At 61.6% G+C, this 115343-nt stretch carries 101 protein-coding genes and 11 pseudogenes (1 of these 112 running past the window's edge); 46 read left to right on the top strand and 66 right to left on the bottom strand.

All coding sequences use genetic code 11. The features are described from left to right. From QFZ91_RS29020 to QFZ91_RS28975, 10 genes are all read right to left on the bottom strand, one after another. Positions 1-134, bottom strand: the 5' end (the start) of a protein-coding gene (locus QFZ91_RS29020) for an NAD(P)H-dependent flavin oxidoreductase (protein WP_429569245.1). 853 nt of this gene lie to the left of the window's left edge; 134 of the gene's 987 nt are visible here — the first part of the coding sequence; its start codon is at positions 132-134; its stop codon lies off the left edge, out of view. Further along, positions 131-1342 carry a CaiB/BaiF CoA transferase family protein gene (locus QFZ91_RS29015; protein ID WP_429569244.1) on the bottom strand — a complete coding sequence of 404 codons (1212 nt, stop codon included), beginning with the start codon at positions 1340-1342 and terminating at the stop codon, positions 131-133. Before QFZ91_RS29015 ends, QFZ91_RS29020 begins: the two co-directional genes overlap by 4 nt. A gap of 34 nt (positions 1343-1376) precedes the next feature. After that, entirely contained in the window at positions 1377-2189 is an 813-nt protein-coding gene (locus QFZ91_RS29010) for an oxepin-CoA hydrolase, alternative type (RefSeq protein WP_429569243.1), read from the bottom strand. 4 nt (positions 2190-2193) lie between these two features. After that, on the bottom strand, positions 2194-3324 hold the full coding sequence (locus QFZ91_RS29005; RefSeq protein WP_429569242.1) for an acyl-CoA dehydrogenase family protein: 1131 nt from the start codon (positions 3322-3324) through the stop codon (positions 2194-2196). Positions 3325-3335: 11 nt separating this feature from the next. Beyond that, positions 3336-4541, bottom strand: coding sequence for an acyl-CoA dehydrogenase family protein (locus QFZ91_RS29000; RefSeq protein WP_429569241.1), 1206 nt, complete (start codon positions 4539-4541; stop codon positions 3336-3338). A 13-nt stretch (positions 4542-4554) separates the two neighbouring features. Further along, positions 4555-5736: an acetyl-CoA C-acyltransferase gene (locus QFZ91_RS28995; RefSeq protein WP_429569240.1), complete on the bottom strand. Its 1182-nt coding sequence runs from the start codon at positions 5734-5736 to the stop codon at positions 4555-4557. Between the two features lie 45 nt (positions 5737-5781). After that, complete coding sequence (locus QFZ91_RS28990) at positions 5782-7899, bottom strand: 3-hydroxyacyl-CoA dehydrogenase NAD-binding domain-containing protein (protein WP_429569239.1); 2118 nt, start codon at positions 7897-7899, stop codon at positions 5782-5784. 114 nt (positions 7900-8013) lie between these two features. Then, a complete protein-coding gene (locus QFZ91_RS28985) occupies positions 8014-8925 on the bottom strand; it encodes a LysR family transcriptional regulator (RefSeq protein ID WP_429569238.1) in 912 nt (303 codons plus the stop codon). A 68-nt stretch (positions 8926-8993) separates the two neighbouring features. Continuing rightward, complete coding sequence (locus QFZ91_RS28980; protein ID WP_429569237.1) at positions 8994-9542, bottom strand: LysR substrate-binding domain-containing protein; 549 nt, start codon at positions 9540-9542, stop codon at positions 8994-8996. Next, complete coding sequence (locus tag QFZ91_RS28975) at positions 9539-10165, bottom strand: DJ-1/PfpI family protein (RefSeq protein WP_429569236.1); 627 nt, start codon at positions 10163-10165, stop codon at positions 9539-9541. Before QFZ91_RS28975 ends, QFZ91_RS28980 begins: the two co-directional genes overlap by 4 nt. 82 nt (positions 10166-10247) lie before the next feature. On the opposite strand from QFZ91_RS28975, the gene QFZ91_RS28970 reads away from it, so the two are divergent. Further along, complete coding sequence (locus QFZ91_RS28970) at positions 10248-11579, top strand: PLP-dependent aminotransferase family protein (RefSeq protein ID WP_429569235.1); 1332 nt, start codon at positions 10248-10250, stop codon at positions 11577-11579. Between the two features lie 26 nt (positions 11580-11605). On the opposite strand, the gene QFZ91_RS28965 is transcribed toward QFZ91_RS28970, so the two are convergent. Continuing rightward, a complete protein-coding gene (locus QFZ91_RS28965; protein ID WP_176385507.1) occupies positions 11606-12553 on the bottom strand; it encodes a GlxA family transcriptional regulator in 948 nt (315 codons plus the stop codon). A gap of 208 nt (positions 12554-12761) precedes the next feature. Here QFZ91_RS28965 and QFZ91_RS28960 point away from each other — a divergent pair, with 208 nt between their 5' ends. From QFZ91_RS28960 to QFZ91_RS28925, 8 genes are all read left to right on the top strand, one after another. Further along, a complete protein-coding gene (locus QFZ91_RS28960; RefSeq protein WP_176385509.1) occupies positions 12762-14045 on the top strand; it encodes an epoxide hydrolase family protein in 1284 nt (427 codons plus the stop codon). Between the two features lie 40 nt (positions 14046-14085). Beyond that, the gene (locus tag QFZ91_RS28955) at positions 14086-15129 is read left to right on the top strand and encodes an alpha/beta fold hydrolase (protein ID WP_429569234.1); all 1044 of its coding nucleotides are present in this window, start codon (positions 14086-14088) and stop codon (positions 15127-15129) included. Positions 15130-15369: 240 nt separating this feature from the next. Next, positions 15370-15822, top strand: coding sequence for a MaoC family dehydratase (locus QFZ91_RS28950; RefSeq protein WP_176123973.1), 453 nt, complete (start codon positions 15370-15372; stop codon positions 15820-15822). 35 nt (positions 15823-15857) lie between these two features. Continuing rightward, positions 15858-16568 (top strand): flavin reductase family protein, encoded by a 711-nt coding sequence (locus tag QFZ91_RS28945; RefSeq protein ID WP_176385513.1) that lies wholly within the window; start codon positions 15858-15860, stop codon positions 16566-16568. A gap of 33 nt (positions 16569-16601) precedes the next feature. Next, positions 16602-17783: an alpha/beta fold hydrolase gene (locus QFZ91_RS28940; protein WP_429569233.1), complete on the top strand. Its 1182-nt coding sequence runs from the start codon at positions 16602-16604 to the stop codon at positions 17781-17783. 34 nt (positions 17784-17817) lie between these two features. Next, on the top strand, positions 17818-18711 hold the full coding sequence (locus tag QFZ91_RS28935; protein WP_429569232.1) for an alpha/beta hydrolase: 894 nt from the start codon (positions 17818-17820) through the stop codon (positions 18709-18711). A gap of 29 nt (positions 18712-18740) precedes the next feature. Next, positions 18741-19529, top strand: coding sequence for an enoyl-CoA hydratase/isomerase family protein (locus tag QFZ91_RS28930; RefSeq protein ID WP_429569231.1), 789 nt, complete (start codon positions 18741-18743; stop codon positions 19527-19529). 60 nt (positions 19530-19589) lie between these two features. Further along, positions 19590-20501: a LysR family transcriptional regulator gene (locus QFZ91_RS28925; protein ID WP_429569230.1), complete on the top strand. Its 912-nt coding sequence runs from the start codon at positions 19590-19592 to the stop codon at positions 20499-20501. Between the two features lie 412 nt (positions 20502-20913). On the opposite strand, the gene QFZ91_RS28920 is transcribed toward QFZ91_RS28925, so the two are convergent. The 4 genes from QFZ91_RS28920 to QFZ91_RS28905 form a co-directional block, all read right to left on the bottom strand. Then, the gene (locus tag QFZ91_RS28920; RefSeq protein WP_429569229.1) at positions 20914-21888 is read right to left on the bottom strand and encodes an alpha/beta fold hydrolase; all 975 of its coding nucleotides are present in this window, start codon (positions 21886-21888) and stop codon (positions 20914-20916) included. Between the two features lie 115 nt (positions 21889-22003). Next, positions 22004-22342 (bottom strand): muconolactone Delta-isomerase family protein, encoded by a 339-nt coding sequence (locus tag QFZ91_RS28915; protein ID WP_429569228.1) that lies wholly within the window; start codon positions 22340-22342, stop codon positions 22004-22006. Between the two features lie 156 nt (positions 22343-22498). After that, positions 22499-22975 (bottom strand): hypothetical protein, encoded by a 477-nt coding sequence (locus tag QFZ91_RS28910; protein WP_429565897.1) that lies wholly within the window; start codon positions 22973-22975, stop codon positions 22499-22501. A gap of 13 nt (positions 22976-22988) precedes the next feature. Then, the gene (locus QFZ91_RS28905; protein WP_429569227.1) at positions 22989-23525 is read right to left on the bottom strand and encodes a Tautomerase enzyme; all 537 of its coding nucleotides are present in this window, start codon (positions 23523-23525) and stop codon (positions 22989-22991) included. Positions 23526-23631: 106 nt separating this feature from the next. Here QFZ91_RS28905 and QFZ91_RS28900 point away from each other — a divergent pair, with 106 nt between their 5' ends. Then, positions 23632-24666: a GlxA family transcriptional regulator gene (locus QFZ91_RS28900; protein ID WP_429569226.1), complete on the top strand. Its 1035-nt coding sequence runs from the start codon at positions 23632-23634 to the stop codon at positions 24664-24666. A 272-nt stretch (positions 24667-24938) separates the two neighbouring features. Then, a complete protein-coding gene (locus QFZ91_RS28895) occupies positions 24939-26291 on the top strand; it encodes an alpha/beta fold hydrolase (RefSeq protein ID WP_429569225.1) in 1353 nt (450 codons plus the stop codon). 350 nt (positions 26292-26641) lie between these two features. On the opposite strand, the gene QFZ91_RS28890 is transcribed toward QFZ91_RS28895, so the two are convergent. Continuing rightward, entirely contained in the window at positions 26642-27115 is a 474-nt protein-coding gene (locus QFZ91_RS28890) for a DUF6130 family protein (protein ID WP_429569224.1), read from the bottom strand. Positions 27116-27811: 696 nt separating this feature from the next. On the opposite strand from QFZ91_RS28890, the gene QFZ91_RS28885 reads away from it, so the two are divergent. Both QFZ91_RS28885 and QFZ91_RS28880 read left to right on the top strand, forming a co-directional pair. Further along, positions 27812-28948, top strand: a complete 1137-nt coding sequence (locus tag QFZ91_RS28885) for a diguanylate cyclase domain-containing protein (protein ID WP_429569223.1) — start codon at positions 27812-27814, stop codon at positions 28946-28948. Positions 28949-29046: 98 nt separating this feature from the next. After that, on the top strand, positions 29047-29436 hold the full coding sequence (locus tag QFZ91_RS28880; RefSeq protein WP_429569222.1) for a hypothetical protein: 390 nt from the start codon (positions 29047-29049) through the stop codon (positions 29434-29436). A 195-nt stretch (positions 29437-29631) separates the two neighbouring features. On the opposite strand, the gene phaP is transcribed toward QFZ91_RS28880, so the two are convergent. Beyond that, positions 29632-30144: a TIGR01841 family phasin gene (gene phaP / locus QFZ91_RS28875; RefSeq protein WP_429569221.1), complete on the bottom strand. Its 513-nt coding sequence runs from the start codon at positions 30142-30144 to the stop codon at positions 29632-29634. Positions 30145-30509: 365 nt separating this feature from the next. On the opposite strand from phaP, the gene QFZ91_RS28870 reads away from it, so the two are divergent. Next, positions 30510-31892 carry a hypothetical protein gene (locus tag QFZ91_RS28870; protein WP_429569220.1) on the top strand — a complete coding sequence of 461 codons (1383 nt, stop codon included), beginning with the start codon at positions 30510-30512 and terminating at the stop codon, positions 31890-31892. A 156-nt stretch (positions 31893-32048) separates the two neighbouring features. On the opposite strand, the pseudogene QFZ91_RS28865 reads toward QFZ91_RS28870, so the two are convergent. After that, positions 32049-32444 (bottom strand): annotated as a pseudogene (locus QFZ91_RS28865) (sigma-70 family RNA polymerase sigma factor); the annotation flags it as partial. A gap of 6 nt (positions 32445-32450) precedes the next feature. Between QFZ91_RS28865 and QFZ91_RS28860 the strand changes: the two are divergent. Beyond that, a pseudogene (locus QFZ91_RS28860) lies at positions 32451-32585 on the top strand (helix-turn-helix domain-containing protein); the annotation flags it as partial. 92 nt (positions 32586-32677) lie between these two features. Here QFZ91_RS28860 and QFZ91_RS28855 read toward each other — a convergent pair. Further along, the gene (locus tag QFZ91_RS28855; protein ID WP_429569219.1) at positions 32678-33001 is read right to left on the bottom strand and encodes a hypothetical protein; all 324 of its coding nucleotides are present in this window, start codon (positions 32999-33001) and stop codon (positions 32678-32680) included. A gap of 168 nt (positions 33002-33169) precedes the next feature. Between QFZ91_RS28855 and QFZ91_RS28850 the strand changes: the two genes are divergently transcribed. Continuing rightward, complete coding sequence (locus tag QFZ91_RS28850; RefSeq protein ID WP_041735964.1) at positions 33170-34039, top strand: sigma-70 family RNA polymerase sigma factor; 870 nt, start codon at positions 33170-33172, stop codon at positions 34037-34039. 147 nt (positions 34040-34186) lie between these two features. Here QFZ91_RS28850 and QFZ91_RS28845 read toward each other — a convergent pair whose 3' ends face one another. The 3 genes from QFZ91_RS28845 to QFZ91_RS28835 form a co-directional block, all read right to left on the bottom strand. Next, the gene (locus tag QFZ91_RS28845) at positions 34187-34714 is read right to left on the bottom strand and encodes an NAD-dependent epimerase/dehydratase family protein (RefSeq protein WP_429569218.1); all 528 of its coding nucleotides are present in this window, start codon (positions 34712-34714) and stop codon (positions 34187-34189) included. Positions 34715-35161: 447 nt separating this feature from the next. Continuing rightward, complete coding sequence (locus QFZ91_RS28840; RefSeq protein ID WP_176123685.1) at positions 35162-35386, bottom strand: hypothetical protein; 225 nt, start codon at positions 35384-35386, stop codon at positions 35162-35164. 271 nt (positions 35387-35657) lie between these two features. Beyond that, positions 35658-35861 (bottom strand): cold-shock protein, encoded by a 204-nt coding sequence (locus QFZ91_RS28835; RefSeq protein ID WP_176379549.1) that lies wholly within the window; start codon positions 35859-35861, stop codon positions 35658-35660. 454 nt (positions 35862-36315) lie between these two features. Between QFZ91_RS28835 and QFZ91_RS28830 the strand changes: the two genes are divergently transcribed. The 3 genes from QFZ91_RS28830 to QFZ91_RS28820 all read left to right on the top strand — a co-directional run bounded on the left by QFZ91_RS28830 (position 36316) and on the right by QFZ91_RS28820 (position 38803). Further along, complete coding sequence (locus tag QFZ91_RS28830) at positions 36316-37020, top strand: hypothetical protein (RefSeq protein WP_429570895.1); 705 nt, start codon at positions 36316-36318, stop codon at positions 37018-37020. 229 nt (positions 37021-37249) lie between these two features. Beyond that, positions 37250-37666, top strand: a complete 417-nt coding sequence (locus QFZ91_RS28825; protein ID WP_176106400.1) for a CopG family transcriptional regulator — start codon at positions 37250-37252, stop codon at positions 37664-37666. A gap of 33 nt (positions 37667-37699) precedes the next feature. Next, positions 37700-38803, top strand: a complete 1104-nt coding sequence (locus QFZ91_RS28820) for an extracellular catalytic domain type 1 short-chain-length polyhydroxyalkanoate depolymerase (protein ID WP_429569217.1) — start codon at positions 37700-37702, stop codon at positions 38801-38803. A 504-nt stretch (positions 38804-39307) separates the two neighbouring features. On the opposite strand, the gene QFZ91_RS28815 is transcribed toward QFZ91_RS28820, so the two are convergent. Next, the gene (locus QFZ91_RS28815; RefSeq protein WP_176379545.1) at positions 39308-40327 is read right to left on the bottom strand and encodes a zinc-dependent alcohol dehydrogenase family protein; all 1020 of its coding nucleotides are present in this window, start codon (positions 40325-40327) and stop codon (positions 39308-39310) included. A gap of 123 nt (positions 40328-40450) precedes the next feature. Here QFZ91_RS28815 and QFZ91_RS28810 point away from each other — a divergent pair, with 123 nt between their 5' ends. From QFZ91_RS28810 to QFZ91_RS28785, 6 genes and pseudogenes are all read left to right on the top strand, one after another. Further along, complete coding sequence (locus QFZ91_RS28810) at positions 40451-41359, top strand: LysR substrate-binding domain-containing protein (RefSeq protein ID WP_018437278.1); 909 nt, start codon at positions 40451-40453, stop codon at positions 41357-41359. 162 nt (positions 41360-41521) lie between these two features. Further along, a pseudogene (locus tag QFZ91_RS28805) lies at positions 41522-41725 on the top strand (DUF932 domain-containing protein); the annotation flags it as partial. A 121-nt stretch (positions 41726-41846) separates the two neighbouring features. Continuing rightward, positions 41847-42011: pseudogene (locus tag QFZ91_RS28800) on the top strand (hypothetical protein); the annotation flags it as partial. Between the two features lie 55 nt (positions 42012-42066). Beyond that, a pseudogene (locus tag QFZ91_RS28795) lies at positions 42067-42303 on the top strand (GMC family oxidoreductase); the annotation flags it as partial. 177 nt (positions 42304-42480) lie between these two features. Beyond that, positions 42481-42825: pseudogene (locus QFZ91_RS28790) on the top strand (fatty acid desaturase); the annotation flags it as partial. Positions 42826-42856: 31 nt separating this feature from the next. Next, complete coding sequence (locus QFZ91_RS28785) at positions 42857-43072, top strand: Arm DNA-binding domain-containing protein (protein WP_429569216.1); 216 nt, start codon at positions 42857-42859, stop codon at positions 43070-43072. An 87-nt stretch (positions 43073-43159) separates the two neighbouring features. Here the strand turns inward: QFZ91_RS28785 and QFZ91_RS28780 are convergent, their stop codons facing one another. Together QFZ91_RS28780 and QFZ91_RS28775 are read right to left on the bottom strand one after the other, a co-directional pair. Next, complete coding sequence (locus QFZ91_RS28780; RefSeq protein ID WP_429569215.1) at positions 43160-43972, bottom strand: IclR family transcriptional regulator; 813 nt, start codon at positions 43970-43972, stop codon at positions 43160-43162. Between the two features lie 167 nt (positions 43973-44139). Next, positions 44140-44706, bottom strand: coding sequence for a VOC family protein (locus QFZ91_RS28775; RefSeq protein ID WP_176365876.1), 567 nt, complete (start codon positions 44704-44706; stop codon positions 44140-44142). Positions 44707-44852: 146 nt separating this feature from the next. Here QFZ91_RS28775 and QFZ91_RS28770 point away from each other — a divergent pair, with 146 nt between their 5' ends. The 3 genes from QFZ91_RS28770 (at position 44853) to QFZ91_RS28760 (ending at position 48756) form a co-directional block, all read left to right on the top strand. Continuing rightward, entirely contained in the window at positions 44853-45704 is an 852-nt protein-coding gene (locus QFZ91_RS28770) for a fumarylacetoacetate hydrolase family protein (RefSeq protein WP_429569214.1), read from the top strand. Positions 45705-45761: 57 nt separating this feature from the next. After that, positions 45762-47285: a bifunctional 3-(3-hydroxy-phenyl)propionate/3-hydroxycinnamic acid hydroxylase gene (locus tag QFZ91_RS28765; protein WP_429569213.1), complete on the top strand. Its 1524-nt coding sequence runs from the start codon at positions 45762-45764 to the stop codon at positions 47283-47285. A gap of 91 nt (positions 47286-47376) precedes the next feature. Then, complete coding sequence (locus QFZ91_RS28760) at positions 47377-48756, top strand: MFS transporter (RefSeq protein ID WP_429569212.1); 1380 nt, start codon at positions 47377-47379, stop codon at positions 48754-48756. Between the two features lie 135 nt (positions 48757-48891). Here QFZ91_RS28760 and adhP read toward each other — a convergent pair whose 3' ends face one another. The 9 genes from adhP to QFZ91_RS28715 all read right to left on the bottom strand — a co-directional run bounded on the left by adhP (position 48892) and on the right by QFZ91_RS28715 (position 60155). Next, on the bottom strand, positions 48892-49917 hold the full coding sequence (gene adhP / locus QFZ91_RS28755; protein ID WP_429569211.1) for an alcohol dehydrogenase AdhP: 1026 nt from the start codon (positions 49915-49917) through the stop codon (positions 48892-48894). Positions 49918-50019: 102 nt separating this feature from the next. Further along, the gene (locus tag QFZ91_RS28750) at positions 50020-50694 is read right to left on the bottom strand and encodes a TetR/AcrR family transcriptional regulator (protein WP_429569210.1); all 675 of its coding nucleotides are present in this window, start codon (positions 50692-50694) and stop codon (positions 50020-50022) included. 22 nt (positions 50695-50716) lie between these two features. Further along, positions 50717-51580 (bottom strand): 4Fe-4S dicluster domain-containing protein, encoded by an 864-nt coding sequence (locus QFZ91_RS28745; RefSeq protein ID WP_429569209.1) that lies wholly within the window; start codon positions 51578-51580, stop codon positions 50717-50719. Positions 51581-51591: 11 nt separating this feature from the next. Further along, a complete protein-coding gene (locus QFZ91_RS28740) occupies positions 51592-54570 on the bottom strand; it encodes a molybdopterin-dependent oxidoreductase (protein ID WP_429569208.1) in 2979 nt (992 codons plus the stop codon). 225 nt (positions 54571-54795) lie between these two features. Further along, entirely contained in the window at positions 54796-55533 is a 738-nt protein-coding gene (locus QFZ91_RS28735) for an OmpW/AlkL family protein (RefSeq protein WP_429570894.1), read from the bottom strand. A gap of 288 nt (positions 55534-55821) precedes the next feature. Beyond that, entirely contained in the window at positions 55822-56061 is a 240-nt protein-coding gene (locus QFZ91_RS28730) for a hypothetical protein (protein WP_176379466.1), read from the bottom strand. A gap of 55 nt (positions 56062-56116) precedes the next feature. Further along, positions 56117-58096: an acyl-CoA synthetase gene (locus tag QFZ91_RS28725; RefSeq protein ID WP_429569207.1), complete on the bottom strand. Its 1980-nt coding sequence runs from the start codon at positions 58094-58096 to the stop codon at positions 56117-56119. Next, positions 58093-59049 (bottom strand): fumarylacetoacetate hydrolase family protein, encoded by a 957-nt coding sequence (locus tag QFZ91_RS28720; protein ID WP_429569206.1) that lies wholly within the window; start codon positions 59047-59049, stop codon positions 58093-58095. Before QFZ91_RS28720 ends, QFZ91_RS28725 begins: the two co-directional genes overlap by 4 nt. Positions 59050-59084: 35 nt before the next feature. Then, positions 59085-60155 carry a VOC family protein gene (locus QFZ91_RS28715; RefSeq protein ID WP_429569205.1) on the bottom strand — a complete coding sequence of 357 codons (1071 nt, stop codon included), beginning with the start codon at positions 60153-60155 and terminating at the stop codon, positions 59085-59087. Between the two features lie 262 nt (positions 60156-60417). Between QFZ91_RS28715 and QFZ91_RS28710 the strand changes: the two are divergent. Continuing rightward, positions 60418-61172: pseudogene (locus QFZ91_RS28710) on the top strand (TetR/AcrR family transcriptional regulator). 376 nt (positions 61173-61548) lie between these two features. On the opposite strand, the gene QFZ91_RS28705 reads toward QFZ91_RS28710, so the two are convergent. Genes QFZ91_RS28705 through QFZ91_RS28695 form a run of 3 tightly spaced genes read right to left on the bottom strand, consistent with a single transcriptional unit; the run spans position 61549 to position 64445 of the window. Further along, positions 61549-61884, bottom strand: a complete 336-nt coding sequence (locus QFZ91_RS28705) for an NIPSNAP family protein (RefSeq protein ID WP_176379462.1) — start codon at positions 61882-61884, stop codon at positions 61549-61551. Further along, a complete protein-coding gene (locus tag QFZ91_RS28700) occupies positions 61878-63587 on the bottom strand; it encodes an FAD-dependent oxidoreductase (RefSeq protein ID WP_429569204.1) in 1710 nt (569 codons plus the stop codon). The genes QFZ91_RS28705 and QFZ91_RS28700 overlap by 7 nt, the downstream gene beginning before the upstream one ends. A gap of 24 nt (positions 63588-63611) precedes the next feature. After that, positions 63612-64445: an SDR family NAD(P)-dependent oxidoreductase gene (locus QFZ91_RS28695; RefSeq protein ID WP_429569203.1), complete on the bottom strand. Its 834-nt coding sequence runs from the start codon at positions 64443-64445 to the stop codon at positions 63612-63614. Positions 64446-64556: 111 nt separating this feature from the next. Between QFZ91_RS28695 and QFZ91_RS28690 the strand changes: the two genes are divergently transcribed. Continuing rightward, positions 64557-65462, top strand: coding sequence for a helix-turn-helix domain-containing protein (locus QFZ91_RS28690; protein ID WP_429569202.1), 906 nt, complete (start codon positions 64557-64559; stop codon positions 65460-65462). Here QFZ91_RS28690 and benC read toward each other — a convergent pair. Both benC and QFZ91_RS28680 read right to left on the bottom strand, forming a co-directional pair. Further along, entirely contained in the window at positions 65459-68032 is a 2574-nt protein-coding gene (gene benC / locus QFZ91_RS28685) for a benzoate 1,2-dioxygenase electron transfer component BenC (protein WP_429569201.1), read from the bottom strand. The two genes, QFZ91_RS28690 and benC, sit on opposite strands and share 4 nt — an antisense overlap. Positions 68033-68225: 193 nt before the next feature. Continuing rightward, positions 68226-68711 carry an SgcJ/EcaC family oxidoreductase gene (locus tag QFZ91_RS28680; protein ID WP_429569200.1) on the bottom strand — a complete coding sequence of 162 codons (486 nt, stop codon included), beginning with the start codon at positions 68709-68711 and terminating at the stop codon, positions 68226-68228. Between the two features lie 203 nt (positions 68712-68914). Between QFZ91_RS28680 and QFZ91_RS28675 the strand changes: the two genes are divergently transcribed. After that, positions 68915-69853 (top strand): cation diffusion facilitator family transporter, encoded by a 939-nt coding sequence (locus QFZ91_RS28675; protein WP_429569199.1) that lies wholly within the window; start codon positions 68915-68917, stop codon positions 69851-69853. Between the two features lie 130 nt (positions 69854-69983). Beyond that, entirely contained in the window at positions 69984-70295 is a 312-nt protein-coding gene (locus QFZ91_RS28670; RefSeq protein ID WP_176379456.1) for a hypothetical protein, read from the top strand. 45 nt (positions 70296-70340) lie between these two features. On the opposite strand, the gene QFZ91_RS28665 is transcribed toward QFZ91_RS28670, so the two are convergent. The 3 genes and pseudogenes from QFZ91_RS28665 to narZ all read right to left on the bottom strand — a co-directional run. Next, a complete protein-coding gene (locus tag QFZ91_RS28665) occupies positions 70341-71012 on the bottom strand; it encodes a SagB/ThcOx family dehydrogenase (RefSeq protein ID WP_368595929.1) in 672 nt (223 codons plus the stop codon). 86 nt (positions 71013-71098) lie between these two features. After that, positions 71099-71263: pseudogene (locus QFZ91_RS28660) on the bottom strand (MFS transporter); the annotation flags it as partial. Further along, positions 71262-71696 (bottom strand): annotated as a pseudogene (narZ, locus tag QFZ91_RS28655) (nitrate reductase subunit alpha); the annotation flags it as partial. The pseudogenes QFZ91_RS28660 and narZ, both read right to left, overlap by 2 nt. A 161-nt stretch (positions 71697-71857) precedes the next feature. Here narZ and QFZ91_RS28650 point away from each other — a divergent pair. From QFZ91_RS28650 to QFZ91_RS28630, 5 genes are all read left to right on the top strand, one after another. Further along, positions 71858-72691: a class II glutamine amidotransferase gene (locus tag QFZ91_RS28650; RefSeq protein WP_176120320.1), complete on the top strand. Its 834-nt coding sequence runs from the start codon at positions 71858-71860 to the stop codon at positions 72689-72691. A 96-nt stretch (positions 72692-72787) separates the two neighbouring features. Beyond that, positions 72788-73399, top strand: a complete 612-nt coding sequence (locus QFZ91_RS28645) for a response regulator receiver protein (RefSeq protein ID WP_429569198.1) — start codon at positions 72788-72790, stop codon at positions 73397-73399. A gap of 168 nt (positions 73400-73567) precedes the next feature. Beyond that, positions 73568-74860 carry an NRAMP family divalent metal transporter gene (locus QFZ91_RS28640; RefSeq protein ID WP_429569197.1) on the top strand — a complete coding sequence of 431 codons (1293 nt, stop codon included), beginning with the start codon at positions 73568-73570 and terminating at the stop codon, positions 74858-74860. A 214-nt stretch (positions 74861-75074) separates the two neighbouring features. Next, positions 75075-76436, top strand: a complete 1362-nt coding sequence (locus tag QFZ91_RS28635; protein ID WP_429569196.1) for a metallophosphoesterase family protein — start codon at positions 75075-75077, stop codon at positions 76434-76436. Between the two features lie 220 nt (positions 76437-76656). Further along, positions 76657-78984 (top strand): EAL domain-containing protein, encoded by a 2328-nt coding sequence (locus QFZ91_RS28630; RefSeq protein WP_429569195.1) that lies wholly within the window; start codon positions 76657-76659, stop codon positions 78982-78984. Here the strand turns inward: QFZ91_RS28630 and QFZ91_RS28625 are convergent. The 10 genes from QFZ91_RS28625 to QFZ91_RS28580 all read right to left on the bottom strand — a co-directional run bounded on the left by QFZ91_RS28625 (position 78965) and on the right by QFZ91_RS28580 (position 86770). Then, the gene (locus tag QFZ91_RS28625) at positions 78965-79876 is read right to left on the bottom strand and encodes a LysR family transcriptional regulator (protein WP_429569194.1); all 912 of its coding nucleotides are present in this window, start codon (positions 79874-79876) and stop codon (positions 78965-78967) included. The two genes, QFZ91_RS28630 and QFZ91_RS28625, sit on opposite strands and share 20 nt — an antisense overlap. A gap of 96 nt (positions 79877-79972) precedes the next feature. Continuing rightward, complete coding sequence (gene aroE / locus QFZ91_RS28620; RefSeq protein ID WP_429569193.1) at positions 79973-80806, bottom strand: shikimate dehydrogenase; 834 nt, start codon at positions 80804-80806, stop codon at positions 79973-79975. After that, positions 80806-82026, bottom strand: a complete 1221-nt coding sequence (locus QFZ91_RS28615; protein ID WP_429569192.1) for a CaiB/BaiF CoA transferase family protein — start codon at positions 82024-82026, stop codon at positions 80806-80808. Before QFZ91_RS28615 ends, aroE begins: the two co-directional genes overlap by 1 nt. Next, complete coding sequence (locus QFZ91_RS28610; RefSeq protein WP_429569191.1) at positions 82026-82487, bottom strand: MaoC family dehydratase; 462 nt, start codon at positions 82485-82487, stop codon at positions 82026-82028. The genes QFZ91_RS28615 and QFZ91_RS28610 overlap by 1 nt, the downstream gene beginning before the upstream one ends. A gap of 3 nt (positions 82488-82490) precedes the next feature. Continuing rightward, on the bottom strand, positions 82491-82883 hold the full coding sequence (locus QFZ91_RS28605; protein ID WP_176365901.1) for a VOC family protein: 393 nt from the start codon (positions 82881-82883) through the stop codon (positions 82491-82493). Next, positions 82880-83830, bottom strand: coding sequence for a ketopantoate reductase family protein (locus tag QFZ91_RS28600; RefSeq protein WP_429569190.1), 951 nt, complete (start codon positions 83828-83830; stop codon positions 82880-82882). Before QFZ91_RS28600 ends, QFZ91_RS28605 begins: the two co-directional genes overlap by 4 nt. A 136-nt stretch (positions 83831-83966) precedes the next feature. After that, on the bottom strand, positions 83967-84287 hold the full coding sequence (locus QFZ91_RS28595) for a DUF4148 domain-containing protein (protein ID WP_176379446.1): 321 nt from the start codon (positions 84285-84287) through the stop codon (positions 83967-83969). Between the two features lie 131 nt (positions 84288-84418). After that, the gene (locus QFZ91_RS28590) at positions 84419-85174 is read right to left on the bottom strand and encodes a hypothetical protein (RefSeq protein ID WP_429569189.1); all 756 of its coding nucleotides are present in this window, start codon (positions 85172-85174) and stop codon (positions 84419-84421) included. Between the two features lie 190 nt (positions 85175-85364). After that, entirely contained in the window at positions 85365-86144 is a 780-nt protein-coding gene (locus QFZ91_RS28585; protein WP_429569188.1) for an SDR family NAD(P)-dependent oxidoreductase, read from the bottom strand. 272 nt (positions 86145-86416) lie between these two features. Further along, complete coding sequence (locus QFZ91_RS28580) at positions 86417-86770, bottom strand: hypothetical protein (RefSeq protein ID WP_429570973.1); 354 nt, start codon at positions 86768-86770, stop codon at positions 86417-86419. Positions 86771-86790: 20 nt separating this feature from the next. On the opposite strand from QFZ91_RS28580, the pseudogene QFZ91_RS28575 reads away from it, so the two are divergent. The 3 genes and pseudogenes from QFZ91_RS28575 to QFZ91_RS28565 form a co-directional block, all read left to right on the top strand. Then, positions 86791-86889 (top strand): annotated as a pseudogene (locus QFZ91_RS28575) (hypothetical protein); the annotation flags it as partial. Continuing rightward, a complete protein-coding gene (locus QFZ91_RS28570) occupies positions 86890-87027 on the top strand; it encodes a hypothetical protein (RefSeq protein ID WP_429570972.1) in 138 nt (45 codons plus the stop codon). It begins immediately after the preceding pseudogene. A gap of 86 nt (positions 87028-87113) precedes the next feature. After that, positions 87114-87707, top strand: a complete 594-nt coding sequence (locus QFZ91_RS28565; protein WP_429569187.1) for a ParB-like protein — start codon at positions 87114-87116, stop codon at positions 87705-87707. Positions 87708-87720: 13 nt separating this feature from the next. On the opposite strand, the gene tssJ is transcribed toward QFZ91_RS28565, so the two are convergent. The 13 genes from tssJ to tssB form a co-directional block, all read right to left on the bottom strand. After that, a complete protein-coding gene (gene tssJ, locus QFZ91_RS28560) occupies positions 87721-88242 on the bottom strand; it encodes a type VI secretion system lipoprotein TssJ (protein WP_429569186.1) in 522 nt (173 codons plus the stop codon). A gap of 26 nt (positions 88243-88268) precedes the next feature. Beyond that, a complete protein-coding gene (gene tssG, locus QFZ91_RS28555; protein ID WP_429569185.1) occupies positions 88269-89402 on the bottom strand; it encodes a type VI secretion system baseplate subunit TssG in 1134 nt (377 codons plus the stop codon). Next, positions 89399-91213 carry a type VI secretion system baseplate subunit TssF gene (gene tssF, locus QFZ91_RS28550; protein WP_429569184.1) on the bottom strand — a complete coding sequence of 605 codons (1815 nt, stop codon included), beginning with the start codon at positions 91211-91213 and terminating at the stop codon, positions 89399-89401. The genes tssG and tssF overlap by 4 nt, the downstream gene beginning before the upstream one ends. 14 nt (positions 91214-91227) lie before the next feature. Further along, entirely contained in the window at positions 91228-92814 is a 1587-nt protein-coding gene (gene tssA, locus QFZ91_RS28545) for a type VI secretion system protein TssA (RefSeq protein ID WP_429569183.1), read from the bottom strand. Next, on the bottom strand, positions 92815-96375 hold the full coding sequence (locus QFZ91_RS28540) for an ImcF-related family protein (protein ID WP_429569182.1): 3561 nt from the start codon (positions 96373-96375) through the stop codon (positions 92815-92817). It lies immediately after the preceding gene. Next, positions 96372-97610 carry a hypothetical protein gene (locus QFZ91_RS28535; protein ID WP_429569181.1) on the bottom strand — a complete coding sequence of 413 codons (1239 nt, stop codon included), beginning with the start codon at positions 97608-97610 and terminating at the stop codon, positions 96372-96374. Before QFZ91_RS28535 ends, QFZ91_RS28540 begins: the two co-directional genes overlap by 4 nt. Before the next feature lie 10 nt (positions 97611-97620). Next, positions 97621-97869 carry a PAAR domain-containing protein gene (locus QFZ91_RS28530; protein WP_429569180.1) on the bottom strand — a complete coding sequence of 83 codons (249 nt, stop codon included), beginning with the start codon at positions 97867-97869 and terminating at the stop codon, positions 97621-97623. A 48-nt stretch (positions 97870-97917) separates the two neighbouring features. Next, entirely contained in the window at positions 97918-98367 is a 450-nt protein-coding gene (locus QFZ91_RS28525; RefSeq protein WP_429569179.1) for a hypothetical protein, read from the bottom strand. 39 nt (positions 98368-98406) lie between these two features. Further along, the gene (locus QFZ91_RS28520; RefSeq protein ID WP_429569178.1) at positions 98407-100095 is read right to left on the bottom strand and encodes a TIGR02594 family protein; all 1689 of its coding nucleotides are present in this window, start codon (positions 100093-100095) and stop codon (positions 98407-98409) included. A gap of 14 nt (positions 100096-100109) precedes the next feature. Next, the gene (locus QFZ91_RS28515) at positions 100110-101234 is read right to left on the bottom strand and encodes a hypothetical protein (RefSeq protein WP_429569177.1); all 1125 of its coding nucleotides are present in this window, start codon (positions 101232-101234) and stop codon (positions 100110-100112) included. A gap of 32 nt (positions 101235-101266) precedes the next feature. Beyond that, positions 101267-103927, bottom strand: coding sequence for a type VI secretion system Vgr family protein (locus QFZ91_RS28510; RefSeq protein WP_429569176.1), 2661 nt, complete (start codon positions 103925-103927; stop codon positions 101267-101269). A gap of 102 nt (positions 103928-104029) precedes the next feature. After that, on the bottom strand, positions 104030-105586 hold the full coding sequence (gene tssC, locus QFZ91_RS28505; RefSeq protein WP_429569175.1) for a type VI secretion system contractile sheath large subunit: 1557 nt from the start codon (positions 105584-105586) through the stop codon (positions 104030-104032). Positions 105587-105659: 73 nt separating this feature from the next. Further along, positions 105660-106172, bottom strand: coding sequence for a type VI secretion system contractile sheath small subunit (gene tssB / locus QFZ91_RS28500; RefSeq protein WP_429569174.1), 513 nt, complete (start codon positions 106170-106172; stop codon positions 105660-105662). Between the two features lie 499 nt (positions 106173-106671). Between tssB and tssK the strand changes: the two genes are divergently transcribed. From tssK to tssE, 6 genes and pseudogenes are all read left to right on the top strand, one after another. Next, positions 106672-108021 (top strand): type VI secretion system baseplate subunit TssK, encoded by a 1350-nt coding sequence (tssK, locus tag QFZ91_RS28495; protein WP_429570893.1) that lies wholly within the window; start codon positions 106672-106674, stop codon positions 108019-108021. Further along, positions 108021-108750 (top strand): annotated as a pseudogene (locus tag QFZ91_RS28490) (DotU family type IV/VI secretion system protein). Before tssK ends, QFZ91_RS28490 begins: the two are co-directional and overlap by 1 nt. Then, the gene (locus QFZ91_RS28485; RefSeq protein WP_429569173.1) at positions 108747-110501 is read left to right on the top strand and encodes an OmpA family protein; all 1755 of its coding nucleotides are present in this window, start codon (positions 108747-108749) and stop codon (positions 110499-110501) included. The pseudogene QFZ91_RS28490 and the gene QFZ91_RS28485 overlap by 4 nt, the downstream one beginning before the upstream one ends. Before the next feature lie 102 nt (positions 110502-110603). Then, a complete protein-coding gene (locus QFZ91_RS28480; protein WP_429569172.1) occupies positions 110604-111089 on the top strand; it encodes an Hcp family type VI secretion system effector in 486 nt (161 codons plus the stop codon). A 125-nt stretch (positions 111090-111214) separates the two neighbouring features. Continuing rightward, complete coding sequence (gene tssH / locus QFZ91_RS28475) at positions 111215-113926, top strand: type VI secretion system ATPase TssH (protein ID WP_429569171.1); 2712 nt, start codon at positions 111215-111217, stop codon at positions 113924-113926. 14 nt (positions 113927-113940) lie between these two features. Continuing rightward, positions 113941-114366 (top strand): type VI secretion system baseplate subunit TssE, encoded by a 426-nt coding sequence (gene tssE / locus QFZ91_RS28470; protein ID WP_429569170.1) that lies wholly within the window; start codon positions 113941-113943, stop codon positions 114364-114366. A gap of 349 nt (positions 114367-114715) precedes the next feature. Here the strand turns inward: tssE and QFZ91_RS28465 are convergent, their stop codons facing one another. Further along, the gene (locus QFZ91_RS28465) at positions 114716-115012 is read right to left on the bottom strand and encodes a hypothetical protein (RefSeq protein WP_429569169.1); all 297 of its coding nucleotides are present in this window, start codon (positions 115010-115012) and stop codon (positions 114716-114718) included. Between the last annotated feature and the right edge of the window lie 331 nt (positions 115013-115343).

The following is a 115343-nucleotide window of genomic DNA, read 5'->3' as shown; positions in this document are numbered from 1 at the left end:
AAGCCGATGATGCCGGCACGCGCTGCGGCGGCGACAAAGTCCGCGTCCGCGAGCCACATCAGGCCACCGGCGACGATCGGCAAGCGTGTGCCGAACAGTTCGGTGACGGCGTTGGAAAAAGCGGGCTGACTCATGAGGTGACCTCCTCGGCTTTCAGTTGCGAGATCTGCCCGGCGGACAAACCGAGCAGCGATTGCAAAACGTCGTGCGTAGCCTCGCCGAGTTGCGGCGGCCCGTGTCGCACGGGCAGCCGCGCACCGTCGAAGCGATAAGGCGGCGCGAGCACATGCGTGCTGCCGGCCTCGGGATGCGGGCACGCCGTCACGAGCCCCGCGTCCGCCGCGCGTTTCGACGTGAGCGCTTCGTGAAGGCCGAGCACCTCGCCGCACGGAATGCCCGCTCCCGCGAGACGCTCGATCAGCACCTCGCGCCTGTGCACGCCGATGGCGCGCGTGAGTTCGGGCACCAGCGTCTCGCGATTCACCGCGCGCATGATGTTCGTGCGATAGCGCTCGTCATCGATCAGATCGGGACGTCCGATCACTTCGTGACAGAAACGCTCGTACTGCCGGTTGTTGCCGACCGCGATGACGAGCGGACCGTCGGCGGCATCGAACACGCCATACGGCACGATCGACGGATGCGCGTTGCCGTAGCGCGGCGGATCGTCCTTGAGCATCAGCGAATCCAGGCCGCAGTACGACGTGATCGTCAGACCGCAATCGAACAGCGCCATCTCGATGTGGCGTCCGTTTCCGGTCCGCTGGCGCTCGAAGAGCGCGGCGAGCACCGCCTGCGCCGAGTACATGCCGGTGAACAGATCGACGGCGGCGACGCCGAACTTCAGCGGCGGCTGATCGGCATTGCCGTTCATCGCCATCAGGCCCGCCTCGCCCTGCACCACGATGTCGTATCCGGGGCGCGCCGCCTCGGGGCCCTGGCGGTCATAGCCGGAGATCGAGCAATAGATGAGATCGTCGCGGCCTTCCGCGAGCTGCGCGTAGCCCAGACCGAGCTTCTCCGCGCCGCCGTACTTGAAGTTCTGGATCACGACGTCGCATTGCTGCGCGAGCTCGCGTGCGATGCGCTGCCCTTCGGCGCTTTGCAGATCGAGACACACAGAGCGCTTGTTGCGGTTGACGCTGTTGAAATAGGTCGTCTCGGTCGTGCCGACGCGCATGCCCCAGTCGCGCGTGTCGTCGCCTCGCAATGGATGCTCGACCTTGATGACTTCGGCGCCGAGATCGCCGAGCACCATCGCGCACCACGGCCCCGCGAGCACGCGGGACAAATCGAGAACTCGGACGCCGGCGAGCGGCAGTGATGAAATCTGGTTTGGCATGGAATATCCGCTATGAAGAGTGATGTCTTTGCGTCTATTTCGACTGCACGGCCGTACCGAGACGCAACCCGACATAGTCCGCGGGACGCTTGCCGAAGAACGCCGCGATGCCTTCGGCGGATTCATCGTCACCGAGCGATTCGGTCATGTATTGCGCTTCGAGATCGAGTTGTGCGTCGAGCGTGTTCTCACCTGCGCGACGGCACAGGCTCTTGATTCGCGCGCTCGCCCGTTCGGGACCGGCCGCGAGCGTCTGCGCGAGAGCGATCGCCTCCGCGAGCGCGCCCTGCTTTTCGGTAAGCCGATTCGTGACCCCGAGCGCATGCATGCGTTCGCCGCTGACGGGCTTTCCGGTCAGGCACACTTCCGTCAATAGCTGACGCGACACGCAGCCGGACAGAAACGCGGTCGCTCCCGCATCGGGCGAAAGGCCCACTTTCACGTACGCCACCGAGAACGACGCATCGCGTGCGGCGACCAGCAGGTCGCACGCGAGCGCGATCGACAGGCCCGCGCCCGCCGCCGCGCCCTCCACCGCCGCGATCACCGGCTTGCTGCAATCGCGGATCGCGCGAATCATGTGGTGCAGCACTTCGATGCCCGCGCGCCTGTCGGACGGCGTCATCGCACGACGTTGCGCAAGCCGGTTCAGATCGCCGCCTGCGCAGAAGGCGCTACCGACGCCGGTCAGCACGATCGCGCCGATATCGGCGTCACGCTGCGCCTGTTCGAGCGCCACCGGCAGCCCCTCGTACATTTCCGTCGTCAGCGCATTACGCGCGGCCGGGTTGTTCAGCGACAGCACCAGCACCGCGCCTTCGCGACGCGAAAGAATCGATTCGTTCATGAAGTCAGCTCCTGTTCAAGGCGATATAGCGTTCGAGATGGTGATCTTCGTCACCGAACTGATGGTCGATCATCACGAGACGCTTGGCGTAGTGCGCGAGCGGCAATTCCCATGTCATGCCGATCCCGCCATGCATCTGGATGCACTCTTCGGCCACGCGTGCGCCGATGCGCCCGATCGTGTGTTTCGCTGCCGACAGTGCGCGCTCGCGCTCGAGACGTTGCGTGCCGAACGCGGCGGCCGCGTTGATGACCGCCGAGCGCGCCTGCTCGATTTCCAGCAGCATGTCGGCCATGCGATGCTGCAGCGCCTGAAAGCTGCCAATCGCAACGCCGAACTGCTTGCGCGTGCGCAAATATTCGAGCGTGTGCTCCTTCGCGACATCCATCGCGCCGAGCGCTTCCGCGCACAACGCGAGTACCCCCGCGCCGATGGCGCGTTCGAGCGTCGCGAAGCCCGCGTCGGGTTCGCCGAGCAACGCGTGATCTGAAATGCAGACTTCGTTCAGGCGCAGTTCAGCGGCGCGTCCGCCGTCGATCTTCGGATAGCCGCGTAGCTCGACGCCCGCCGTGTCACGCTCGATAAGGAAAAGCGAAATGCCGGCTTCGGCGTCGGGCGCGCCGCCCGTGCGCGCCGAGACGAGGAAGTAGTCGGCGTGCTCGCCCTGCTGCACGACTGCCTTCGCACCGGTCAGCACCCAGCCGTTCGAGCTGCGCACGGCGCGCGTCGTCACATTCGCCAACTCGTAATGGGATGCCGGTTCGTCATGCGCGAGCGCCGCAACTGCACTTCCTTCGACCAGGCTCGCGACCAGCGCCTTCTGCGCACTCTTGCCGGCTTGCATAAGCGCATGTCCGACCACGAGCGCCCCGAGAAAAGGTTCGACGACGAGACCGCGCCCAAGGCTTTCGAACACGACGGCGATATCGAAGCCTTCGCCGCCGAAACCTCCATCGGCTTCGTTGAATAGCGCGCCGACGATGCCTAGTTCGGCGAAGCGTTGCCACATTTCGAGGCTGAAACCGGTGTCGCTGCGCGCGAGCGTGTCGCGCGTCGGGAAGCCGTACCGTTCGGCGACGAAGCGGTTTAGCGTATCCGCCAGCATGCGGCGGTCTTCGGTGTGCTGGAAATTCATCGCTTCTCGCCTCACAGTCCGAGGATCATCTTCGAGATGATGTTCTTCTGGATTTCATTGGAGCCGCCGAAGATCGACAGCTTGCGGTTGTTGAAGTACTGCGTCGCGGCGCTCGCGGCTTCTTCCGGGCCGACGTGCGATTCGCCGTAGCCGTCGACGAGCGCATCGATGAACGGCTGCGCGTACGGGCCCACCGCGCGGCGCATCAGCGAGGAAATCTCCTGCCGGATCTCGGTGCCGCGAATCTTCAGCATCGAGCTTTCCGCGCCCGGCACGCCGCCGCCCGCGACCGCGGCGATCACGCGCAGATTGGTCGTCTTCATGTTGTCCAGATCGATCTCGACACGCGCGATGCGCGCAGCGAACAGCGGATCGTCAGCGAGCGGGCGGCCGTTTTTCGTGAGCTTCGCCGCGACGTGGCGCAGGCGCGCTAGCGCTGCCATCGAAAATCCCAGCCCCGCGATGTTGGTGCGCTCGTAGGTCAGCAGATACTTCGCGTAGGTCCAGCCCTTGTTTTCCTCACCGACGAGATTGGCGACCGGCACACGTACGTCGGTGAAGAACACTTCGTTGATTTCATGCTCGCCGTCGAGCGTGATGATCGGCCGCACTTCGACGCCCGGGGCGTTCATATCGACGAGCAGAAAGCTGATGCCTTCCTGCTTGCGCACGTCGGTGGCGGTGCGCACGAGGCAGAAGATCATGTTCGCGTGCTGCCCGAGCGAGGTCCATGTCTTCTGGCCATTGACGATGTAATGCGCGCCCTCAGCATCGAAGCCTCGCACGGCCGTCGTCTTCACCGAGGCGAGATCGGAACCCGAGCCCGGCTCGGAATAACCCTGGCACCACCAGTCGGAGCCATCGAGAATGCGCGGCAGCCAGTAGCGCTTCTGCGCCTCGCTGCCGTATTTGATCAGCACCGGCCCGAGCATGTTCACGCCGAACGGCACGATGCGCGGCGCACCGGCGAGCGCGCATTCGTTTTCGAAGATGAACTTCTGCGCGGTGTTCCAGCCTGGGCCGCCGTATTCCTTCGGCCAATGATTCGCCAGCCAGCCCTGAGCGTTCAGGATCGCGTGCCATTCAGCCATGTCGCGGCGCGTGAGGCGCAGCCCGTTGCGAACCTTGGTGGACAGCCGCGCGGGCAGCTTCTCGTCGAGAAAGCGCACGACGCTCGCGCGAAACGCCTCTTCTTCGGGTGTGAAATTCAGATCCATGACTGCGCTACTCTCAATAGATTTCGAAGAGCCCGGCGGCGCCCATGCCCCCGGCCATGCACATCGTGACGACGGCGTACTTCACGCCGCGCCGCCGTCCCTCGATGAGGACGTGCCCGACGAGACGCGAGCCCGTCATCCCGAACGGATGGCCGATCGATATCGCGCCGCCGTTCACGTTCAGACGTTCAGAGGGGATCTCGAGCCGCTTCTGGCAGTACACCGCCTGCGACGCGAATGCTTCGTTCAGCTCCCACAGGCCGATGTCGTCGACCGTGAGGCCATGACGCGCGAGCAGCTTCGGCACCGCGAGAACCGGCCCGATACCCATTTCATCCGGCTCGCAGCCCGCGAGCGCAAGACCGCGAAACGCACCGAGCGGTGCCAGGTTCGCGCGCTCGGCAGCCTTCGCTTCCATCAGCACGCAGGCGGACGCGCCATCGGCGTTCTGCGATGCGTTGCCCGCCGTGATGAACTGGTCCGGACCCTTGACGGGCGCGAGCTTCGCGAGCGCTTCGTAGGTCGTGCCGGGGCGATTGCAGTTGTCGGCGGACACCGTCACTTCACGGTAGCTGACGGCGCGCGTTTCCTTGTCGGTGACGGACATCGTCGTCGTGACGGCAATGATTTCGTCGGCATAGCGGCCGGCCTGTTGCGCTTCCGCTGTGCGACGCTGGCTTTCGACCGAGAACTGGTCCTGCGCGTCGCGGCTGATGCCGTAGCGCCGCGCGACGATGTCGGCGGTATCGATCATCGCCATGTAGAGCGACGGCTTGTGCTCGACGATCCACGGATCGAGCCCGCTCACGCCGTCTTCACGCGTCTGGATGTGGGAAATGCTTTCGACGCCGCCGGCAATCATCGCGGGCGCGCCATCGACGACGATGCGCCCCGCCGCCATCGCGATCGCCTGCAGGCCGGACGCGCAGAAGCGGTTGACGGTCGTGCCTGCGATCGACAGCGGCAAGCCGGCGCGAATCACGCACTGGCGCGCCACGTTGCGGCCGGTCGTGCCTTCGGGGTAACCGCAGCCGAGAATCGCGTCTTCGATGATCTCCGGATCGACGCCCGAGCGGTCGACCGCGGCGCGCACCGCGAACGACGCGAGCGTCGGACCGGGGGTGACGTTGAATTCGCCGCGATGTGCCTTGGTGAGCGGCGTGCGAGCAGTGGAAACGATCACAGCTTCGCGCATGGTCTACCTCCTGTCTGTCGGGTTCAAGCTTGGTTCAAGCGTGGTTCAAGCGGATTGATTGAGGCTCGCGAGCGTCGCGCCGCGTTCGACCAGCTCGACGATGAGCGGCGACGGCCGCCAGAAGACCGGATCTTCTTTCGCGAACTCGCGGATATCGGCAAGCACATTGGACAGGCCGACGCTATCGGCATATTTCATCGGCCCGCCGCGATGACGCGGAAAGCCGTAGCCGTGAAGAAACGTGACGTCCACGTCGAGCGGCCGCAACGCGATGCCTTCATGCACGACGTTCGCGCCTTCGTTGATCATCGCCGCCATGTAGCGACGCATGATCTCGTCATCGGTGAAGGTGCGCGGCGTGATGTTGGCGCGCTCGCGTTCGGCGTCGATGATCGCTTCGACGTCGGGATCGGGTTGGCCGGTGCGCGCGCCATCGGCATACAGGTAATAGCCGCGGCCGGCTTTCTGCCCGAACCAGCCGCGCTCGCAGATGCGGTCGGCGATCTGCACGTAGCGCAGCTTCGGATCGCGCGTGGCGGCGCGGCGCTTGCGCGTGGCCCAGCCGATGTCGCCTCCCGCGAGATCCGACACCTGGAACGGTCCCATCGGAAAACCGAATTCGCGCACCGCGCGGTCGATCTGATACGGCGACGCGCCGTCTTCCATCATGTGGTCCGCGGCCGCGCGATAGATCGCCAGCACGCGATTGCCGATGAAGCCATCGCATACGCCTGCGCGCACCGGCACCTTGCGCAGCCTCTTCGCGAGTTCGAACGCCGTGGCGACCACATCGGCGCTGACCTGCGCGGGCACCACGACTTCCAGCAACTTCATCAGGTTCGCCGGAGAGAAGAAGTGAAGGCCGATCACATCGGCGGGGCGCGAGATGCCCGCGGCGATCGCGTCGATGTCGAGATACGACGTGTTGGTCGCGAGCACGGCGCCCGGCTTGCATACGCGATCGAGTTCGGAGAACACGGCCTCTTTCACGGCCATGTCTTCGAAGACCGCTTCGATGACGAGATCGACGGCGCCCAGGGCATCGTAGGAAGTGCTGCCATCGAAGCGCGCGAGAAGCGCCGCTTTGGCTTGAGGTGTCATGCGGCCTTTCGCGATCAGCGCTTTGTACACCTTCTCGACGTTCGCGCGGCCATATGCCAGCGATGCATCGTCACGTTCGATCATCGTCACGGACAGTCCCGCATCGAGCAGCGACACCGCGATGCCCGCGCCCATCGTGCCGCCGCCGATCACGCCGACGCTCGAGATCGCGCGCGGCTTCGCCTTGCGCGTTTCCGGCGCCTTCTGTGCCGCGCGCTCGACGAAGAACGCATGGACGAGGCCCGCGCGCTGCGGACTGTCGAGGCATTGCAGAAACAGTTGACGTTCGTGGCGCAGGCCATCGTCGAAGGACATTTCGAGCGCGGCTTGCACTGCATCGACGATCTTCAGTGGGGAGAAAAGTTGCCGCGACCGCTGCGACACTTCAACGCGTGCGGCTTCGATCGCCGCGCGGCTCGCCGCACGATCCGCGAGTCCTCGTGCATCGCAGGTGCGACGTACCGGGGCACGTGCCGTCAGCAATGAACCAGCATACGCGAGACCTTCGGCCAACACGTCGCCGCTTGCGCCGATACGATCGATCAGACCAAGCGCGTGCGCTTCATTCGCGCCGACGTGACGGCCGCTCAACATCAATTCGAGTGCGGCCCTGGCGCCGAGCAGACGCGGCATGCGTTGCGTGCCTCCCGCGCCCGGCAACAGGCCTAGCGTTACTTCAGGCAAGCCGAGCTTCGCGTCGGACAAGGCGATCCGATAATGCGCCGCCAGCGCGACTTCCAGTCCGCCGCCGAGCGCCGCACCGTGAATCGCGGCAACGACGAGCTTCGCGCTGGCTTCGATCCGGTTGCACACTTCCGGGAGCGACGGCGGCACGGGCGGATTGCCGAACTCGCGAATATCCGCGCCGCCGATGAAGTTGCGGCCGGCGCCGATCAACAGAATGGCTTTGACATCGGGATTGTATTGCGCGGCTTCGATGGCGGTGCTCAGTTCGGACCGCACATTCGCGCCGAGAGCGTTGACCGGCGGATTGTCGACGCTGACGACGAGAATGCCGTCGCGCAGTTCATGCCTTACGGCAGCCGTAGAAGCTTCTGGCATCGCCCTTGTCTCCATGTCATGGGTGTAGGGCGATTGTGGAAGGCAGCTACCGCATTGACAATCCAACTGGCAATTGACGAACTGTTAACTGAAACTTGACGCAGCGCGCCCGCTTCAATCCCAGGCTTTCGCGAGCGCCACGACTTCAGCGCGCAGATAGTCGATCAGCGCCTGTGTTGCCGCCGACGGATAGCGATTGGGCAGCGTCACGATATAGAGCGTGTTTTGCGGCCCCGCGACGCGGTATTGCGGCAGGATGCGCAGGAGGCCGCTGCTCGCGGGCGCGAACTCGATGTACGCCGGCAGCAGCCCGACACCAAGGCCTTGCGCCACCGCTTCGGTGAGAAACGGATAGTCCGATGATTGCAGCGCGGGCTGGATCGTGATGTCGTGCCAATCGGCTTCGTTCTGCCGGTGCGTAAGCGTCATCGTCACGCGCCGGTCCGGATGCGGCGACGCGACGAACGTCTGCCGTTGAAGATCAGCGGGAGATTCGATCGGACCATGCGCCTGCACATACTCCGCCGAAGCGTACAGATGCCAGTCGATCGGGCAGATATTGCGCGCCACGCAATCGAGCGGTGGCGTGCGCGTGATTCTCAACGCGACATCGACTTCGGCGGCAATCAGGTCTTCGACACGATTGTTGAACGTGACATCGAGTTTGATGCTCTCGTGCGCGCGCGCAAACTCCAGCAGCTTCGAGCCGATGAACATACGGCCAAAGCCCGTCGGCACGCTGATGCGCACGCGGCCGCTCAAGGTTTGACCGAGGCTGTCGATCGACGCGCGCGCCGCATGCAGGTCTTCCAGCATGCGCTTGCCGCTGTCGTACAGCATGTGCCCGGCTTGCGTGAGCTCGAAGCTGCGCGTCGAGCGGCGCAGCAATTGCGCGCCCGTCTCGCGTTCCAGCAGCTTGAGCCGCTGGCTGATGTTCGCGCGCGTCATGCCGAGCTTGCGCGCGGCGCCGCTCAAACTGCGAGATTCGACGATCTCGACGAACAGGCCGATGAGGTTCAGGTCCATGGTGCGTGAGCCCGTGGGTTGTGTTTTGATGCGGGAATCGATTCATCATGCAACGCGGCGCCTGTGCGCTAGCGATCGGTCAACTGGGCGACTAGCGCCCTGGTGGCCGCCGTCAATGTTTCGCCGCGCTTGGTGCCGACACAGATCTGCCGATCGGCCCAGGGCTCGTCGAGCGGCACCGTGGCCACTTTATCGAAATCCTCCCTGGACAACATGCTTTCCGGCTGAATGGTCACGCCGAGTTCCGCCTTGATCAGGGCACGCGCGGCTTCCATCGTGTTGACACAATATTTCATGCGCAACTCGCCGCCGAGCGCCGTCGCCGCACTTCGCAACTGTTTCATCATCGACGTGGCTGGCGATATGCCGACCAGGTCTTCATCGAGCAGATCGCGCGTCGTCACGCTCGCTCTCTCGCCAAGCGGGTGTCCGCGCGGCACGACGGCAACCAGACGGTCGCTTCGATACGCGAGGATGTCGAGCTTCGCGCTGTCGACATCGTCGGTGGCATAGAAAACCGCCAGGTCGGCGTTGCCGGATACGACGGCATTCACCACGTTGACGTTTGCATCCTCGTGAAACTCGATGTCGACGAGCGTTGGGGTCGCGAATCTCACGCTTGGCGCTGCCGGTCAGCGGCATCGGACAGAAAAGGCGCGATGTTCGTCATCGCGCGCTCGACGTAGACCTCCTTCTCACCCACGGGCGCCACATAGTGAATCGCATTGCGAGCAGCCTCGACGCTCACGAGGCGCGCGATCACCCATGCCGCGAGATATTGCGACGACAGGCATCCTCCCGCGGTGGCGACGTTCCGGTTCGCCACGAACGGACGATCGAGCACCGCGACACCGGCCTCCTCGACCCGCGGTTTCGTGGTCGAGTCCGTGCATGCCGGAACGCCGTCGAGCAGCCCGAGCTTCGCGAGTATCAGCGTGCCAGAGCATTGCGCGCCCAACAGTTGGCGTCCCGGGTCCAACTCGAGCCGTGACATCAGCGCCGCATCCGCCACCACGTCGCGCGTTCGGACGCCGCTGCCCACCAGCACCGCCTGTGCGTCTTTGGCCTCTTCCAGCGACGCCTGCGCCTGAAGAACGACACCGTTCATCGATCGCACATGCGATGTGGGGCTCGCTATCGAGACACGCCAGCCGGGCGCTTTGACCCGGTTCAGAATATTCAGCGCAATCAGCGAGTCGAGTTCGTTGAAGCCGTCGAAGGTCAGGATGGCGATATGCATGGCTTGCTCGCTGAGTAGGGGTGTACTTCCATCGTAGGACCGGATATCAATACAATCAAATTATTGTCATGGATACATTGCCATGCCCGAGCTGCGCTACAAACATCTCGTCGATCGTTTCGCGGCCGATATCCGCGCGGGCCGTTTGCCGCCCGGAACGCGACTGCCGACGCACCGCGAACTCGCTGCGCGCGAAGCCCTCGCGCTGGTGACGGCCACGCGCGTCTACGCCGAGCTTCAGTCGATGGGCCTCGTGAGCGGCGAAACGCGGCGCGGTACGTTCGTGAAAGAGCCACTGCCGCGTGGCGAAGGTATCGACTTGCACGCGTGGGACGCCGACACGGTCGATCTGAGCTTCAACTACCCGTCGAGTGCCGATCAGGTAGCTTCGTTCAGGGCGGCGCTGCGCGAGCTTGCGGGCGCCGGCAATCTGGCGGCGCTGCTGCGCTACCAGCCCCACGGCGGCCGCGAGCACGAACGCGCGAGCGTCGCGCGTCATCTGGCCAAGGCGGGCCTGAGCGCGACGCCCGATACCATCCTGCTCGTGAGTGGTGCGCAGCACGGACTGTCGACGACCGCGTTGGCGTTGCTCGAACCCGGCGACGTGGTGGCCGTGGACGCGCTGACCTACCCGGGATTCAAGCTTGCCGCCGAGATCAACCGGCTGGAGCTCGTCGCGATCCCGGCCGCGGGAAACGGTCCGGACCTCGATGCCTTGGCGGCACTTTGCAAGAGGCGGCGGGTACGGGCCGTCTACACGATGCCGACGCTGCACAACCCGCTCGGCTGGGTGATGAGCGCGACGCGCCGTCGTGAACTGGTCGCAATTGCGCGGCGGCATGGACTGCTGGTCATCGAGGATGCCGCGTACGCATTCCTCGTAGAAAACGCGCCACCGCCGCTGGCATCGCTCGCGCCGGAGTTGACCGTCTACGTCTCCAGCCTTTCCAAGAGCGTCGCGACCGGGCTTCGCGTCGGCTTCATGCATGCGCCGGCAAGCTCGATTCCGAAGCTCGAACGAACCATCCGGGCAACCACGTGGAACACGCCGGCGACCCTGACCGCCATCGCATGCGGCTGGATCGAAGACGGCACGGTCGACATGCTCGCGGCCGACAAACGCCGCGACGCCGCGATGCGCCAGGCGATCGCGGCGCGTTTGCTAGCCGGGGTGAAACGGATCGGCCATCCGGTGTCGTACTTTCTGTGGCTTCCGCTTGCTCAGGAAGTGCGCGCGGACGCAATCGCGATGGCTTTGAGGCGCGAGAAGATTGCCGTTTCGACAGCGCACCCGTTCGCCGCGTCGGCGCATGTGCCGCACGCGATCCGGCTCGCGCTCGGCTCGGTCGGCCTAACGACACTCGAGCAATCGCTGCGGACGGTGGCGCGCGTCATTGCCGACCAGACCTACTGATCGTAGACGGTGCGACGCTGTGCGCCTCACCCTAGCGCGGCCGAGCGCGCGTTGCGACGTATCGCCTGTGGCGGTTGGCCGAACGCCCGAGTGAACGCATCGCGCATGCGGCGCGGGTCGGCGAATCCCGTCTGTTGCGCGATCTGTTCGACCGTATGGCGGCTTCGTTCCAGCATGAGGCGCGCCGCTTCGAGACGCAGTCTCTCCACGGCCTTGGCGGGCGATTGCCCCGTCTCCGCCCGGAACGCGCGGCTGAACTGACGCGGGCTGAGACGCGCCACTTCAGCCAGTTGCTCCACCAGCAGCGGTTGCGCGAGATTCTTCCGCGCGTAGGTCAGCGCGGACTGAATGCGGTCGGACTTCGCATCAAGCTCCAGCAACGCTGAATGCTGGGACTGACCACCGGCGCGCCGATGAGAGACGACGAGCGTTTGCGCGACCGATCTCGCAACGTCCACGCCCAGGTCGGCCTCAACTAACGCCAGCCCGAGATCGATCCCCGCTGTCATGCCCGCCGACGTCCAGACCGAACCGTCGACCGCGAAAATCCGGTCTTCCTCCACGCGAATGCGCGGAAAACGCGTGCGCAGCGCGGACGCATAGACCCAGTGCGTGGTGGCGCGCTTGCCGTCGAGCAGACCCGCTTCCGCCAGCACGAAGGCACCCGTGCAAATCGCGGCGACCCGCCGGGCCGTCAGCGCGCTGTGGCGCGCATAGGCGAGCAGCCCCGGGGACGGCCGCGCCGCGCCGGGATCGCCGCCCGTGAACAGGACCGTGTCGAACGCTCGCTCTCCGAAGGGTTCGGTCATCACCGTGGGGCCACCGATCGGTCTGACTGGCTCGCCACGTTCCGACAGCGTGACGATTTCGTAGAACGATTCACCGAATTTCTGATTGGCAAACGAAAACACCGGCTGCGCGGCGAGCGACATGGCGTGAAACCCATCGAACACAACGAACGCGACTGACGGCACGGCGGTTCCTTCGAATGGTGTCCTGAAACCGTAGTTTCTACGTCCTTTGCGATATCGGCGGCCGCTCATATAAATGCGCTATGGATGCACGGATTTGATTGAACGCAAATAAGCGGTACTCAACGATCCTTTCGCACCAGCGGTCGACCGACTCTTTCAGTTCCCATTCTAGTCACCGTTTCCCTATCGCAGGTCAGGAGAACTCCTCATGAAAGGCCTCAAATCCGTACTTGTCACCGCGCTGATCGCGGTCCCCGCCATCGCCAATACGCCGGCTACCGCGCTTGCGGCCGAGACGCCCGCGACGTCGACTGCGTCGGCGGACGACACGGCCATCCGCCCGTTCACCGCGCACTTTTCCGACGCGCAACTAGCCGACCTGAAGAAACGCATCGCGCAGACACGCTGGCCGCAACCGGAGACGGTGACGGACCGGTCGCAGGGCGCGCAGCTCGCGAAGCTGCAGGCGCTCGTGCAGTATTGGGGCACCGATTACGACTGGCGCAACGCCGAAGCGAAGCTGAACGCGCTGCCGCAGTACGTCACGACGATCGATGGCGTCGATATTCACTTCATCTGGGTGCGCTCGAAAAATCCCGGTGCGTTACCGCTGATCATGACGCATGGCTGGCCCGGCTCCGTGTTCGAGGAGCTGAAGGTGATCGGACCGTTGACTGACCCGGTAGCGTACGGAGGACGTGCGGAAGATTCGTTCGATCTGGTTCTGCCATCGATGCCCGGATACGGATTTTCGGGTAAGCCGTCGACGGCGGACTGGACGCCAGATCACATCGCGCGAGCATGGGAAGAACTGATGCGGCGCCTCGGCTATCAGCACTACGTCGCACAGGGCGGCGACTGGGGCTCGGTGATCGCCGACAAGATGGCCGCGCAACAGCCGCCGGGCCTGCTCGGCATTCACGTCAACATGCCGGCGACCGTGCCGCCCGGGATCGCAAAGCGGCTGAAGGCAGGCGATCCGCCGCCGCGTGGACTGTCGGACAAGGAGAAAGCCGCCTATCAGTCGCTGAACAATCTGTACACGCGCGGCGGCGGCTATGCGGCGATGATGGTCACACGTCCACAGACGATCGGCTATGCGCTCGCGGACTCCCCGGTCGGACAGGCCGCATGGATGTACGACAAATTCGCGGACTGGACTTACAGCGGCGGCGATCCGGAACGGTCGTTGAGCAAAGACGAGATGCTCGACGACATCACGCTGTACTGGCTGACCAATACCTCCACGTCGGCGGCGCAGCTTTACTGGACCAACAACGCGAACAACTTCAATAGTGTGAACATCTCGATCCCAGCCGCCGTGACCGTGTTTCCCGGCGAGATTTATCAGGCGCCCCGCAGCTGGACCGAGCGCAGCTATCACAACCTCATCTACTTCAACGAAGTGAACAAGGGCGGCCACTTCGCGGCATGGGAACAGCCGCAACTTTTCTCCGAAGAAATTCGCGCTGCCTTCAGGTCGCTGCGCTGATCGCTGCGTCGCACCGCGTAACGTTCGAAGGAGCTTCGTGATGTCGGATGAAATCAACAGGCGTCGTCGACGCCTTCTCGGGAGCGCCGCCATCGGCGTCGGCGCGCTCAACCTCGGATTGAACGGCTGGGCAAATGCCCCGTCGCTTGCAGGAGATAAAAACAGTAGCGGTGCGCCGCGACCCACATCGTTCGCGACGATCAAGCAGATCGACGCCGGCGTGCTGAACATTGGCTACGCCGAAGTGGGACCCGCCGATGGTCCCGTGGTGATCCTGCTTCATGGCTGGCCATACGACATCCACAGCTTTGCCGACACTTCGCTGCGCATCGCATCGGCGGGCTATCGGGTGATCGTTCCACATTTGCGCGGTTACGGCACGACGCGCTTTCTTTCACCCGCGACGATTCGCAATGGTCAGCAATCGGTACTCGCCGTCGACGTCATCGCGCTGATGGATGCGCTAAAGATCCGGCGAGCGATTCTCGGGGGTTTCGACTGGGGAGCGCGCACGGCAAATATCGTCGCCGCACTGTGGCCGCAACGGTGCCAGGCGTTGGTGTCGGTGAGCGGGTATCTGATCGGCAGCCAGAGGGTCGGGAGCAAGCCATTGCCGCCGAAGGCGGAGCTTTCGTGGTGGTATCAGTTCTATTTCGCCACCGAGCGCGGCAGGCAGGGCTATGAAGCGAACCGCAATGACTTTGCGAAGCTGATCTGGCAACTCGCGTCGCCGAAATGGTCCTTCGACGATGCGACGTTCGCGCGCTCGGCGGCCGCGTTCGAGAATCCGGACCATGTTGCTGTCGTGATCGACAATTACCGTTGGCGTTTGGGTTTGTCGAGTGGCGAGCGTCAATACGACGCGCTGGAGAAGCGCCTCGCAGCGGCAGCTGTCATTAGCGTGCCGACGATCGCGCTGGAAGGCGATGCGAACGGCGCCGCTCATCCGGAGCCCGCGTCGTATGCGGGGAAATTCGTCGGCAGATACGCGCAACGTACTATCGGGGGCGGCATTGGTCACAACTTGCCCCAGGAGGCACCGCAGGCGTTTGCGGACGCGATAGTCGAAGTGGCTCGCTACTAGCTTCGAAACGTGCATGTTCACGCACCTCGGGATGCAGCGCGCGAACATGCACTCGAGCGGCTAACCTCGCGGCCACCCGGGCCGCCCGCAACACGTTCGATTATTGATCCGCCTGAAATAATCCATTCAGCGGCACCCTCTTACTCCTCGCCGAGCCCTTCCCTACAGTAGCTGCACGACACACGGGATACCAACGCTACCAGCCGGTCTCCCGCATCCCTGGCTCAAGAGGAGACGCTCATGAATCGGCAGGCGCTTTATTTCGACGACCTCAAGGTCGGCGACACCTCCATCACCGGCACGTACGAAGTCAGCGCGGCCGCTATCAAGCGGTTCGCCGCGGAGTTCGATCCGCAGCCATTCCATCTCGACGAGGAAGCCGCCCGCGGCACCATGTTCGGCGGACTCGCAGCGAGTGGCTGGCATACCGCGGCGATCACGATGCGTCTGCTCGTCAGCGAGGGCCCGAAGCTGATCAACGGCGTACTCGGAGCCGGCTGCGAAGTCGAATGGAAGACGCCGACGCGCCCCGGCGACATCCTGCACGTGGAAAGCGAAGTGGTGGAACTGATCCCTTCGCGCTCACGCACCGATCGCGGAACCGTCGCGCTGCGATCGAAAACGATCAATCAGCACGGCCAGATCGTGCAGGACATGACCGCAAAACTGATCGTCGCACGCCGGCCTGCGTAACGCCGATTGCCCGTCACTTCGCAAGGACCTCCATCATGATCGTCGATCCCTCCACCCAGGACGCCGCCGCGAACTACAAGCTGTTGATCGGCTCGATTCTGCCGCGCGCCATTGCGTGGGTCAGCACGCTTTCGAAAGACGGCGTCGCGAACCTCGCGCCAATATCGTTCTTCACCGCGGTCGGCCGCAAGCCGCCGATGATCTCGATCTCGATGCAACCGCGCTCGGACGGCATCACGCTGAAGGACACATTCGTCAACATTCGCGACACTGGCGAGTTCGTCGTCAACATCGTCAATCTCGAACTCGCGGATGCGATGCACCGCAGCGCTTTCGAATTCCCGTCCGACGTCGACGAGTTCGAAGCAGTTGGCCTGGAAAAGGCGGCATCGCTGATGGTCCGGCCGCCGCGCGTGAAGGCCGCGCCCATCGCGCTCGAATGCAAGGTCGATCGGATCATCCCGATCGGCGACCAGCACGACCACGTTGTGTTCGGCGAAGTGCTGCGCTTTCAGATCCGCGACGACCTTTACCTCGATCGCGGCCGCATCGACACCGCCGCACTGCAAGCCGTCGGTCGCCTTGCCGCCGAATACACGGTCGTGCAAAGCGCGTTCACGACGCCGCTCGACCCGCAGGTGCTCGCGCGGCTCCAGGACCGCCGCATCGGCCGGCTCGATGACTTCGCGGACGGTTACTCGCCGATCGACGCGGCGAACTGGTCCGCATCCGGCGCGACACGCTGATTTTCAATTCCACCAGCCTGACAGGGAACATCCATGAATCCCACTCATCCGAGCCGGCCCTTGCTCGTGTTTATCCACGGATTCCTCGACGGCGCCGCAGTCTGGGACGACCTCGCGCGGCATCTCGGCGAGCGCGCATCCGGCGCACTGTGCGTCGATTTGCCGGGAATGGGGGCGCGCGCCGCCGACCCCGGCCCATACAGTCTCGATCGTTTCGCCGCGGACATCACGACGCAGATCCGCGCGCTGTCGCGGCCGGTGGTGCTGATCGGTCATAGCATGGGAGCGCAGATCGCCGAGCTCGTCGCGGTACGGCTAAACGAGCAGGTTCGAGGCCTCGTGCTTCTGACGCCGGTGCCGTTGCGCGGCACCCGTCTGCCGGCCGAAGCGATGCGCGGGTTTCATGCGCTTGGCGGCGATCCGGCGGCGCAACGCGAGTTACGTCGCCACGTGTCGGTGAATCTGGACGACGCTCGACTCGAGCGGCTTGGGCAACTGGGCGACCGTGTCGATGCAAACGCAGCAGGCACTTTCGCCGACCTCTGGAACGAGGGCCATCCCATGGGTGCGAACCCTTCGCGATACCTCGGCCCGGTGCTGATCATTCGTGGCGATGGAGACACCTTCGCCACGGCCGAATTGGTCTCGGTCGGCGTAACGCCACGATTCAGGGCCCCGCACGTCGCATCGATCGAGCGCGCCGGCCACTGGCCGCACGTCGAGCAACCCGCCGCGATCGCGCATGCCGTCGGATCTTTTCTCGCGAACATCGAGCGCAACGTCGCGGTGCTGAACGCTCCGGACGTGCCGGTGTCACCGCAAGGATGGACCCGCGCGTTCGGGCAGAAATCCGCCGATGCGTTCGCCGAGACGTTTTCGCCCGATGTGATGCTCGAAGCGAGCGTGCTCGCGAAGCCAGCCGTCGGCATCGATCAGGTCAAGACCGTCATGACCACCGCGAGCCGGATCTATGAGGCGCTCACTTTCACGCACGAAGCACACAGCGGGCTGCGCGATTACCTCGAATGGGAAGTGCAGGCCTTCGGCGGCGAACAGATGCGTGGCATTACCGTCCTGACGAAGAATCCGCAAGGCAAGATCGTGCACGTGGCGATCCATCATCGTCCGCTCGGCGGTGCGCTCAGATTCTCGGCCGAACTCGGCCATCGTTTGCAAGGCGTGGTCGACGCGAGTCTCTTTTATCGCAGCGCGTAATCCGCGCGCAGAGTCACATTCCCCGGAGATTGAAATGGTGAAACGTACCGACGTTGAATTCGAAGTGGACGGCGGCGTCAAGCTGCGCGGCTGGCTGTTCGTTCCCGCTGGCGACGGACGCCGCCCCGCGATCACGATGGCACATGGCTACGCGGGTGTGAAGGAACACGGACTCGAACCGTTCGCGCGGGCTTTCGCGGAAGCCGGTTTCGTCGTGCTGCTGCACGATCATCGCGGCTTCGGCGCGAGCGAAGGCACGCCCCGTCACGACATCGATCCGTGGCGTCAGATCGCGGACTGGCGGCGCGCGATCAGCTTCCTCGAAACTCTTGACGTCGTCGATCCGAAGCGGATCGGCCTGTGGGGCACGAGCTACGCGGGCGGTCACGCGATCTTGCTCGGCGCGACCGAGCGTCGCCTGCGCTGCGTCGTCGCGCAAGTACCGACGATCAGCGGCTACGAACAGGGGCTGCGCCGCATTGCGCCGGAGAATGTCGCTGCCCTCGAAGAAGCGTTTGCCGATGACGATCGCGCGCAACTGCGCGGCGAGCCGCCGCGGCGTCAGGCGGTCGTCAGTAGCGATCCCGCGGTTGCCGCGTCGTATCGAGCGAAAGACGCGCTCGAATTCTATTTGCAGCCGCTGCCGGATGGGGCCTGGGAAAACAACGTCACGGCTCGCTCGACGCGTGCCGCACGAATGTACGAGCCGGGCCAATGGATCGCGCGCGTTTCGCCAACCCCGCTGTTGATGGTGGTCGCGACGCGCGACGCGATCACGTTGACCGACCTCGAACTCGCAGCCTACGAACGCGCGCTGCAGCCCAAGCGGCTCGTGACGATCGAAGGAGGACACTTCGACCCGTATCTGTCGCAGTTCCGCCTTTCCAGCGAAGCCGCTGTCGAGTGGTTCAAACAACACCTCGCCTAACGTCCATCCTCACGACAAAGGATCTCTCCATGGCTCACATGACTGTCAATTTCGACGAAGGCCTCGCGACGATCGTCATCGATCGCCCTCCTCAAAATCGCATCGACGACCAGATGATCGACGAGCTGGCCGCAGCAGTCACCACGATCGAGCGCAGCGACGCGCGCGCTCTGCTCGTGCGCAGCGAAGGCGAAAACTTCTCGTTCGGCGGCGACATCATGACGTGGCCCGATGCGAACGCGCGCGAGCTGCGTGCGCGCTTCGACCACTACATGTCCGTGTTTAACCGCTTCGAGCGTCTTCCGGTGCCGGTCGTCGCCGCTGTGCAAGGACTGTGCTTCGGCGGCGGCTTCGAACTCGCGCTGCGCGCGGACGTGATCCTCGCGGCCGAATCCGCGACGTTCGGCCATCCCGAACAGACACTCGGCATCGTCACCGTGCTCGGCGGCATCTATCGGGTCGCGGAGCGCGCGGGGCGATCGCGTGCATCCGAGTGGGCGCTGACATCGGAGAAAGTCCCGGCCGCGACGATGGAACGCTTTGGCATCGTCAATCGCGTCGTTGCCGACGCCAATCTGCTGAAGGCTGCAGCCGATTTCGCGCGCAAGCTCGCACACGGCCCCACGCGCGCCTATGCCGCGCACAAGGCGCTGCTGCGCGCGTGGGCGGTGGGCGGCGTCGCGGCCGCTGACGAAGCGATGTTCGACATCGCGATGCCCTTGTTCGAATCCGACGACGCACAGCGCGGCATCCGTTCCGCCGTCGAGGCGCTGAAGGCCGGACGTCCGAGGCCGGTCATGGACTTCACCGGTCAATAGCAGCGGGGCACGCGATTTGCGGTCTAATGGCGTCTTCCCCATATAACGGAGACGCCGATCATGGACCGCATCGCAGCGATGAACGCCTTCGTCCGTGTGGTGGAAGCCGGCACGTTCACGAAGGCAGCGGAAACACTCGACATGCCGAATGCGTCGCTGACGCGGCTCATCCAGAAGCTGGAAGAAGAACTGAAGGTCCGTCTGCTGCACCGGACGACGCGCTCGGTCACGGTCACCCCGGAAGGCGCGATCTACTACGAGCGCGTCGTGCGCCTGCTTGCGGAACTCGCGGATATCGAATCGTCGACCACGCATGCGCGGATGAAACCGTCGGGCCGACTGCGTGTCGAGGCCGCGACTGCAATCGGCGCGCTCGTGGTGATCCCGGCTCTCGACGACTTTTACCGCACCTATCCCGAGATCGGAATCGAACTCGAAGTGGGCAATGAACGCGCCGATCTGATCGCCGAAGGCTTCGACTGTGCAATCCGCGCCGGCACGGTCGACGAGCAGTTCATGGTCGCCCGGCAGATCGGCAGTTTCGGTTTCACTACATGCGCGACGCCCGCGCTGCTCGACGCGCACGGCGCTCCGACATCACCGGACGAGTTACGCGATCTGCCGACGATCGGCATGATTCCGTCCAGCGCAGGCTACCCGCCGTCGTTCCCATTTTTGTATGACGACCGGAAAGAGGGACTCGACTTGAGTCATCGGCTCGTCGTCAACGATACGAATGCCTATCTCGCGGCTGGGCTCGCCAGTCTCGGCGTCATCCAGGCGCCGACCTACTCGGTGCGCGACGCGATCGTCGCAGGCAGACTCGTGCCGCTCCTCGTGGATTGGCGGCAACCAATTATCCCCGTGCATGTGATCTACGCACCCAACCGTTATCTGAGCGCGAAAGTGCGCGTCTTCATCGACTGGCTCGTGGAACTATTCGAACGGGACGAACATTTGCGCCGTCGGTGAGGTGACAGGGATGCGCGGGCGCGAAATCGGCGAGGCTTCACCCTTCACGCTCGCTCGGGCGTGGTGATCACGCCAACGCAGGGCCAAAGCGCAAGCCGTTTCTAGCAGCAACAAACCCGGTGTCAGGCTCATCCACTGCGCGCGCAATGCGCTCGTCCATGCCTTCGCTGAGGGATTCAAGGCCTGGCATATGCCGCTTTCGGTGGCTTCAATCTTTCGTTGTCTATGAAGAGGCTCAAGCGCGGGCAGCGCGCTTTCCGATCGAGCGTGAAAAAGCCCGGACGTCAGCGGGCATGTCGGACACTTCGCGGAACGCGGTCTGGATCATCTTTTCGGATTCCGCGACCGAAAGCACGGCAAACGAGGCCATCGCGGTATCAGAAACCGCGTGTGCATCACCCGCGCATTCGCGCTAGTCACTGACAGGATTGCCGCCCGCGCTGAACGCAGCCCGAACTTCGTTCACCGTCTGTTCAGGCGCTTGCAGATGCGGAAAATGGCCGAGTCCAGGGAGGACCAAAAGCTTCAGACCGCTACGGTCGGCGTACTCGACGCCCATTTCCTTCCTGATATAGATATCCTGCTCACCCCACACCACCTTCACGGGGATCTTCAGGGTTGCCATATTGGCTTCGAAGTAGTCCTGGTCGCGGGTGAAGTGAGAGTAGTAATGAAAGAAGGCATCTGCCGAAGTGACATCACCGCCCCAGCCTTTCGCCATATCGTCCCTGAACTCCTGAGGCAACGCGTAGCGCTCCTCTGCCGACATGCCGCGGAAGAATGTGTTTGCCAGGATTTCGTCACGGTTCCTGTTCATCGCGGCACGCACGACGTCGGACGAAGGCTTTGACTTCAAGCCCTGCAGGCTTTCGTACATGTACTGTGGGCGGTTGAACGGGGCAAAGTCGCCAACGATGATCTCCCTTGCGATATCCGGTTGCTCCAATGCCGCCAGCAGCGCAGGCAGGGCCCCGATATCGGTCGCATAAATCACGAGCTTCGAACTGTCGATGCCGGACGTGCGGATATAGTCAGCCAGCACACGCGCATAATCCTTCGGCGCGTACCCGAAGCGATCAGCGGCTGGACGCGAAGACTGCCCGTAGCCAGGCCAGTCAAAAGCATGCACCTCGTAGTCGCTCGACAGGGATTCGGCGATCGGCTTCCACGCATACATCGTCTCCGGGAAACCGTGCAGGAACAGTACCGTACCCCTGGATTGCGCGGGCCGATAGATCATATGACGCAGCTTGATGTCAGGATCGATCTGCAACTCGCCGACTTCAACTTTCGGCGCCGACGAGGATGATGCCGGCACTATCTGGCATGCGGAATCGCCCACAGCTACTATGGGGAAGACCGTCGCCTTCGTTACTAGTTTGAACATGATCGTCACTCTCGTTTAGTGCGAAATTGCGTCAGCTGAATGCGCTTCGTTGCTTCGGAATTCCTTGGGACGCCCCAAAGCGGCGGCGCAGCAGCCCGGTACGCTCCAGCGCTTTCTACTGGGGCGAAGGCGGATTCAAAAGCTTGCCCAACGGCTTCAGTGGACCCATTGGGAGCATCGAGAATGTCATCAAATGCGCTTTCCCCAATGGAAGTGCCTCGAGCATTTCATGTGCTTGACTCACGTCGGTAACGTTCAAAATGAACGCCACCCCAGCCCGGTCCTGCAGTGAATACCACTGATCAATCTTGCCCTCGAGGTAGAGTTGCGCCGTCTCGCGGGCTTCGGACGGAAGAATGTCTTGGACATGCTGCATGTCCGTGCCCGGCGGAAAAGTACCAATCGCCAATATCTTCGTGGTCGGCGTGGCTGGCATCGGAGTGGTGTGGGCCATGGAAACTCCAGCAGAAGCGATCAGCACAGTGCCTGTGTCAAGTTAAGAAGAAGCCGTTTCATCGCACGGCCTCGAACACCGTCGGTGAGTGCGGTTTCAGCCGTTCGATCACACCGGTCGTGCGATAGCGTTCGCGTACGCCATCAGGAGCATCTGTCATCGAGAAGTCGCTCCGGTGCAACCGTCCTCGCGTGAGGCCGGGCCCGATACCGTATTGAGTGCCGCTGCTTCCGGTCCGCTCAGGTAGCGATCACGGAAGCGCTCATCGACGCGCTCCCACATCAGTTTCGAAAACAGCAGCACCGCGTTGAGCGGGCGATGACTGATGACCACGGACTCCGTCTCGCCGTGCTCGTTCATGTGCGCGACGACCACCGTCTCGATCGGCATGCCCTGGATCTGCGAGCGATAGGACTCCATATACAAACCATCGCCAATCGCGCCCTTGTAGCTGTGCTGTTGGAATTCGTAGAGCGAGACCGCGTGTTTGATGACGGAGAGAATATCGGCCCGTCCTTCGATCGGACGCTTCAGCACGGAGGCCTCGAGCGTCGCGTTTTCAGTGAGGTTCGTCAGCCAGAGAGGCGGACCGCCTGCGGGCGCCATTACGGGGGCTGTGTCGTTGAATTTCATGCCGGAACTCCCGTTACGATTTGCGCGCGATGCCTGCGCTGGTGGCCTCGAGCGCTGCTTCGAGCGTGATGCGCGCTTTTTCGAGGCGGCGTCGCGCAAGCCGTGCAACGCCTGCGCCGCGCTCCGACTCGCCCGCCAGCAGCGCATGAATATCGGGCAGCATCCAGATCGCGCCGCCCGTACCCCAAGCGCCATCGGGTATCTCGGTTGGGAAGACCCAGACGCGCGGCGCGACGTCATCGAACGGCCTGTTCTCCGCGCGTGCCACCGCTTCCGTGACCTGTCTGACGAGCCAGCGACGCGATTCGTCGGTGTATTGCCCCTCGGGTACGGACGGGATGATCCGGTAGCGGATCGTGTTCGTGCGTTCACCGCCGACGTAGATCGCAGCAGGCCGATGAAGATGGAACACAGTGACACGCGGTGCGATCTGACTGGCGGGATCGTACCCTTCGGCCCTGATCAGGATGTCGGTCAGTTCCCTGACGAGGCGCGCTTCGGCTTCGGACGTCAAGGCATCCTCGGGCCACAGTGCATCGATCATTGGCATGGCGCTGCTCCTGCGTTCAGTTCATGGAATGTGGCCATGATCGGAGTTTACCGGTTCGCCCCAAAGTGGCAGCATCGCCATTATTCGTGGAATTTCGGACACGCGTATGGCTATCGTCCGCATCTGGGTCTATGACGGAATCCTCGCGTCCGGCGTCGCGGGGCCTGTTGACGTCTTCAGCGCCGCTAATCAGTTCCATGCGCGCAGGACTGCAGCTGGCACGACGTCCGCACCCATGTTCGTATGGCGCGTGGAATCGCTCGACGGTCATCCCGTCAGGTCTGCGTCGGGTCAGACCATTCACGTCGACGGCAAGATCGACCCGCGCAAACGGGCGGACGCCGTTTTGCTGACGGCACCGTTTTTCACGAACATTGACGAGTTCATCGGGCGCCGCGAGCAGTTGAACGAACTGTCTTCCGCGCTGCGGCGCCAACGCAAGGCAGGCGCTGTCCTGGCGGCTTATTGCACGGCGAATTACCTGCTCGCCGAGGCCGGCCTGCTGGATGGCCGCGCCGCAACGACGCACTGGGCGAGAGCGTCGGACTTTGCGCGCCGCTATCCGCGCGTCGAAGTTCGCGCAAACGAACTGCTGATCGCGCAAGACGGCATCATCTCGGGAGGCTCCGTGACCTCGTATCTGAATCTCGCGGTGCGGCTCGTCGAAACATTCGCCGGCGAAGAACTCGCTACGATGACCGCGAAGGCGCTGTTGATCGACATGAACCGGACGTCGCAGGCTTCCTTCGCAACGCTTCTCGACGAACATGGGCATACCGACACGCTCGTCGCGCGCGCCCAGCAGCAGATGGAGGCTACACTGCAGCAGGGATTCCGGTTGAGCGATCTGGCGGCATCGCTTGCTGTCAGCGAACGCACGCTCAATCGCCGTTTCAAGGAAGCCGTCGGGCTGGCACCGTTGACGTATTTGCAAAACCTGCGCATCGAGGTCGCGAAACGCCTGCTGGAAACGCGCCCAATTGGACTCGAGGCCGTAAGCCAACGTGTCGGTTATGGCGATATCAGCACATTTCGACAATTGTTCAAGCGCAAGACCGGATTGTCTCCGAGTGAATATCGAATGAGGTCTTCGCGTGGCGTGAAGAACATCGAAGCCGAGCCGGACAGCAAAAGCGACTGAGACGTCACGACGTTACGCCATCCCAGTGGTCACTCCCTTCCCTCTCTCGCCCCCCATCTCCGTTTTGTACCCGAGAGTATCTGCAAACAGACTGGATACGCGCGCTTACACACATCCAGCTCCCGGGACACAAACGGGATACGTTCATCCGGTCAAATACGCGATCGCGAACCGGGCGCCGGGACGCAAACCCACGGGCACGCATGACTTCGTGAAGCTGTACGTCGCAGACTTCACTCGTAACACGCTGATCAAGGCAGGAGATCGATTCCATGTCAAAAGACACCCCACAATCCGCATCGCGTCGACACTTCGTCGGTGTGGCCGCCGCGGCGCTCGCCGCAGGCTCGCTGAGCCGCCTCGCATTCGCAGATACGAACCCGGAAGTCGGCAAAATCGTGGAACCCGCGAACGGCGACAGGTCCGCAATTCGTCCGCTCCACGTTCATGTTCCCGACTCGCAGCTCGTCGACATGCGGCGTCGCATCACGGCCACGCGCTGGCCGGATCGCGAGACGGTGTCCGACGAATCGCAGGGTATTCAGCTCGCCACCATTCAGGGGCTCGCGCAATACTGGGCGACCGGCTATGACTGGCGCAAATGCGAGGCGCGGCTGAATTCGTATCCGCAGTTTGTCACCGAGATCGATGGACTCGATATCCATTTCATCCATGTGCGATCGAAGCACGACAACGCGATGCCATTGATCGTGACGCACGGCTGGCCCGGCTCGGTGATCGAACAGTTCAAGATCATCGATCCGCTCGTCAATCCGACTGCGTATGGCGCGCCGGCTTCGGACGCCTTTCATCTCGTGATTCCATCATTGCCCGGTTATGGTTTTTCAGCGAGACCAACCACAACGGGCTGGGGTCCGGAGCGCACCGCCCGCGCGTGGGTCACGTTGATGAAGCGGCTCGGATATCAGCGTTTTGCATCCCAGGGCGGCGATCTCGGCGGCATTGTGACGAACATCATGGCTAAACAGGCGCCGCCCGAACTGATGGGGATTCACGTGAACTTTCCTGCTTCCGTTCCCGCAGAGGTTCTGAAGTCGCTGGCCGCGGGCGACGCGATGCCTGCCGGCTTATCGGACGAGGAGCAGCACGCGTATGAACAGTTGAGCGCCAACTTCAAGAAGAAGCGCGGCTACGCATTCGAAATGGGCACACGCCCACAGACGCTGTACGGACTCGCCGACTCGCCGGTCGCGCTGGCATCGTGGCTGCTCGATCATGGCGATGGTTACGGCCAGCCCGCTGCGGCGTTGAGCGCTGCGGTGCTCGGTCATCCCGTCAACGGTCATTCCGCAGGCGCGCTAACCCGTGACGACGTGCTCGACGACATCACACTCTATTGGCTCACCAATACGGGGGTTTCGGCGGCTCGCTTCTATTGGGAATCGCACGCGAACTTCTTCCTCGCGGCAGACGTCAATGTGCCCGCCGCTGTGAGCGCGTTTCCGGGAGAGAACTACCAGGCGCCGAAGAGTTGGACCGAAAAGGCATATCACAACCGGATTTACTTCAACAAGCCCGAAACGGGCGGGCACTTTGCGGCGTGGGAAGAACCGACGATTTTCGCGAACGAAGTGCGCACGGGGTTAAGGTCCTTGCGCGCGTAAATGCGAAGCGCTCCGGCACGCAAGTGTCGGAGCGCTCGCGCTGTCGGGCAGATCGAACGCAGCAGTGATCAATCTCGGCCAGATCAGCTCGCGCGGCGGCGATGTGTTCCTGATTGCGCGAAACTTTCGCGCGGATGGCCGCTGGACAGCGTCATGGTCCAGCGAGTGCAAAGCGGCCACAAACGGCCGCCCGCATACGTTGACGGTTCGACATTCGGGCGCGCGCTCTGCCTTGTGACCGGCCGTCCCATGTCAAAGAAGAACACTCAGTCATCGGGTAGAACGCTCATAATTCACGATGCGTTGGACGTCATTCGCGAGGAACCAGCGAAGAGGGTCTTGACAGCCCTTCAGTGCGAATGAGGCATGCCCTCGGGGACCGTGAACGTCACCGTCTGCCGGCACTCCGTGCAATCAGCGAATACGTGATGTTGAGCGTCGACCAACTCCACGAGCATCTTGTGTTGGCCGGGTGGCAGACCCGCGACGCTGATTGTATTGACATCATTCGCTTCTACCCAACCCCAAGGTAAATCGTCGATGTGTACGTGCAGATGCCCGATTCGTGGAGACACGGTAAGCGCGGCTGCCCCGAACACTGGAACGATATGCACGTTCTCCACCCGATATTGGATCCAGACGATCCCGTGGGCCAGCCCTGCCGGAAGCGGCGTAGGATCCACGATCAGTTTGGGCTGGGGCTCGTTTTTGATGGCGACGTACGGTGAAGCGATCCCGACCTCCCCGGTGCTCTGGGCGAAGGCGTTCGTTGCGAGCACGGCACCAGCCGTAACTGCGGCAAGCGTTTTGATCAGCATGTTCATTTGCGTTCTCACTAGTGGATCCCCAAGTAGAGAAAGTTCGAATAACTTAGCTTGGAATCGCTGGGCTGTGTCATGGCAGTTGGACAGATGTGACTTCCGAAGCTCTGGGACAGCGATGGCGTATTTGAGCGGATGAGCGTATCCCGCTGATGTCAGAAAGTCGGCTGTGTGTAAGCGGGCGTATCCGTGATCGGAGTAGATACGGTGGGATACAAAAGGATGCGGTGCGGAACGGACGCCCGCGCTGAGAATCAGTCGGGGCTCAACGTGACGCCCGGTTGCCGGTCAGCGAAAAGACCATGAGCGAACGTCGGTTGAGCCTCTGACAACGGTCCCTTCCGAGAGGGTCACTCTAACGGCGGCCCAGAGGTCGTGCACAGCCGCTCGACGTCAACTGAAGCTGCCGCTCGCCCGGACCGGCCGATACCGTCGTCAGCTGAGGACCCCATACCGGCCGCTGATACTTTGAGGGACCAACGACCGCTTTGGCCGAGTCGAAAGCGTAGGCTGTCCGGCAGCTTTCCGGACGGAAGCGGTCTTTGGGATGTTGTCCTGCAGCAGCGACGCGGGCGTACATCTTTTCTTGTCAGCACACTCCTACGGCCACAAATATTTCGTATGTAGAACATTCACGGCGATTGCATAAATTATCTTAAGATAGAGTCCAACGGCGGGTCTCAGTCGTGGAGACCCCAAGTGAACAAATACGAAGTTTTGCCGAGACGGCAGTTATTGGACTCTCGCGGGGTGGTTGTGATGGCCGAGGCGGATCTTCATTCTTGGCGCGAGCAAGCGATGTTGCGTGTGTTTCCGACGAACCCCGAGAAGGAACAAGCGATATTGCGCATGGTTTTTGGAACTGTGGTTCTGCTCGCGTACCTCGCTTTCACCTTGATTCGTCATTGGACAGTCGCCTACTCAACGATGGTGACGGTCGCGATTTACGTGGTGTTCGGTATCGTGACGTACGCCGCCACGAAGGTCGGACCAGCGCGCTCACACCTCAGATTAACTCTCACCACGGTTGTCGACCAGGCAACGGTGACGACAGCTCTGGCAATTGGCGGCAGGGCCGCGCTTCCGCTACTCTGGGTGGTTTTTTGGTTACTGGTGGGTGCCGGCTGCCGTTACGGCCGACGAATGCTGGCGCTGTCATGTGCGGTGGCGCTCGCTGGATTCGTAAGCCTGATGTATTGGCAACCGTGGTGGCGGACAAACATCGAGGCCGGACTGGGTTTGACGTTTAGCGTTGCAGCAATATCCCTCTACCTGGCGGTGCTGGTGTATCGACTCGAAAAGCGGGCTGCGACTGACCCCCTGACGGGGCTAAGCAATCGCCTCCGGCTTGAGCAGGTGATTGGGCGAACGCTGACCGGTCGACGTACCGAAGTTGGTCAGACTGCCTTGTTCCTGATAGACCTGGACGGTTTCAAAGAAGTGAACGACGCATACGGACATGCGGTAGGTGACGAACTGCTGCGGAGTTTTGCCATGGCCCTGGTAAGCCGGATGCGCCGCGGTGACACGCTCGCACGATTGGGCGGAGATGAATTCGTAGTCCTTGCACACCACGTATACGACCAGGAAGGCGCGCTCAGAATTGCCGATAGTATTCACGTCCTCCTGAGCAACGTGCGAACCGCTGGCGGACATCCGACTGCCGTTTCGGCCAGCATTGGAGTGTGCATGCTGCTGACGGAAGGCACCGGAGGCAGCTCTCTCGACGCCCAAACATTGATGCGTGCCGCGGATAGCGCAATGTACCGGGCGAAAACGCGGGGTAAGGGGCATACAGAGTTTGCCGACGCAACCGACATGCAGCCGCTATACTGAACGACCGCTTCGGGCATTTCCCAAGGGCCGATGACGTCCGAAAATGTGAGTTCGGTGACGCTAACGCGGGTCTCCGTCAACCTGAATCCCACTGGAAAGTGTATCTGCCGGTGATGGAGCTGTCGTTCGTGATGATGGTGTCCGCCATCATCGCGGCCGAGATGCGCCGCCATGTTTGTGCTACACCAACTTGGTACGTCCGGGCGTTGTTTAGCCTTGCACTGGTTGGCGTCTACATCGTATACATGGGGGTGACTTTTCGTGCATCGGAACAACCGCTCCAGGGATGGCATGGAACGGAGGCGCGGGTTGCCATGTTCCTTTCCCGAACAGGCCTGCCAACCAATCTTGCGACCATTACCCTCCAACTGGCGATTGGTCTGGCGTTTCCTGTCGGCGGGGCAAAAGGAATTATTCGCGGTGTTGAAGGCAGTCGCACCGCTGATCACGATGGTTTCTGCTCGACAGGTTTGAGGTTCATCGTCTAGGTTTCCGTTAGAGCGGCCGATGCGTTCGGCTCTCGACGCGACGTACCGATGCACATGTAAAGGCACAAATGAGATTCGCGCACGCCGGCAGCGGCGTGCGCCCGCGCCGCTCTTTCGTCTGATCCGACTTCCCCCGCCAAGCGAGGGTGGCCGCGCGTACTGCTCCGCGTCGGACCCGCACTACTTTGACGCGCCCTATCCATCTGCCCTGCCGCGCCGCCGCGCAGGAGTTTCGTCCTCGGGTTGCGAGATAATCTGCGCCGTTTCCTGCATGCTGTGCGTCGCGGGCCCCTGGTCTCCCATGAGAATCGAGGACCCGAACCCAACGGTCGCATCTTCGAGCACACCTGTCATCACGAGGAAGCCCCGGTTCACGCGTTGCTCGGTGTCATTCACGACATCCGCAAACGAGTCCAGCAGGATTTCGCTCGCATGGCGCCAGTAGGCAGCCGCTTTCGCCGACCCGGCAAGGACATAGCTCGCCTGCAGCCGCCACGCGCCCAGCGGCGACCTTTCTTCAAGCGCCTTCGATGTGACCGCAAATTGTTCGTCAATTGAAGTCTTTACTGCCGTGCGGTTCAATTCGAACAACCTTTCCGCCACATCGACAAAAAGATTAACTGCCGCGCGACCCTCGGCACTGCCCACCGCAGCCCGTTCGGTCTCGCCTCCATTACCCGGAAGTACCAGAAGCGTTTCGCTCGCCATAACTGTCTCCTCGATTGGGACGATCTGCAGGTACCGGTCGCAAAGGACCGGCGCGAAAATGATGCAGCCTAGCCCGCCGCAAAGACCATTCCCGCCGACCGGTGCTCGAGCTGTTTCGCACGAAAATATTCTGGCGTGCGTCGAGCAGAAACGGAGGGGTAGCCGGCATCAGTCACATCCGCGAACACAATATTGGCGTCGCATGACAAGCCGCGGCCAATGATAGATTCGGGCTCTTCATCATTCGTGCGCCGCGTGGGGGTATTTCTCGCTAGATGGACAGGCTAACGCATCGGATGTCCGAAATGTACCCTCGTCTATAATTCACGAGCCAGAACATCAATGATCGCACGGAGCCCCATTTTATGAGTCAACCCCGCGGACGACATGCGGGACCTCGGGACAGCGGCCAACGCCAACCTCGTCACATGAAAAAGTCACCGCCCAACAGGCAGAGACAACCGTACGTGAAGGGACCGCCTCGAGACTCCACTCAGACTGCGTCGATTTTCAAAACACGATCATTTCAGTTTCTCGTCGATGCCGTGGGCGCAGAGAATATCGCGCTCGGACTCGACTCGAACATGACGCGAGTGGCCGAACTGATGAAGGGCGAAAGATTCACGCCCGAGACCGCTTTTCATATGGAAACCACGCTTGGGCTTCCGCACGGTTTCTTTGACCAGCCCCATCCTGCGCTCGCGCCCGAAACCATCGCCCGTCTGAAGTCACCGCTCGACTTTGTCAAATCAGACGACGAGCCCGAGGTTGAATCTGAAACGCCCGTACCGGCTACCGCCCCGAACGGCGGCCAACAACCCATGCTGGAAGATAACCTGTCCGAGGAAACGGAAATGCCAAAGAAAGCAACGGGCGGGTCGCCGGTGACCGTCAAAAAGAGTCGAAGCCAGATGGCCAGACCGACTGGCGCCCACGCGCCAGGAAAAGATTCATCTTCGAAGTCCAGGGCCTCTTCTGAAGGGACCCGGCAGCACCCGCTGGCGTTGGACGACAGCGCTACGGTCGAAAACATTCGACGGCAGAACCTCCACGTCCTTACGGGTCGCAACGGATCCAAAGCGCGACTTGGTGTAGTCCTATCCATGACCAAGTCAAACATGGCACATCGGCTATATGGCAAGAAGCGCATGGACGATGTCGAGGCGAACCGTTTCACGGAGCGACTTGGTTTGCCGACTGGCTGGTTGGACTCGCCGCGCTCGGAAGCGGAGATTCCCGAGTCGGTGTCACGGCTGCTCACTCCTGCTTCGCGCGGACGTGCGTCCGCGGATCAACTCGAGCCGATTGCGGCCACCGCGAACGACGATGCGTCAGGAAGACCCGTAAATTCGAAGGTGCACACGCGGCGCGCGCGGACGGGCGTCCCGGTTGAGCCAGAAAGCGCCTCGCCTGCTTCAGCGGATGTCGGGGAAGCGACAGAGGCAATCGTCGTCAGCCAGCAAGATCACATAAGCGGTGCCTCCGCCGAGGCCGCCGGTCGCTCCTCTGAAGGCAGTGATGGCAAGCTGCCGGTGGTCACACGGCCCACCGCTGAATTGCTTCCAGCCGCTGCAATCCCGCAGCCAAACCCCGTGTCGCTCCCCGCTTCCGTCACCAGCCTGGACAACCTTGCAGGTATCGCGCCAATCGCGGAAGCGTTGATCAAGACGCTGGCAGGTAAGGCACGCACGGGCCGACTGGACGAATTGAAGGCTCTGGAACTTCTGCAGCAGGCAGTCCTGCTGTGAGTCGGCGGTAGCGTACGACGATCCGCTGTCCGATGAGGCGTGAAGCGCATTGAGCCGTCCGGGCCCGGTGTGCTCCACAACGGCCTATGCGGTCGACGATCGGGCGCGCCTGCCGTCCGTGAAACAGCGCAACCCGCTTATGCGTGGGTCGGCGCGTTATTGGTCGAGAAATGGCCGAAGCCTGGCGGCACGACTCGGGTGCATCAGTTTTCGCATTGCCTTGCTTTCGATCTGCCGGATGCGTTCGCGCGTCAGGTCGAACTGTTTGCCAAGTTCCTCGAGCGTATAGTCAGTCGATGTATCGATCCCGAAACGCATCCGCAACACCTTCGCTTCACGCGGCGACAATGCATCGAGCGCCTCATCGATTGCGACGCGCAGGTTCGCCTGCACGGCCGCATCTGCGGGCGATGCCGCCATCGGATCTTCGATCATATCGCCAAGTGTCGCGTCGGCATCCTCACCCACTGGCGTCTCGAATGATACGGGTTGCCTCGCGACCTTCAACATGCCGCGAACCTTCTCTTCCGGCAGTTCCATGCGCTGCGCCAACGCGGGGCCGAGCGCGAGGAGATTTCACGCTCACTGGTAGCCGGGGACTCGATCCGTTCGGTGGCCAGCAGGCTTGGACGGGCACCGTCAACCATCAGCAGGGAAATCCGGCGAAATAGCGGATCTCCAGGCTATCGGGCAAACCATCCCGTTGCGACGCCTCGGGCCTGGTGTACGTCGGCGGCGCCAATGATGTTGACCAGCGCCGCAATATCCGAAGCGCATCCTCCGATTCAACGTGCCGCCGAATCGTCTGGCAAACCGTACGAGTCCAGTAAGTCGACGCCCAATCGCAAGACTTCGACGGGCGCTTCCAGGCGTTCCGTGAGACCTTTCTGGTATGCCTTGAAGGCAGGAAGCTCGGTGACGGCTGCCGAATCGTCAGCGGCGAGATTCACGAAGAGGTGAATGAATTCACGGCCGTTTCTGAACAGCGCATAGGCGGTGTGTTCGGGCGCCGCATTCCGGAGGCTATCGAACACAGCCCGCGACAGCGCTTCGTTTTCCGCGGTTAGTTCGGGTTTGATGGTGTAGCGCACCAGTGTCAGTCGTTGCATGATTTCTTCCTTTCACGGTTATCGGCGCCGGTGTGGTCCGATAACCGTAAAGACGACGGCGAAAAGCTAAAGGATGCGCGCGAAAAAAATTTTTCTGGACCGCATCCTTTGGGTGAGCGGGAACGTCTATTCGATATCGGGGTGCAGGATCAACCGGAGGATTCGGCTTTGGATGCGAATGAACTCACTCAACTGATGGCGGCGATGCGCCCGCGTCTGCATCGGTATTGCACGCGCATGATGGGCTCGGCTTTCGATGGAGAAGACGTCGTTCAGGAGACGCTGTCCAATGCGGTCGCGGCCTGTTCGGCAGCGGGCGAGATTTTGCACCCGGAAAGCTGGTTGCTGGCCATTGCTCATCACGCGGCGCTGGATGCACTGCGCCGCCGCAAGCGACAAGGCCACCAGGAGTCCGACGAGGCGCTGGCGAATCTGACGGACCACGGCGCCCAGGCCGATGCGAGAGTGGCGGCGACCGCGAGTCTCGCGATGTTTCTGCATCTGTCCGTCGTTCAGCGCTCTTGCGTGGTGCTTGCGGATGTACTTGGCTATTCGCTGACGGAAACGGCAGCGATCCTGAGTGTCAGCGTTCCATCAGTCAAGGCCGCGCTGCACCGGGGGCGCGGTCGGCTCAGGGAACTGGTCGGCGTATCCGACGCCGCGCTACCGCGCCTCGCCGAAGCCGACCTCGAGCGGCTGCGCGCTTACGCCGAGCGTTTCAACGCTCGCGACTTCGACGCGTTACGCGATCTGCTCGCCGAAGAAGTCCGTCTCGACCTCGTGAGTCGAGCGCGTCTGGCGGGCCGCAAAGACGTCTCGGTCTACTTCACGCGGTATGCGGAGTCGACCGGCTGTTCGCTGTCATTGGGCTGGGCCGAGCATCGCCCGGTGCTGCTTGCTACCGATCCGGTAGTGGCCGACGCGGGCGTGGCATATGTCATCCTGCTGGATTGGACCGACGACGACCGTATCATCGCGATCCGCGACTTCCGGTTCGCGCCTTACGTGATGGAAAGTCTCACGGTGCAGCGACTGTGATCGGCAAGGCGAGGCGGCGGCGCTAACACTGTTGCGATAGGTACGACTGTCCGGTGAGTGCCGCATTCTGAGCAGGAGATCCCGCTAAGATACATTCTTTCTTCAAGAGGTCCGGGGTCTGTACTTCATCTGCAACACTCCCGCTGCTTACGCAACTTCGATTGTGTTGCGTCGACCGGTTGAATCCGCAAAGTAAAGCGGACCCGGCCGGAGAATCACCGCGGCAATCGAATGGCTCGCTGCTAGCGCCCGCACATGTTGCTCCACTGCGGGCCGCCAGGCGACGAGTGGTGCCGGGTTCAGCGCTGATGCTTCAGTCGCGGACTCTCCCGCCGTATTGCCGTAGACCCAGGTGCCCGACGTATAGACAAACGCCGCGCCCGGACGCAAATGCGAAAGCATCGCTACAACTGCGGCCTTATCAGCAGCAGCGGCGGACGCATCGTTGGTCGACGCGGCGTGCACCACGCCGTCAGCTGCACTGGCAACCACAGCGAAAGACTGTGGCTCACGCAGGTCGCCGGAATGCAGTTTCACGCCGAGACGTGCCAGCGCGCTGGCTGCCGCCGACCTGTCCTGGCGCACCAGCGCCGTCACCTGATGGCCGCGGCCGATTGCCCTGCGCGCGACCGCTTGCCCGATGTAGCCCGTACCACCCGTAATGAACAGTTTCAAAGCGTTCTCCCCAACGATTGCCTGCGAAGTTGAATAGCACCAAAACGAGACCATTCAGTCTCGTTTCAGACTTCTGCGATCTGTTCGGCGGCATTTGTCAACGCGCGGTAGTGCGCATCAGACAAGTGCAGGACGGCTCGCCGCCCCTTACTTTAACCTCTTCCGAGTCGCGCCAATCTCAATAAAACAGCGGTGATGACGCACTATTGAAGCTTCCTGACCAAGGATTGTCGAGAGTTTGAGGGCTGAAGTCCAATGACCGTTTCTGGCCCGACCTGCGCCCGAAGGCGATTGGATAATGTCGACACAGACCTGTCAGTCGCCGCGTGATCCAGTCACTCGTAGCCCTTACCGGAAAACTGCGTTCATTGGCATCTATGAGCGCCTTTGGTTGCAACCGCCCGGGCGCTTCGAATGCGCTGGATGTTTCGAACTGTGGAGTCGCCCTTAACCGCGGGTGTCGACCCAATTGCGTGCCCATTGGCTGGAGTACTGCAACGCCTGCTCTTCACTCGTGAAGTAGTCGAGTGAATAGAACCAGTAGCGGCCTTCGGCTCGCGCGTTATCGAGGCGTTCGAGCAACAGGTTGGATGAGAAGTTACCGTCGGGCAAACGATGCGCCGAGGATTGGACGGCATAGCCGTTGTATTGTTGAACTTGTTTGTTTTGCATTTTAATTTTAATGATATTGGAGCGCACGTACCGTACGAAAGGGCACGGGTGCGTTGACCCAAAGCCACTCGAGCCGATTCATCAAGCAGTGGAAAGGCGAAAGGTGGCGTTGAGGCCTGAGGAGAGAATGAGGCGCAACAAGACGTATGGCGCTCTAAGCTGCCGAATCAGCAGATGCAGCTAACGGCGATCGCGCCAACTTTGGGAGACAAAAACTCCGCGAGGGTGTCGCTGCAACCCGGCGTTCGTCGAATGCCGGGTCCTTCAAACTTTACAGCGGCTTGATGTTAGCCGCTTGCGGACCCTTGGGGCCTTGCTTCGTTTCGAAGCTCACCTTCTGATTTTCAGCCAGCGTCTTGAAGCCGTCGGCCCGGATCTCGGAGAAATGAGCGAACAGGTCGTCGCCGCGCTTGTCCGGGGTAATGAAGCCAAAGCCTTTGCTGTCGTTAAACCATTTAACGGTACCGGTTTCCATGAAGAATCCTTGAGAAAAAAATGAAGACTTGCTCTGTCAAAGAGCGCTTGAAGCTTCAAGGAGGGAGAGGACAACGAATACCGCTGAGGAGCGAGCAATTGATGAACAGCAATCGAACTTCTTGAACTTCGATCGGCACAGTACCCGCCAGGCGGGTCAGAGTCAACACTTATCTTGTAACCATTTCAGCAGGCGGGCCGCGCTGCTGACGAAGCGATGCGACACCGCTTGGCTGTGCCCCCTGCCTGGCATGCCATGCAGGTTATACACCGCGCGCCTTTGTATCAGATTAGTGGATTGACGTCTGGCTGTTTCCCAAGGGGCAGCCCACGCTGGAATGACTTGGCTACGTGACCAGGTGATGAACGCTTCATCGCCGATTTTTACCGGGATGACCAGGCTGAATCATTACAATGCCTCGACGAACTCCCTTCGACAGCATGAAATGAGAAATATGCTGACTTCCTTTTTCTGGAGCGGCGACGCCATCCGCAGTCGACGCGTAAGTGACATCGTTTTATGGACCACGCTCGATGTACCTTCACCCCCTGCGCCCGTGGTGGCAGATTGGCAAAGAGAGATATCGACGCGACTCGCTCTGGAACCTGGGGATGTTGAGGCAATGCCTTTGGCGCGCACGCAAGTGCGCTGGCCGGCCTACAAGCGCTGCGTGCAAGCCATGTCCGATTGGACGTGCGCCCTGGGACTGCCCGCGGCGCTCGCCGATAGTGACATGGCGCTGATGGTCTGTCGTGGCGCGAGATATCACCATGATGGTGAGCAATATGGCAGTGCCGCGTTTTGCAATCTGTTCCTGAGTGAAGACAAGGGCCTGGACTTGCGGTTTCCCTCTACGGGTCAATGCATTCCCCTCAAGCGCGGAACAGCCGTCATTTTCGATACGGGCCAGCCCCATGGCGTGATTCAGCGTGGCGGCGAGAGTTTCTCTGCGGCCGACTTCGCGCCGGACCAGGACTTCACCCAGATTTTCTTGACGTGGGAGCTTCCGATCGAAGACGCCAATGTCGGGCAAGCACTCAAGGTGATCTTCGACATCGACCGCCCGTCGTCGCAGCGATTAGAGGAGGAGCAAGTCTGGATGAACGGCGCACCAGCCGCCGTGTGCCCGGAATCCGGTTGCTGGCACCGCGCTGGCTGATTATTGGCGTAAGGCCCAGGGACCGTGGCACTGGAACACGAAGTACACGACTCGCAATCCATCTCGTCCTCGCGTCGCCTCGACGCACACCGACATCGCCTGTTACCTCCGTGCCCGCGTCTTTCTGCCGATAGACCGCACACGGGCCAATCGCAGCGATCAGCGTTGACGCCCTCTTGAAATCATCCTATAACCATCCATATGGATGATGACTGGAGGATTTCTGCATATGGCAAAAGAAGTGCCGGATCGCTCACGAGGTAGCGAGACCGAAAAAATTACCATCAATCTGGGTCCAGTCGATCTGGGGCAAATCGATTTGCTCGTCGAAGAGGGCTTTTACTCGAACCGCACGGATCTGATCCGTACGGCCATCCGCAATCAGCTGTCGATTCATGCTCCTGCCGTCAAGGAAACCGTAACGCGCCGTGAGCTTGTACTGGGTCTCCAGCATTTCTCGAAACAAGACCTCGAGGCAGCGTGCGCGGCCCGTCAGCGACTCAGAATTCAGGTGCTGGGACTGGCGAGCATTGCTACAGACGTCTCACCCGAACTTGCGCTGGCAGCGATCGACTCGATTCTGGTTCGAGGCGCGCTCCATGCCTCACCGGCGGTCAAGGCCGCGCTGGCGGATCGAATTCGCTGACGTCCCTGACTCTTTCCCGCTCTCGGAAAAAACATGAAACTCAACGAAGGCTTTCTGGACTCGATGAAAGAGGCGTTCGCCCTCTTTCGCCGCAATGACGCCGCGGCGGCCGCGGAGATCGTCAAGCGCGCCATGCGTGGCGAGCCGACGGACGCGGCAACCGCGCATGCAGACCCGCATGGGAACACGACGACAACGCGCTTCGCCGACCGCCTGCAACCCCGGCATCGCGCCCATCAGACGCAAACCGAACCGGACGTGCAGGATCGCGGGCACTTCAGCATGCGGCGCTACGTCAACGCCGCGGGCCAGCGTAACTACAAGGTCTACGTCCCCAGTCAATACCGCAGTGATCCCCTGCCCCTCATCGTCATGCTGCACGGTTGCACGCAGGACGCTGACGATTTCGCAGCCGGCACGCGGATGAACGCCCTTGCCGAAACGCACGGTTTTATCGTCGCTTATCCGACCCAGCCGCAACGCGCAAATACCTCGAAATGCTGGAACTGGTTCAGGCCTGGCGATCAGCTGCGCGACCACGGCGAGCCGTCGCTGATCGCGGGCATCACGCGCGAAGTCATGGCGAATTACGACGTCGATCCGAAACGCGTGTTCGTTGCCGGTCTTTCGGCCGGCGGCGCGATGGCGGCGATCGTCGCGCAAGCCTATCCCGATCTGTACGCAGCAGCGGGTGTTCATTCGGGCCTGCCCGTCGGATGCGCGCACGACTTGCCGTCCGCGCTGGCGGCAATGCGCGGCGGCAAGACCGGCTCCAAAGCGCGCAAACCTGGCCGAGCGGACATTCACGACACGCAGGCGTCTCAATGCCCGCTCATCGTTTTTCACGGCGACGCGGATGCGACCGTGCATCCTGCCAACGCCAACGGATTGGTACACGGATTCTTCGCGAGTGATCCGATAGCCGCTCGCCCGTCGGGCGCTAATGGGCAGGCGCGCAAGCATACGGTCCGGCACATGACGTCACGAACCGGGGTACATGCCGAACTATGGATCATCCACGGCGCGCCTCATGCGTGGGCCGGAGGCTCTTCAAGCGGGAGCTATACCGATCCATCCGGCCCGGACGCCAGTGCGGAAATGGTGCGATTTTTTCTCGAGCATCCTCGTCGTCAGTGAGCGTCCAGCGCGCCGCGCTGCTGTATCCGGTGCAAGGAGGGCGCGCAACGGAGGCGCCGGTTGCCATGCTCCTTTCCCGAACGCGCCTGCCAACCAATCTTGCGATCATTGCCGTCGAACTGGCAATCGGTCTGGCGCTCCTTGTCGGTTGAGCGAAAGGGCTTATTCGCGGTGTTGAAGGCGTGTTGCAGGTAATCGGTGTGTCTGCCCTCCTGTTGTCGCCCATCATCATGCGAAGAAGGCACAAACGGAGCAGTCACTTCGTGCGACGAACGAGCAGTTGTGTTGATCGATCGGAGGGCCGGTTACAGGGCGGAGCCGACGCACGAATGTCCGATCGAAAACGCAGGTGAACGGCGGTTCGTGGCCGCCGTACTGGGCCTTTCGAAGCGCTCCACACACCGGCCATTCAGAGTCGATCACTGCCGCCCATGCGGTTCGACAATATCCCCAAGCCTCATGCCCGCGTATCCAGACATCGCCGAACCCTCATCAGTACAGGGTTCAGGCGTCTATCCGGACCACCACCTTACCGAAGTGCTGTCCGGACTCAAGATGCCTGTACGCGGCGGGCGCGTCGTCAAAGCCAAAGACGTGATCGACCACCGGCCGGATTTGATGCGCGGACACGAGCCTGACAACCTCGTCGAGCATCGAGCGGCTGCCCACCATGATTCCATGCAACCGCTTGATGCCCCCGATCACCGGCAGGAGTCCAAGCTCCGGTCCACTAAAGCCGCTCACACCACCGATGATCGACACGAGGCCGCCCATTTTCGTCGCGGCCACCGAGCGCGGCAGTGTGTCCCGTCCACCGATCTCCAGCACGATATCCGCGCCTACCCCATCGGTCAGCCGGAGAACCTCGTTCTGCCATTCCGGCTTGGCGCGGTAGTTGATCGTCTCATCGGCGCCGAGTTTCCGCGCGCGTTCCAGTTTTTCATCGCTCGACGACGTGATGATCGTGCGCAGACCCGCCGCGCGCGCCAGCTGCAGCGCGAAGATCGACACCCCGCCTGTGCCGAGCAGCACCACCGTGGAACCGGGTTTCGCGTCGCCGTCCACGAATAGCGCGTTCCATGCGGTGACGCCGACGCACGACAACGTGGAGGCTTCTTCATAACCCAGGTGTGCCGGGATCACCGCAAGAGCCGTTTCATCGACCAGGAACCGCTCGGCCAGCACGCCGTTGACTTTGGCGCCTGGCGAACTGTCGACTTTCCACGGTGCCGGAGCGCCGTCGATCCAACGCGGGAAATATGTGTTGACCACGCGATCGCCCGATTTGAAGCGGCTCACGTCGCGGCCGGTCTCGACGACTTCGCCCGCGCCATCGCACAGCGGGATCAGCGGCGCATCGCCAATGCCGAGATAGTCACCGCGGGCGAACATCAGGTCCCGATAGTTCAGCGACGCCGCGTGAACCTTGACAACGACCTCGGTCGGCCCCGGCGATCGCATGGTCGCGTCGCTGCGCTTCAGGCCGGAGATACCGGCGCCGGGTTTCAGTTTCCATGCGTTCATAGCAACTCCTCATCGGGTAGAAGCACCTATGTTAGTGTTGCGGGAAAGGACGCATTGACGAGATTTTGACGACTTATCGTCGCCTGGCAGGAAACATAAACCGCGCTATCGGGAGCTCGCACGATGGACGATCGGCTCAGAGGCATTGCGGAATTCGTGGATGTTGTGGATGCCGGCACCTTCGCCGCAGCGGGCGAACGCCTTGGTGTCACGCGCTCGGCGATCGCGAAGATTGTCGCGAGGCTCGAGCAGCGTCTCGGAGTGAGACTGCTGCAGCGAACCACCCGCCATCTGAGCCTAACCGACGAAGGACATGCGTACTATGAGCAGTGCCGACGCGTGATGGCCGAACTCGGCGCGGTCGAGGCGACACTGGAGGCGGGCCGCCGCGATCCGTCCGGGCGGCTACGCATCACCGCGCCGGTGCTGTTCGGCAGGCAGTGCGTCGCACCCGTGATGCTGAAGCTGGTCGAGCGCCATCCGTTGCTCGACGTCGAGATGTCGTTCAGCGATCGCGTTTCGGACCTGGTCGAGGACGGCTTCGATATCGCCGTACGGATTGGACCGCTGCCGGACCATGCAACCCTTGTCGGGCGCCGGCTCGGCGTTCAGCGCATGGGCATTTGCGCGTCACCGGCCTGGCTCGATCGACACGGGCGGCCGTCGGGCCTCGCCGAACTCGGCTCGCACGTCAGCATCGCTTACGGCCGCGGTGGACAGAGCACACCATGGCGAGTGCTCGGCGCAGACGGCGAGGTGCAGGAGTGCCGGCTGTCCGCGCGCCTGCGTTATGACGACCTCCAGGCCATCGCCGACGCAGCGGCTGCGGGCGCAGGCCTCGCGTGGTTACCATGCTGGCTCATGGCGCCCTATCTGCGCGACGGCCGGCTGTCGCTCGTGATGGATAGCAACAGCGTGCAGGGCGCCGAGGTTCACGTCATCCGCCCGCAATCGCGACATCTGCCCTCGAAGGTACGCGTCGCAATCGACGCGCTCGTAGACGAGATACCACGAGTGCTTGCACGGGTCTGAGCCGTAGACCGCATTGAATCTGTCAACGTTGCGACGATAAATGTGTCAATTCGCGTCCTCGCCCATCCGCAACGCGCAAAGGCTTGTGCAGCGTGGAGTTCCCGCATGGGAAATCAATGTGCCAACGATCAAGACTGAGATATCGATTTATCCGGTACGCTGCCCCGCCGTTTCGAGGATCGCCGCGACGACCTCTGGACCGTATTCAACCGCGTGCAGGAAAACCTCACGAAGGGCGGGCTGCATGGACGCTCGCGCAGCGGACGCGCCATGTCGACTCGCCCCATCACCGGCATCGACCAGAACGTGAAGCTCAACCGTGCGCTGTGGATGCTTGCTGACGCCATGCACGAGATGAAAGCATAAGCGCCGCACGGACGGCAACGTCCCCCGCCTCGCTCCATCAGGACTCCTGTTCAGATCGCGTCCTGATGGAATCCGGCAGAACCCGTCCCGGGACCTTCTTTTTAATTATCTGGAGTCAGTCATGCAATCTCAAGTCGAAACCCCTGCGGCAACCACTGACGAAACCGTTTCGCCGCTCGAAACCAACTTTGGCAATGAACAGCCGGTCACCACCTTGGCGTATTCCAGCCTGCGGCCCTCGCCGCTCAACGCCCGCACGAAACCGCTCTCGAACATTCCGGCGCTTGCCGCGAGCATCCGGGCAAAGGGTCTGCTGCAAAACCTGGTCGTCCATGAGATGAAGGGATCTCAGCGGCATCGCCACACCCGCGGGCACGCCGAACTGGGGCGCCGGGTGGAAGAAGGCCGTGAAGGACCACTATGCGCACACCATTTCGATGGACGCGCACGGCTCCAACATGTCGTACCGCGACGTGTACCTCGACCTCGATCCGACCTATCGCGACTCGTACGGTCAACCGCTCTTGCGCATGACCTTCGACTGGAAGGACAACGACATCAAGATGGCGCGGTACGTATTTTTCCGTTAGTTATGTGTTTAATTCGAGTCCTCTTCTGGTCCGCTCGCTAATGTTTCAAAAGCCTTGCTGCAGCCAGCAGTCGCTTCCTGCAGGCAAATTGCAGGCAAAAGTTCACGTTTCCATTCAAGAAGCAGCCGCCGATCTCCAACCACTAAGGCTCTGCGCGCCCCTAAGTTGCTCCCGCACAGTAACTATCATCTGGTTCATCATGACTTGCCGCAGGTGCCGTGGTTTGCGCTTCGGACGGTCTATCAAACGTCCCGCCAGCAGTACATAGAACGCTCAGGAGCCTTTCTGGTCAAGGGTTACAGCGAATAGGTCAGACGCTATGGGTTCGCTGCGGTGGCGCATCCAGTGGCAATCGGCACGTCCGACTCAGGCCGACGAAATCCGCCTGCTCCCGCCGGTTTTGCGGGTAAATTGCGGGTAAAACTTATGGTAGTTGTCCGCCAAGGAGAACTCCATGAAGCTCACCTTCCCACTCCTGCAGAACGCCAAACCGCGGAGCAAGCCCTATAAACTTCGTGATCGCGATTCCATGTAGTTGCGGGTGTCGGTCTCGGGCTCGAAAGTCTGGGAAGTTGACTACCGGTTGGATGGCAAGGACTGCAGCTACACTCTCGGCCGATTCCCCGATCTTTCGATAGCGGACGCCCGTCAACTTCGCAACGCCGCTGCCAAGCTGGTCGCGTCTGGCATCCATCCGAAGGCATACGAGACGTGTCGAGTCGGTTTTGAAACGGCCCTTGGAAACGCTGTTCCCTGAAGGCTAATGCGAGTTATGGCGACAACGGATTGAGTCTTCGAAAGCGATCGAACCGCACCGCCGCTCCTGGGAGCAGATGACAGTGAACTACGCTGAGCGCTTTACTGGCGATACGGTCTGCGACGACGCAGTTGTCGCAGTCGCCCGGCTTTCGATAGCCGCCCGCGTGCGCTGTGAAATTCGCCCCGCTGCTTCCCTTAGCGTTTCGACGAGACGCTCGAGATTTGCGAACTCGAGTCGTTGGGTCGGAATGATCAATGCCAACGATCCGACCGCTTCACCGGAGTCGTCCGTGAACAGTGGCGACGCTAGTGCCGAAACTCCATGTTCCAACTCGTCTCTTGAAAGATAAAAACCCGCGCGTCGGATTTTGAGCAATGACGCCCGAAACTCTTCGAGCGTCGTCCCAAGGCCGCTTTGCGCAATGTCTTCGGGATACTGTTCGAACAGGGTCGCGAGCTTGGCCTTCGGAAAGCTGGAAAGGATCGCTTTAGGAGCGGCTCCGAGAAATAGAGGCCTCGGACGGCCTCGACCGTACCGGAGGTCAAGAGCCGCGTCGTGCGTCTCCCTATGTGTGTCAACAAGCTCGTTTCCGTACCAGCGCGACATCACTACATCGAAGCCGGAATGCTCACTCAACTCGTGCATGATTGGCTGGCCGACCGCAAGCAATGGATCCGACGCGCGCAGGTGGTAATCCAGCCTGATGATGCGAGGACCGAGACCGTAATCCCCACCTGTAAACCGGACGAGCAGGCCAGCATCCACGAGCTCACGCACGTAGCGATAGGCCGTCGGAGCCGAACAATCGAGTTCGGCAGCAACGTCTTCGGCGGACAAGAACGGCTTTGCCTCCGAAAAAAGTTCGAGTATGGATAAAAGCCGGGTGATGCTCGACATCGCGGCGCTAGCTCCTTCTATGTGAGCGGATTATGCCATCAGCGCGCGCTCCCGCGGCCTTCCCGGCTCACACACGGAAAACGGTTGAGTGCGCGGCTGCCCCCCTGTTTTACGCAGGGCGCTACGTTGTTGTTGCCCGATGCGCAGCCGACCGCTCGAGCAACGAGTTAGACAAGCCCCATACGAACGGCCATCTCGGCCTGCCAATCGGTTCGTGGTCTGAATCCTGGCAGCGCGCTCGCGTGGTGCTCAACGGCCGCCATCAGGTCTGTGTCAGGCAAGTCAAAGTCGACCGGCACCCGCATCGGCTGATCGACGTACCACGGCGTGTCGATGAAGATCTCCAGCCGGTTGCCCTCCGGGTCGCGCGCATAAATCGAAATCGCGTTGCCATGCGTGACGGGATTGATCTCTTCCAGACCCTCCGAGACAAAGCGCGCGTGAAACTGCCTTAGCGTGTCGAGACTATCCGCTTCGAACGAGATCTGATTGATCGGATTGAACGCCAGGTGCTCGGGCCGACCGCTCGCAAGCACGATCTGGTGATGAACAGCGGGATCACGACTCAAGAACACGAGCCGCACTTCGCCGTGCGGCGTCCGCAGCATGCCGCGGTCCGTTACGGTGAACTCCAGCACCCGCGAATAGAAGTCTTCCACCCGCGCCATATCGCTTACGTAGAAGCCCATATGGCTCAGCGACAGCCCGCGTCGCGCTCTCTTCGTGCCTTCCATGCTCGCCTCCAGTAGTGACAAACCCTAACGAAAAACACGTTGTATTCATCGTTAAACATAGCTTATTCTCAAAATACGATAAATGCACGACTTTCTTGCGGTCGTTAGCGTCGATCTTCCTGAATTTTTATCTACGTGGAGCGTCAATGAAACTCGTCAGCTTTTCTACCCATCAGGGCCCCTCCTTCGGCGTCGTTCGCGACGACAGCGTCGTTGATCTCGTCAAGCACCTGGACAATCGTTATGCCGACCTGAAGGCACTAATTGCCGCCGACGCGCTGGGGGAGGCCGCGCAGGCGGCGCAGGCTGGTAAGGGCGACTACCCGCTGTCGGAAGTGACGCTTCTGCCGGTGATTCCCAACCCCGAACAGATCTTCTGTGTGGGGCTGAACTACGCGGAGCACGTCAAGGAAACCAATCGCGAAACCACCGAGCAGCCGGTTATCTTCATGCGGCTCCCGGCTTCGCAGGTGGGTCACGGGCAGCCGATGCTGCGTCCGCCCGAGTCCCACCAATTCGACTACGAGGGCGAAATTGCCGTGATCATCGGGCGTGGCGGACGGCGCATCGCCGAAGCCGACGCCTGGAATCACATCGCCGGGTACGCCTGCTACAACGATGGCTCCGTGCGCGACTGGCAGCGTCACACCACCCAGTGGGGACCGGGCAAGAACTTTTATCGCACCGGCGCGTTCGGGCCGTGGATGGTGACGAGTGACGAGATCGAACCGAACGCCCTCATGACGCTCGTTACTCGCCTCAATGGGCAGGAAGTGCAACGCGCGACCACGCAGATGCTGATTCACGGCATCGCGAAGCAGATCGCCTACCTGTCGACCTTCACGCCGCTCGCTCCGGGCGACGTCATCGTCACCGGCACGCCCGGCGGCGTCGGTGCAAAACGCAATCCGCCGCTGTTCATGAAGCCCGGCGACCGGGTCGAAGTGGAAGTCGACCGGATTGGCGTCCTCTCCAATCCAATTGCCGACGAAGCATAAAGATCGTTGCCGGACGCGCCCCCCGTGCATCCGGCGACTCACCAAGCGGATGTAGACATGTCAGATAAAACCATTTCGTTGCACGCATGCGACTACGATGTCGCCGTCATCGGTCTCGGCCCGACCGGTGCGACGCTGGCGAACCTGCTGGCGATCGAAGGCTTGCGGGTACTCGTGCTGGAGCGAGACAAGGACATTTTTGCGCTGCCTCGCGCGGTGCATTTTGACGGCGAATGCATGCGGGTGTTTCAGAGCATCGGGCTCGCAGACACGCTGCTCCCGAAGTTGTTTGTCGGTCCCGGCATGAAATTCGTGAACGCCGAGGGCAAACTACTCATCGACTGGGTACGGCCCACATGCATCGGCCCGCACGGCTGGTGCGCAAGTTATAAGTTTCATCAACCCGACCTCGAGAACGCATTGCGTGACCGTCTGGCCGTTCAGGCGAACGTGGATGTACGACTGCGTCACGAAGTGTTTGCGCTTGACGAAACGAACGACGGCGTCCAACTGCGCTTTGAAGACACGGGCTGCGGCAAACTCGGCCGTGCTACCGCCCGCTACGTGGTTGGCTGCGATGGCGCGCGCTCGATTGCGCGGCGTTTCATGGGCACCGAGCTAACCGATCTGAAGTCGCACGAACGGTGGGTTGTGGTCGATGTATTGCTGGACACACCGCGACCCGACCTCGGCGATTTCTCCATTCAATATTGTGACCCGGCGCGCCCGACGACCTATACGCGTGGTCCCGGAAATCGCCGTCGTTGGGAAATCATGGTCATGCCGGGCGACGATGCGACGCAACTCGCGTCCCCCGAATGGCTGTGGGATAAGCTCGCACGCTGGATTTCCCCGGCGGATGCCCGACTCGAGCGTTCCGCGATCTACACCTTCCACTCGGTCGTGGCGAACGGCTGGCGCCGCGGACGGCTGTTGCTTGCTGGAGATGCTGCGCATCAAACACCGCCCTTCATGGGCCAGGGGATGGCGGCCGGCATCCGCGACGCGTCGAATCTTGCATGGAAGCTCGGCGCGGTCATTCGTGGCACTTCGCCCGATACGCTGCTCGATACCTACGAATCGGAGCGTTCGCCTCATGTGCGCGAGTTCATCGAAACCGCGGTGCAACTCGGCTCGGTCATTCAGACGACCAATCCCGAGGCTGCAACCAGCAGGGACAGCCAGATGAGCGAAGCGATTCGCAACTTTGTCACTCCACAACCGAAGCTCGGCCCGGGAGCCTGTCTCGACGCATCCTCGTCGACCGTGGTAGGACAGATCGCGCCCCAACCCCGCCTGACAGACGGGCGTTTGATGGATGACGTCGTCGGATATCGATTTGTCCTCGTCGCGTTGCCCGAATTACTCGCCGGCGATGACGACATCGCCAGTCGCGCTGCATGGGCGGGCATCCAGATCGTCAGCGACGAAGACGCGGTGAATGCGTGGTTAGCGTCAACGGGCGCAGCAGCAGTGCTGATTCGACCTGACCGCTACGTCTACGGCATTGCACACGACATCGCATCGTTGCACCGCCTGGTCGAACACGCATTCCCCGAACTGCAGGCGGCCAGCGCGTAACCGGCCCGCCATGCAGACAACGTTGAACCGCTGAGACAGCGCGAGCACGCGCACCTATTGGACGAAGAAGCCAACAATCCCTGGAGGAGTCATGGAAATATCTCGTCACCCGGTCAGCGTCGCTGGCCAGACGCATTCGCCCGGCTTATCGCGCGCGCAGTGGAAGATGATTCTGATTGCGAGCCTTGGCGGTTCGCTGGAATTTTACGACTTCATCGTCTACGGTTTCTTCGCGCATCACATCGCGGCCCAGTTTTTCCCGAGCGCCTCATCGTTGATCAGCATGCTGGCCGCGTTTTCCGTGCTGGCAATCGGCTACGTCATCCGGCCGCTCGGCGGTATCGTCCTCAGCAGCTGGGGGGACCGCTATGGTCGCCGTCCGGTCTTCCTGGGTTCGATCATCGTCGTCACCACAGCCACGATCTGTCTGGGTTTGCTGCCCAATTTCCAGAGCTGGGGTATCGCGGCTTCCATCCTGCTCATCCTGTTGCGCATGCTGCAAGGTTTTTGCGTCGGCGGAGAAATGCCCGGCGCCATTACCTATGCAGTGGAAGCGGCACCGCACCGTGCGGGCCTCGCCGCCGGCATCATCATCTGTGCGGTCAACGTGGGCGTCCTGCTCGCCACTTTCGTCAATCTCGGCATCCAGAACTACCTCTCGAGCGCCGACGCGGCGGCCTATGGCTGGCGGATCGCCTTCCTGTTCGGCGGATTCTGTGGGCTCCTGTCCTACTGGATGCGCCGCAACCTGGACGAGTCCCCCGAGTTCAAGGAGATGCATGGCGCCGTCGCCAGGCAACCATTTCGCGAGACGCTGCGACATCATGGCAAAGCCGTCGCAGCGGGAGCGCTCACTATCGCTGTGATGGCCGGCGTCAACGGGATCCTCTACGGTCACATGCCGGCCTTTCTGGTTCAACAATTGCACTATGCGCCCCGGACGGCGGCGATCGCCCAGAATGCCTATCTGGTCGTCAGCTCGTTCGGTCTGCTCGCTGCGGGCTGGCTGGGAGACAAGACTGCGCGCCGATACCTGCTGCGAACGTCAGCGGCGCTGCTGATTGTGCTGAGCTACCCGTTCTATTGGGCGCTTGTGAATCACACTGTCGATCCGGTCGTTTTATTCGTTCTCGCCGCGGTGGTCTTCTCACTGGCAAGCGGTACGTGGCCCTCTGTCCTCGCCGATCAGTTCCCCGTCCAGGTACGATTCAGCGGGATCGCCCTTGCGTACAACATTTCGGTGGTCGCATTCAGCGGCTTTGCACCGCTGCTCGCCACCATGCTGGTTCGCGCGACGGGATCCTTGACAGCACCAGCCTACTACGTCGTAGGAACATGTGCGGTCGCTCTGCTCGCGAGCTTTGCATTGCCCCGGGACAGTCTGCGTCCCATTTCAGCGCGACATTGGCTGAGGGCGCGCGCAGTCGCCCCGGCCGTCTCGCGGGAGGACTCGCACGCGCGCACCGATTGACGTGCAACTCGTGAAGACTACTCGTGCAGCACCGAGCCCACCTGACGTGGATCAATGCCGTCGGTCATCTGGTCAGCGATGAACCGTCAACTGGATGAGCACGGCGCGCGATATCGGCACCAGGCAGTGGCTCATTCAAAGTTCAGTGAGTACGATCCGGCCGTCGACCTTGCCTTCGCGCAATGCGGTGAACACTTCGTTAATGTTCTCTAGCCGCTCATGGTGGATATGTGCGCGCACTTTTCCGTCGGCCGCGAATTCGAGCGATTCCTGCAGGTCGCGACGCGTGCCCACGATGGAACCGCGAACCGTGATGCCATTCAGTACCGTGGAAAAGATCGGCAGCGGAAAGTCGCCGGGCGGCAGGCCGTTCAGCGCGACGGTACCGCCGCGGCGCACCATGCCGAGCGCTTGCGCAAACGCACCGCGCGAGACAGCGGTCACGAGAACGCCATGTGCGCCACCGATCTGTTTCTGGACCTCGCTGGCAGGATCGGACGTCGAGGCGTCGATGGTGATTTGCGCGCCGAGTTTGCGCGCAAGTTCCAGCTTGTCGGGCGCGACATCCACGGCAACGACATGCAGGCCCATCGCGACGGCGTACTGGACCGCGACATGACCGAGGCCGCCGATGCCCGAGATGGCGATCCACTGACCGGGCCGGGTGTCCGTGACCCGAATGCCTTTGTATACGGTGACACCGGCGCAGAGGATCGGCGCGATTTCGTCGAACGCGACCCCGTTCGGTAGATGACCTACGTAGTCCGGATCGGCGATCACATATTCGGCGTAGCTGCCGTTCACGGAATAGCCGGTATTCTGCTGCTCGTGGCAAAGCGTCTCCCAGCCCGTCTGACAGTATTCGCAGTGACCGCATGCGGTATAGAGCCACGGCACGCCAACGCGGTCGCCTTCCTTCACGTGCGTGACTCCTGCGCCAGTCGCCGCGACATATCCGACACCCTCGTGACCAGGGATGAACGGCAGCCGAGGCTTGACCGGCCAGTCACCATCGGCGGCATGAAGATCGGTGTGGCAGACCCCGGACGCCTTCACGTTGACGAGAATCTGACCCGCAGCGGGCGCAGGAACCCCCACTTCTTCTATCCGCAGCGGCTCGCCGAAGGCATGGACTACCGCAGCTTTCATGAATTGAGCCATCAGTCGCTCCTCAGTGAGTTTGTGATTCTCACGAGTATCCTCGCCAGACCCGCTAGTGCTTTGCGATAGATCAATGAAAACGACCCGCCCTAACGTATTGATCTAAGGGCGTAAGTGGAAGCGGACTGTTGCACCGGCATCATCCAGCGACTCAGGTTTCTCCAGTACCGGACCGGACCACGTGCTGGAAAATAAGGCCGTCAAAATGGCCCGAATCGCCTCGTTCGTCATCTCTTCCGGATTGCACAACCCGAAGAAGCGCATGCCGTCGCAGAGGCTTAGGATGCCCGCCGCGAGCGCTTCAGGTTGAGCAGGCCAGCCGCCGTCGCCTGGACGCGCGCCTGCGCACAGACACGCAGCCAGCTTCGCCAGCTTCCTTTGCCGCAAGCCGGTGACCCGCTCCCGAACCGTGCTATCGCGCGATGAGAGAAGGCCCGCTTCGACCCACAGCGGGAAGCAATCATTGTCGAATTCAGCGCAACTCAGACGCGCGAGTGCGCGAACCTTTTCCTGGTGCGACGCGCCAGGCAATTCGATGATCGCCTGCCAGTCCGCACACGTCTTTTCTACATCGCGTTGCAGCAATTCGAGTAGCAGTTCCAGCTGGCTGCTGAAGTTTGAATAGAAGGCGCCACGCGTGTAACCGGCCGCCTCGGCGATGTGTTCCACACTCGTCGCGGCCAGGCCCCGCTCGATGAACGAACGGCGCGCTGCGTCGAGCAGGCGCTCTCGCGTCTGCTCTTTTTTGCATGCGCGTGTCACGCGTACCGGTTTCATGGATGGATACACAGCGCCAGCATCAGTCGACCTCAACCGCATTCGTCGACTGCACGAGGCCGATCTCGCCGACATACACGCTCTCGCCCAACATGCATTCGCGCGACGCATTGCCCAGCGCATGACGAATCTCGATCCGATAATGGCCGCTATCTTTGATGAGCCGCGAGAACCGGAAGTCGCCGAACGCGTCGGTGACGGTTTCGGCCACCTTCCGATTGCACCAGTACAACGCAACGGCCGCATCTGCGACACACTCGACGACCTGCCCCACCTGCGCGCTGACACTGCCGCCGATAAAGCAGGTTTCCCAACGATCGAGGCCGCTGTACCAGACGCGCGGACTGGTTTTCAGTCTCGGTTCCAGAACCTTGAGTCCTTCCCGTCTTGCCTTCTCTGCCATCGCGGCGTCATCGAGCCTGACGGTTTCGAAAACGCCCGTTGGGCAGGACTGTTCGCATCGCGGGTGCTGCCAACCCTGATCCAGCAGATGGGCATCGAAGATCCATGTCTGCGGCAGTTGCAATGCTTCATTCCATACGATCGCCTTGTATGGACAGGCCTTGACGATGTCCTTTCTGCCCCGCGCCTTGTCCGGATCAATGATGACGATGCCGTCGGCGCGCTTGCGGATGGCGTCGCCGCCTACACGCATGCATGGTGCGTCGTCGCAGTGATTGCACATGACCGGCAGGTACGTCGTCTCGACCATGTGCGAATCGCCTTGCACGCGGCGCATGATGCGAATGCTGCTTTCGGCATCGGCCGAAGCCGGTGCCGAGTAGCCGGGAAACTCGTTGCCAACGTGCTCGTCGCGCGCGGCGATCACGCAGTTCTGGCAGTTCTCGCAGCGCCCGACCTTGATAACCAGATTCCACTTGCTCATGGCGTTTCTCCTCACGCTGCACGACCGAGCAGGAACGCATCGGCGCCTTTCCATTTTTCGACCTGCACGAGGCATGAGTTTGGACTCATGCTGCTGGTGCCTGCCGTTTGCGAGCGGTCGGGCGTGAGCATGTTCATGCAGCCGCCGATCTCGACACGTTCGCCGTTTACTTCGATCATCTGGAATTCCGCGCTCGCCTCGTATGACTTGACGACGCCTGGGGTCAACAGAGCAGATACATCAGCCGCACAGATTACGGCGCCGCGGTCGTTGTAGACCTTGACGAGGTCACGATGAGCAATGCCCCGCGCGGCCGCGTCTGCGAACCCGAGCCTCAGCAGCCAGAAGCGATGCCCGCCGATCAGCGCACGATGATCCTCGACGCTGTTGACTGACGAATTTTTGCCGTCGCAATGGGTATGAAAACTGTAGCGGCTGTGAGTTGCGATTAATTGCAGCGGATAGCGCCCGGCCCGCTCGCAGCGCAGACCTTCCCACGACGGGATATACCGGTTCAGTGCGGGCCGCTCGGGGTTGTCGGCGGTGTGCCGCTTCAGCAACTCGGGTATGAACTCGAGCTTGCCGCTCGGCGTCTGCAGGCCCATGCCGAATTTTTCGGCATACTGCGACGGCATGGGATGCGGTTCTTGCAGATCCTTGCGACGACCTTCCGCGAACCAGCGCATGTCCACGGGATGGCGCAATTCCCGCTTTTCGGGCGGTACGACGAAATAGCCCTTGCGGCAGAATTCGCGCCAAGAAACGTGATCTGGCAGATCCGCCGATTCGTATACTCGCTTGACCCAATCGAGTTCGCCGCAGCCCTCGGTGAAGACGCCGCCAAGCCCAAGACGGGTCAGAATGGCGGCGAAGATATCGTAGTCCGAGCGGGATTCGCCCAGAGGCTCGATGCACTTGTGCTGCATCGTCACCATACGATGATTGACGGTGTTGAAGCCATGATGCGCGTACCCACCCGAATTCGACCACTCGCCGATGTCCCATCGCTCGAACGACGTGCAGGCCGGCAGAATGATGTCGGCGAACTGCGCCTCCCCTTCCATCCAGATCGACTGGTTCACCACGAACTCGATGCTGGGATGTCGATAAGCATCGGCCCAGCGTCCAGACTTCGTGACGGTGCTGAAGGAAGAGCCACCATAGCGATAGATCATGTGGATCGGTGAATAGCCCGGCATCGGGTAGCTGAACGGCGCGAACTGCGCTTCCTGAGACATACCGTCCCACAGGTATCCCGTCGCATGGCCGTTGATGATGGCATCGGGTAGCTGCTGCCGCGGGACCATCTGTTTGACGGGATTCATCGTCAGGATGTGCGGCATGCGCTGATAGTTGTTGACGGCATTGGCGGTCCACGCAAGGTCGCCGGACATCCCGCCGTCCGCGTAGCCGGGAAAATAAAAGTGGAGGTCGTGCGGAGCACCCAACTGCAGACACCCAAAATTGACGCCCGGCTTACCCCACCCCTGCATCGCCATCATCATGATCATGCAGCGCGCCCATTGCGCCCCGGTCGCGCCGCGTCCTGCCCCGCCGAAGCCCGCGCCTGTCATGCCGACAGAGAGATAGACCTTCTTTTTTCCCCACAGGCGAGCGAGCGCCCGTACATCCTTCGCGGGCACGCCGGTCTCGGACTGTTGCCATTCGGGCGTCTTCGCCACGCCGTCCGTATCGCCCAGCAGATAGGCGCGCCACTCGTCGAAGCCGGTCGTGCGGTTGGCAACGTAGTCCTCGTCGTATAAGCCCTCCACGGCCCAAACGTACATGATCGCGGTCGCGAGAGCGGCATCGGTTTGCGGTCGAATGGGAATCCAACGCCCGCCCAGCAACTGCGCGGTCGGATTGCAGTGTGGGTCGATGTGAACGAACTCGATGCCCAGTTCTTTGGCCCACAGGCGCCGCGGCGTACCCTCGAATCCCGCATACGCCCCGTTAGTGCTTTCCGGATCGGAAGACCAGAAGACGATCATTTCCGCCTCCTTCAGGCAGTCTTCAATGCCGCCATAGCCTGACGGCACACCGACGCGCATCGAATTGCCGAAGTGATGCATCGCACCCCAGTACCAGCCTTCCCAGCTGTCTGGATTCGCGGCAACCCGAGTGAAGCCAATCAGATTGGCGAAGCGGGTGAGCGCGCTGAGGTAGTAGCCGATGTTCCCCCACTGATGATGCGACGACATGGGGAACGTAATCGAGCCGGGACCGTGAACACGCTTCTGCCGGTTGATTTCTTTCGCGACGATGTCCAGCGCCTCGTCCCAGCTGATCGGCATGTAGCCCGACTTGCCGCGGTTCTGCGGATTGCGCTCGCCGTCAGGGTCGAAATCAACGCGCTTCAACGGATGAAGAATCCGTTTGTCGGAATAGACAAGCGACTTGATCGCCAATGCGTGCGGTGCAACGAGGCCTCGCCGTGGCGGGCTGAAGCGGCGCCCGCGCGCCTCGATTTCCCAGCTGGCGGCGTCCTTGGCGTCCAGATCGATGGGCGTCACCCGAACGATGCGACCATCCTTCACGTACACGAACAATGGGCCACCGTTCGTGCAGGTCGTGTACCGGCGTGTGCCGTCCCGCATTGGCGTGCCCATCGGCAGTCCAATGGTTTGCATCATACTGAGCGTTTGCATGAACCACACCAGCAGTTCATCGTCGCCTTCCGTCACCACCTTGAAGTTCTTTGCCGCATGAATAATTTCAGCATGGTCCTGCCGTGGGGAAAGGAATTTCAGGGCCGTGCCGACGTCTTTGAACAGAATGTTCACGTCGGCTTGCCAACCTGTGCAAGCGCGCGATCGGATGCGGCCGTTCCTGATTTCGACGACGCGGCCGAGGCTCCGGTCCATCAGCCCGATCTGGGCGACGATGTCCCGCTCCTTGAGGCGCTGACGATAGGCGGGAAAGCGGCGTGCCGTCAGGTCGAGTACTTTGGGCAGCGCGAACAGAATCGATTTGAGCACTTGTCGCTTCATCGTTTCACCCGAATTGGAACATTGAAGCAGGAGATGGCCAGAACGCGTGCGCAACTGCTACTCCCGCGTGCGCGAGCGGACCCGTACGCCGCAGCGTTACGGCTTTCCGGGCGTCATCAGCGTGTTTCGAAGCGCCGCATTTGCTCGCTTTGTTGTGCATTTGAACCTCTAAACTGGTTGAACGTGTTGCACCGTGTCCGGCGCCTGAAACGCTGTCCTTTGGCGTTAGAAGGTATAGGCGACATTCAGGAAGACATTTACGGGATTGAGACGGATCGTCGATGTCGAAACGATTTGCGTCCCTTTAGCCGTAGTCCCGTCCAGCGTAAGGTGGGTCTTTACAGGAACGTAACCGACGCTGACACCCACGGACCAGTGGTTCGTCATCGCGTAATAAGCCCCGATCTCGAATACCGGGTTCCAGGATGAACTGAGAGATCCGTGCGCCGACCCGCCCGGTCCCAGACTGTCAGTGACAAATTGACTGTTAGTCGTACGCACCTGGGTGAACCACGTATAGTTCACGCCCAGGCCGATGAAAGGACGGAACTTCGACTGGGCGGAAAGCAGGTGATATCGAAAGACAAGCGCGGGCGGAATCGGCCGCGTCGAGCCCAGAGTGCCATACTTCGCGAGCGCGCCATCCCCGACCAGATCCACCGTCAGGGGGAGCCCGATGAGCGTCGCAACGCCGATGTGGTCGGTGACGTAGTACTCGGTCGTGATCCCCATTGTGTCCGTGGACGTCGCGTGCGCCCCAGTACCGGGCAGTTGCTGATTCACTGTCATTCCACCCACGCTTTCCACGGTCAGCGGCGTTGCACTACTCTGCGGTGCGACGTGGAGCCATCCGGTCGCCACAGTAAAGCTCCCAGCCGTCTGCGCGTTCGCATTACCAGCAAGCGCGGCCGCACAGAGGCACACCGCAAAACCAGCGGAACGAACCGTTCTCCTGACTTTCATCACGTGTCTTCTCCTGTCTCATTGGCTGAATACTTTTTTTGTCGCCTGCCGATCAGGGCGCTGCATGGGGCGCCCGTGACCGCCTGGTGTCGGCATGGCTCTCGTTCGATTGCATCGAACGACATCAGGCCCGCTTCTTATGCAGTCGTACTAAATTAAATGAGGTGCTTTCGCGCGTCTCTTATGATGCCTTCCACCGCGCTTCTTCTTCGTGCCACCAGAAACAGCGTCCGGTTACATGTCTATGCCTGGCGTGAGATTCCGACGCGATCTCGATAACCGGTTATGTCAGTGAACGCGCATTGACGGGCGCGCAGCCTCCGGCGGGAAGACCCGCCACGAACCATCGGAATGCCGGAAGAAGAACAGGCCGAGCCTTTCCCCCCGCAGAACCAGTTCGATGTGTACGAAGACTCCCTGATTCGACTGCGCGCGACCCGATCGGGTAATCCGCAGCGGCGTTGCCGAAATGGGACCGAGCCATTTTTCAACAAGCGATCGCAACGTCGCTTCCGATGCAATACCCATCTTCCTCTCCAACCAAAAGCCACTGCTCTTGCTCGATAACCAATGCCACTGGCGTTCAGGCGCGACCCGCGTTACCGCCCGGGCTCGCCGCGACGGACAGCGAAAAGCCGAATGGAAAGCGCGCCAGCGTCGCGCGCGCCAGTTCTTCGAACTCGACGCTGTTGAGCTCGACACGAGCCGTCAGCCCGCGAGCGGTGTCTTCGACGATACTCACCGCTGCATCGTTGACGCCGGCCTCAACGAGTGCGGATTGCAATGCGTCCGCCATTTCTCGCCATTTCAGCGCCGGCTTGTAGATCTTGCCGACGCCTGTCAGCGGCATCGTATCGATGACGCGGATTCCTTTCGGAAGCGCAGCCCGCTCGCTGATGCTGGCGCGCAGGAATGCGGCCAGTTCCGCTTCGGTTGTCGTGACGCCTGGTTTGAGCTGGACATAGGCAACCGGCAACTCGCCCGCATGCGCGTCGGGCCGGCCCACCGCGGCGGCGATCTGTACCGCCGGATGACGATGCAAGGCTTCTTCGATAGCCGCAGGGTCGATGTTGTGACCGCCCCGAATGATCAGCTCCTTTTTCCGGCCCGTGAGCCAGAAGTATCCGTCGGCATCGCGGCGCCCGAGATCGCCGGTATTGAGCCAACGTTCGCCGTCGCCGAGGTCCATCCAGATCCCACTGTTCTGCTCTGGCCTGGAATATCCAACGAACACATTCGGTCCGGAGATCACCAGTTGGCCGACTTCGTCTGCCGCGCAATCTCGTGTATACCGGCCGGCCTCATCGGCCACTACGACCTTCATAGCCTGACCAGGAAGGCAAAGGCCAATCGAGCCCGCCCTGCGTTCACCACGCGGCGGATTAACGCTGCTCACGCAGGCGCCTTCAGTGAGTCCGTAGCCTTCGAGGATTTGGATCCCCGTGCGATGCTCGAAATTGCGAAGCAATTCGACTGGCATCGGCGCGGCACCGCACAGCCCATACTCAAGCGAGCTGATATCGTGCTCGCCAATAGCAACCTCGAGCAGTGACCCGTAGAGCGTTGGCACACCGCTGAAGAAATTGATGCGGTAATGTTCAACGATTTCCCAGAAACGCTTTACAACACCGTCGCCGCGATATCCTTCCGGCGTGCCGAGAACGACATGAGCGCCGCGCGAGAACGCCAGTAGCCCTGTCACCATCACGGCATTCACATGAAATAGCGGCAGTCCGCAAAATATCGTTTTGCCGGGACCGATGCTTTCGCCGAGAAACCGACCCGCGTTCCACGCATTGGCAACCTCATTACGGTGCCGGCGCATCGCGATCTTCGGCAGTCCCGTGGTGCCGCCCGTGCAGAAGCAGGACGAGATATCGTCGATCCGCGCCGAGGGCGAGTCGTCGAGCGATATTCCTGACTCGTTCGCTATTGCGGTGCCAAAATCATGGATCCGGATCTGCGCGGGAACCGCGCTGCGCACGCCGCCTTTACCATGCAGACTTGCGGTTTCGCCACGTTGCAGTATCCGAGCTGCCAATCCTTTTTCCCCCGGTATCCGGTCGGCCAAATTAACGAGCACCAGATCTTTTATGGCGGGAACATGATGCAACACCGCTTGCGTTTTTTTCCATAGTTCAGTCCCGGGGAACGGCGCGAGCGTTACGAGCACGCTGGCACCCGATGCCTTCAGCAATTCGCCGATGGCTTCGCTTTCAAGCAGTGGATTGATAGCGCAGACAATTCCCACCGCTTCGCCTCCCCAGATCACGAAGTGTGTCTCTGGCAGATTCGGCAGCATATAGGCGATGACGGTGTTCCTTTCCACGCCCAGCCGCGAAAGCATGTTTGCGGTGCGCGTGATATCACGCAACAGGTCGCTGTACGTCCAGCACTCCGGGCTGGCATAGTCATCGGCTGTTCGAAAGAAGGAAAGCGCGGGCGCCGATGGATTGATGGCAGCGCCCCTGCAGATCATTTCGTAGGTGCTCGACGGAAGCTCCGGCAGTTGTCCCGATGCTTCGATAGCGAGTACATCCTGTCCTTTTGCGGCGTCTTTCATACTGCCTCTTCAACGACGACGTTTTGCTGCACGCCCAGGTTGATTGAGCGATCGAGGCTGACAATCCATGCCTCGACAACGTCTCCGACCTGAAGATACTGAGGCCTGTCCTCCTGCATCTTCAGGAAAAGCCGCCATTTTTCTTCTTCGGGCAACTGCGCCGCAGCGCGCTGCTTCTCCTGCGAAGGAATGCTCAGCGCACATCCCGATGGTGTGCCGGTTGCAAGGAGGTCACCCGTGCGCAGGTCGTGCACACGGGAAAGCTCAGTCAGAGTCTCTGCCGGGCCATAGACAAGGCCAGCAGTAGTGTCGTTCTGGCGGACGGTTCCGTTGACCGTCAGCGTCAGCACGAGCTCTTTCAGTTTCGGAATGTCATGCTTCTCGAGCAGGCAAAGATAAGGGCCGACAGGGCCAAATGTCCGAAAGCTTTTGCCCTTGTAAAACTGCATCTGCGGAATCTGGATATCACGCGCTGAATAATCGTTGACGATCACAACGCCCGCGATGTACTCGTGCAGGTTTTCCTCGGTGACAGTTTCAGCCGACGTGATATCGCGTTTGAGCACGAGACCGAGTTCGATCTCATAGTCGAGGAATCGCACCGCGCGTGGTTTCACGATGGCCGAGTCCGCCGCAACGATGCAGCTCGGTGCCTTCGTGAAAATCATGTTGAATTTCTTGACGTCTGGGTCCATGCCGGACTCGATCATATGCTGGCGGTAATTCGCGCCCTGGCAGATGAACTGCTGGTCGGCGGTAATGGGCGACAGCCACTGCACCTCCGATTCGGGAATCGATGGACCGCTGAGTATCATGAGCCGCTCCACCGGATTGGCCTCGATGAACGCAGCGGTCGACTCGTACTCGCCTGGAATCGGCGTGATGGCGCCCTCCGCGACCACGCCCCACTGGGCACGGCCATGATGAAGATAATGCAGGACGTGAAGTGCCATTGTTCAATTCTCCGGATCAGTAGGGATGCCTGGGCTCAGGCGAAAATCTTTGCCAGCGTTCGCAGCTTGCTCAGAGTCAGGTCAGGGCTGTTACGCAGGTTTCTGAAAAGCACCACAACGCTCGTCGGCGTGAATCTGGGCTTCGTGAAGCTGCGCGGCATGGTCGGCCCCCACTGAGCCATTGCCTCCCGACTCACGGCATGAATCCCCGTCGGCTCTCCTGACGTGAACAGGTCGCCGTCGCAATAGTGTTCGTGCTTGTCGCCCCACGGGTCCTGCCAGTAGTCGAAAATCTGGCTGCCGAGGATATGTCGGCCGATCCCCCACGCGTGCGTCCAGCCACTGTCGCGCAGAACGCGCTGACCCATACCGACCGCGTCCGCGTCGATGAGCTCATAAGCGCTGTGGCTGTAGGTCGCGGCGAATCCCTGAGCGAGAGCGAGCGTGTGATGATCGGCCGGATTGACGCCAAGATCGAGACGCATGAACGCGACCGCCGGCGAGCCGTCGGGAAGCACCTGCACGTCGCTAGGGATAAACCCGAAGTGCCGCGTGTACCAGGCACAGGTTTCCTGAAAGTCGGCGACTTCGAGTACGACATGCCCTAGCCGGATGACCTCTGGAGCGCGCTCGGGCGGCCGCTGCGTATCGTTGACGCGAACGGTGGCATCGACGGAATTGAATGGCAACGGAAGGCGGTGCGGCAAGGCTGACGCGGGTGCCTGGCCCCATATCGCATCGATAGCGAAACCGGAAGGGTCTGTCAGCCGCACCACGTAGCCGCCGGCCGCTAGCGCGGAGTTTTCAACATCGGACGCGCCCGGCAGCTTCGCCAGCGCATCAAGCTCCTCGCGGCTGCCGAATTGCAGGCCGAACCCCACAAACCGCGCTTTCGACGCCCTACGCACTACATAGCAAAAATGCGAAGTGTCTGTCCCGCGCAGAAGGAGCAGCGCCTCGTCCCGCGATACCGTTCGAAGCCCAAAGTCGTTGAGAAAACGCTCCGCTTGTTCGAGGTCCGGCCGCTCGAATACCAGATAGGCCAATGCGGTCGCTTTTGCAGTTGGATGTGGATGACGAGCGGGCTGTGCAGTAGTCAGTTTCATGTCGGAATCTGAACAGGGGGTCGCGATGGCCGATTCGGCTTCGAAAGACGCCTTACTGGCGGCATGCCCGCATCGGCGGGCGGGCAGGACAATGCGGGGCGCGCGCGATCCCGCCGTTTTTGGCTGCTGTCTCCATGGTCACTCCATCGGTTCTGTCGAATCGGTTGATCGAAGCCGTTGATGACATTAAACTCATCGGTGATGATTTTGTCAATATAGAGATTCGAATCTACTGCGCGGTATGTCCAGATCGGGAATCACGATGACCAACACGACAAATCGCCGGGCAGGCAAGCGTTCCACCATTGCGGCGTTCTTCGCCACCGCTCCCGTTGCCGAAGAACGGGAGCCGCGGGGCGCGCGCCGCAAGCGTGAGACGCGAGCCCGCCTGCTCGATGCTGCTCTCAGGCTGATGGCCGAAAAGGGCATGGAGGGCATGGCGATCAACGAAATCACGGAGGCTGCCGGCGTGGGCTTCGGCTCGTTTTACAACCACTTTGAATCGAAGGAAGCGATCTATGCGACGCTTGTCGACAACGTGTTTGAAGAATTCGCGAACATGCTCGATCGCCTTACAGGCGGCGTTTCCGACCTCGCAGAAGTAGTCGCCGTCTCGGTGCGCCATACGGTCCTTCGGGCGCGCATGATTCCGTGTGGAGACGTTTTCTGATCCGTGAAGGGTTTTCTGCGCGCGCGATGAGCCGCGGACTCGGTCAGCGAATGTTGCGCGACATCGGCAACGGGATTGCGGCGAAGCGGTTCGTGGTGGCGGACCCGTTCATCGGATTTCTCGCAGTGGGCGGCACGGTTCTGTGTGCCATCGCCGCCGAGTTGAACTTCGTCGTGCCGGGCGCGAGCACGGCGGGCGTGCTGACAGAACTGGGCTTTAGCGGCGAGCATTTTCCCGAGCGCACGGCAGCAATGTTGCTGCAAACGCTCGGACTGAAGCGCGCGGAGGCGGAAAAGATCGCTACCCGTCCATTGCCCACCGTCGAGCAAGCCGTCGATCAGGGCTGAGTTGAGTGTCCCGGCCGTTTTCCTCAAAGCAGGTAACCGCCCTTTTCGCGCAGTGTGCAATTGCGGACAGGACAGTGCTTGCCGTTTCCGTGCACGGTCACGCGACCTGTACGGATGTTCACCGCTATGCGACCGCAGGATCGAACGTGCAAACCACGCGCTTCGCTCCTGTTGGCACCGCCGAACACTTCGGAGGTCAACTGCTTACCGACGAGTTTTCTCCGGGGTTTTATGGCACTCGTATAAGGCAGCGTTTTCTGTCAATCACGGTCAGTGGAACCTGCACTTCACCTAAGTTATACCGGGGCCCAGCGTGGACTCGTCCATTAATAAGTCGTATACCTTATTGCTTCACCAGACCCCAGCTGCAATGCTGTTATTTTGCGACGCCGGGCATCGATGCAGCGCGAATAAGCTGGGTCGTTTGCGCGGTAATCAGATGGCCCGACGCTGCCAGATACTTGGGGAAGTCCGGGTGTGTGTCACGGGCTCGACAACGGCGCTCGTAGTCGGCCAGATCCTCATAGCCCCACAAATGGGTGAACTGATTCTGTGGCCCAACCATCGAGGTCCAAAAACCCAAAGGATGGCCCAGCGTTTCGAGCAGAATCGGCATGGCCAATCGATTGAACACTTCCAGAAACTCCGGCATCTTGCGAAGTGCGATCGTGTACGTCCGGTGATCGACCAGCGGCTTTGCGAGATTTACCATGCGCCCTTCCCATTCACCTTGTCTGCAATCGTGTTGCCCGTGACGTAGCCAAACGTCATGTTCGGACCGTGGGTAATACCAGCGCCCGGATAAGCACCGCCCATCATTGATTTGCGGTCGTTACCCACTGCGTACAGACCTTCGATCTGCGAACCATCCTTACGCAGTACTTCGCCCGTGACCGCAGTTTCGATGCCGTCGAACGTACCGAGGTCGCCCATCAGCACCTTGACCGCGTAGAACGGACCGTTTTGGACCGGTGCGACACACGGATTCGGCTTGTTTTCCGGGTCAGCAAGATAGCGGTTGAACGCCGTCGTGCCGCGACCGTATTGCATATCCTGGCCGACGACCGCGCCCTTGTTGTATTCAGCGACCGTCTTTTCCAGCGTGTCCGCGGTGATACCACACTGTTTCGCCAGATCACGCAGGGTCTTGCCCTTGATCAGGTAGCCCTTCTTGATCAGACCACCGGTCGGCATCGGTGCAGGCTTGACGTAGCCCAGACCGTATTTCGCCAGCGCATCCTTGTCGCAGATGAGCCACATCGCGGTTTCACGCTTGCCTTCGCATACACGCATCAGTGCTGCACCAACGTCGTGGTACGAATTTGATTCGTTGGTGAAGCGCTTGCCATTGGACAGCACACCGATAATGCCAGGCTTGTAGCGGTCCAGCAGGTGCGGGAACACGCCGGTACGACCACCACTGAGCGGCACCTTCGACACCGGCATCCATGCGCTGGCGTCGGCATAGCCCATACCCAGTGCTGCACCAGCCTTCTCGGCCATGTTGACGCCGTCACCGGTATTGCTTTCCGGAGTCGGGCTCAAGTGGGTGCCCCCATTCTTGACGTGCGGGTAGACTTGGGCCAGTCGCTTGACGTCGTGAGGGAAGCCGCCTGCTGCGAGCACGACACCGTGCTTTGCCACGATCTGGACTTCACCGTCCGAGCCCACAGCGCGCACGCCCGTGACCTTGCCATTTTCGGTCAGCAAACCACGAACCGGCGTCGAGGTCATGATCGGAATACCGAGCTTCAGCGCCGAGGCCGCGAGCCGTGCGGCCAGCGCATTACCACTCGTGACGTTGATGCCGCGACGATAGAGCGTCAGTTCCTTGACGTGTGTGGCCAGACGCTTTGCCACGTAGCAGAATGACTTGAAGCTCTTCGTTGCCTGAAAGAAATGCTTGAGGTCGGCATTGCTCGAATTGAACATCATGCCGATGAACGTGATCGTTTCGAGCGGCGGCTTCAGACGATTCATGTCCTTGCCGAGGCCACGAATGTCGTACGGTGCGGCCAAAATCGAGCGCCCGATATCCTGTCCACCTGGCTTATGCGGGTTGTAATCGGGATACATCGTGGGTACGAACTTCGTTTCGGTTTCCTTCTCGAAGAAGTCCACCATCTTCGCGCCGTTCTCGATAAAGCACGAGACAGCAGCGTCGTCGTAATTCTTGCCCGCTTCTTCCTGCAGGTACTGCTTGACCTTCTCTACCGAGTCTGCCTGATTCTGCTTACGGCCATAGTGGGAGAGCGGAATCCAGAGAACGCCGCCTGACAGCGCGGTTGTGCCACCGAACACTGCTTCCTTTTCCACGACCACAACATTGAGGCCGCGCTTCTTTGCAGTGATTGCCGTAGCAAGTCCGGCTGCACCGGAACCAACGACCACCAAATCGCAAGTTATCTTCGTCATGTCTGACTTCCTTGTTGTTGTTGATTACTTTGCAGGCACTGCGTTGAAACCAGGACGTGGAACCTGGTCCATGAGCATGCAGTTCAGACCGCCATCGGTGAGAATCTCTGCGCCGTTGACGTAGGCCGCGAGGTCCGAGGCCAGGAACAGTGCGGGTCCTGCCAGATCTTCCGGTTCACCGATACGACGCGAGGCCACGACTTGCGCACGACGCTCTTCGAAGCCCGGCTCTTCATAGAACTTGGCCGACAGTGCAGTACGGATCATGCCCGGGAGCACGCAGTTCGAGCGCACACCGCGGGGGCCCCACTCTGCTGCCAGTTGGCGCGAGAGCAGGAGCACACCTGCCTTACCCGGCGAATACGAACCGCTATTCGTTTGCGGATTGAGTGCTGCGATCGAAGCCACGTGAACGATGCTGCCCTTGCCTGCGGCCAGCATATCCTTGCCGAACGAACGAGCGCACAGCAGGTAGCCCGTCAGGTTCACGGACAGCGAGAGATTCCAGTCCTCGATCGAAACCGTTTCCAGCGAACCTGCGCGGAGCAAGCCCGCATTGTTGATCAGGGCGTTGACCGGACCCATCGTGGCACGCACATCGTCAGCGGCAGCGGCTACCGACTTCTCATCCGATACGTCGCAAGCGAACGGCAATGCAAGCAGACCCTCATCACGCAACGACGAGGCTACGGCCTTCGCACCTTCGAAGTTTTTATCCACGAGAGCAACGTGGGCCCCCACGCGCGCGAACGCCTGTGCGATGCCGGCACCGATACCCGAGCCTGCGCCCGTCACGACAACAATCTTGCCATTCAGGTGCAGCCCAGGCTGAACCGGATTCTGGATTTCTTGACTCATATGGATACCCAACTATTTGGAAAGGTTACTTCTATAGAGAATCGCTCCGCCATTTGACACGCAGGCCAACTATGTGACAATGGACAAACCACTCAAATAACAGGACAAACCGTGAAACAGGAGCAAAATGCGATTTCGAACTTCGTGCTCTACGGAGCGGAGAGCAATGCCCCTCATGACGATATGGTTCATTACGAGCCTATCTCACTACGTGCCAGTCTTTTCGACTTCGAAATCAAGCCTCACGTCCACCGTGCCCTCATCCAGGTTCTATACATCACCCACGGTGGTGGAGAGACCTCGATTGACGGCAGGACCTGGACATTTCAGGCCCCCTGCCTCATCACGGTCCCTGCACAATCAGTGCATAACTTCCACTTCGCGAACGACATTGAGGGACACGTTGTTACGGCGGCTCAGCCAGCACTCGAATCCGTGATCATGGCCTTGGCCCCAGATCTACTGGAATTCGTTCGAACTCCGGCAGTTCTGTCGGGAATACTCAATCTTGACAAGGGCGCCCCGCTAGAGACCGTTTTTCAATCGATCCGACAAGAGACGCTGGTAGACGCGCGTTGGCCACTCGCTGCGGGTGCTGCACGGATGATCGCTTTATTCGTTAAGGTTGGACGTCTTAGCGAAAGTGCGAAACTGGCTGCGAATCCCGAGCAACGAACACTGGCCGATAGAATCGAAAAATTCCGCGCCCTACTCGACAAGCACTGTCGGGAACGTCGGGCAGTCGGTGAGTACGCCAAAGACATGGGCGTAACCACCGGCCAACTTTCCCGAATCTGCCATGCTGCATTTGGTACTTCAGCGATCGAGGCTATCGACGCACGTTCTATCCATGAAGCAAAACGACTACTCGGCTATTCAACGATGAGCGTGAAGCAAATCGCCAACGAACTAGGATTCCAGGATGAAGCCTACTTCGGCCGTTTCTTCCGCAAACAAGTGGGAGAACGGCCAACCGAGTATCGTTCTACTGCCCAAGATCGATTCCTGCTGGGTTAGCGGCCCGTGAGCTTGACAAACAGGTGCTCCGGTCCCGAGTTCGTCAAGTTGTTGCCACGCACGTACTTGATTTCCTTCGTGGCATCGAGCGAGATCGAACCCACTTTCTGTGCCAGCGCACGCACCGACAGCAGCGTCTCCAGCTTCGCCAGCGGCATACCCAAGCATTTGTGCATCCCGTTTCCGAAGCCCATGTGTGCTTCGTTATCGCGGTCGATGTTGAACGTCTCACCGTCCGGGAACTTACGCGAGTCACGGTTGGCCGAGGACAGCAGCAGTCGGATGATCGAACCCTTCGGGATGTGAACGCCGGCGACCGTCGTATCAGCGGTCGTCACGCGGGACACGCGTTGAACGGTGCCACGATAGCGTGCCGTCTCTTCCACGAACTTCTCGCAGTCGTCCATGTTGGCGCGCAGTCGTTCGAGGTGGTGCGGCTGCTCGGCCATCATACGGAACGCGTTGGCCACCAGGATAGTCGTCGTGTCGTGACCGGCGATGAACACGAACGAGCACAGCTCCTTTGCCTCTTTCTCGCTGAGCAGCCCGTCCTTCCACATGCGTGCGATGTGCGCGCCAATCGACTGGCTGTCCGTGTTCATGAGCTTCAGCATTTGGACGCGAAGGTATTCCCAAAAATCGTTAGCACTCTGCTCATCGGTACCGGTGCCCAGCGCGTTACGTGCAATACGTCCGAAGTACGAGAAGGTTTCGTCCGACCAGAACTTCATCTTCTCTTCGTCTTCTGCCGGAATTTCCAGCATGGCCGAAATCGTGCGAATCGACAGCGGAATCGAGAAGTCCTGAACCACGTCGCCACCGCCCTTGGCGATCATCGCATCCAGCAGTTCGTTGGCACGTGCGGTCACCGCTTCAACAAACGGATCGATTGCCAGCGGCGTAAACGACGGTTGCAGAATCGTGCGCAGACGCGAGTGTGCTTCACCGTCAAACAGCGTGAGGAACGTGAGCGGCACCGGCTTCACCACTTCCGACGAGAACAGCTTCGTGTTACGGACTGCCTTGAACACGTCTTCGTAACGCGAGAGGAACCAGACGTCGGACGTCGTGGACTGGCAGCGCAGAACCGGTGCGTTTTCACGCATCCACTCGTAGTGAGCGTAGGGGTCGCCCTGCGAACCGTCGTCAACGACCTTGAACGGCTCCATACCCTCGGGCCACTTCAATTCATGCGAGTATGGGGGGAGCGCGGTCGCCGGCGCCTGGTCGATCATCGCGTGGAACGGGCAACCACCGGCCTTGGCTTCTTCGGCCAGAGCCGACATAGCCCCGGAATCATGCTTCACGTGCTTGGCCAGCGCCTTCATCACGAAATCGTCTTGTGCGAATTCTGCGTACAGCTTGACCAGTTGATCATCGCCCGTTGCTTGAACCAGCGCCTTCTGTGCCGCAGCGAAGGCCCCGAACTTCTGGATCTGATCTGCGTTCAGGCGACCGAGCAGCAAGTCCAGTTCGAGAGCCCTGGCCGCGTCCGAGGCCGAAACGGGCGCATCCACCGCTTGCGATACGACTACGGAAGCCGCAGCCGAAGCAGCAGCTTGTGCGGGCGCCGCCGTAGCGAATTTTTCATAATGGAAACTCGTCGGATTCACGTTCTGGTCCTTGAGATACTTGCTTACTGCATCGACCATCGCGGGCGGCCCGCACAGGTAGATGTCAACTTCGCCGTCATTGAGGTGAGCGGCCTCGATGTGATCGGTGACCCAACCCTTACGCGGGTGAGCACTCGTCTTGTCCGCGATAACCGTTGCGTACGTGAAACGGGGGATCAGCTTCGCGTATCTTTCGAGTTGATCAACGCACACCAGATCGTTGTCCGTATTCACGCCCAGAATCAGGTGAATCGGATACTTGCTGCCGCCGCTCTTCAGGACCTCGTCAAGCATCGACAGGAACGGTGCGAGCCCCGTGCCACCGGCCAGCATCAGAACCGGACGCCCGATTTCACGCAGATAGAAACCGCCGTATGGACCCTTGAACTCGATCGCAGCACCGACCTTCGCCTTCTCGGCCAGCCAGGTGGACATCAGGCCTTGCGGCACATTGCGCACCAGGAACGAGACGTCACGGTCTTGGGGCCCTGAGGAGAATGAGTAGCTGCGGGTCTGATCCGTGCCCGGAACCGTCACGTTCACGTATTGACCGGCCTTGAATTCGAGACCAACACGGTCTTCGAGTTTGGCGGCGAACGCAATGGTGCTTTCCGAAACGCGCTCGATCGACGTCAGACGGCCTTGGTGCATGCGAGCGCTCTTGCCCGTCGAGCTCGACGCGATCTGGATCACGCAGTCGGACCTCGGGCTCATCTGGCAGGTCAGGACTTTGCGCTGGGCCAGCTCTTCCGCGCTGATGGCTTCATCCGTGCAGTCACCCGTCGTGTATTCGCCGGATTCGCATACGGCCTTGCAGGTACCGCACACGCCGTCACGGCAATCGAGGGGAATATTGAGTTTGGCGCGAATCGCGGCGTCGGTAATGCGCTCGCCGTCTTCGCAGTCGATAAGCCGAGTTACGCCGTCTTCAAAATTGAGGGTGATCTGATAGACCATAGTGCGCTCCGTGTGCTGAACCGAACGGTCAGACTGTTTTTTAGTAGACGCACTGTAGGGCCAATTTGTCACATGCTCAACGGACAGACCCTCTATTTAGCAGGACAAAACCTGCATCCAGGAAAGGGGGAATGTAAGACGAAAAAAGCCACCGGAAGGTCGATATGAAGCCCGCAAGCGGCCCTTCGTCACGCTATGGAGCGGGCCGAATGGGCGTGTTCTGCCCTGCCGCGACCCACCACACTCCGTCCCGGCGCACCAGTACGTAAAGGGCCATCTCGGAGAACGACGCCGCGAGGTCATGGGACGGTTCCGCCACCTGTCCGTCCGGGCCGAGCGCTACGCGCCGAACTTGCGCGACCGCCACGTCCGGAGCCGGCGCAAGCACACCGACGATCTCGAAGCGGGAAGCATTGCCACCCTTTCCCGATCGCTTCAATCGCGCATGGATCGGATGCAGTTCCGCGTAGCCACGAACAGATGCACCGAACGGGCTGCCCCAGATGATGTCCGCGGCAAAGTGGCGGTTCGACAGGTCCGCGTCATGCTGGTCCCAGCCGGCCTGGAGTTCCTCGACCAAGTGGGCGACCGCGTCGCTTGCCTGCCGTGTTGCTGATTCGTCGGCACTCAGTGTCGGCCGGTTCGGTTGATCGCCGGCAGTCGTCGCGTGGGAAGTCATGTTGCGTCTCCATTCGTCTGGTTCCTCAACAGAGGTGACAGAGGGCCGATGAGAATGTTCCAGCTCGCACGCTGCAACGGACGCCAGATCGGTTGGACTCTGCTGTAGTCGACAGGCGTCTTGCGTCTCGAGGTCTGCTTTTTGCTGTTCACTCTCCAAGCTCGGGAATCGCCCGTGTTCGATTTGAACAAGGAGATAGGGTCATGAGGGCCAGGTCCGGGCGGCACATATCTGCGCCACGGGCGGTCTACTACGCCCTCGCATCGAATATCGCCGTCGCCGTGTGCAAGTTCGCCGTCGCGTTCTACACCAACTCGGGGTCCGCACTCGCCGAAGCCGTACACTCCAGCGCCGACTGTCTGAACCAGATTGCGCTGCTCGTCGGTCACCGCGCCGCGCGAGCCGAGCCCGACGAGCAACATCCACTCGGCTTCGGTCGCGCGACCTATGTCTACGCAATGCTGGTGGCGATGCAGCTTTTCATCTTCGGCGGCGTTGTGTCGATGGTGATCGGCGGCTTTCGAGCAATCCATCACTCACGGCTCGAACAGCCCTTGCTCGCGATCGGCGTGTTGTGCGTGTCCGGCGTGATCGAGGCAGTCGCTCTCAGAGCCTCCATTCGCACGATCGAGCCCCGGCATCGCGCCGGCGGGCTACTGAACTGGTTCAGGGAAAGCGGCAGGCCGTCCGTGATGCTCGCGGTCAGCGAGGATGCCGCCGCGGTAACGGGCGTGCTCGTCTCCCTCATCGCGATCGGCATTACGGTTCTTACCGGCAATCCGCTTTACGATGCGCTAGGCAGTGTCGGCGTCGGCATCGTGCTGATGGCCACGGCGCTGTTCTCGATGCGCGAGATCCAATCGCTTCTCGTGGGTGAATCGGCGCACCAGCGCATACGCCAGGAGATGCGCGCGTGGCTCAGCGAGCGCCGCGAAGTCCGTCGCATCGTCAGTCTGATCGCCTTGAAGTGGTCGGAGGATCTGGTGATTGCGATTCAGGCCGAACTCGAACCGCACGACAATGCAAACGAGATGGTGCGCACGATCGACCGCATCGAGCACGAATTGAAGCAGCGCTTTCCAACCGCTCGATGGATATTCTTCGAGCCCGAATTGCGAGAACATGGCCGAGCCCCAATCTAGCCACGATGCACAGCACCGGCGACACGTGGCGCGCCGCTTGCTTGACATATAGATGCGGGCGAGATGGGGAGGGTTTGTTCCCCAATGAACGGCTCGATCAGGCCGACCCGGGATACGGCTGAGGGTGGCAATGGATAGCTTGCAGTGTGAGTACGACGATTGCGTGGTGCTGGTTCGCGCACTTCGGAACTGGATTGACCGCCACTGGCCTATCGACCGCGCGCGCGTCAAGGCCGAGATGGGGCAGCTCATCGACATGGTGGAACGGGCTGGACCGCGCGACGCGATGTTTCACGGTCGTCTCGATGCGGCGCGCTCGCTGATCGTGCTCGGGCGATTGACGGACGCGCTGGACTGTGTCGATACGCTACTGCCGGTCGTGCAACAAAGCGAGTGCAGCCCCAGGCGTTGGCCAATTACCGCCCGACGCTGGAGACCGTAAAACTCGCGAAGGTTTGATCGAACTGATCGTGCCTCTCCGAACGACTCAGGCCGGATAGCCTACCGGGATCAGATAGAGGACGGTCTGGCCGTGAGGCAGCCCGAGCTTGCGCGCCGCCGGAGCCCCGTCGACGGCGCCCACGGGCACGGCGACTAGCCCCAGCGTGACGATCTGCAGCAGCATGTTCTGGGTCGAATGCCCGACCTCGAGATCGGCATACAGATTGGCTCTCCCGCCATATCTCGCGGTGAGCCTGCTGGGGTCGGCGGCCACCACGAGCAAGGCCGGGGCCGCCTCGACCGACGCCTGGTTGACCGCAAGCGCTCGCAGTTCGGGGCGCAGGTCGTGGCTGGCGCGCTTCTCGGCCCGATGGCCTTCCGGCAGATAGTGCATCACCTCCGTGGCGGTCACCACGTAAAGTTCGAGCGCATACAAAGCGCCGGCCGCCGGAGCCGCGCGCTTACCGTCCGAGCTGGTGATGCCCTGCCCCGCCCACATCAATTGGCCGATGACTTCGACGGGCAGCGGCTTCGACGCGAATCGGCGCACGGACCTGCGCTTCGCGATGGCTTCCTCGAGGGACACCGTGCCTGTGAGGTTGGGCTTGGGCAACTCGATCTGATCGGTGAATTTTGCCTGGGCGCCTTGCGCCAGGCTGGTAGAACCCTCGGCGAGCGCGCCTGCGGCCAGCGCAACCAACAGTTCACGGCGTTTCATCGGGCACCTCCATCAGCAAAAAAGCAGGCTGGCTGGCAGAGCCTGCAGCCTGCGCGAATCTCAGTGCTGCGCGTTGGCGAACACGGCTAGGCCATGGAACCCGCGACCGGTGTACGCCGCACTTCCGACAGATAGATCAGGATCAGCGAAACCCAGACGATCCCGTACAGGAACATGAAGCAGGTGGAACGCACTCTGAAAAACTCCAGCAGGATGCCAAAGATAATCGGCAGCAGGAATCCGCCAAGGCCGCGCCGTTTCGTCCTCGACGATCGGCTGCCACGCCTGCACCGGTTCCAGCGAAGCGCGGCGCTCGCGCCACAGCTTGATCAGCGCGCTACGCACCAGCGGATATTTCAGGCGGATCGCGCTATACAGGTACCACGAATAGGACGCGCCGCGCGAGCATCCGCGTGGCTCGTGATTGGGCATGTCGGGCCGGGTGCGCGGATAGTCCGTCTGCTGCGTTTCCCACGTGACGATGCCGCCCTTCACATAGATCTTCCATGAGCAGGACCCCGTGCAGTTCACTCCATGAGTTGAACGAACTATCTCGTCGTGCTGCCAGCGTTTGCGGTAGGCATCCTCCCATTGCGGGTCTTCATCTGTGACAGCACCGTGACCATCCGAAAACTGCGGACGGGGGGCCGTAAAATAACGTAACCTGTCCGGGAAATGGATCATGTGCGTCCTGCCTCTATCGGATTAGGTCGGTGCGAGGTCGCAACGCAACGTCTTTGTCTATGGTGACATGCATCAAGCCTCCCTCAATCGGACTTTGGTCCTACAAACGCCGCCCGTGCGGTGGTGTAGGTTTGTCATGCGCAACCGACAGGAGACCAATCATGTGCCGCTGGCTCGCTTATACCGGCAATCCGCTTCAGCTCGAAACCGTGCTGTTCAACGCCCGGCATTCGCTGATCGATCAGAGCATGCATTCGCGGCTCGGCGCCACCACCACCAATGGCGACGGCTTCGGGATCGGCTGGTATGGCCATCCCACCGACATTCCGTTTCGCTACCGCTGCATTCAGCCCGCATGGAGCGACCGCAATCTACGCGAGGCCGCCCGGGCGATCCATTCGCCGCTATTCGTTGCTCATATACGCGCGGCGACCGACACGCCGTCGCAGGAAACCAACTGTCATCCGTTCCGCCACGGCCGCTGGCTGTTCGCGCACAACGGGCTGGTGCGCAACTACCCGAAGGTGCGCCGCGATCTGATGGTGCAGATCGACCCCGATCTGTTCCCGTCCATCGAGGGCTCGACGGATTCCGAGGTGCTGTTTTTTCTGGCGCTGACTTTCGGGCTGGAGCTCACGCCCGTCACCGCGCTCGAGCGGATGGTCGGCTTCGTCGAAGCCACCGGCCGCCGGCATGGCGTCGATGAACCGCTGAACATGACCGTGTGCGCGACCGACGGCGAGCAGATCATCGCGGTCCGTTATTCGAGCGAAGGCCAGTCGCGCTCGCTGTTTCACAGCACGTCGTTCCGCCATCTGCGCGAGTTGTATCCCGACGACGAGCGCATCAGGACGGCCGGCGAGAATGCGTTCCTCGTGCTGTCCGAGCCGCTCTCGGACTTGCCGGGCATCTGGGAGGAAATTCCCGAGAGCACGGCGGTGGTCGCACGCGGCGGCGAGATCGAGCAGTATGCGTTCAAGCCGCGAATGGACTGAGCCGCGCCTGGCATTTTGCGCCCTTCCGCCCTATGCTGCGGGAATGAGCAAGGTCTACGGCACAAAACGTGCATACCGGCTCGGGAGAAACGCGGCGTGTCATCTTCGAATCCGGGACCGACCGCAGAAGACAAGCTCGCCTTCTGCGTCGCCTGCACCGCACTGGACCAGGCGACTCGCGATCTGCAACAGTTGAGAAGTAACCCGGCAACATCGCTGAATGCGCTGTCGAAAGCGCAGCGCGACTACGAATTGTCCCGGGTGCAATGGCAGCGCTGTCAGTGGCAACTGCGGGCCGCGACGGCCCACGCAGTGAAGAGACCATCACAATGCATCGGCGCGGTCGTCATCGTTGGGCACGACAAGGCGGTCCGGGATTCTCTGCGGGTTCTGCTCAATGTCAAGGGATATGGGCGCTCCAAAGCGCTCGGTTTCGACCATTGGCATGAAATATGGCTCGAGCCGTCGCGCCAATTGATCATTCTCGACGTTCCCGTCAATTCGATTACGACAGCGTTGTGGTTCGTGGAGAGCTTCGATACATGCATCGATAAACCGCGCATCATCGCGCTGGCGCGGCCCGAAGACGCGGCCAGTTTCGCTGGCAAGGTCGGTGCCATCGTTGCCAAGCCCATCGTGCTCGAAGAATTGCTTTATGCAATCGACTTGATCCAGTTGCAGACGAAGGCTCCAGCGCATCACGGGTGACGGGTATCCGCCGGCACGGCCCAACGTTCGTTCCTCCCCTCCAGAAGCCCGTATTTCCGCGTATTTGTACCGAAGCCGCGCTTCGCTTCTGCTCGCCGAAGCCGCGCAACGCCGCCCCGAACACCCCGGGCCCGCGATTTGCTAAATGTGGCGGCGAGGTGCATATATATGAACGACGATAAATTGATCGAGCCGGAATCCGCCGTACGCGACCCCGTCGAGCGATCCTGGATCAGACGCCTGGGCCCCGGCCTGATCACCGGCGCGGCCGACGACGATCCATCCGGCATCGGCACTTATTCGCAGGCCGGCGCGCAGTTCGGGTTCAACCTTCTGTGGGTGATCCTGATCACGTATCCGTTGATGACCGCGATCCAGCTGGTGAGCGCGCAGATTGGCCGGGTGACCGGCAAGGGCCTCGCGTCGAACATCCGCGCGCATTATCCGGCGTGGCTGCTGTACGGCGCGGTCGCCCTGCTCGTCGTGGCAAACGTGATCAACATCGCCGCTGACCTGTCGGCGATGGGCGCCGCGGCCGGGCTACTGCTGCCAGGTCCGCAGCACCTTTACGTCGTCGGCCTCGGGGCGTTCTCGGTCATCCTGCAGATTTTTGTCCCATACGACAGCTATGCGCGGATTCTGAAGTGGACCGCCCTATCGCTTCTTGCGTACGTCGCGGTCGCTCTCATCGTGCCGATCCCTTGGGGCGAAGTCGCGCGCGCGATTGTGTTGCCGCGCATCTCGCTGACCTCGGACTATCTGACCATGATCGTCGCGGTGCTGGGTACGACGATCAGTCCGTATCTATTCTTCTGGCAGGCGTCGCAGGAAGTCGAAGAAATGCGCTCGGCACCTGAACAGGCGCCGCTGCGCCGCGCGCCGCACCAGGCGCCGGCGCAGTTGCGAAGAATCCGCTTCGATACGTGGGTCGGCATGGGGGTGTCGAACTTCGTTGCATTTTTCATCATGTTGACTGCGGCGGCTACCCTGCATCTGCACCACATCGAAGTAAAAACCTCGGCCGATGCCGCGCGAGCGCTCGAGCCGTTTGCCGGGCGTTTTGCTTACGTCCTGTTTGCGCTCGGCATCATCGGCACCGGGCTGCTCGCACTGCCGGTTCTCGCCGGCTCGGCCGCCTACGCCGCCGCGGGCAGCTTTCGCTGGCGCAGCAGTCTGGCGTTGCATCTGACGCTCGCGCGCGAATTTTATGCGGTGATCGCACTGGCCATCGTCGGCGGTGTGGCTATCACCTTCATGCATTTCGACCCGATCCGCGCGCTGTACTGGAGCGCGGTGATCAATGGCGTTACCGCGGTGCCGATCATGGTCGTCATGATGCTGATGGCGCGAAGTCGGCGGGTGATGGGACAGTTCGCCGTCAAGGGCGTGCTGGCGTGGGGAGGATGGCTCGCGACGCTCGCGATGGCGCTGGCGGCGGTTGGCGTGTTCGTGCCGTCGTAACCAGACGCGTGTTCACCTCGAACCCGGCTTTCGTACGGCAAAACCATGCTTAGCGATTCGCGCCGTACGGGTTGCGCAACGGCAACCGCATCTGAACTTCCTGGTTATACGTTCGTCTGAACGGTGCATCTGGCCATCGACAGTGCCGTCACATGCTGACGGTTTGCCGACAACCGCGTGGCCGCTACCGATCGACGACCAAGGAGGATTGCACATGCCGAAGAAGCGTTCAGACGAATCGTCACCCTCACGCGGCAACCGCAGTGGCAGGATTCTCGCCGCGCCGGTTTTCTCGCAGCCGCAGCCCACGCCGGACCCGCAAACCTTCGTGGTCAGGCACGCATCCGATACCGCGGCCTACAAGGTCATCGACGAACTGAACCGCGAGCACAAGCTGAAGGCGCTGCCGTTTCCGCCGCCGCGCGGCGGCACCGAGCCCCGGCTGACGTTTGCGGAGGTGGTGAACAACAACCAGCAGCTCATCGATACGATTAGCCAGAATGGACAGATCGTCTTTCACGCCACCGGCGATTGCGGCAGTACGAAGGGTCCGGCCACCCAGAACGAAGTCGCGGACAAGATGGTCAGCGACTTCGACGAAGCCGATCCCGCCGAGGTGCCGCAATTCAACTTTCTGCTGGGCGACATCGTCTACAGCTTTGGCGAGGCGCAGTACTACTACGATCAGTTCTATGAACCGTACCGCAACTACCATGCGCCGATTCTCGCCGCTGCCGGCAACCACGACGGAATGGTTTCGCCGTTGAAGCATGAGAAAAGCCTGCAGGCGTTTCTGAGGAACTTCTGCTCCGACTGCTTCCAGGTCTCTCCCGACGCGGGCCACCTTTCACGGACCGCGCAAATTCAGCCAGGCGTTTTCTTCACGTTCGAGGCGCCGTTCGTGCGCATCATCGCGTTGTACAGCAATACGCTCGAGGACCCCGGTGTGATCGCGGACCGTGACATCGGCAACAGTCAGCTGAAGTTCCTGAAAGCGGCGTTATTGCGGGTGAAGAAAGAGAACTATCGAGGCGCGCTGCTGTTCGCGCATCACCATCCGCCGTATGTGGCGCGCGGGCGTCACGGCTGGAGCGTGGAAATGCAACAGCAGATCGACACGGTTTGCGATGAGGTCGGTATCTGGCCGCATGCGGACCTCGCGGGACACGCGCACAACTATCAGCGCTTTACGCGAACCCGTTCCGATGGCACCCACATCCCTTACATCGTTTGTGGCAACGGCGGTCACGCGGTGCAGCAGCTCACCACCAACGGACAGCCACCCCTTCGCGCGCCGCAGCTGATCCAGGCCGCGTCGAAAGACACCGATGCGGTCGTCCTTGAGAGCTACGACGACCGCAACTTCGGCTATTTGCGGCTCGTCGCCAACGCGAGGCAGTTGCGCATCGAATACCATCCCGCGGTCGACGGACCCAACACGAAAACCCCCGACGATCAGGTGACCATCGATCTGGCCACCCGGCAGGTCGCGCACTATGTCGCTCGCGACTCGGGCATACCCGCTCTTGCCGAGCACATTCGTCAATTCGCGCGGGTCCAGCCTCGCGAAGACTGACAGGTGCGCAACTCGCCTCGATCCGATGCGATCCGCGGCTCCCGCTGGTTTTCCCGCATTAAAGATTCGCGAAGATCTACCGTAATCGTAAAAGTGAGGCGGCTCGCAGCGTTCGAGCCGTCGCTCAACCCGGTAGTCGGAGAACAGCGTGAGATTCAAAGCGGCCTCGTGCCCTACAAAACCCAACCCGATTGAGTCCCGGGTCGATAGCGACGCACACGTGAATGGCTGGTCAGGCCGCAACCAGCAGTTTCTTTCCTATTTCCTGTCGCGGTATGGTCAACGCAGGACCATCCCGCTGACGAGTCTCGGCATCGCCGTCGTTGCCGGTGTTGGCGTCGGCGCTCTTGTGCATCAAGCTGCCGGTGAAGCGGCGACTACCCTGCGTGTTGCGTTGTCGATGATGTCAGGGGTCGCCGGCCTCGCGATCGTTCGTCGCAAACTCGGCCTGGATTACGCGCGGCAAAGCGCCGCCACCGCACTGGCGAGCGGGCTTCTGCACGCGAATCGCGACTGCCTGAAGGTGCTCGCTACCGACGGAAAAATGCTGCGGGTATCGGAGCATGGCGCGATGTTGATGGACGCGGAGTCACCGGAGCAACTGTCCGGCGCGGACTGGCTCGCTTTCTGGACCGGCGAGGACCGCGCGGCGGCCGAGCAGGCTTTGGCGGGCGCCGTCGCCGGCAACAGCACATCGTTCACGGGAAGCTGCGCGACGACGCGGGGGCGCACCAAATGGTGGAACTCCACGCTCACGCCAGTAACAGACGACGACGGCGCGGTGACCGCGCTGCTATGTGCGTCAGAGGACGTCACCCAGCAATCGGAACTGTTGAAGACACTGCGCGAACGCGATGAGCTGATGCATGAGATGGAGTTGCATGTCCGGCTCGTGTTCTATTCGTATAGCTCGCATTTCGAACACTGTCACCATGTCAGCACGGGTGTCGAAAGCGTATTCGGCATTACGCCTCAAGAGCTCAGCGACCGGCCTTCGGCGTGGCTCGACCTCGTGGTGCCGGAGGATCTGGAGCCTTTGCTCGCCGAGATGGACCGTATTGCGTCCGAAGTGTCGGAAGGTCGCTTCGAATACCGTATCCGCCGCCCGGATGGTTGCCTGCGCTGGATCAGAAGCACGGCCTACCCCGTGTGCGACGGCTCCGCTAACGTGGTGCGCATCGTCGGCGTCAGCGAGGACATCACGCTGGAACAGGAGCGCCTCGCGGCGCTCGACCGTCTGGCCTACACCGATGGGCTCACGGGTTTGGCTAACCGCGGCGCGCTGATCCGCCACATGAAGAAGCTTTGCAGGCAGAACGTCGCCTTCGGTCTGATGTTCGTCGATCTCGACCGCTTCAAGGTCCTCAACGATACGCTGGGCCATACGGCCGCAGACCGTCTGCTGCAGGACATCGCCAAGGTCATCCAGGGCGCGCTTCCGCCGGATGCGTGCGTCGCGCGCCTCGGCGGAGACGAGTTCGCGGTGATCGTCAGGGGCGAGAGCGACAAGGTCACGCTGGCAAGCCTGGCGCAGTCTCTTCTGAACCTGTTTTCAAGCGACGTTCGGAAAGACCACGCCGCGCCATTCGTCACGGCGTCGATCGGCATATCCATCTATCCGGAGCACGGTCGCGATCACGAGGCGTTGCTGACGAGCGCGGATATCGCGATGTATGCGGCGAAAAAAGGTGGCCGCAACGGCTTCCGGTTCGCCGACGAAGCGTCCAGCGATGTGCTCGGAGATTTCGAGCTGGAGTGCCATCTGCCCACGGCGCTGGCGTCGAACCAATTCGTGCTGCACTTCCAGGGTATTCATGAGCCAGCCTCTCTGGCGGTGAAAGGCGTCGAAGCACTGGTTCGATGGAACCATCCAGCGCGAGGTCTGGTGGGTCCTGGCAGCTTCATCCCGATCCTGGAGGAAAGCGGGTTCATCGTCGAAGTCGGCGCGTGGGTCATGGACGCGGCGCTTGCTCAACTGGCCGTCTGGCAGGCCGCCGGCAAAAAAGGGCTGTCGATGTCGGTGAACGTGTCCGCGCGTCAGCTGCGGGATGACTCGCTGGTCGCGATAGTCGACCAGGCGCTCCGAAAACACCGGGTGCCGCCGCGCTGCCTGCAGATCGAATTGACCGAAAGCGCGTTGATGGAAAACCCCTCACTCGCGCAGGCAACGTTGATGGCGCTCAAGCGCCTGGGCGTGCGCATCGCCATCGACGACTTCGGAACCGGATACTCGAGCCTGCGCTATCTGGCCGATTTTTCGCCGGACATCGTCAAGATCGACCGCTCGTTCACGGCCACGCTGGGCCGCGACTCGGCGGCCGCGTCGATCGTCCGGGGCATCATCCAGATGTCGCACGAACTCGGCATCAAAGTGACGGCCGAAGGCGTCGAAACGAATCAACAGTGGCATGCGCTGCGCGACGCAGGCTGCGACTTCGTGCAAGGGTTCTTTTTGACGACGCCGATGAAGGCGGAGAATCTGGTTCAGTGCGAATACTCTGTGCCCTCGTCAGCAGCAGCCGGGGCAACTAGCTTCTGCTCCCATTGAGAAACAGATCCGCGACGACCGAGCGCAGCCAGCGATTGCCGGCTTCGTGATGGTATTTCGCGTGCCAGTGCTGGCGCACCGCGAACCTGTCCACCGGGAAAGGACACGAATGGACCACGACGTCATTCGCCCGCGCCAGCGTCTCGCCAATGTGTCGGGGCAAGGTAGCAATCAGATCGGTCGACTTGATGATCGATCCTAGTCCGAGGAAGCCGGGCAATTCGAGCACGACGTCGCGTTCGATGTTCTCGCGCAATAACGCCTGTTCGAGCAGTTGCCCGCCCGTGCCAGCCGCAATGACGACATGCCCCTCGCTGCGGTATTGCTTCAGACTCAACCGCGCACGCACGCGAGGATGATTGCGGTTGGCAAGGCATACCCAGTCCTGCATATAAAGCTGTTGCTGGTACATACCGCCCCCCAGCCAGGGCACGTGCCCGATCGCAAGATCCGCCTCGCCGGATGCGAGCGCCCGCTCCGTATTGCCGTCGATCCTTGCCGCTTCGAGCCGAACGCCTGGCGCCTGCGCCCGCAAATGCGCCAACATTCGCGGCAGCAGCGTAATGTGGCTCGCGTCCGTCATGCAGATTCGAAACCGTCGTTTGGCCGTGGCGGGATCGAACGATATCTCCCACGCAGCGAACCGGCGCAGCGACTCGAGAATTTCCCTGCACGGTCCGATCAACGCGTCAGCCTGCGGAGTGGGCGTCATACCGCCCGGCGTGCGAACGAATAACGGGTCCTGCATATGCTCGCGCAAGCGACCCAACCAGATGCTGACCGTCGGCTGACTTTGTCCCAGTTGCTCAGCGGCGCGCGTGACACTTCGCACGTCGTAAAGCAGGTCGAAAAGCTGAAGCAGCTTGAGGTCCGGAAGCTCAGTGGTACTCATGGCGGTATTGTCATTTGCAATATCGACATTGTATCCATTGCGCTATGCCCATGAACGGGCGTCCGTAACCTGGGCCTCCTCGCCCCACCGCATGCATCAAATGAGCGGAACGCTCAGCCGGTCGATGATCGCTTGCGTCTGCGGTCGAACGCCGCGCCACCACTCGAACGCTTCGGCTGCCTGCTCGACGAGCATGCCGACGCCGTCGGCGATGCCCTGCACGCCCGCATTTCGCGCGAGCCGCAGGAACGGCGTGAGCCCCTTTCCATACGCGAGTTCGTACGCGGTTCCTGCTGGGCTGAACACGTCCGGTGGAACCGCAGGCAACTGACCGGTCAGGCTCGCCGATGTCGCGTTCACGACGAGATCGAACTGCCCCATCCCGTCGAGCTCCCGGTAGCCGCATGCGATCAATGGGCAGCTGCTCGCGACTTGCGCGACCAACGCCTCGGCCTTGCGCACATCCCGATTCACGACGACCAGTTGTGCCGGACGCGCCGCGATGAACGGCAGCAACGCGCCACGCACCGCTCCGCCCGCACCCAGCACGAGCACGCGCTTGCCCGCCATCGGCTGAGCGAGGTTCACTTCGATATCGCGCACGAGACCGACGCCGTCGAAGTTCTCGGCAATGATCCAGCCGTTTTCGAACTTCAGCGCGTTCACGGCGCCGGCGAGCGTGGCCCGTTCGCTGCGCTCGTCGGCAATCGCGAACGCCTGCATCTTGAACGGCGCGGTGACGTTCATGCCTCTGCCGCCCGCGGCGATGAACGTCTTGACGGTCTCGGCGAAAGCATCGGCGGGCTCGATCGGACCCTGGATCGCCGAGTAGCTGATGTCCTGCGCGGTCGCCTGCGCAAACAGACCGTGAATCAGAGGAGATTTCGTGTGGCCGATCGGATTGCCGATCACCGCGTATTGGTCGCTCATCACCCACTCCTCTTCGAAAACAGCACGCCCTGGGTCTGCATCGCGTCGATTTCCGCGGCGCTGAAGCCCAACGACTGCGCGACTTCCGCGTTGTGCTGACCGAGATCCGGGCCGACTTCGCGGATCGACGTGTCGCAGTCAGAGAAGCGGAACGGCAGGTTAGGCAGGCGCAGCTTTCCGAAGCGCGGATGGTCCTGCTCGATCACCATGCCACGCGCGACGATCTGCGGATCGTTGACCACTTCATCGATGCGCTGCACTTTTGCGCAAGGCACGTCGACGCAATCGAGCAGCGCCAGCACGCCGGCGACCGGCCGCGCCGCAACCCACGGCTTCACGACCGCGAGGATTTCGTCGCGATGCGAGTTGCGTCCGTTCAGGCTGTGAAACCTCGCATCGGTGCCGAAGCCGGCCGGACCGCCGTGCTGTTCGACGAGCGAAGCAAACCGCTTCCACGCATCGTCAACCTGCGCGGCGATCACGAGATCGCCGTCGGCCGCGCGGAACACGCCGTACAGCGTCGACGTCGGCATGTCGTGCCCCGTCTGCTCGGGCAGCACGCCTTGCATCGTGTAGCACTGCACCGCGTATTCGTGCATCGACACCAGCGTGTCGTACAACGCCATGTCGATATGCTGGCCGCGGCCGCTCTTCACGCGGCCGAGCAAGGCGGCGTTGATCGCGGCGACCGCGTGAATGCCCGTGTACATATCGCCGAGCGAAATGCGCATCAGCGGCGGCGGTTCGCCGGGATTGCCGACCATCTGCATGATGCCGCTCTTCGCCTCGGCGATCAGGCCGAAGCCGGCGCGATGCGCGTCGGGTCCGGTGTGACCGTACGCCGAAATCGAGCAGTACACGAGACCCGGATTGCGTTCGGACAACGCGGCATAGCCGAGGCCCAGCTTGTCGAGCGCACCCGGCCGATAGTTTTCGATGAACACATCGGCCGAATCGCACAGACGCCGCATGAACTCCTTGCCGCGCGGGTCTTTCATGTCGACGCTGACGCCGCGCTTGCCCATGTTCAATTGCAGGAAGTAGGCGCTTTGCTGGTCGTCGAGGATGGTCGCGTGCTGCCGGCCGGCATCGCCGCTGCCGGGACGCTCCACCTTGATCACTTCGGCGCCGAGCGCCGCGAGGCAGCGGCCCACGTACGGACCGGCAAGAAAGTGGCTGTAGTCGACGACGCGAATACCTTCGAGGGGGCGGGCTTGCATCAGTTCGCTCCCGGACGGCGCGGCACCATCAGCCGATGTTCGCCGCGCTGGACGACCTGGCCGTCCTGATTGATCAGCTCGGACGGCAGCACGACGATGCCCCAGTCCGGACGGCTGTTGCTCGCCCGCATGTTGCCGACGCGGAACTTGACGCGAAGCACGTCGTTGACCTTGATCGGCAGCAGGAAGTCCCACGTCCAGCCGAGCGACATGCCCGGCAGGAAGCGATAGTCGCTCTGCGTCTTCAGGCCATCGGCGATCGACAGGCCGAACAGCCCGTGCGCGACGATCGAACCGAAGTGGCTCGCGTTCGCATATTCCTCGTCGACATGCACGGGCGTGTGATCGCCGGTCAGATCGGCGTAAGCGAGAATGCGTTCTTTGGTGACGGTATAGGTCGGGCTCACGCACTCGTCGCCCTCGTTCGCGTCGTCCCAGTACTTTTCGATGATCGTGCTCATGCTTTACGCCTCCGCGCGTGGATTGATCGCCAGCGCCTGCGCAACGCAGGTGGCGGGTTTGGCCTGAATCAGTTCGACCGCGAGTCCATCCGGCAGGCGCAGCCAGTTGCGCCCTTGCGGCATTTCACTGACGCCGAACGCTTGCGCCGCGGCGAGCGAAGCCTCGAGGTCCTCGCACATCACGCCGAGATGCGCGAGCCGGCCCTCGGGACCTTCATAGCGCGGATCACTGATGAACTGCAGTCCGCCGAGCGTCCAGTACTGACGCGGCTCGTCGCGCGTGCCATCCACCTCGCGCATGGTCATGCCGAAGACTCGTTCGAAGAAGCGGATATGCCAGTGGATGTCCGTCACCCAGATGGCGACGTGCTCCAGATAGGCTTTCGCGCCGCTCATGCCGTCGCTCCTTCTCGCTGACGGTCGGTCATCGCGCGCTCGATGCCCTTGATGCACGCGACCAGCGTCGAATTGACCGGCGTCGGCACGCCGAGGCGCTCGCCCCACCGCACGACCGCTCCGTTGATGAAGTCGATTTCCGTGACCGAGCCTTTTTCGAGGCTCTGCAGCATCGAGGTTTTGAACGCCGGCGAGAGTCCTTCGGCCGCGAGCGTCCAGGCTTGTTCCGCTTTCGTCATCGAAAGACGGATGCCGGCGGCCTTCGCGGCTGCCATCGCTTCTTCGATCGCCGCCAACGCGGTGGCTTTCAGAACCGGCTCTTCGTACAGTTGCCCATACGTCAGACCGGTGATGCCGGTGATCGCGCCCGTCGCGACGTTGATCAGCAACTTGTCCCACATGGTGCCGAGGATGTTGTCGCTGATCGTGGTCGTCAGCGCCGCACTGTTGAACGCGTCGGCGATGGCGCGGATCCGGTCGCTGACCCGACCATCGAGCTCGCCGACGATGGTCAGCTTTCCGTTCACGCCCGACTGGATATGCCCGGGCGCCTTCAGCACGCCGCCCACATAGGTCTTGCCCGCCAGCACGCGCTCCCGGCCGACGATTTCGCCGAGCACGTCTTCATGGCCGAGGCCGTTTTGCAGCGACAACACGAGCGTGTCGGGTCCGACGAGATCGAGCGCGCCGCGCATTGCCGAATCGGTGTGGAAGGACTTGACCAGCACGATGACGAGGTCCACCGGCCCGACTTCGGCGGGGTTCATCGTCGCGCGGACTTTTACGCGGCGTGAGCCGTTGGCATCGTCGACTAGCAGGCCGTCGCGGCGCATGGCCTCGACGTGCGCCGCGAAGCGGTCGACCAGCCACGTCTGATGGCCGCCTTCAGTCAGCGCGGAGCCGATCGCGCAACCCAACGCGCCGGCTCCCAGGAATGCGATCTTCATAGATGTCTCCGTGATTTGGAGACGAAGATACGATTCCTACCTCATGCTGGCAATGCAATGAACGCAATAGGGTCATTGAAAATTTTAATGTTACGGTACGCCAGCGGGGGGTGGATCAACGTTCCAGTCTTTCCCCTCAATGCGTGCGCACCATCTGACCGCTCTGTCCCGCGTTCATCGCCGCGGCTCTATCCGCTCGATGCATTGCGGCCACCTTCGCTTCCGCGGCCTGAATATCGGCGGGATACGAACCATCATCGCCCATCGACGGGTTGTATCCCGCCGCTTCCAGCTCCTCGAGTTCGTGCATGACCTCCGCGCGCGTGAGTTGATGAGGCTCGGGCTCCGATACAGTTTGCGCATCCGCACTTGTGCAGCCCGCCATCAACATCACACCGGCGAACACGCAGCTCAGTAGCGAGCAAACGGCGTATTGACTCAACGACTCCGATTTCATGATGTGCTCCTTTTGACCTGAGAATGTATTCGCGCATCTGCATTCACTTCGGACCGTCTCCTCAGATCGTGAGTGTTACGCGATGCACATCCGGTAGACGGAGTTTTCTCGTTGGATATTCCCGGTCTTTTCTAAATAGAACTACCACGCAATCTTCGACGTTCGATCCCATTGCGCAATTGACCTGCGACGAACGCGCCGACGATCAGAGACAGATACAAGGCCACGAGATCGTGACGCCATGTGTTCAATGCAAGCTGATGCGCAATCAGCTTTGGATCGGGAGTTGGAAGGATTGCCCGCTTCGCTTCGACGGCTCGCATCATCCTGACAAAGCCTGCCGCGGACAACAGTGGCAGCGCGATGACCCATGTCAACAGCACGGGTTTCATGCGAAGCGCCCATCGCATGTGACGCAAGCGAAACCATAATCCAAGGCACCCGTGTATCCATCCGGGCGCGAGCAGCGCAAGCTGCAAACCCTGCGTACCGGTCGTCAGCAACTGGATCACGACACGCTCATAGTCCGGTTCGAAGCCATAGAGCGTGGATGCGAGCCGGGTCGTCACCGCATGACGGATCAGCAGCAGTGGCAGGCTGAGTCCTGCCCACAGACGCACCCACTCCGCCGGAGGCAACGCCCAGTGACGGCGCGCATAAATCGTTCGCATCGCCAGCACGAAGTGCAGCGCAGCCGCTCCGTATAACGCGATCGTTCCAGGTGCGCTGCGCCAGAGCCGCAGCGCCAGAACCAGCCCGCGTCCGGCGAGTTCGAGCGACCAGATTCCGAGCGCGTGATTGAGCAGATGGAGAAAGAGATAGACCAGCAACACCACGCCGGAGCCGAGTTGCAATCGTCGCAGAGCGGCTTGCATCCGCAACGTCATGCGAACGTCCCGTTGATGTCGTATGTCACGTGCGGGGCAAACGCCGCCTCGTCGATCAGGTTCATTTGATCACCCATCCGATGTCAGTCTTACCTGCAAGACCACCGAGATGCGGTGCTTATTCCCGATTCGATTCGCCGCATCATCGCCCCATCACGCGTGGCCTCTGCGGCGGCGGCCTGAGAGCCAGTCAAAGCGTCGCCGTCACCCCACCATCGACATAAAGAACATGACCGTTGACGAAGTCCGACGCGCCGCTCGCGAGAAAGATCGCCGCGCCGACCAGATCCTGCACCTCGCCCCAACGTCGCGAAGGCGTGCGATTGACCAGCCAGTTGCTGAACGCTTCATCGTTGACGAGCGCGTCGGTCAGTTCCGTCCTGATGTAGCCGGGGCCGAGGCCATTGACCTGAATGCCATACTGGCCCCAATCGATCGCCATGCCTTTCGTCAACATTTTCACGGCGCCTTTGCTCGCGGTATAGGCGGCGATATTGGGCCGGCCGAGTTCGCTTTGCACCGAGCAGACGTTGATGATCTTGCCGCGCTTGCGCGCGATCATGTAGCGCGCGACCGCCTGCCCGACCAGAAACACGCTATCCACATTGGTCTTCATCAGCTGTTCCCATTGCGCGTGCGAGAACTGCTCGAGCGGCGCGCGCCGCTGCATGCCGGCGTTGTTCACGAGAATATCGATCGCGCCGCTCTCGCTTTCGATCTGCGCCACCGCCGCTTCCACCGCTTCCGGAGCAGTCACGTCGAAACATCGCCCATGCACGATCGCGCCTGCGTCGCCCAGGCGGCTGACCGCTTCCGCCAGCCTCGCTTCATTGCGGCCGTTCAGCACGACTTCCGCACCAGCGCCTGCCAGCCCTTGTGCCAACGCATAACCGATACCGGTACTCGATCCGGTGACGAGCGCGCGACGCCCGCTCAGGTCGAACATCTGCAGACTGTGGTTCAACTTCATCCCCCTTTTGAATTCGGGGTAGCAGCGCTCGATTCGTGAAGCTAACCCGATGAATCGAGATCGTACCGGAACCGGCGGCGCTGCGCGGCGTCGCCGATGCAAGCTTCGACCCGTTGAACGAATTCGTCGAAACTTGCGGCATGCCGCGCCTCGCGACTGGCGATCATCTTCGCGATCGGCCCCACATAGACGGCCAGCTTAATGGCGACGGCATCGATGCTGGCCGGCTCGATCGCACTGCCCGGTGACGTGCTGCGGCGCTCGCGGGCGATCTAGCCGATACCTTCGCCGCAGCCACCGCGACGCCTGAGCCCGGCGATGACGACGCGACCATCGACATCGTCGTCGCCGTCGGCAGCCGCTGCGTTGCCGTCGTTGCTCGCGGCGGCCGCGCCGTCGTCGCTGACATCGACCTCCATCTCCATGCCGCGCACGACGAGCTTGCGCGCGCCGGCCGTCGCGGTGCCGTTGTCCGCGAGGGGCGGCTGGCGTGATCGGCCAGCCGCCCCTCGACCGGAACCCGCATGAGCAACGAAGCAACGCCTACTCGGATTGGCAAGTACCGGATCGACCGCGTGCTGGGCACGGGAGCGACGGGCGTCGTCTATCTCGTGTTCGATCCGCACCTCGAAAGCTCGCGCAGGATTCGGGCGGCGCGATTCAGGACGCCGTCAGAGCGGACTATTTGTACGGCTTCGGTCAAATCGCGCAGACCCAGGCGAGCCGCACCAAAGAGCGGCTGCGCATGTGGGTGCTGCTGCCCAAAGGCTTGCGCATCGCCGCACAGCAGACGTCGTTGAAAACGCGCGGCGGAGCACCTGCCGCATCCGATGCGGATTGTCTGGTCAGCGATCCGGTGCTGTGCGTGGACGATGCGCCGTAGAAGTCTGGCGGAACGCGAGCGACGCTTCGTGCGGCGGCATGAATTTTGCGGAATCCGCGTGATCGCTTCCCGACACGGAGACCGACATGGACACGCGGCAAATCGAAGATCTGCGTCCGACGCAGATAACCCACGGCGCGCGCGAGGTCAGAGAAAAGGCCCGCCAATACCGATCGCTGAGCGCCCATGACCTGCAAATGGCCATTGCCGAAAAGCCGATACCGATCGTCTGCGGACCGAGCGGCATACCGTTCGCGATCGATCATCACCATGTGGCGGCGGCGCTGTGGCAAGTTGGCGTGCGCTCGGTTCCGGTCGTGCTGGTGCGGGATCTTTCCTCGTACACGTGGGCGTCGTTCTGGCTCAGCATGGAAAACGAACGATGGACCTTTCCGTACGACGCGCAAGGGGTGCGCCGGCCGTTTGCCGAATTGGCCAAGCACGTGTGGGAAATGAAGGACGATGAATACCGAAGCCTCGCGGCGGCGGTCCGCGATGCCGGCGGCTATGAAAAAACCAATGTCCCGTTGGAAGAATTTCGCTGGTCCGACTTCTTTCGCGCGATGTTGCCGCGGCCCGATAACGACGAAAAGTTCTCGGCTTTGCTCAAGGAAGCCTTGAAGCTGGCAAAGAGCGACCGGGCACTGGGACTGCCGGGCTATCTCGGTCGAAAGGATTGAGCCGGTGGCTCACTCAATCGTGGGCCACGTTGCCCGCCGTCACCAGAAACTGATCCATCAACGAGATCTTCAACGCTTTGTCCGCGTCGAGCTTTTTCTTCTCGATCACATACTTCCAGCCATCCCCGTTGCCGGGATTGCGATAAAACGCGACGATCGCCACATAGTTCGTATCGGCCTGCATCGGTTGCGACAGGCTCGCCGACGCCCCTGGATTCAGCACCGATGCCATGCTCGCCAGCAAATCCTGCGCGAGCAGCGTGCGGTCGTTCTTCAGCAGATCCTCGTATGACGCGCCATCGAACACCTTGCGGTCCTTCAACTGATACACGCGCACCGCGACCGATGTCGCGCGACCGGCGTCGTCGGGGTTCAGCGCTTCGCGCGCGGACAGATCGACGTCGAGCACCTTGATCCGCTTGAAAAACACCGCGTGATACGCGCTCGACGACGCGTCCGACATGGATTGCCATGCGCCGCAGGCGGACAGCAGCGCGACGGCCGCAACCGTGGAAACGGTAGAACGAAGATTCATCGATAGTCCTTTGGGCGCGTTGTTCATCACGCGGATCGAGTCAGGTATGGATTGGCCGCGGGCTTCGGAAACGCTTGATAAACCCCGAGCGCGACGTTGATCAGGCATTCGCTCGCGGCGGGCAGCACGGTCGTCCAGCCGAGGCGCGGCGCGGGTCCTGGCGATCCGCCGTTGATCGCGCAAAGCGGCGCGAGGCGCGACGACATTTCCATCCGCAGATGCACGTCGGCCTTTACCCCGACATACAACTGCACGAACGCCATCAACTCGCGATGCAGCCACGCACCCGGCAACAGGTCGTGCGCCTGGGCGGCATCGGCCGGCCGCAACGTCACGCGCACCGCCCGGCTGCGATACGCAAGCCGCTTGCCGAGCACATAGCCGCCGCCGAGGCCGCGGCGCGCGTTGTCGTCGCCGGTTGCACCAGCACGAGCGGCCAACGATGTCAGCCGTTGCGGCCTGCCGGCGCGCGCGGGCGCGGGAAAGAACTCGTCCACCCGTACATCGACGCCCGGTACCGCGAGCGCGATCACGCCCGCGAGCCCTTCGGGCGTGCGCGTACGCTGGATCAACAGGCCGAGCAGCGCGAGCATCCGCGAATCGGGCAAGCCTGCGCGTTGCGGCTTATCGCCCCAGCCGAAGCCGGCGAGGCACAGCAGATTGCGCGAATGCGCATCGCTGGCGCCCGCGCGAAAACTCTCCGGATAGCGGTACTTCTTCCACGCGCGATACAGCAGCGCGACGAAGCGGTGATTGAACTGATCGAGAAAGGCTTCGACCACTTCGTGCCCTTCCTCGCGCAGCACGATCTCATCGATCATGTGCGACGGCATCGCCGCGTCGACACCGTAGAGTCCCATGAAGATCGTGCGCACGGTCGGCGCCACGTAACCGACGAAGGCATCCGGATCATCGTCGAATTCGACCGCGGCGACCTCGCCCGCCGGAAAACCGGTGCGCGCGCGTGGCCGGAAGCGTACCGGCTCGTGCGCCGGGGTATCGCGAGTGCCGAAACCAGCATGGTTCGGCGCCCGCAATTCGAGCAGTCGGCACAACTGCATGAAGTTCATCCGTGGCGCACGCGCGAGCAGCGCCGCGACGAACTGTTCGAGATTCGGCGGTTCGTCGCGCGCCTCGAAAGCATTCGCGTATGCGCTCATAGCGGAGCCCGTTGCGCCTTGCTGCGCGGCCAATCGGTGCGGGTCCGCGACGGCAGGCTCACGATCGATAGCTTCGTGAACAGATTGATCTCCGCATACAGCGCGAAAAACCGTTGCAGCAATTCGCCGAACAGCATCACGTCGCCCTCGCCCGCGAACGCGTGCGAATCGAGTGTCACCTCGATATGCACGCCGCGCTCGACCGAGCCGCCCGCCACCTCCTCGAGCAACTCCTGCGACACCCAAAGAATGCCCGCGAGCCGCCGGCGGTTCAGTTCGTCGCTGGTCCAGTCGTATAGCGCGAGCGCGCCGCGCAGCACTTCCGCGTTCATCATCGACAGGAAATTCGGCGCGAGATGCGATAGCACACGCCACTGGAAGCGGTCGCCGGTCGGCGGATAGAGCGGCAGCGTCGGCGCGACGAGATTGTTGACGCCGCCGACGTTCGGCGTGCTCGCCGCCAACTCGGCGATGTGCGCTTCGCGCAGGCCCTTGCGTGGCAGCATGCCGTTCGTGCCGGTTACGCGCAGCGACAGGCTTTCCTCGGGCAGCGTGTGCATCGTCTCCCAGGCGTGACCGCCGAGCACGACCCACGTCTCGTGCAGACCCGCGACGCCGGGCCGCACGCGCGCATGGAAGTAGCGCTCGGGCGCCTCGTGCCGCAGCATGCCGCCGCGATGACGGAACGTCGCGAACGGCACGTACTCGTAGCGCTCGGCGGTGTCGTGATCGAACGCCTCGATCGCATCGACCGAATAGGTCTCGACATGCTCGCCCTGATGACCGGCGGGCAACACGCGGTATTCGGTTTCGTGATGGTCGATCTCGATCGGCTCGGCGTCGAGTTCGAACAGGTTGATCACCGGCGCGCAGAAAAGCCGCACGTTTTCCGCGCTGAAACGCTGCTCGGACGGATACGCGTGCTTCAGAACGATCTCCAGTTCGAAGCGCGTCGAATTGTCCGGCAGCTTCGTCACGTCGAGTCCGTACAGATCGACGAACAGGAATTTCTCGCGGAACGTGAAGTATTCGAGCAGCAACTGGTATCCGGAAAACGCCGCATCGGCCTTCGGCCACAGCCTTTCGTCGGCAGAGAAACCGGCCGGCTCGATCGTCACGTTGGCGAGCGGCAGCGCTTCGCCATCGCGCACTTCCGGAATGCGCCAGTGGATCGCATCGATCTCGCGCGTAAGTGCCAGATGCATCGCGAACGCGGTCGGCAGATCCGCATTCAGATACAGCCGCACGCGCGACAGGTCAGTTTCCTTGCGACGCGCGGACTGATCGAGCTCGAAGCCGAGCCGGACGATCGAGCGGCCGTCGTGGCGCACGGTCGGCCCCGCGTGCGTGATCGACAGTGGCTGCAGCGTGACCGGCTGCGTGGTCCGGTACAGACATTGCACGGTCTTCGGCGTCGCCCCCTCGGCGCCTGCCGCGTTCGGCACCGCGATCGGCGCCGAGCGCACCGGCACGCCGGCCGGCACCAGCTCGGTTCGCTGCAGCTTCTCCGCGAGCGGCAACAGTTCGACGATCGACAGCGACGGAATCATCCGCAAATAGTGCGGCCACAGCAGACTCACGAGGCCTTCGGTCAACTCCGGCGATTCATCGTCGAGCTTCTGCTGAAGACGGCCGGTCAGAAACGCAAAACCTTCGTGCAAGCGCTCGACGTAGGGATCGCGATCACCGACGCGATCGAGGTTCAGCATGCGCGCGCGGTCGGGATGCGCATTCGCGAATTCCTTGCCGGCCTCGCGCAGGTAGCGCATTTCGGCTTCGTAGTAGCGCAGGATGGGGTCGTCGTGTTTCATGCCTGGTGTTCTTGTCAGAAGGTCAACGCCCGCGCCGGGTCCAGCACGGTCAGCTCGGCTTGCAGTTCGCCGATGCGGCGCGCGAGCGCGGGCCTATCGGCGTCCTTGCGGTTGCTCAGCGCGTTCAACGCGCGCAGCAACTGCTGCTTCACCTCGAACACGAGCGCGGGTTCCCAGCGCGTGAGCGGCAGCGAGCGTGCGCTCGCGTCGAGTTCGGTGAGCAGTGCGAGCGCGGTGTCCGCACGACCCGCGTGATCGGCGAGGCGCGCCATCACCAGCCGCTGCAGGTAGCGATGCCGATCGGTGCGAAGGCCGGGCAACCCTTCGAGCCAGGCGAACGCGGCCTCGATGCCGCCCTGCCCCGCGAGATCGCGCGCCTGCGCTTCGATCTCGGGCCAGTCGCCGGTCGCTTCGTGGTCGTTGCCGGCCGCTACCGGCAGCGGCGCGATACTCTCGCCCGCCTCGAGATTGCGCACTACCGCGTGGCGTGCGATCCATTCGAGCGATGCGTCGTCGGCGAACGGCGTGCCGTCGTTGAACGCGAGGCGCTCGATGCCAGGCAAGCGTTCGAGAAACAGCGCGAAATCCGCGCGCAACTGTTCACGCCATGCGCTGTAGGGCGCGCCGACGTGATCGAGTGCGACGTGCTGGAAATACTGCAGATCGAACCACAGGTGATTGACGCCCTCCAGGAATGCGCCCTCGACGCGTTCGAGCAGCTCATGCCACTGCTTTTGCAGCACGAGCCGTTTCATCTGCTGACGCAGCTCGCCACGCGGTGGCATCAGACGTGTGCGTGATGCCGCATCGGCGGGCGGCACTTCGTGCAGCGTGTCCCAGCGAACCGTGCGGACCAGCCGCACCGACGATAGGTAACCGTTCTCCTGGTCGCGTAGCCACAGCGCCATTGAGCGGGCCTGATCGAGCAGGTCGCGCGTCGATGCGACCGAGACGTTCGGGCTGCCTGTAAAAGCTGAGCCCGGCGATGCGGGTGAGGTTGCGGAATCGAGCTCATTGCCACGCGTCGATGCGTCGTTCTGCTCGAAACGCGCGATCAGCGCGGCGAAATTCGGCCGAGCCGCGTCGGTCCATGTGGCCGTACGCGTGACAAGCAGATCGAGCGCCGCGATCGCGCGTTCGAGGTCGGCCGCCGCGAACTCGCCGCGACTCTCGAGCAGTGCGATGACGCGTGTGGTGGCAAGCATGTCGAGCGCGCCCTTCTTTGCCTCGGCGCGCGCGGGGAACACATTCTCGCCGAAGCGCTCGACGAGCGACGCCGCGAGTTCGAGCCCATCCGCGAAGCCGGAAGGACCGTCCGCGCGCAGACGTGCAAACGCGTAGTAACCGGCGACACGCAGATCCTTGCCGGTCTCCTTCAGCAACTGCTCGCACGAACGGACGACCAGGCTGTCGTCGATACCGGAGAGTTTTTGCGTTTCCTCGCGCAACTCGAAGAACAGGTCTTCATAGCCTGGGTCGCGGCCGCAGCCGTGCTCGCCGGGTAGCGGCTGCAGCCATGCGCTCCATGCATCGAGACGCGCGCGCACGCGTTGTTCTTCGTCGCGCGACGGGAACAGCGTCTTCAACAAACTTGACAGCATTTATTCGACCTCCGGCAGCGAAGCTTGCGGCAAGCCCACCGCCGCGTGCTTCGCCGCGTTGAGCGCCGCGGGCGGCAATGGCGGCGGCGGGTTCGCCTCGGATAGCTTCGGCGCGCTTTTTGGGTTGCCGGTCACGAAGATTCGAGCGGGTAGCTTGAAGTGACGCAGCGAGAGCACTTCGAGCGGGCCGGCGTCCGTCTCGCTGCGCAGCTGCACGCGCAATGGGATGCCCTCGCTCTGGTCGGGCTGCCACGACAGCACATAGCGCGCGGCGTCCTGTTGCGACACCTGCGCGCGTTCGAGTAGACGGATCAGGCCGAAGCGGCCTTGGGCGTCGAGTGCCGAGCGCAGGCCGCCGTGCTCGGTCTGCCATTCGATATGCGACAGGTTTTCGAGCGAATCGCCGGGCCACAGGAATGGCGTCCACTCTTCCTTCTGGTTGAAGTAATGCAACTCGCGGCCCGACAGCACGAAGCGCGTGTCGGTGACGCCCGGCGTCGGCACCGCGCGCAATTCGTAGCGCACGTGGGCGTCGCCGGACGGGAACAGCACCGTCGATGCGCGCGTCATATTGTTCAGTCCGTCGAGGAACGTTGGATCGAGCGTCAATGCGCGGCCGTGGCTCGCGCCCTGCGCGGCGATCCAGCGATTGCCCTGGCGTTCGACCACACCCGCCAGTTGCGTCGTCACGAACTGCGTAATCACGCCGTTGTCGGGGCGCATGAAGCGCGCCATTTCCGGCAGCGACGCGTCGTTGTCCGAGTCCGCGAACGGATAGCGGCCACCGAACGCGCCGTTCCAGTCAGCGACAATCGCCGTGCGCCAGATCTCGTTGAGGCTCGCCGCGGCCGGCTGCACCAGCACCTGCCACGTTTGATCGAGCGGCGCCTGGAACAGCCCGCCGAAGCCGGCCCACCGTTCGCCGAGACTCGCGGACAGGCGGCTCGCGTAATCGCGGCTGTCGGCGATGTCCGAGGTCTTGCCCTGCAGCACCGCCTGCGCGGCGATGCGCGACATCGCATCGGTGTCGGGACTCGACACGATCTGTTCGATCTTCAGACGCATCGCGGTCACGCGTTCGAGATAGCGCGCGACGCTGAGATCACCGGTCGCGGCCAGTTGCGCGGTGGAGTTCGCGTTCGCCCGCGTGGCGCCGGACGGGAGATCGCTGCCGGCAAGCCGCAGGATCGACCCGAACGCGACCGCGAGCGGTGCAAGCGGCGGCTGCGTTTGCTTCGACGGATTTTTTTCGTCCGCGCCGATCAGTTGCTGCGCTTTGCTGACCAGCGTGTCCGACAGCGATTGCGTGCGCGCGCCCGCGGCCGCCTGATAGACGATCGCGTTCATCAGCATCACGAGCGGCGAGCGCTGTGGGTCGCCGAGCAGCGCTAGCTGATCGGCGGTCGCGGACAGCGTCGGTGCCGATTGCCAGCGCAGGCTGTTCAGGAACAGCCCCCAGGCGCGCGCGTAATCGTCGAAATAGCGCTGACGCAGCCCGGCTTTCAGCGACGACGATGGCTCCGCTTTATTCTCGACGTCCGACAGCACCCAGTCGCCCGTGATCTTGCTCTGCTCGCTCGCGTCGTCGATCGCTTTTGCGATGCGCTCCTCCCACGCCGCGCGCGTGAAAACGCCGGGGACCGTGGCCATCGTGCTGAACAGACCGCGGCTCGATGTGTCGCCGAGCAGCGTCGCGAGCGACACCGGCGGATACTTGGCTTTGGCGTCGTCGAGGATCTGTTGATAGACCGCGTCGGTCGAGTTCTGGATGCCGCGCACGCCGATGATCGTTTGGCGCGTCGCCGAGATGAGTCCGTTGTTATCGACGATCGCGAGCGACGAGCCGCTTGTCGATGCACGACGGCCTAGATGATTCGCGAAGAAGGTGATGGTGTGCTGACGCAGGTCTTCCCATGCGCCGGCCGACAGCGGCGAGTTGGCGGGCCGCGTAGGCGCGGACGTCGCGGTGAGCTGTGGTGCGAGGAAGGCAGCGACCGCGCGTTCGGGCGTGGCGAGCATCATATAGGTCTTCAGCGTGTCGTAGACGGCCTGCACTTCGGCACTGCCGCCGCTTGCAATCTCGGCGTCTGTCAGTGAGGCAAGCTGACGCAGACGTGCCTCCAGCTTCTCGCGGATCGGGCCGACCAGGATGCGGCCCGCGGCGTTTTCATAGCTGGGCCATAGGGCGTTTAGTAGCGCGGTGTCGCGGTTCAGGCCGAAACGTGCGAGGTGTGGGGCGCCGTCAAGCTGGTGGGATTCGAGTGTGTCGATCTGCTTGTCGAGTGTGTCGAGCGTTTGCATCGATCGGGTTGGGTCGTGTGCTTCTGCGAGCTTCGTTAGAGTGTCGGCGGCGGTTTGGATCGTCGCACGGTTCGTGATACCCGAGATCATCGTGCCGGTGGTCCATAGCGCGATCGCCGCGGTGGCGGTCCACGCGGCGGTGGTCGATAGCGAGAAGCCGATGCGGCGGCCGTGGAGCTTGAGACTGTGGACGGCGATGGTTTGCCAGACGGTGCGGTGCTGGGGGGCGATGCGTTCCGCCTCGGCGTCTTCACCTGCCGTGTCTTTGTCGCCGCGCAGGGTCGCGGGCGGGGCTAGTTCGCGCTCCTTGAACAGCGGCGCGAACAGAAGGCCGTGGATGGCCTGGCGCCAGTAATATGAATACTCGGTCTGCGCGACCAGTCCCGACAACGCGCTGGAAAGCCTTTCGATGTGTTGCGATAACTCCGCGGGGTAACGATCGTGTTTGTCGTCGGCGAGACGAAGGACGCCGGCGTCCGCGAGCTGGCGGGTGAGGTTTTGTAGCGAGTCGTCGATGTGGGGGGCGTGCACGCGGGCGTTTGACCACGTTAGGCCGATCGCTTCGTCGTCGCTCTTCGGTTCGGTGCTGAAGTCCGTTACGTTGAGCAGATAGGCAGGCGCGGACCAGCGCAGTGCACGCGCGTGACGCGCGAGGCGTTGGGCGAGCGCGTCGGCGTCGAAGGGGGAGTTGGCTGAGCTGCGGTTGCGGGTTATTGCGACGATTGCGTCGATCGGCCGGCGGCGGCGCAGGCGGCGGATTTGGGTGAGCCAGGTGATGTCGAGGGTCGTGCTGGTTTGAGCCGCGTAGAGCAGGACTGTGTTGCCGGTGATGGCGTAGCCGGTTTCGGCGAGGCCGGGGGCGAGGCGTTTTACCAGGGGGAGGTCGCCGGTCAGCAGAAGCCAGCGGTTGTGGTAGCGCCAGTGGCGGCCGTGGAGGGCGCGGAGCGCTTCGCGCAGGATTTTGCCACGATGTGCATTGAGGTCGAGTGTCGCATCGGTTGTCGCTGCACCGACACGAGCCGACGGGTCACGGTCATACTGCTTCGCAGAGCGGCCAGGCGCATTGCGCGCGAAAACTCTCCAGGCACTGGAAAGCGGCGCGCGCAACAGAAGAACAGCGCTTCCGACCAGCAATACCACCAGCACCCGATACGAAGGTGATGGATTAAGAGCGTCGCCTTTGAAATATGCGAGGATGGCCGCGATTGCCGTCGCTGAGCAGGCGAGAATCCAGTATCCCTGGATTTTGCGGATAGTCATGCTTTGGGTGCCATTTCTTCTTGTCCGCGAGCAGCGTTGACAACAGCGAATCTCAATGTCGCTTCGTGCCACGCGATAAGTTGAGGTGCCGCTGTTTGCATCGCACTTTCAATACCAAGCGCAACGGCGAGCCACCCAGCGCAGACGCCCGGCATACCGACGGCCAGATCGATGTCGTGTACGCCCGGAAGTCCCACTGTTTGGGCTACACCCAGATTCACTTCCGAGGCAACTCGAAGCAGGTCCGCCTTGAGCGTGCCCGTCAAACCGGCCTGCCAAAGAACTTTGATACCGGCACTTGTCGCGTTGCCCCACAGCAAGGCTCGGGAAACTCCCGTTTTCAAATCTCCCGCTTCGGTTTCCACAGGCCGATGCAGCAATGCTTTCGTCTTCAACGCACACCGCTCAGCAAGGGGAGCCCACGCAAGCAGCACGCAAACCGCCGCTTCCGCACTCGATTGCGACGCGTGCTCATGCAGTTGAGCCGAAACATACAATGTCGCTTTTTCCAAGTCCGAGCCGCCGCGGACATCGAGCCATTGATCGAGCGCCATCAGACCTTGAATCACGCTCAACGTCTTTGTCTTCGTCGGCCGCAAATTTTTTGCAGCCCAGCACACTTCCCACGTCCGAAGCAAGGATTGCCGATCTCCATCAGCTGGCAAATGCAATCGAACGCTGAAGGGCACCTCTTGCGGTATCGCCGTCACCGCGTCGCTAATTCGCTCCAACAGCGCATCAAAGCAAGCGCGGTAACGGGAAAGTATGTCCTCCGTGCCCTCCAATGTTAGTGCGGTGTGGCGCACCGCGACCATCCCGTTGCGCGATGTTCGTGCACTCAACATGGATTCGCCCTTGGCGATTCTGGCGGCGACTTTCTCATGGCCCAACGCAGTCAAATATTCGAAGCCCAGAACCGCCAGCGGCTCGCTACCGAATCGAAGTACCGCGTCTCTGTCCCGTGACCGAACCTCTCTTTCTGCCTGAAGTCGCTGCATCTCTTCGCCGTAGTAGTGCAAACGCAAGCCGAACAACGCAAACCACGTCAACGCGGGAAATCCGAGCAGACGTACCCAAAACCACAAGGTATTGATGGGTTCGCCCGTCGACCATGTCAACAAGGCGACGATCACACCCGCGAGCATGACTACGACAAATGAACCAAGCCAGACTATCGCGCGCGGAAGTTCCGGCGGGACCTCGGGTGGCTCTAATTCGGGCAGTTCTACCGGCATAGCCTGCCCTTCACAATAGACTCGAAATCAGATGGCATCCACACATGGCTCGATAGCCATGTCGAGCGATCGGCACGCCGCCATCCAACATGGCTTCGTTCCCGTCGACGATGAGATTAGGACGAGTATCATGCCGCGGGCACGTCACCTCATCGCCTTTACGTGCAACATATCTGCCATCGAAACACATCGTGTCGGAGGCCGATATGACCGTCCCTCCATGGTCGGTAGCGTCGCCCAAACGAATCAAATCGATCATTTTCTCTAAACCACTCCGGACCAGACTGTCCAAGGACCACCCGCGCCTTCAGAAAAACAGGAGCCCCAATTTCCCGTTCAAGAAACATCCGTCTCCAACACCAGAGCTCCGCTCGATCAGGATCTCCGCATATTTAGGCTTGCTTGACTCCACGTCCATGGTGATCGTGATACTTCCGTTTGGAACTGTGCCTTTGAAGATATTCGTCTTCACGACATCGCCGTTACGCAAAAATGCCGAATCGTCCTCGCGGTCATCGAACTTTGTAGTGAACTCCGCCTTTCCTTCAAACGTTGCAGGGCAAATGGACGAACTGGTCACGATTCGGTATGCGATCACACGCTTACCTGAAACCGTACTTCCCGCATCTCGAAGTGAAATAGTCGCTGGATATGGCGACTCATATGCGCTCAGCGTTGTAGTCGTGAATGCGTTCGCCGTCGCAGGAAGAGTCGTGAATGACGCGATAAGTGTTGCGGAAACGAATTTATTCTTCATAACGTCGAGCAATGTCCTTGTAGTGATCGACCAATAGACTCAGCGCGTCGAAGCAGCCGTCATTGCAGCCGAATCGACTTGAACTTTATCCAGCTCGTAATCTTCGTCTAATTCCACATAGCCAACAGGGAAGCGATAATGCACGACCCATGACGCCGGCAATTTACTGTGGCTCACCTCATGCGCATGTCCTTGATTCCCGCCTAACGTCGCGATCAGCCGTCCATTGATCACGTTTGAAGGTCTGCCATTGACAAACGTGACGTGATAACCGCCCTCGGGAAAGTGCACCAGCGCAACGGCGCCATATGCCGGTTTGTTTCCACGGGTTGGCCGCCCCCATTTCGCGAATGAGTTGGCCATCGCACTATGGCTTCCGTTGTATCCAGATTGGGTCAAGCACCAATTAATAAAGGCAGCGCAATATGCAATCGTGTCGGTCTTCTGTCGACCAGCCGACGTCGCCGTGAAGTACTCGAGGATGTGCTGATCTGGATGCTTCGCGCCACGTCGGCGAACACCTGCTTTGAACTCTCGTTCGGCAATTTCCATCCATGGCGCGTGGCGGCCCAGCATCAAATCGGTTTGCGGATGATCTGCTTCGCTCCGGTATTGAATGACATGAAGCGCATTGCCTTGCCTCGTATCATGCGCTTTATGTACCGCAACCTCGGAGGTAGGCGTTGTCCCCTTTCTCGCTGTACTCAGGGGAACTTTGATGATTTGACCCGGATAGACATAGTACGGCGATACAATTCCGTTCAGCTCTGCAAGAGTAACGTAGCTTGTCGAGTGAGCTTTCGCGATACGGCTGAGCGAATCGCCCTTCTTGATCGAATATGTTTCGTATTGACTCTTGCTCAGAACGACCGCCGGCTCGCTGGATGCCGGGGAATCTGGTGGACCTGGCGACGCACTGGATTGCTTGTGAGGCTCGGTGGACAGAGCGACTGTAATCGTCGGCGCGATCAACGTCATGGCGGTCGGTGCAGGCGTCGGCGTCACGGTTCCATCAACGGTCGCCCACTGATGGTCATGCTCAGACCATACCCATACAGACACAGGCCCACCGGATTGCGCCGCCTGAATCTGCGCGTGACCGGCCGAGTCTGTCGAAAGCTCAGCCGTCTTCGCGCCTTGCGTCAGCTTGAGTTTGGCATTTGCGATCGGTTGCCGCCCGGCATCGAGCACTCGCACGTTGACTACGGGCAAGCATCCTGCACAGCCTTCCTCTCTCGCGGCGGTAATCGCGCGTTGCATTGACCGCCCTTTATAGACCTCTTCCAACTCTGACGCATAATTCGGATCAGTCGCGTAACCCGCCTTCTGCAATACTTTGGCTTCACTGACGAGGTCACCTTTGACGTCCGCGTCAAAAAGACCAGCGCGAGCAAATCGAGGGTTAGCCGCGAGAAATCTCTGCCGATCGCGCAAACTGTCAAGCACGCTCTCATAAACTCGAAACAAGTCGTCGACCCATACCTTCTCTCCGCCGGTGCTCACCTCCCAGACGTGGAACATTCTCGACTCGCCGCGCCAACCCGCGTCTGCCTTGACGTTGAAGATATTGTTCGTCCCGGGAAGCACATGCTTTCCCCAGCCGGTTTCCTGCACCGCCTGTGCGAGAATCAGTTCCCACGAACACCCCGTTTCCGCCGCAACCTGTCGTGCAGGACAATAGAGTTTCTTCACGAACGCAAGCTTGTCCTCGTACGTGTATTCGCTCATGATTCTCCTCGCCGTCACTGTGCTTCGTGCCGCAGCACAATGCCGCGATCCCCGGTATCTACCACTGCCACCCACGTGTCTCCATCGAAGCGCGCAGCACTTATTTTCCCGGTGATACGGCGAGTCAAAACGGCTCGTTGAGTTGCCAGATCGATTTCCGCAAGAGTACTCACACGCGGCTTGTCGCACGTGGTTCCGATCACGTCAATCCTCAAACCACGCACGCCAATCGATGTGAGGTCACAGACAATCTTCTGTGTCGCAAACTGCTGGACCAGCTTGCCCACAGGTGAAACGACCGCCACGAACAGTCGGGTCGGCGTCGTCGCCACATAATATGCGCTCCCGTCTGGCCCGAACACCGAGGTTCGGGCACGTTCGTCTGGCGCCGAAACATACGTCGAAAACAGGTACCTCTGTCGGTCGACGTCGATCTTTGCGACCGCAAATGTATCTTGCCCCCCCGACATCCCACCTTTGGCTGGAAGGAACTGACCTGCAACTCTCAACTGGTTGACCTCTATTGCCGCATTTGCATCGGTCCAAAATGCGCCGCTGGTCATTACGGTCAGGGCCGTACGTTCGAGTTGCCCATTGAATCGCGCAATGTAGGTGGCCAGTTTGCCCTTGCGATCGAGTTCATCGCTGGTACCGCCCGCAATCGTAATCGCATCACCGTTGACGTCCAGTAGATACGCCCACTCGTCGAATCCGACACTTAATGGCTGCTGCATCAATAGCTTGCCATCCCGCCCTAGCTTGCTAAGCATCACTTTGGTCTGGTTAATACTCGCTTCTGTATGCGTCTGCTCCTGCGTAAGCACGAAATAAGCATCGTTTGTCCGCACGCAATACAGCGCGTAGTTGCTGACGTACGGTTGTTTGAACGGGAGACGTGTCTTCCATACCGTTTTTCGAGCGCCAACATCGACCAGAGCAACCCACGCAGTGTTTGTAAGCGCGGTGTCATCGACAGACCGTCCGCTTACGCAGTACTGTCCGTCAGCGACTCTGTTGACCGATGACGCGATAAACCCCGCAGGCGAGCCGAGCGGAACTTCCTGCGCATCTGCAAAGCCTCCCAATACTGCAATCGTAGCTGCCAACATCAGTGACAGACTTGCGACTCGACACTTCATCTCTATTGTTCCTCTTGTCAACGCGCGCGCCGTTAAATATCCGACGACGTATTGCTCGGTCGTTGGTCCCGACTGCTGCTGGTCTTACCGGCGATCAACTCGTCATGATCTTCGTAGTCGAAAATAGCGCGATGCTGATCGCCCAGGCTTTCCTGGGGGAAGTGGAATGGATCGTCGTACTTCACCAGGGTCCAGCGACCCTCGCGAAGATCGATAACAGTCTTTACTTTCTGCGATGTATCAGTAAACGCTCGCAATGTCTTCCCGGCATGGTCTAGTACACCCGCGCCAAGCAGCACGTTTGTTTCGTCGAAGATCTGATATCTGATCGGCGCATTGATTTCAGAAAAGTGGTACAACGCCGCGTCAACAGAAATCTGCTGGCTGAATAGACGTTCCTGTTGACTGTTAAAGAATGCTTGCCGCTGCGATTGGACACTTGTGGATCCTTGCTTGCTCCACGATGCACACTTCTCGAGAATGTCACCGGGTGTACCGTTCTCGATCCGGTTGGCATTGATGCTGATGTACGAACCGCCCGCGCCAATCCAGATCTCCTTGGCCGCGGACAGTACAACCCGGCCTTCGGAACTGGTGATCGTCATATCCTTCAGCGCCGCCAGCGCCATCTCGTCGGCCTGTGCCTGGATCGCCACCTTCCCTTTCGCCGCGAAAAGCTTGATCCCGAGCTTGCCGGCAAACATCGAAACCGCCTCACCCGCCGCCACCGTGAATCGCCTGAGAACACCGATATCTGCATTGCCACGCGCCGTCGCGATCAGATTTCCGCTTGCTGTCAGTTGCAGGTGATCGCCAGAGACCATTCCCATTCCGTCCGGCGCACTGACTAGAACGCCCGCCTTCTTTAGCTCGTTCAGCGTCCCGTCAAAGAGAGTTTTTTGCTTTTCATAGTCGGCCGCGATCGCTTGGGAAGCTTGCGCTGCCTCTGCCAGCGTCTGCATCTGCCGCAAGGCCTGCTCAAGCAGACTCTGAGCTGGGCGCATATCGAGTTGACCGCCTGCGGCGCCGCTTCGTGCATCGGCGGAAATGTAGACCCCCTTAGCGCCCCGCACCGCTACATGCTCGTCCGTGCGCAGCTCCGCACCTTTTCCCCGCTCCCTCCTCTCCCCATCAACCATATGCCCCAGATTGAGCTCACTAGTCTGAAACGGCGTAGCCAGATGGATATGCTCAACCCCTTCCTTATCCTCCATCCGCAACTCATTCTGCGCCGCGGTCCGAACGATATTGCGAGTGTTGTTGAGGTTATTGACGAGATCCGGATGCAAACTGTCGTGCATCGCCCCGATGATCACCGGCCGATCCGGATCCCCAGCGGTAAACACGATCGCCACTTCCGCCCCATCGATCAACGGAAAGTGATGCCCGTAACCATCTCCGCTATACGGCTTCGCGAACCGCACCGGTCGGCTCGTTCCACCCGGACTCCACAGGTCGAGATCGAACGGCAGCACGATCACATACCAACCTTGCTCGGTCAGATACGCATACTTATAGTTGCCAGGCGACGTAACCCGCGCCGGCAAGATCCCATCGATGGCAGGCCGAGAAATCGACGCCATCGAAGTCCGCCACACTCGATCGGACGGGACCCCCTCGAATGTCAACTGATACGCTTGATCCCGAGCGCCCCGTGACTTCACTGACGTCACGAAGATTCCGTGCCTCGCATCGGCTGGATCCGGATGGATCGACATGACCTCACCCGCCTCGAGCCAGAACGGATTCCCCGTGCCGGTAAAAGCAACCTGAGCGGCCAGATGCGCCTCATGCCGCAACCGGGCAATTCGCTGCCCCTCTTCAGGTGTTTCGTAGTGCTCGCCCCAGTAGTAGTCGACCGCGTTCGTCGTGCTGTCGCCGCGTACCGTGTTCTCCTCGACAAGCAACGACACATCCGCCTGGCGATGGTTATAGTCATGCAGCCGCACCGATTCGGTCACCCGCCGCGTTCGCCGTTCGAGCGAGGTGATCGCATCCGTGCCGACACTCTCGAGCCCCGAATCGCGCCGCAACGACACCGTTCGCTGCTTGCGTGCGTACGCATCGAGATCGTCGCCGAATACGATCATCGCGCGGTCTTTCTTCTGCTCCCACCGGAACCACATCCCTTCCCGCGCGCAGAGCCGCTGAATGAATCTGAAGGTCGTCTCGTGATACTGCGTGACGTACTCATGCCGCTTGTACTGCCCACGCAACTGAAACACGAAGTCAACCCCGCTGCGATACCCGTAGTGGCGTAACGTATCGGTAATGATTTCCTCGACCGACTGTTTCTGAAACAGCCGGCTCGTCACACCGCGATCGAGGTCGGCGAGTTTCGGTTCAAGCACGACCCGATAGCGCGTCTCATCAACCGACGTGTCGAACTCGTCGAACTGCGTCACGATGCCGTGAATCGTGTGCGCGGGTGGCCTCGCGCTGAACTGCCCGGCGTTTTCGCCAAACATCTTGCGCAGATACTCGATATCCGGGTCCCCCGGTTCAATGGCGAACCGCGCCGGACGTCCCAGCACCTGATCCATCGGAATACCGGCTACCGGGCTTGTGAATTCGATCTCGTACTTGTACAAGTGGCTGACCTGATCGACACCAGTGAATCTCAAGACGGAGAATGGCGCCGGGTGCGGAGCCAGCTTCAATTCATAAGCCTGCAACGGCGATACCATCGACATGAAATTCCTCTTGAATGCGCAAGTGTCACGAGGTCGCCGGAGGCAACCGCCTAACGACCGCTCCGGCAACTCACCCGAAATCCCTTGCTAAAAAACTCCCGCTCAGTTCTTCGCCTTCGGCATCTGCGACACCAATGACAGGCCGATATCCATGCCCTCGACCTGGAAGTGCGGAATGATGAAGAGCTTGATGCGGAAGAAGCCCGGGTTGTCGTCTATGTCTTCGACCGTTACCTTCGCTTCACGCAGCGGGTGCGACGCCTGCAACTCATCGCCCGGGTCCTTCATCTCGGTCACGAGACCCTTGATCCAGTTGTTCAGCTCGATTTCCAGCAGCCGTCGATCCTTGGTCGTCCCAATGTTTTCTCGCTGGATCAGCTTCAGGTAGTGCGCGATGCGCGACAGCAGGAAGATGTACGGCAACCGCGCGTTGATGCGGCTATTGGCAGTCGCTTCCCTGGTCTCATACTGCGCCGGCTTCTGTGTCGAATTCGCCGAGAAGAAACACGCGAAGTCGTGGTTCTTGTAGAACGACAACGGAATGAAGCCGAGATTCGCAAACTCGAACTCGCGCGTTTCCGGAATCAGCACCTCGGTCGGAATTTTCGGCTGCACGCCAGTGCCGAGGTCATACAGGTGGACCGGCAGGTCCTCGACTTTGCCGCCCGCCTGCGGACCACGAATCTGCACGCACCAGCCGTTGTTCACGAAACTGCGAGTCATGTTCGCCGCAAACGCGAACGACGCGTTGACCCACAGGTAGCGGTCGTGGTCCGGGCCCTTCACCGCTTCCTCGTAGTTGAACGCGCGCACTGGTGTTGTATCTTTGCCGTAGGGCAGACGACCGAGCACGCGCGGCATCGTCAAGCCGACGTAGCGTGCGTCGTCGGTCCCGCGGAAGCTCTTCCACTTGATGTACTCGGCACGATCGAAGTAGTTGCCGATGTCCTGGATCGCCGCAACTTCTTCTATCGACTTCTTGCCGAAGAATGCTGCGCCGACCGAGCCGATGAACGGCATGTGCGCCGCCGCCGCGACCTTCGAGATATTGCGCAACAACGCCACGTCCTGCGGCGAATTCGCAAACTCGAAGTCACTGATCAGCGCGCTGATCGGCTGGCCGCCTGGCGTGTTGTATTCCTCGATGTACGTGAGGCGATACAGACCGCTCTGGATCAGCTCAGGCGTGTCTTCGAAGTCGCGTTGCAGTGCATCTTTCGACACATCGAGCACCTCGATACGCGCGTTCTTGCGGAAATCCGTGCGCGACACCAGCATCTTCAAACCACGCCAGCGGCCTTCGAGCGCCTGGAACTCGGGCGTGTGCAGCACGGCATCGAGCTGACGGCTGATCTGGCGATCGAGCTGGCCGATATGAAAATCGAGCAGCGATTTGTCGAGGCGCTCGACCGGCTGGCTCGCTTGCGCAACCAGTTCGAGAAACGCGCCGATCCCGCGCGCGATGCGCTCGTCGACCGACACCTCGGACAGCATGTCGTTGTCGCGGAACGCCTCGAGCGGGCGCGCCTCGGAAACGGGTTTCAGGTTGATCTTCTTGCACAGCGACGCGTAGACGCTGTCGCCGGCGAAGGACGCGTCCTGAGCGGCATCAAGCACAACGGTCTGGGTCGCGCCCTGACGCGATTCATTCTGTTCCATTTGTATTCCTGTCTGCATTTTTTCAGCGATGTAGTTGCGCAATGCTGTGAAGGCCGTCTTCGCCCCTCCCCGCTCAGGCATGGCCTTCCGGCTGCGTCGCGGCCGTCGCGATCTGCGCGAGCTCGCCGCGCAGCCTGTCCGACAGACGCTGGTCCTTCAGGACCTTTTCGAACTCGCGGCGGAACATGCCGTTGTCGAGCAGATTCGACTTCAGGTCGCGCAGCAGATTGCGCATCGCCAGCAGCGCCTGCAATTCGGGAATCTGACGCGCCACCTGCTCCGGCTCGAAGTCCTTCATCGAGCGGAACGCGAGCTGGACCGGCAGTTCGGAACCGTCGCCGGCGAGCGTGTTCTCGGCGGCGATCTTCAGGTCCGGCGCGTAATCGGCCAACACGGCGTCGAAGTTGGTCTTGTCGATGTTGACCTTCTTGCGATCGGCCAACGGCGCCTGCTCGCGTCCCGCGCTGAAATCACCGGCGACCAGCAGCTTCAGAGGCAGCTCGACCTTCTTCTGGGCGCCGCCCGTGTGCAGGTCCAACGTGATTGAGACGCGACTCTTCGGTATTTCGCGCTGAAAGCTGTCCATACGTATTCCCCATGTAGTCCGATTTACCCTTCTTCAAGGCTTCGACGTGCGCGGCTTTTAACTGCACCGCTATTAAATCAGGTTTATTGTCGCGGCGTCAAAGCCTATTGATAACTCAAAAACCGACAAAATGTGAAAAATAGTGAAGCAATGCAAATTCGGAATTATCTGACTACGGTTCCGCTGTCAGCCCATATACTTCCTTGTCCACTTTCCGCGAAGAACCGTTGACCTGAGCGCGGCTCAGCGGATTCAGCGCGACCGAACATTTGCCCGAACTTGTTAATTTATCTCGTATAGTTTTTAACACCATCTCAATTAAATATCGCTTCGCCAGGATAAATGTATCCCACATCTCAATATAAAAATGCTTGAACTTTTGTGATATTTTTAATTTCCATCGAAATAAATGTATACGACTTCCAAACACGACGTATAGAATCCGCAATCCCGGAGCGATCCGGATTAAATGACCAACACGCGAGAGACCAAAACACCTATGCGGATCGACAAACCGCTCTGGCACGAGGGCCTCATCCTCACGCAGCAGCACTTCCAGCAGCAGGAACGGTGGGCCGGTTTCGCGCTACAGCAGTTCGCTACCTGCGCGCTCGCCGAGCCGTGGGGCACACTCGGCGTCGAGGTCGACGAAGAAGCATTGGCGACGGGCCGTCTGAAGATCACGAGGCTCAAGTTGCGCTTCGCGGACGGCACGCCAATCGACACCACGCTTAGCGACGCTCTGCCCGCCGCGCGCGATCTGACAAAGGGCATGCCCGCCGACCTGCAAAGTGTCCTCGTGCTCGCGGCGCTCGCGTTGCCGGATGCGAACGGCAATAACTGCCGGTTCGACGAAACGTCGCTTGCGCGTCCACGCCGCACCTATCGCGAGTTCGTCAAGGTCGTCGATCTGAACGGCGGCAGCGAAACCGAGATCGCGTCCGAGCGCCACGCAGTGCGCTTGCTGTTCGACTTCGAATCGCATGCCGACGATACCGTCTGCGCGATCGCGCGGCTCGCGCGCACCACCAGCGGCCAGTTCCAGGTCGATCACCGTTTCGTGCCGCCGTGCCTGACGCTCGGTAGCCACCCGCTGCACCTCGAGCGCATCAATCGTCTGGCCGATATCCTGCAGGCGAAGAGCGCCGCGCTCGGAGCGCGTCGCAACGAACGGCTCGAGCAGGTCGCCGAATATGGTGTCGCCGACGTGCAGCTGTTCTGGCTGTTGCACTGCATTCACGCGGCGTGGCCACAGTTGCGGCTCTACGCGACGCATCCGCGCCGCTCGCCCGAGCAGTTGTACACGACGCTCGCGCAACTCGTCGGCGCATTGATCACGTTCTCGACGCGCACGCAGCTCACCGACATTCCCGCCTACGACCACGCGCGTGCCGACGAGGTGTTCACGAAGCTCGAGGCCACGATCCGCGAATTGCTCGACGCGATCATTCCGTCGCGCGTTGTGTCGATCGACCTCACGCGCAAGAGTGCGACCACGTGGGCGGGACAGTTCCTCGAAGAGCGCATCGTCGAAGGCGCGGTCGACTGGTATCTGTCGGTCCGCGCGCCGATGCCGGCGTTCGAGCTCGCCGAGCAGTTCCGGCGCCTGTGCAAGATCGGCGCGCCCGACGACGTCGAGCACATCATCAATTCGGCGCTGCCCGGCATCCCACTCAAGGCGGTAGCGCGCGTGCCGTCCGCGATTCCGGTGCGCCTCGACAATCAATACTTCGCGCTCGATGCAGCGAACGCGGCGCACGCGAAGATGCTCGCCGCGCGCGCTTGCCAGATCTATCTGCCGGCGTCGGTGCCCGACGCATCGCTCGAACTTTACGCGGTACTGCGCTGATGAACGCCCTGCCCCGAAACGCCACCGAAGCGGCGTTGCTCGAGAGCATGGCCGGCGCGCCCCGGGGCACGCGAAGGCATTCGCGATCTGCTGCGAGACACCGCGCTGCTCGTGACGACGCTCACACCCGGCGGCCATGTGGACCACGCAACCGACTTCCGCAATCGTTGCGGATCGCTGATCGCGAACTTCTCGACTGCCCTGGAGCGGCGCGGCTATGCGGACGAAGTACGCCGCGAAGCGTTGCTCGCGCAATGCGGGCTGCTCGATGAAGTCGCGCTGCGCTATCTGCCGGCAGAGAGCCGAGCGGCGTGGGAACTCAAACCGCTGCAAGTCGAGCTGTTCAACCTGCACGACGCGGGCGAGCGGGTGTTCGAACGGCTCGAGGCTCGCATGCGTGAAGCGTCGCCGCACGTCGACCTGCTCGAATGCTATGCGGCGATTCTGAGCCTCGGCTTCATCGGCCGGTTTGCGCGCGACGGCGAAGCGGAGCGCACGGCGTTGACGACCTCGCTGCATGCGCAGTTGGAGAAACTTCGCCCGGCGCCCGCAAGTACCTTCATTGCCGATCGCCCCGGTCGCCGCTTGTCCGACTGGTTTTACCGGCTCTCGCCCTGGGCAATCGCGGCGCTCGCATGCGGTGCCGCCGCCATCGTCTGGCTGGTGTGGTCGACCGCGCTCGACGCACAGCTAGCGCAACTCGTGCAAACGAAGGTTGCGCGGCCGTGACGTCCGATCTGCGCATCCTGCCCGCGACGCCGGCACGTACGCCCAAGCGTGCGTACGAGGGGCTTGGTTATCCATTGCGCGCGATGCTCGCGTTCGCGGCCGTGCTGGCACTCGGGGTGATCTGGCTAGTGCTGCCGGGCGGACGTGGCGTTGCTCCGGCGCTGACGACGGTCGTCGCCTTGCTCGTGGGCGTACTCGTCGGATGGCGCACGCTGTGGCTGTCCCGCGCGCACGAATGCAGTGCGCAAGTGTTGGCCGCGCTCGGCGCCGCGAGCTCCGGGATTCCGCCGAAGCTGCGCACCTGTATGCCGCTCGTGCTCGTCACCGGCGACGGTCTGCCGGCTCTGTTCGATCGCAACGACGAGGAGCGCTTCGCGTACGTGGGCGACGGCGCTATCTGGTTGCGCGTCGATGATCCGCAGCAGTTGCCGAGTTTCGCGGTCGCGCTCAGGCAGTGGCGCGACGGACGCGCGCCCGATGGCGTCGTGCTGTCGGTGGCGCCCGCGCTGCATGTCGGGGCCGACATGCTCACCCAGAAGCTGCGCGTCGTGCGCCATTGCGTCGCCGATGCTGCCCGCACGCTAGGCACGAGCCTGCCCGGCTATGTCGCGGTCTATCAGCGGCTCACCACAGCCCCGCCCGGTCTGTTGGTGCCTGCGTGGTACGGGGTGTCGTCCGCGAAGCGAATCGTCGATGCCGAGCGTTTCGAACTCATGGTCCGCGCGGCCGAAGCCGAGACTCAGCGCCTGCCTGGCTACGCGGGCGTTAGCACGGCTGACACCACTGCCCCAGGTGCCGCGCGCGCGGCGGCGCTCGCGTCGCTCGTCGGCTGGACGCAGCGCGTCGTGATCGGCACGTTGACCGACCGGATGCAGCCCGCCGCGCCGTGGGAATTGTTCGGAGCCGGTTGGATCGATTGCGGTCCGGCAAGCGATTCGACCGATCCGTGGGAACGCGACGTGCAGAGGCAAACCTGTGTGACACGCGCCACCGTCGGCGCATCGCCGCTGCCGTGGCCCCTACCGCAACCGCTGATCGACGCAACCCCGCGGCGCTACTGGATGTCGCCGCGCCGCATCGCCGGCGCGCATGCGCTCACGCTGCTCGCCTGCGCGGCGGCCGTTGCATCGTGGTCCGCCGCGAAAAACAACGAAGCGCTGCTCGATCGCATCGGCGCCGATCTCGGCCGTTATTCGAGGATTCCGGCCGAGCACGACACCGCGAAACGCGACGCGCTGCACGCGCTCGTCGTCGATCGCGATCAACTCGACCGTTACGCGCGCATCGGTGTGCCGTTGCGACTGGCGTTCGGCATGTATCGCGGTGCACAGTTGCTGCCGGCGCTCGACACCGCGATCGCATCGTACGTGCCCCCGCCTCCGCCGCCGGCGGTCGTCACGCTAGACGGCATGTCGCTATTTGACAGCGGCCGCGCCGAGCTGAAGCCTGGCTCGACTCGGGCCATGGTCGGTGCGCTCGAAATGATCAAGGCGCATCCGGACAAGCGGATTCTGGTCGCCGGGCACACCGACAACGTCGGCAATCCGCAGAGCAATCTGAAGTTGTCCACGGCACGCGCGCAAGCCGTGCGCGACTGGCTGATCGACGTGTCGGGCACCGCGCCGACGCAGTTTGCGATTCAGGGCTATGGGGATACGCGGCCGATCGCGAGCAACGCGTCGGACGACGGACGCGCGAAGAACCGGCGTGTCGAAATCACGCTCGTGCCGGACGCTCGCACCACCCAATAAAGACTACAGTCTTTCGTCCCCGAAGCATCGCGCTTCGGGATTCAGAAGCTCGGGGGCTGCTCCGGGCGATTTTCGCAGTAGAAAAATCAAGGAGTAGAAGGTATGGCAATTCCGGCCTACATGTGGCTCAAGGACGACGGCGGCGCTGATATCAAGGGTTCGGTGACGGTGCAAGGCCGCGAAGGCAGCGTCGAACTCGTCGCGTTCGATCACGGCGTGCATATCCCGACCGACGGCAACACCGGCAAGCTTACCGGCACCCGCGTGCACAAACCCATCACGCTGACAAAGGAAACCGACTCGTCGACGCCGTACTTGTACAAGGCGGTCACGAGCGGTCAGACGCTGAAGTCGGTCGAGATCAGGTGGTACAGGATCGACGACGCCGGCAAGGAAAAGGAATACTTCAACACGAAGCTCGACAACGTGAAGATCGTCGCAGTCAAGCCCAGGATGTTCGACATCAAGAACCCCGACTACGAGAAGCACAACCACCTCGAAGACGTCGAGCTGCGCTACGAGACGATCACGTGGTCGTACAAGGACGGCAACATCATCCACAAGGATACCTGGAACGAGCGTTCCTGATTTGCGCGTGATTCGCGAAACCAGCGCGTCGACGCGCCGTTACCGGTTCGCGTGCCGGGCTGGTCCTTTTTCATCGGCGAGTGCACAGCGCGCTTGCCGCCTGCATCCTTGACCGGACTGCCGACATGACCTTGTGCGACGACCGAAGAAGCGCGTTTTGGGACACCACTCAACTGCTGCGCCGACTGAACCCACACTGCGCGCAGGCGCTCGAAGCGGCCGCGAGCCTTTGCCAGACGCGGCTGGCCGACGAGATCACGGTCGAGCACTGGCTGCTGAAGCTGATCGAAGCTGGCGACGGCGACATCCCCGCTGTCGTGCGGCATTACGCGATCAATATCGACGCGCTGTGGGACGCGCTGCTCAGTGCAATCGATCGCTTGCCGCGCAATCTGCGCGGCAAGCCCGCGCTGTCGCCGCAGCTAGCGGCACTGCTTGCGGATGCATGGCTTCACGCGTCGTCGGAGGGCGAAGACGCGCGAATCCGCTCCGGGAATCTGCTGCAGGCGATCGTCGATGCGCCCCATATACTGCGCGCACAGCATGCGTGGCCATTGCTTGCCATCAGCAGCGCGCAGATCGAGCGGCTGCTGCCGCGAATTGCGCATCGGTCGTGCGAAAGTGAAATCGAAAGCGAAGATGACGAACGGCAACCCGAACGGCCGCAACCTTCGGCGACCGCCTCGGCGCCGAACGTCGTCTCTCGCACAAAGGAGACCACGCCTGCCAGCGCCGACGCCCTCGCCCGCTTCGCGCTCGACCTGACCGACAAGGCGCGCCGCGGCGACATCGATCCGGTATTCGGGCGCGACCGCGAGATCCAGCAGATGGTCGACGTGCTCGCGCGCCGTCGCAAGAACAATCCGATCCTCGTCGGCGAGCCGGGTGTGGGCAAGACCGCGCTCGTCGAAGGGCTCGCGTTGCGAGTCGTCGAAGGAAGCGTGCCGAACGTGATCCGCGACGTGCGCATCCTCACGCTCGATCTCGGCTTGCTGCAAGCGGGCGCCGGCGTGAAAGGCGAATTCGAGCAACGCCTGAAGAACGTGATCGACGAGGCGCAGGTTTCGCCCGTGCCGATCCTGCTGTTCATCGACGAAGCTCACACGCTGATCGGCGCCGGCAACGCCGCGGGCGGCGCCGACGCCGCGAACCTGCTGAAGCCCGCGCTCGCGCGCGGCGAATTGCGCATGATCGCGGCGACCACGTGGTCCGAATACAAGCAATTCTTCGAGCGCGACGCCGCACTGGAACGCCGCTTCCAGATCATCAAAGTCGACGAACCCGACGACGACGCGGCCTGCCTGATGCTACGCGGCCTGAAAGCCCGCTACGCCCAGTTCCATCAAGTGCACATTCGCGACGAAGCACTGGTCGCCGCGGTCAAGCTGTCGCGTCGCTACATACCCGCACGGCGGTTGCCGGACAAGGCCGTCGATCTGATCGACACCGCCGCCGCACGCGTGCGGATGGGCCTCGACGCACCGCCGGCCGAGTGGCAACGCGCGCGTGCCGTGGTCGCCGCGCTGGCGCTCGAACACGCGACGCTCGCAGACGACGAGCGCGCCGGCATCGACGACGGCGAAGCACGCCGCGGCGCGCTGGACGCCGCGCTCGCGAACGCGAAGACCGAACTCGCGGCGCTGCAAACACGTTACGAACAGGAACTCGAACTCGTCCAGGCGCTGCACCGCCAACGCGACAGCGACGCTGTCACGCGCGATCCCACCGCGTTCGCGCAAGCACGTCGCGCACTGACGACCGCCCAAGGCAAGGCCCCGTTGATCTTCGCGGACGTCGACGCCCAGGCGATCGCACGCGTCGTCGCCGAGTGGACCGGCGTGCCGGTTGGCAGCCTCGTCGAAGACGAACTGCAAAGCCTGCTGACGCTGGAAACGCAGCTCGCGACACGCGTCGTCGCGCAGCACGATGCGCTCGCCGCCCTGTCCGAAAGCCTGCGCACCGCCAAGGCGGGGCTCAAGAATGAACATGCGCCGCTCGGCGTGTTTCTGCTTGCTGGACCATCGGGCGTCGGCAAGACCGAAACTGCGCTCGCGCTCGCCGACCTGCTGTTCGGCGGCGAAGCCGCGCTGATGACGATCAATATGTCCGAGTATCAGGAGTCGCACACGGTCTCGCAATTGAAGGGCTCGCCGCCCGGCTACGTCGGCTATGGACGCGGCGGCATTCTGACCGAGGCGGTGCGGCAGCGTCCGTATTGCGTCGTGCTGCTGGACGAAGTCGAAAAAGCGCACGGCGACGTGCTCGATATGTTTTATCAGGTGTTCGATCGCGGCATGATGCGCGACGGCGAGGGCCGCGAGATCGACTTTCGCAACTGCGTGGTCCTGATGACGTCCAATCTCGGCAGCGCGCAAATCGATGAGACGACCGCGGAAAATCCCGGCGTCTCGCACCACGAGCTGCTCGATGCGATTCATCCGCAACTCGTCGGCCGCTTTCAACCGGCGCTGCTCGCGCGCTTCCAGACGCTCGTGTATCGCCCTCTCGATGCGAGCGCGCTGGCCTCGATCGTGCGTCTGAAGCTCGCTAAAATCGCGCAGCGTCTACACCGCCAGCACGGCGTCGAACTGAACTGCGACGAAGCGCTGATCGATGCGATGGCCGAGCTGTGTCTCACGCGAGAATCGGGCGCGCGCAATATCGATGCGTTTCTGAATCAGCGCATTCTGCCGACGGTGTCGCGCGAACTGCTCGCGCGCATGGCATGCGGAATAGCGCCCTCCAGGATCTTGCTGACCAGTTCCCCCGAAGGCAATCTGACGATCGAAATTGTCGATCGCGACGAAGCCGTCGCTGAACATTCAGCGCACGGTTGACGGTGCGCCACCCGATGCCGGCGGGACCGTCCCTCTACGACATGCTGCTCGGCCAGATCGGCGGGGAGCCGCTCGGCGCCTATGACGACCGCACGCTCGAATGCCTGAGCGTGCAGCAGAACGTGCAGCGCATTCTGAACACGCGCGCGGGCGCGTTGAAGCACCTGCCCGACTACGGTCTGCCGGACATGACGAACATCTACAAGGCATTGCCGTCGTCGGCGCACGCGCTGAAGCAGCAGATGGAAGCGACGCTGTTGAAATACGAACCACGTATTCGCGCTATCGACATCGACATCCTCGAGGACGATGATCCGGGCGTGCAGGTCAGTTTCGAAATGACGTGTCATTTGAAGAGGGCCGGGCTCGTGCGCTTCGGCACATATTTCGAGCCGCCCGGGCGGCTGCATGTACGACGCCGGATGCAGGAGCGCGGGTAATCAATGCTACGCGCATCCGACTGAGACATTTGTTCACAATTGCTCGACCAACAACTCGCTATAGTGGGGAAGGTCGATCACGGGTCCGATCGACCTTCCCGGACAGACATTGAGTCTGTCCTTCGGCAGCCTCGATCGCGCTTCGCGTTCGAGGCTTTTTTCTTGTGTTTTCTGTTGTCGTGCCGATGTGACAGTGCGTTATCGAGCGCCCGCGATTTCAATCGGGCAAAAAATCCCGCACAGGGGAGCGGGATTAAAACAACAGGACGCTGAGGCGACGGGCTCGCCCTGTCTGGGACCCGCACGCACCGCGGGGATACGCGTGGTTATTTCTATGCTCGCCACGACCTCAGGCCGCCTTGCGCGCGAGGCCATCGCCCATCACGCTCACCACGTCGTCGACGACCCGAGTGGCGGCCGCGAATCCAGCCGCCAGTACTTCTCGCAAATCGGTCGCCGAACGACCGGCTAGCGGACCGACGCGGAAAGCAGTCGACCACTCGCCGCCGATCAGCCGCGTCTTCAACGTGACGTTCGCCACGTACGCGCGCCGCGCAGTGACACCGCCGACAGGTGAGCACGTATGTGTCGCATGCAACGCGTTGACCATGATGTCGAATCCACGATAACGATAGGTTTGCTCCATAATCTTCTCCGTCTTCAGCCATTTCTACACAATAGCATTTCGCCATGTATCGATGCTGCATCATTCTCGACTCGCAATTGTCAAAAATTGTCAGATCTTCGGCGATTTCCGGTTAGGGCTTTCTCTGTTTTCGGCATGCCAATTCCGGCGTCTCACATGGCCAATAGTGGGTGTCATCGGACGGCAAAGCGAACTACAAATTGATAATGCCAATTCAGATCAAATTGAATAGATCGTGACGAATCAAGCCGTGCGGAAGATCTCGAAATAAAAAAGCTATATCCCAAAATAAAGACCGGAACTCGCCCGGCGCTTCAGTGGTCCGAACACT

The organism is Paraburkholderia sp. JPY419, from assembly GCF_050435705.1.
In the GTDB taxonomy this organism is placed as follows: Bacteria; Pseudomonadota; Gammaproteobacteria; order Burkholderiales; family Burkholderiaceae; genus Paraburkholderia; species Paraburkholderia youngii.
Note: the sequence above shows the minus strand (reverse complement) of the source record. Positions and strands in the feature narration are given on the sequence as shown.

Excerpts from the sequence above, each read along its gene's own strand:
- QFZ91_RS29015 (WP_429569244.1), bottom strand. The coding sequence starts at position 1,342 with ATGCCAAACCAGATTTCATCACTGCCGCTCGCCGGCGTCCGAGTTCTC.
- QFZ91_RS29010 (WP_429569243.1), bottom strand. The coding sequence starts at position 2,189 with ATGAACGAATCGATTCTTTCGCGTCGCGAAGGCGCGGTGCTGGTGCTG.
- QFZ91_RS29005 (WP_429569242.1), bottom strand. The coding sequence starts at position 3,324 with ATGAATTTCCAGCACACCGAAGACCGCCGCATGCTGGCGGATACGCTA.
- QFZ91_RS29000 (WP_429569241.1), bottom strand. The coding sequence starts at position 4,541 with ATGGATCTGAATTTCACACCCGAAGAAGAGGCGTTTCGCGCGAGCGTC.
- QFZ91_RS28995 (WP_429569240.1), bottom strand. The coding sequence starts at position 5,736 with ATGCGCGAAGCTGTGATCGTTTCCACTGCTCGCACGCCGCTCACCAAG.
- QFZ91_RS28990 (WP_429569239.1), bottom strand. The coding sequence starts at position 7,899 with ATGCCAGAAGCTTCTACGGCTGCCGTAAGGCATGAACTGCGCGACGGC.
- QFZ91_RS28985 (WP_429569238.1), bottom strand. The coding sequence starts at position 8,925 with ATGGACCTGAACCTCATCGGCCTGTTCGTCGAGATCGTCGAATCTCGC.
- QFZ91_RS28975 (WP_429569236.1), bottom strand. The coding sequence starts at position 10,165 with ATGCATATCGCCATCCTGACCTTCGACGGCTTCAACGAACTCGACTCG.
- QFZ91_RS28970 (WP_429569235.1), top strand. The coding sequence starts at position 10,248 with ATGCCCGAGCTGCGCTACAAACATCTCGTCGATCGTTTCGCGGCCGAT.
- QFZ91_RS28960 (WP_176385509.1), top strand. The coding sequence starts at position 12,762 with ATGAAAGGCCTCAAATCCGTACTTGTCACCGCGCTGATCGCGGTCCCC.
- QFZ91_RS28955 (WP_429569234.1), top strand. The coding sequence starts at position 14,086 with ATGTCGGATGAAATCAACAGGCGTCGTCGACGCCTTCTCGGGAGCGCC.
- QFZ91_RS28950 (WP_176123973.1), top strand. The coding sequence starts at position 15,370 with ATGAATCGGCAGGCGCTTTATTTCGACGACCTCAAGGTCGGCGACACC.
- QFZ91_RS28945 (WP_176385513.1), top strand. The coding sequence starts at position 15,858 with ATGATCGTCGATCCCTCCACCCAGGACGCCGCCGCGAACTACAAGCTG.
- QFZ91_RS28940 (WP_429569233.1), top strand. The coding sequence starts at position 16,602 with ATGAATCCCACTCATCCGAGCCGGCCCTTGCTCGTGTTTATCCACGGA.
- QFZ91_RS28935 (WP_429569232.1), top strand. The coding sequence starts at position 17,818 with ATGGTGAAACGTACCGACGTTGAATTCGAAGTGGACGGCGGCGTCAAG.
- QFZ91_RS28930 (WP_429569231.1), top strand. The coding sequence starts at position 18,741 with ATGGCTCACATGACTGTCAATTTCGACGAAGGCCTCGCGACGATCGTC.
- QFZ91_RS28925 (WP_429569230.1), top strand. The coding sequence starts at position 19,590 with ATGGACCGCATCGCAGCGATGAACGCCTTCGTCCGTGTGGTGGAAGCC.
- QFZ91_RS28920 (WP_429569229.1), bottom strand. The coding sequence starts at position 21,888 with ATGTTCAAACTAGTAACGAAGGCGACGGTCTTCCCCATAGTAGCTGTG.
- QFZ91_RS28915 (WP_429569228.1), bottom strand. The coding sequence starts at position 22,342 with ATGGCCCACACCACTCCGATGCCAGCCACGCCGACCACGAAGATATTG.
- QFZ91_RS28910 (WP_429565897.1), bottom strand. The coding sequence starts at position 22,975 with ATGAAATTCAACGACACAGCCCCCGTAATGGCGCCCGCAGGCGGTCCG.
- QFZ91_RS28905 (WP_429569227.1), bottom strand. The coding sequence starts at position 23,525 with ATGCCAATGATCGATGCACTGTGGCCCGAGGATGCCTTGACGTCCGAA.
- QFZ91_RS28900 (WP_429569226.1), top strand. The coding sequence starts at position 23,632 with ATGGCTATCGTCCGCATCTGGGTCTATGACGGAATCCTCGCGTCCGGC.
- QFZ91_RS28895 (WP_429569225.1), top strand. The coding sequence starts at position 24,939 with ATGTCAAAAGACACCCCACAATCCGCATCGCGTCGACACTTCGTCGGT.
- QFZ91_RS28890 (WP_429569224.1), bottom strand. The coding sequence starts at position 27,115 with ATGAACATGCTGATCAAAACGCTTGCCGCAGTTACGGCTGGTGCCGTG.
- phaP (WP_429569221.1), bottom strand. The coding sequence starts at position 30,144 with ATGGCGAGCGAAACGCTTCTGGTACTTCCGGGTAATGGAGGCGAGACC.
- QFZ91_RS28870 (WP_429569220.1), top strand. The coding sequence starts at position 30,510 with ATGAGTCAACCCCGCGGACGACATGCGGGACCTCGGGACAGCGGCCAA.
- QFZ91_RS28855 (WP_429569219.1), bottom strand. The coding sequence starts at position 33,001 with ATGCAACGACTGACACTGGTGCGCTACACCATCAAACCCGAACTAACC.
- QFZ91_RS28840 (WP_176123685.1), bottom strand. The coding sequence starts at position 35,386 with ATGCAAAACAAACAAGTTCAACAATACAACGGCTATGCCGTCCAATCC.
- QFZ91_RS28835 (WP_176379549.1), bottom strand. The coding sequence starts at position 35,861 with ATGGAAACCGGTACCGTTAAATGGTTTAACGACAGCAAAGGCTTTGGC.
- QFZ91_RS28830 (WP_429570895.1), top strand. The coding sequence starts at position 36,316 with ATGCTGACTTCCTTTTTCTGGAGCGGCGACGCCATCCGCAGTCGACGC.
- QFZ91_RS28825 (WP_176106400.1), top strand. The coding sequence starts at position 37,250 with ATGGCAAAAGAAGTGCCGGATCGCTCACGAGGTAGCGAGACCGAAAAA.
- QFZ91_RS28820 (WP_429569217.1), top strand. The coding sequence starts at position 37,700 with ATGAAACTCAACGAAGGCTTTCTGGACTCGATGAAAGAGGCGTTCGCC.
- QFZ91_RS28815 (WP_176379545.1), bottom strand. The coding sequence starts at position 40,327 with ATGAACGCATGGAAACTGAAACCCGGCGCCGGTATCTCCGGCCTGAAG.
- QFZ91_RS28810 (WP_018437278.1), top strand. The coding sequence starts at position 40,451 with ATGGACGATCGGCTCAGAGGCATTGCGGAATTCGTGGATGTTGTGGAT.
- QFZ91_RS28780 (WP_429569215.1), bottom strand. The coding sequence starts at position 43,972 with ATGTCGAGCATCACCCGGCTTTTATCCATACTCGAACTTTTTTCGGAG.
- QFZ91_RS28775 (WP_176365876.1), bottom strand. The coding sequence starts at position 44,706 with ATGGAAGGCACGAAGAGAGCGCGACGCGGGCTGTCGCTGAGCCATATG.
- QFZ91_RS28770 (WP_429569214.1), top strand. The coding sequence starts at position 44,853 with ATGAAACTCGTCAGCTTTTCTACCCATCAGGGCCCCTCCTTCGGCGTC.
- QFZ91_RS28765 (WP_429569213.1), top strand. The coding sequence starts at position 45,762 with ATGTCAGATAAAACCATTTCGTTGCACGCATGCGACTACGATGTCGCC.
- QFZ91_RS28760 (WP_429569212.1), top strand. The coding sequence starts at position 47,377 with ATGGAAATATCTCGTCACCCGGTCAGCGTCGCTGGCCAGACGCATTCG.
- adhP (WP_429569211.1), bottom strand. The coding sequence starts at position 49,917 with ATGGCTCAATTCATGAAAGCTGCGGTAGTCCATGCCTTCGGCGAGCCG.
- QFZ91_RS28750 (WP_429569210.1), bottom strand. The coding sequence starts at position 50,694 with ATGAAACCGGTACGCGTGACACGCGCATGCAAAAAAGAGCAGACGCGA.
- QFZ91_RS28745 (WP_429569209.1), bottom strand. The coding sequence starts at position 51,580 with ATGAGCAAGTGGAATCTGGTTATCAAGGTCGGGCGCTGCGAGAACTGC.
- QFZ91_RS28740 (WP_429569208.1), bottom strand. The coding sequence starts at position 54,570 with ATGAAGCGACAAGTGCTCAAATCGATTCTGTTCGCGCTGCCCAAAGTA.
- QFZ91_RS28735 (WP_429570894.1), bottom strand. The coding sequence starts at position 55,533 with ATGAAAGTCAGGAGAACGGTTCGTTCCGCTGGTTTTGCGGTGTGCCTC.
- QFZ91_RS28730 (WP_176379466.1), bottom strand. The coding sequence starts at position 56,061 with ATGGGTATTGCATCGGAAGCGACGTTGCGATCGCTTGTTGAAAAATGG.
- QFZ91_RS28725 (WP_429569207.1), bottom strand. The coding sequence starts at position 58,096 with ATGAAAGACGCCGCAAAAGGACAGGATGTACTCGCTATCGAAGCATCG.
- QFZ91_RS28720 (WP_429569206.1), bottom strand. The coding sequence starts at position 59,049 with ATGGCACTTCACGTCCTGCATTATCTTCATCATGGCCGTGCCCAGTGG.
- QFZ91_RS28715 (WP_429569205.1), bottom strand. The coding sequence starts at position 60,155 with ATGAAACTGACTACTGCACAGCCCGCTCGTCATCCACATCCAACTGCA.
- QFZ91_RS28705 (WP_176379462.1), bottom strand. The coding sequence starts at position 61,884 with ATGGTAAATCTCGCAAAGCCGCTGGTCGATCACCGGACGTACACGATC.
- QFZ91_RS28700 (WP_429569204.1), bottom strand. The coding sequence starts at position 63,587 with ATGACGAAGATAACTTGCGATTTGGTGGTCGTTGGTTCCGGTGCAGCC.
- QFZ91_RS28695 (WP_429569203.1), bottom strand. The coding sequence starts at position 64,445 with ATGAGTCAAGAAATCCAGAATCCGGTTCAGCCTGGGCTGCACCTGAAT.
- benC (WP_429569201.1), bottom strand. The coding sequence starts at position 68,032 with ATGGTCTATCAGATCACCCTCAATTTTGAAGACGGCGTAACTCGGCTT.
- QFZ91_RS28680 (WP_429569200.1), bottom strand. The coding sequence starts at position 68,711 with ATGACTTCCCACGCGACGACTGCCGGCGATCAACCGAACCGGCCGACA.
- QFZ91_RS28675 (WP_429569199.1), top strand. The coding sequence starts at position 68,915 with ATGAGGGCCAGGTCCGGGCGGCACATATCTGCGCCACGGGCGGTCTAC.
- QFZ91_RS28670 (WP_176379456.1), top strand. The coding sequence starts at position 69,984 with ATGGATAGCTTGCAGTGTGAGTACGACGATTGCGTGGTGCTGGTTCGC.
- QFZ91_RS28665 (WP_368595929.1), bottom strand. The coding sequence starts at position 71,012 with ATGAAACGCCGTGAACTGTTGGTTGCGCTGGCCGCAGGCGCGCTCGCC.
- QFZ91_RS28650 (WP_176120320.1), top strand. The coding sequence starts at position 71,858 with ATGTGCCGCTGGCTCGCTTATACCGGCAATCCGCTTCAGCTCGAAACC.
- QFZ91_RS28640 (WP_429569197.1), top strand. The coding sequence starts at position 73,568 with ATGAACGACGATAAATTGATCGAGCCGGAATCCGCCGTACGCGACCCC.
- QFZ91_RS28635 (WP_429569196.1), top strand. The coding sequence starts at position 75,075 with ATGCCGAAGAAGCGTTCAGACGAATCGTCACCCTCACGCGGCAACCGC.
- QFZ91_RS28625 (WP_429569194.1), bottom strand. The coding sequence starts at position 79,876 with ATGAGTACCACTGAGCTTCCGGACCTCAAGCTGCTTCAGCTTTTCGAC.
- aroE (WP_429569193.1), bottom strand. The coding sequence starts at position 80,806 with ATGAGCGACCAATACGCGGTGATCGGCAATCCGATCGGCCACACGAAA.
- QFZ91_RS28615 (WP_429569192.1), bottom strand. The coding sequence starts at position 82,026 with ATGCAAGCCCGCCCCCTCGAAGGTATTCGCGTCGTCGACTACAGCCAC.
- QFZ91_RS28610 (WP_429569191.1), bottom strand. The coding sequence starts at position 82,487 with ATGAGCACGATCATCGAAAAGTACTGGGACGACGCGAACGAGGGCGAC.
- QFZ91_RS28605 (WP_176365901.1), bottom strand. The coding sequence starts at position 82,883 with ATGAGCGGCGCGAAAGCCTATCTGGAGCACGTCGCCATCTGGGTGACG.
- QFZ91_RS28600 (WP_429569190.1), bottom strand. The coding sequence starts at position 83,830 with ATGAAGATCGCATTCCTGGGAGCCGGCGCGTTGGGTTGCGCGATCGGC.
- QFZ91_RS28595 (WP_176379446.1), bottom strand. The coding sequence starts at position 84,287 with ATGAAATCGGAGTCGTTGAGTCAATACGCCGTTTGCTCGCTACTGAGC.
- QFZ91_RS28590 (WP_429569189.1), bottom strand. The coding sequence starts at position 85,174 with ATGACGTTGCGGATGCAAGCCGCTCTGCGACGATTGCAACTCGGCTCC.
- QFZ91_RS28585 (WP_429569188.1), bottom strand. The coding sequence starts at position 86,144 with ATGAAGTTGAACCACAGTCTGCAGATGTTCGACCTGAGCGGGCGTCGC.
- QFZ91_RS28570 (WP_429570972.1), top strand. The coding sequence starts at position 86,890 with ATGTGGGTGCTGCTGCCCAAAGGCTTGCGCATCGCCGCACAGCAGACG.
- QFZ91_RS28565 (WP_429569187.1), top strand. The coding sequence starts at position 87,114 with ATGGACACGCGGCAAATCGAAGATCTGCGTCCGACGCAGATAACCCAC.
- tssJ (WP_429569186.1), bottom strand. The coding sequence starts at position 88,242 with ATGAATCTTCGTTCTACCGTTTCCACGGTTGCGGCCGTCGCGCTGCTG.
- tssG (WP_429569185.1), bottom strand. The coding sequence starts at position 89,402 with ATGAGCGCATACGCGAATGCTTTCGAGGCGCGCGACGAACCGCCGAAT.
- tssF (WP_429569184.1), bottom strand. The coding sequence starts at position 91,213 with ATGAAACACGACGACCCCATCCTGCGCTACTACGAAGCCGAAATGCGC.
- tssA (WP_429569183.1), bottom strand. The coding sequence starts at position 92,814 with ATGCTGTCAAGTTTGTTGAAGACGCTGTTCCCGTCGCGCGACGAAGAA.
- QFZ91_RS28540 (WP_429569182.1), bottom strand. The coding sequence starts at position 96,375 with ATGACTATCCGCAAAATCCAGGGATACTGGATTCTCGCCTGCTCAGCG.
- QFZ91_RS28535 (WP_429569181.1), bottom strand. The coding sequence starts at position 97,610 with ATGCCGGTAGAACTGCCCGAATTAGAGCCACCCGAGGTCCCGCCGGAA.
- QFZ91_RS28530 (WP_429569180.1), bottom strand. The coding sequence starts at position 97,869 with ATGATCGATTTGATTCGTTTGGGCGACGCTACCGACCATGGAGGGACG.
- QFZ91_RS28525 (WP_429569179.1), bottom strand. The coding sequence starts at position 98,367 with ATGAAGAATAAATTCGTTTCCGCAACACTTATCGCGTCATTCACGACT.
- QFZ91_RS28520 (WP_429569178.1), bottom strand. The coding sequence starts at position 100,095 with ATGAGCGAATACACGTACGAGGACAAGCTTGCGTTCGTGAAGAAACTC.
- QFZ91_RS28515 (WP_429569177.1), bottom strand. The coding sequence starts at position 101,234 with ATGAAGTGTCGAGTCGCAAGTCTGTCACTGATGTTGGCAGCTACGATT.
- QFZ91_RS28510 (WP_429569176.1), bottom strand. The coding sequence starts at position 103,927 with ATGTCGATGGTATCGCCGTTGCAGGCTTATGAATTGAAGCTGGCTCCG.
- tssC (WP_429569175.1), bottom strand. The coding sequence starts at position 105,586 with ATGGAACAGAATGAATCGCGTCAGGGCGCGACCCAGACCGTTGTGCTT.
- tssB (WP_429569174.1), bottom strand. The coding sequence starts at position 106,172 with ATGGACAGCTTTCAGCGCGAAATACCGAAGAGTCGCGTCTCAATCACG.
- tssK (WP_429570893.1), top strand. The coding sequence starts at position 106,672 with ATGCGGATCGACAAACCGCTCTGGCACGAGGGCCTCATCCTCACGCAG.
- QFZ91_RS28480 (WP_429569172.1), top strand. The coding sequence starts at position 110,604 with ATGGCAATTCCGGCCTACATGTGGCTCAAGGACGACGGCGGCGCTGAT.
- tssH (WP_429569171.1), top strand. The coding sequence starts at position 111,215 with ATGACCTTGTGCGACGACCGAAGAAGCGCGTTTTGGGACACCACTCAA.
- tssE (WP_429569170.1), top strand. The coding sequence starts at position 113,941 with ATGCCGGCGGGACCGTCCCTCTACGACATGCTGCTCGGCCAGATCGGC.
- QFZ91_RS28465 (WP_429569169.1), bottom strand. The coding sequence starts at position 115,012 with ATGGAGCAAACCTATCGTTATCGTGGATTCGACATCATGGTCAACGCG.